This is a genomic window from Azospirillum sp. UENF 211521 (assembly GCF_058780535.1).
On the sequence record NZ_JBSNCF010000002.1, the window covers coordinates 1,247,254 to 1,358,862 of the forward strand.

The window sequence follows — 111,609 nt, forward strand, 5'->3', positions numbered from 1 at the left end:
AGATCAGGATCTCGCGTTATGGCCGACCGCAACTGCGGAGAATGCACGCTGTGCTGCAAGCTGATGGGCGTGCCCGAACTGAAGAAGCCGTCCGCCAAGTGGTGCGTGTCCTGCGACCAGGGCAAGGGCTGCACCGTCTATGAGGAGCGTCCGCAGTCCTGCCGGAACTTCCAGTGTTTCTGGCTGATGGACGAGAATTTCCCCGACGAATTCCGGCCCGACCGCATCAACGCCCTGGCCGCCTTCAACGACGTCAAGGACAGCTGCGTCCTCCACGTCGATCCGGCCAAGCCGCGCGCCATGTCCAGCCCGAAGGTCAACGCCCTGATCGACGCGCTCCTCAAGAGCTACGCCAAGGTGTTCGTGCTGTCCGGCAAGGAAAGCGCGCTGATCCAGCGCTGAGGCGGGTTACGCCCCGCCGCCGCGGAAGTTGAGCAGGCTCGGCGCCTTGTCGATGATCTCCTCCAGGATCAGGGAGGCGGTCTCCAGATCGCGCTCCAGGTCCGCGCCGAGCTTGCCGGCGTAGTTGGGGCGCTTCAGCTTCTCATGGGCGTCGTGCAGGCTGCGCAGTTCCGCCACGAAGATCTCGCGGGCGCCCATCGGCAGGATCGGGTTGGCCGACAGCACGAAGAAGAAGCGCATGCTGGCCCGCACCAGAAGGGCCAGCATCACCGTGTCCAGCCGCTCGAACTGGTCGCGCAGATCGTCGGAGCGGGTGTCCACGAGGTTGCGCAGGCGCTGCTCGATCAGGATCACCAGCGCCTGGAACTCGCCCACCTTGTCGCGGAATTCGCGGTAGGCGCCGAAGCTGTGCTTGCTCGCCTCGTGCTCGGCCAGCTGGGCGAGCTTCGACGCCTCCCGGCACTGGCGCTCCAGCGCGGACAGCAGTTCCTTGACCTCGGCGCGGGTGTATTGGCGCTTGCTCATGACGGCGGAAAGACCCTTCGACGCGACGGCCTGCCCTATAGCACGAAGACAGGCGCCGGTCACCGGGACGCTTCACCGGAACGCTCCATCCCCGCAACCGGGCGGCGGCGGGTCAGTGATCCGCCGCCGCCGGCTTGCCGCCCGGACGCCGCACCAGCGGCATCAGCAGGAGCCCGGCGAAAAACACCCCGGCCATCAGCAGCAGACAGTCGTTGAAGGTCAGCACCATCGCCTCCCGCTCCACCATGCGGGCCAGCGTCTTCATGGCCGCGGCCTGCGGGTCGGCGACCAGCCCGTCGAACTTGGCGGCCAGCCCGTCCAGCGTCTCCTGCACCAGCGGGCGGGCAAGGTTCAGGTTGTCGCCCAGCCGGTTCATGTGCAGGGAGGCCCGCTCCAGCAGCACGGTGTTGATCGCCGCCAGACCGATGGCGCCGCCCAGGTTGCGCATCAGGTTGTAGAGGCCCGACGCGTTCTTGAGCTGCTCCGGCGGCAAGGTGCCGAGCGCGATGGTGTTCACCGGGATGAAGCAGAGCATCAAGGACAGGCCACGCACCGCCTGCGGCAGGAACAGCTCCCAGAAGCCCGACTGGTTGGTCAGGTGGGCGTTCAGCCAGACGCCCGTGCCGAACAGGCACAGCCCCATCGCCAGCATCACCCGCAGGTCGAGCTTCTTCGACAGCGCGCCGGCGATCGGCGCGGACAGGAACTGGAAGGCGCCGGTCACGAACATGATCGTACCGATCTGCAGGCTGTTCAGCCCGCGCACCCGCGCCAGGAACAGCGGCTGCAGATAGACCGCCCCGTAGAGCCCGATGCCGATGATGAAGCTGTAGAGCGAGCCGATGGCGAAGTTGCGGTCCAGGAAGGCGCGCAGCTCGACGATCGGGTTGCCGTAAGTCAGGACCCGCCAGAAGAAGCCGACGGCGGATACCGCGGCGACCACCGCGAAGATCGCCACATACTCGTCCTGGAACCAGTCCTGGCGCGGACCTTCCTCGACCACGAACTCCAGGCTGCCGAGGAAGGCGGCCATCAGCCCCAGACCGATGAAGTCGAAGCCCTTGCGCAGCGCCGGGTTGGGCTTGTCCACATCGACCAGCGTCCACACCAGCGAGGTCACGGCGATGCCCGGCAGCACGTTGGCCAGGAACAGCCAGTGCCAGGAGAAGCTCTGGGTCAGCCAGCCGCCCAGCGTGGGGCCCAGCGTCGGCGCCATGGTGGCGACCAGACCGATCATCACCGACACGCCGGCCCGCTTTTCCGGCGGGAACAGGGAGAAGCTGGTGGCGAAGACGGTCGGGATCATCGCGCCGCCGATGAAGCCCTGGAGCGCCCGCCACACGATCATCGATTCGATGCTGGAGGTGAAGGCGCAGGCGACGCTGGTCAGGGTGAAGCCGGCGGCGGCGATGGTGAACAGCACGCGGGTGGAGAGAATCCGCGCCAGCATGCCGGACAGCGGGATCATCACCACCTCGGCGATGAGGTAGGAGGTCTGCACCCACGAGATTTCGTCGGCGCTGGCCGCGAGGCCCGCCTGGATCTCCGACAGGGAGCTGGACACGATCTGGATGTCCAGGATCGCCATGAACATGCCGACGACCATGGACAGGAAGCCCAGCCAGTCGCGCGTGCTCACCGGGCGCGGTCCGACGCCGGGCCCGGTATTGGAAGGGGTAGAGGAAGGAGCCGCCGCGCCCCGGCCCGCGGGGGGCGGGGGAGTTTGGAGCCGGGACGCGGCGGTCTCGCCGCCCGCGTCCGCCGGGGGATTGGCGTTGCGGGCGGTGGGGGTGTCGTCGTTGGTGATGGCGGTCATGGTCGCCCTCTCCAGGACGAAAGAGATTGGAACGAAAAACGGGTGTCGGCGCGGTTACTTCGATGCGACCGTCCGGCCGGGGACCAGCGCGCCCATGACGGTGCCCCTGTCGTGCGGCTGCTCCTCGGCGCCGCGGGTGTCGACCTCGGCGACCACCGACAGGCCGGGGCGCAGCAGGCCGGACAGCGCGCTGTCGCGCGGCAGGGCGATGCGCACGGGCACGCGCTGCACGATCTTGGTGAAGTTGCCGGTCGCGTTCTCCGGCGGCAGCAGGCTGAACTGCGAGCCCGACGCCGGGGCGAAGCTCTCGACCCGGCCGAGCAGATGCTTGTCCGGATAGGCGTCCACCTCCACCGTCACCGGCTGGCCGGGGCGCATGCGGGCGAGCTGCGTCTCCTTGAAGTTGGCGACCACATAGACGTCGGGCAGCGGCACCAGCGAGAGAAGCTGAACGCCCGGACGCGCGTACTGGCCGACCTGGACGCCGCGGTTGCCGACCACCCCGTCCACCGGGGCGCGGATGACCGTGTTGTTCAGATCGTTGCGCGCGGTCTGCAGGGCGGCCTCCGCCTGGCGCAGCCGGGCGTCGGTCTCGCTGCGGCTGGCGTTCAGCACGCCGACCTGATCCTGCTCCGCGACCAGCGCGGCGCGGCTGCGGGCGGTCTCCGCCGTCGCCTTTCGCAGGTCGGCGTCGGCCGTCTCGAACTTCTGACGGCTGGCCCAGCTGTCGCTGGCGAGCGCGCGGGTGCGGTCGAAATCCTGCTGGGCGCGGCGCTGCTCGGCCTCGGCGCTGGAAACCGAGGCGGCGGCCTGATCGATGATCGCCTTCTGGAGCTGCAGCTTGCTGTCGATGGTGCCGAGCGCCGCCTTCTGCGCGGCGACGTTGGCCTCGGCCTCCGCCACCTTGGCGCGGAAGTCCTGATCATCGAGAACCGCCAGCACGTCGCCCGCGGCGACCTGCTGGTTCTCCGCCACCCGGACGTCCCGCACATAGGCCGAGACCTTGGGGCTCACCACCGTGATGTCGCTGTGGACATAGGCGTTGTCGGTCGACTCGAAGAAGCGACCCTCGGTCCACCACTCCCAGCCGGCGTAGCCGCCACCGGCCAGCGCCGCCACCGCCACACCCGACAGAACGATCTTCCGCACGGTCTTGACCATCGTAATCCAGCCCACCCGTTTCGGTTCTTTGCCCGGCACGGTCCGGCTCGCCGCCGTCCCGCCGAAACTGAACCGTTCAGTTTAGTCTTGCGAAAACATGATCGCGGGCCTACCTGTTGTCAAGAGTGAACTGAACGGTCTAGTTTTAACGTTTGGGATTGTGGTTGGATGCGGAACGCGTTACGGCAGCGGGGACTCGGCGCACGAAGGTCCGCAGGCTCCGCCGGCACCGTGGTACAACAGGATGCAGGGCCGGTGGCAGGACACCCGGTTTCAGGCCCCCTGGTTTCAGGACATGAGGAACGCATGAGCACGCTGGTCGCCCCCACCCCGGAGGCAGGATCGAAGCCCGCGCAGATCCTGGAGGCCGCCGGAAAGCTGTTCCTGGACCATGGCTATGGCGCCGTCAGCATGGACGCCATCGCCAAGACGGCCAACGTGTCCAAGGCGACGCTCTACGCCCATTTCGGCAGCAAGGACGAGCTGTTCCGCGTCATGGTCGCCCGCGAATGCAAGGGGCAGGCGATGGCCGCCGTTTGCGAGGAGGCGCGCGCGCTCGACACGGCCGACGGGCTGCGCCTGATCGCCCGCCAATTCGTGACGATGATCCTGTCGCCGCATGCGCTGGCCGGCTACCGCGTGGTGGTCGGCGAGGCCCACCGCTTCCCCGAGCTGGCGAGCGCCTTCTACGAGGCGGGCCCCGCCCGCACCATGGAGCACATCAGCGCCTTCATGACCGACCTCGACCGCCGCGGCCTGCTGCGCATCCCCGATCCGCAGTTGGCGGCGGAGCAATTTGTCGGACTCGTCAAGTCGCACACGCACCTGCGCTTCATGCTGTGCCTGTCGGAACGCCCGACCGAGGAGCAGCTGACCCGGATCGTCGACGGCGCGGTCTCGCTGATCATCCGGGGCTACGCGCCATAATGGAACGGCGGTCAGCGACCGCCGTCAAAGGTGATCATGACCTCCTGCACCCCGGCGGAGTCCGCCTGGACGTCGCGGAAGGTGGCGATCTCACCGGGAAGAATCTGCGGCGGCACCGGCTCGACGGTCCAGTTCCGCAACGGCTGACGGTCGGCGCCGAGCGCGGTGACCCGCAGCGCCGGCACCGCGCGCGCCGTCTCGGAAACGTTGAGGATCTGCCCCTCCACCAGCAAGGCCGCCTTGCCGTCCTCGGCCTTCTGCTCCGATCGGACGTTCTGGAGCTGGAGGCCGGTGCCCGGCGGCTCCACCGGCAGGCCGACCGTCTCGTAGAACAGGGCTGCCGGGGGCCACAGCCGCACCACGGCGACGCGGCCAAAGTAACCGGCGGCGCCGATGGCCAGCAGGACCGCAACGAAACTCCCCCAGCCGACCAGCGCCCGGCGCCGCGCGCCCGCGTCCGCCGGAGGCTTGGCAGCCGCCTTCGTCTTGGAGGGTGGCGTCTTGGCGGATGGCGGCGGGACCGGATGGAACTCGGTCACCGCGTCGGGGGGAAAGGCGGCCTCATCCTGCGGCGACTGCCACCACATGTGGCCGCATTGGGCGCAACGCACCTTCCGGCCCTGCGGACCAACCGCCGAATCGGCAAGAGTGTACCGTGTGTCGCAGGCCGGGCAGGTGATGATCATAGATGCCGATCGTTGTCACCGAATTTGCAGACTGTCCTTATAGGTAGTCATGGGGTGTGAAGCAAGGAACGCTCGGGGCCCGCGCTCGGCCCCGACCACCACCACCCCGGCCAGGGCAATGGCTGCCGCGCGGTGGACAGCGGTGGACGCGCCCGCCCCTGCCGGTGCATTGTCCATCCGCGCACCCGGCGGGACGCCGCCGGGGCCTTCCGTTGCGCCTTTGGTGGGACCGTGATCCGTTTCGAAAATGTGGGACTGCGCTATGGCACCGGGCCGGAGGTGCTGCGCGACATCAGCTTCACCCTGCCGCCCGGCTCGTTCCACTTCATGACGGGGGCGAGCGGGGCCGGCAAGTCGTCGTTGCTGAAGCTGATGTATCTGGCGCTCCGCCCGTCGCGCGGGCTGGTCACCCTGTTCGGCAAGGACATGGCGCGGGTGAAGCGCACCGACCTTCCGGCGTTGCGCCGTCAGATCGGCGTGGTGTTCCAGGACTTCGCCCTGCTCGACCATCTCTCGGCGCTCGACAACGTCGCCCTGCCGCTGCGCATGGGCGGCGCCCGCGAGTCCGACGTGGTGGAGCACTGCACGGAGATCCTGCGCTGGGTGGGCTTGGGCAACCATCTGAACTCCCTGCCCTCCACCCTCTCGGGCGGGCAGCAGCAGCGCGTCGCCATCGCCCGCGCCGTCATCAACCGCCCGCGTCTGCTGCTGGCCGACGAGCCGACCGGCAACGTCGACGACGGCATCGGAATGCGTCTCCTCTACCTGTTCGAGGAGCTTCACAAGCTGGGCACCACCGTGGTCATCGCCTCGCACAACGAGGCGCTGATCCGCCGCTTCGAGCACCCGCGCCTGATGCTGGAGAACGGGCGCCTGCACGTCCTGCCGGCGCACGCCTCGCGCTGGGCCTGACGCGGAGGGAAGGAGACACGCCATGGCCCTGCCGCCGCTGACCCGCCGAAACTCCGACCTGCCGCTGGCGAAGGACCCGACCTCGCGCTTCCTGATGTGGCTGACCGCGCTGATGGTCTATCTGGCGGCGCTGGCGCTGGCCGGGGCCCTGCTCGTCTCCGACATGACCCGGCGCTGGGACAGCGGTCTGGCCGGCGGGCTGACCGTGCAGGTCATGCCGCTGCCCGACAGCGCCCAGGCCGCCCCGCTGGAGGAGCGGACGGAGGCGGCGCTGACCGTCCTGCGCGCCACCCCCGGCATCGCGACCGCCAGCCTTTTGTCCAGCGGCGACGTCGGCCGGCTTCTGGAGCCGTGGCTGGGCAAGGAGGCCGCCGATCCGCTGCTGCCGATGCCGCGGCTGATCGACGTGATGACCAACGGGCCGGTGGACACGGCGGCGCTGGCGGCGCGCCTGACCTCCGCCGCCCCCGGCGCCACGCTGGACGACCACGCGGTGTGGCTGGCCGACCTGCGCCGCTTCGCCGGGGCGATGCACTTGGCGGCGCTGGGCATCGTCGCGCTGATCGGCGGGGCGGGCGTGATGGCGGTGATCTTCGCCGTGCGCTCCGGCCTCGCCATCCACCGCCACGTGGTGGAACTGCTGCACCTGATGGGGGCCACCGACCGCTATGTGGCGCGGCAGTTCGAATCGCACGTCATCGGCCTGACCCTGCGCGGCGGCATGACCGGGCTGCTGCTGGCCGCCGGCACGCTGGGCGGGATCGGCCACGCCGCCGCCGGGCTCCACGCCAGCCTGCTGCCTGACCTCGCCACCTCGCCCTGGTGGGCCGTCGCCGCGCTGGCCGCCGTGCCGCTGGCCGCCTGCCTGCTGGCGGCGCTGACCGCGCGCTGGACGGTGCTGCGCACGCTGGAGTCGATGCCGTGACGGCCCGCCCGATTCATCCGTCCGGAGGCTGAGGGATGGCGCTCCCCTCGCGACGCACCCGGGTCATCCGCGCCTTGAAACGACTGCTGCTGCTGGCAGCTTGGTGCGGACTTCTGTGGCTCGGCGGGCTGTTCTGGTTCGCCGCGTCGATCCCCCGCACCCCGCCGCCGCCCGGCAGCGCCGAGGCCACGCGCAACACCGACGCCATCGTCGTGCTGACCGGCGGCAGTGGGCGGCTGAGCACCGGGCTGGAGCTGCTGGCCGACGGGCGGGCGCACCGGCTGTTCGTCTCCGGCGTCTACGAGGGGCTGGAGGTGCAGGAGCTTCTGAAGCGCTCCCGCCAGTTCCCCGGCGAGATGGAATGCTGCATCACGCTCGGCTATTCGGCGGACAGCACGATCGGCAACGCCTACGAGACGGCAGACTGGCTGCGCGCCCAGGGCTACGGATCGATGCGGCTGGTCACCGCCAATTACCACATGATGCGCAGCCTGCTGGAGTTCCGCATGGTGATCCCGGAGGTCGAGGTGGTGCCCCACCCCGTCGCCTCCCCCAACGTGCATCTCAACGACTGGTGGCTGTGGCCGGGCACGGCGAATTTGCTGATGACCGAGTACAACAAATACATTGTGACGCGCCTTCGCTACACGCTTGAGAAGCTGATCGAATCCTGACAAGTTCCCGGCCATGATCTTCCTGCGTTCCCTCGCCTTCAACGTCGCCTTCTACGTGTGGACGGCGGTCATCTGCGTTGGCATCCTGTGGTCGCTGCTGCTGCCGCGACGCAGCATGATCCGCGTGATCACATGGTATTTCGGCACCGTCTCGTGGCTGGAGCGCACGCTCGTCGGCATCCGTTACGAGGTGCGCGGGCGGGAGCATGTTCCCCAGAGCGGGTCCTTCATCCTGGCCGCCAAGCACCAGTCGGCTTGGGAGACGATGAAGCTGCACTTCCTCGTCAACGACCCGGCGATCATCCTGAAGCGCGAGCTTCTGTGGATTCCCATCTGGGGCTGGTACGCCGCCCGGTCCCGGATGATCGCCGTCGACCGCGGCGCCAAGGGCCGCGCCGTCGCCTCGATGGTCCGGAACGCCCGCCCGGTGCGGGACGAGGGTCGGCCCATCGTGATCTTCCCGCAGGGGACGCGCGTCGCCGTCGGCGCCTACCGCCCCTACCGGATCGGCGTCGGCGTGCTCTACGACCATCTCAAGATCCCCATCGTGCCGATGGCGCTGAACGCCGGCCTCTATTGGGCGCGCAACAGCTTCATCAAGCGGCCGGGCACCATCATGGTGGAATTCCTGCCCCCCATCCCGGCGGGCCTGGGCCGCGCCAAGGCCATGCAGGAGTTGGAGGAGCGGCTGGAGGCGGCCACCGACCGGCTGGTCGTCGCCGCCGGCGGACCGGCCACCGTGCGGCCGAAGGCGGCGGAACCGGCCACCGCCGCGGTGAGCGAAACCGCCTCCTGATGCGCCGCGCCACGGCCTTCGCCTTCCTCGCCGGTTTTGTGCTGGCGACGTCGATGGCGACGGATGCCCACGCCCAGTCGCAGCCGAGCGCGGAACGCTTCTCCAACGCCGCGGTGACCGGGGGCGTCACCATCACCCGCAAGGCCTGCGCCGCGCTGGAGGCCCAGGAAACCGCCGCCTGGGTCGAGGTGGACGGGCGCGGGGAGTGCCTGCGCTACTACGCGGCGGGCCTGCGCCCCGCCCCCGGCCCCAACCCCATCGCCGCGGCCTGGATGCACGGCGACATCATGGGGACCAAGCCGACCTCCGTCGGCCACCAGGAGGGGTTGGGCGTCGCCGCCATGATCGACCAGGAACGCGCCCTGGCGGAGCGGTTCGGCATTCCCTTCCTGTTCCTCGCCCGGCCCGGCGCCTATGGCAGTTCCGGCCGTTTCTGGACAACGCGCCACACGCCGCGCGAGGCGGCCCTGATGAACGCCCTGCTCGACGTCCTGAAGGCCCGCTACGGCGTGACGGCATGGGCGCTGGGCGGCCACAGCGCCGGCGGCACGCTGACCGCGGAGTTCCTCGCCCGCCGCCACGACCTGCGCTGCGCGGTGATCTCCTCCGGCGCGCCGGCCTACCGGGCCTATCTGGAGGCGCGCGGACTCCAGAGGGCGCTGGCCCGGCCGCAGGGTTGGTTCGATCCCGCCGACTCGCTCGACCGCATCCCGCGCGACCCCGAACGCCGAGTCTTCGTCATCGGTGACCCGCGCGAGACGAACATCCCGTTCGACACCCAGCGCGGCTACTTCGACGCCCTGGCGGCGCGCGGGCACGCGGCGTGGCTGGTGCCGCTGGAGCGGGCGCCGGCCCCGCGCCGCCACAGCCTCGTGGACTTCGGCGAGACCGCGCTCGGCCTGTGCGGGTCCGGCGCCGACACCGGGCGGATCCTGGCGACGCTCAAGGCCATGCCGGACCAGCGGGACCGCATCAGCAACTGACCGACGGAACGCAAAGGGAACGGCCGGACCGCCCCCGCGGTTGACCCCCGGAAGGGCGGCCCCTACTCTTTGGACAGCGTTGACGGCGGACCGGCGCCATGGACCGGCCGGCCGCGCCAAGGGAGGACGCATGACGGGCATCGCCGCCATTTCCCAGCGGATCTGGGACATGAAGTACCGCTTCAAGTCCGCCGCCGGCGACCCTATCGACGACACCATCGCCGACACCTGGCGCCGCATCGCCACGGCGCTCGCCGCGCCCGAGGCCGATCCGGCGGTCTGGGCGCCGCGCTTCGAACGGGCGCTGTCCCGTTTCGAGTTCCTGCCCGCCGGGCGCATCCTGGCCGGCGCCGGCACCGGGCGGACGGTGACGCTGTTCAACTGCTTCGTCATGGGGCGGATCGAGGACGACCTCGGCGCCATCTTCGCCCACCTGCGCGAAGCGGCGCTGACCATGCAGCAGGGCGGCGGCATCGGCTACGACTTCTCCACCCTGCGGCCCAAGGGCGCGCTGGTGAAGGGTGTGGGCGCCGACGCCTCCGGCCCGCTGTCCTTCATGGACGTGTGGGACAGCATGTGCCGCACCATCATGTCGGCGGGCGCCCGGCGCGGCGCGATGATGGCGACGCTGCGCTGCGACCACCCCGACATCGAGGATTTCATCGACGCCAAGCGCGAGCCCGGCCGGCTGCGCATGTTCAACCTGTCGGTTTTGGTCACCGACGCCTTCATGGACGCCGTGCGCGAGGACCGGCCCTGGCCGCTGGTCTTCGACGGGCAGGTCCATCGCGAGGTGCGGGCCCGCGGCCTGTGGGACCGCATCATGCAGGCCACCTACGCCTACGCGGAGCCGGGCGTCATCTTCATCGACCGGGTGAACGGGCAGAACAACCTGAATTATTGCGAATCCATCTCCGCCACGAACCCATGCGGGGAGCAGCCGCTGCCCCCCTACGGGGCGTGCCTGCTCGGCTCGATCAACCTCGCCGCCCTGGTGATCGACCCGTTCGAGGAGACGGCCAGGCTCGACACCGACCGGCTGACGGAACTGACCGCGCTCGCCGTGCGGATGATGGACAATGTGGTGGACGCCTCGCGCTTCCCGCTGGAGGCGCAGGCGCGGGAGGCCCACGCCAAGCGCCGCATCGGGCTGGGCGTCACCGGGCTGGCCGACGCGCTGATCCTCTGCCGCGCCCGTTACGGCGGCGAGGCGGCGGTGGCGCTGACCGACTCCTGGCTGAAGACGATCCGCAACGAGGCCTACCGCGCCTCCGCCCGGCTGGCGGCGGAGAAGGGGGCCTTCCCGCTCTTCGACCGCGACGCCTATCTGGACGCCCCGATGGTGCGCGGGCTGGACGAGGACGTGCGCGCCCTGATCGCGGAGCATGGCATCCGCAACGCCCTCCTGACCTCGATCGCGCCGACCGGAACGATCTCGCTGTTCGCCGACAACGTGTCGTCGGGAATCGAACCGGTCTTCTCCTACAGCTACGAGCGCACCGTCCTGATGCCCGACGGCACCCGCCGGACGGAGGAGGTGAGCGACCACGCCCACCGCCTGTTCCGCGCGCGCTTCGGGGCCGAACAGCCCCTGCCCGATTACTTCGTGGATGCGCAGTCCCTGACCCCGGCGGAGCATGTGGTGATGCAGGCGGCCGCCCAGCGGCATGTGGACAGCTCCATCTCCAAGACGATCAACTGCCCGGAGGATCTGCCCTTCGACGCCTTCAAGGACGTCTACTGGCAGGCCTACGAGCTGGGCTGCAAGGGCTGCACCACCTACCGGCCGAACGCGGTCACCGGCTCCGTCCTGTCGGTGAAGAAGGAGGGCACCACGTCCCCGATCACGCCGGGCTCCGCCCCGGCCACGGCGTCGTCCAAGCCGCCCGACCGTCCGGAAACGCTGCCGGGCGAGACCTACAAGGTGCGCTGGCCGGACAGCGACCACGCCATGTACATCACCATCAACGACATCGTGGAGAACGGGCGGCGCCGGCCCTTCGAGGTCTTCATCAACTCCAAGAACATGGAGCATTACGCCTGGACCGTGGCGTTGACGCGGATGATCTCCGCGGTGTTCCGCCGCGGCGGCGAGGTCGGCTTCGTGGTGGAGGAGTTGAAGGCGGTCTTCGACCCGCGCGGCGGCGCCTGGATGCAGGGCCGCTACGTCCCGTCCCTGCTGGCGGCCATCGGCGACGTCATCGAACGGCACCTGAAGGCCATCGGCATGCTGCCCGACGCGGGGGAGCCCGGCGCCGCGACGGCGGCCGTCGGAGCCGAGCCGGCCAGTCTCCGGCAATGCCCGAAATGCGGCCAGCCCGGCCTGATCCGACAGGAGGGCTGCGACAGCTGCCTCAATTGCGGCTATTCCAAATGCGCTTGAGGGCGGTCAGCAGCGCGACGGCTCGCCGTCGATCGGCGGCGCCGGCACGCAGGGCGCGTCGCCCAGGTTGCGGGTGACCGCCGGCGTCGCCCTGGCGCCGGACAGGAGTTCGTCGATGCCGACCCCCTTCGCGATGGCGATGCCGGGCGCCATCATCAGGGGCACCCAGATCACCGCGGACAGCAGGTTGGCGGTCTGGAAGCTGTGGTGCGGCATCGCCATCATCCCGGCGGTGATCGGCACCACCGGCCGCAGCGGACCGAGGAAGCGGGCGAAGAAGACGCTCTTGCCGCCGTGGCGCAGGAAGAAGCGGCCACCCCGCTCCAGAAGCTCCGGCCGCTGGCGGAACGGCCAGACCGCCGGAACCCGATCGCCGAACACCCGGCCGAGCCAGTAGGACACGGCGTCGCCCAGCACCGCGCCCAGCGCGAGGGCGATGTACACCTGCCAGAAGCCGAGGGCACCGGAGGCGACCAGCGCGCCTCCCGCGGCGATCAGCACCACGCCCGGCACCACGAACCCGACGAAGGCCAGGGACTCCGCGAAGGCGCACAGGAAGAAGATCACCTCCGCCCAGGAGGCGTTCGCCTCGATGAAGGCGCTCCAACGCTCCATGCCGTCGATCAGCACGTTCCTTGCTGCGTCGTTCATTCAACTTCCCTATGAGGCGGCTCGTCGGAGCGGACTGTGCCACAGATCGGCGGCGTCGTGCAGATCGGTGAGCACCCCATCCCACCCCGCCGCACAGGGATCACGGCACGGCCCGGAGCCACTCGGCCAGCATCTTCTGCCCGGCCTCACGCAATTCCGGGCCGATCCGCGCCGCTTGACCGCGCAGCACGCGCGGGTCGATGCCGGCCCCCGCCAATTCGGCGGCGTGGCCCGTCAGCCATCGCTCGATGCCGGCGGCCACGTCGACCTCCGGATGGAATTGCAGCGCCAGCGTGTGGCGGCCGACCGAAAACCCCTGGGTTGCGCAGAGCGGCGTCGACGCCAGGCTTTCCGCCCCGGCGGGAATCTGGAAGGCGTCCCCGTGCCAGTGGAGCACCGGAACGCCCTCCAGGTGGCGAAGCGGCCCGTCCCGTCCGGCATCGGTCAGGGTGAGCGGCCCGAAGCCGATTTCCTTGTGACCCATGGGACGCACCGCCGCGCCGAGCGCCTTGGCGATCTGCTGCGCCCCGAGGCAGATGCCGAGCGTCGGGCGCCCCGCGGCCAGCCTTGCCGCCAGGAGCGAGGTTTCCTCCACGAGATAGGGATAGGCGTCGCTGTCATAGACCCCGACGGGACCGCCGAGAACGATCAGCAAATCCGGCTCCAGCGGATCGAGCATCGCGAACGGCGCCGCGTCGAGATCATGATAGCGGACCGCATAGCCGGCATCCGACAGCACCGCGCCGAAGATGCCGAGGTCTTCAAAATGGACGTGTCGGATCGCCACCGCTGTCTTGTGCATGGGTCGCCTCCCGCCCCCGCGCCGGGAGCGTCGTGGATTGGTCGGTTCTCGGATACCAGACGAATGGCTCGCTGCACCCAGCCATTTTCCAGCAATGGTCCAGACCAATTCTCCTTGTTCCGGAGGCCCGCCGAATTTACGGCGTCGCCGCCGCGCGGAACGCCGTCTCCAGCTTTCTGACCGCGGTCTCGATTTCGAACGGCGTGTAGGCCGCGAAGCCCATCAGGAAACCCGCCTTGCCATCGCCGGCGGCGTGCAGCGCCGACAGGCCGAGCAGCTCGATCCCAACCCGCCGCGCCGCCTCAACGGCGGCGCGCTCCGTCAGATCGCCGGTCAGCAGGCAGGGCATCTGCAACCCGCCGATGGGCACCTGCGGCTCGACGAAGTCCGACAGGTGTTTGCGGACGAGACCCGCCAGCGCGTCGAGACGCTCGGCGTAGACGCCGCGCATCGTCCGGACATGCGCCCCGAAATGCCCACCCTCCATGAAGCGGGCCAGCGTGAGCTGCGCCATCGGCGCCGTGTGGCCGTCCAGCAGGGTGCGTGCCACCGTCATCGGCTTCACGAGCGACGGCGGCAGCACGGCGTAGCCGATCCGCAATCCGGGAAAGAGCGATTTGGTGAAGGTCCCGATGTAGATGGTCCGGCCATGCGGATCGAGCCCCTGCACGCAGGCCGTCGGCTTGCCCGCGTAGCGGAACTCGCTGTCGTAGTCGTCCTCGATGATCCAGGCCTGATGCCGGGCCGCCCACTCGATCAGGGCCAGACGGCGGTCCAGCGCCAGCGTCGCGCCGGTCGGGAACTGGTGGGACGGCGTCAGAAACACCGCCTTCGCCCGCTGCGGCTCGGCCAGGATGTGATCGACGACGATGCCCTGCCGGTCGACGCGGACCGGAACGCAGTCCAGCCCCGCCGCCTCGAACGCCTTGCGCGCCCCGTAATAGGCCGGGTCCTCCAGGAAAATCCCGTCGCCGGGGTCGAACAGCAGGGTTGCGCAGAGCGACATCGCCTGTTGCGAGCTGGTCAGCACCAGAACGCGGTCGGCGGTGGCGCGCGCGCCGCGTTCGAGGTTCACATAATCGGCGATGGCGCGGCGAAGCGGCTCGGTCCCCTGGGGATCGCCGTGGAACAGGCTTTGCGCGCCGACCTCCTTGCGCACCTGCCGTTCCAGCCGCTCCCAGAGCGCGAGCGGAAAGGTCCGGGTTTCCGGAACGCCGTGGGCGAAGGGCCGCGGCGCCGGCATCTCGCGCACGCCGCCCCCCTCGAACACGGCGGCCCCGCGCCGGCTGAGAGCGGGCGCCGGATCGCTCGGGAGCGTGTCGCGCCGGGGCCGGCGGCGGCCGGGGGTGAACTCACTGATCTCCGCGACGAAGCTGCCGCTGCCGACGCGCCGGTCGATGAAGCCTTCGGCGTGAAGCTGGGCGTAGGCCGCCTCGATCGTGTCGCGCGACACCCCCAGCGAGGCGGCGAGCGCGCGCGAGGCCGGCAGCGGCTTGCCCGGCCCGAGCGCGCCATCGACGATCAATTGCCTGACGGCCCGCTGGATCCGCGCGTGAAGCGGCATCGCCGCGTGGGCGGGGTTGGCGATCCACGCCTTCACGGACTCGAGCTGGGAATGCCGGAACAATTGGTCTGGCCCTCTTCGATAAAGCGGATGGGCACATCAGGCCATTGGTCGGGTAGTTGTCAAGGCCGCTCATCGCCCTTGCGGCTCGAACCGTCCGGAGGTTTCGCGCAACCATGCCACCCAATTCGACCCCCATCCGCCTCAACGACCTCACCCACCCCGTCGTGGCGGGCCTGATCTCCGTCATCGTCAACTACGGCGGCACCTTCATCCTGGTCTTCCAGGCGGCGAAGGTCGCGGGCCTCAGCCCCGACCTCACCGCCTCCTGGGTCTGGTCGGTCTCCATCGGCGTCGGGTTGACCGGGCTGTTCCTGAGCTGGCGCCATCGCGAGCCGATCATCACCGCCTGGTCCACCCCGGCCGCGGCGTTCCTCGTCACCGCGCTGGCGACGACGCCCTACGCCGAGGCGGTCGGCGCCTACATGATCTCGGCGGCGGCCTTCGTCGCGCTCGGCCTGTCGGGCTGCTTCGATAAGGTCATCCGGCTGATCCCGCCCGGCATCGCCTCCGGCCTGCTCGCCGGCATCCTGCTCCCCTTCGGCATCGGGGCGTTCGGCGGGGCCAGCGTCGACCCGCTGCTGGTCGGGCTGCTGATCGTCGCCTACGTCGCGCTGAAGCGGTTCTCCGCCCGCTACGCCGTGGTCGGCATCCTCGTCCTCGGGCTCGCCTTCCTGCTGACGCAGGGCCGCGTCGATCTGTCTGGGCTGTCGCTGGAGTTCGCCACCCCGGTCTTCACCGCGCCGGACTTCTCGCTGAACGCGCTGCTGTCCGTCGCTCTGCCGCTGTTCCTGATCACGCTGTCCGGCCAGTACATGCCGGGGATGCTGGTCCTGCGGAACGACGGCTTCAAGACGAGCGCCAACCCCATCGTGACCGTGACCGGCCTCGGCTCGCTGCTCATGGCCCCGTTCGGCTCCCACGCCTTCAACATCGCCGCCATCACCGCCGCCATCGCGACCGGCAAGGAGGCGCATGAGGACCCGTCCAAGCGCTGGATCGCCGGGATCGCCGCGGGCGTCTTCTACGTGCTCGTCGGGGTGTTCGGGGTGACGCTGGCCGCCGTCTTCATGGCCTTTCCCGCGACCTTCATCACCGCGCTCGCCGGTCTGGCGCTGCTCGGCACCATCGGCGGCAGCCTGGCCGGGGCGATGGCCGACCCGGCGTCCCGCGAGGCGGCGTTGATCACCTTCCTGGCGTCCGCCGCGAACATCAAGCTGCTCGGCATCGGCGGGGCGTTCTGGGGCCTGCTGATCGGCCTCGTCGCTCATCTCGTCCTCAACGGGCGCCTGCGCCTGCCGCGCCGCACGCGCCGTGGCTTGGCGGTGACCGAGGGGGCTGCCCCTTAATCACCCTTTCGGCTATCCCCGAGACGGCCGCTCGATCCCGGGGATGGTCGCGATCGTCTCCGCCAGGAACTCCACCAGCAGCCGGACCCGCGCGATGCCGGCCCGTTCCGGCACGATCAGCAGGTTGAGCGGCACGGCGGGCGGCGCGTGGTCGGGCAGGAGAACCTCCAGGCGGCCGTCGGAAAGCAGATCGTCGACCAGCCAGACATGGGCCGGGCCGATGCCGCGGCCGGCGAGGTAGGCCTCGCGCGCGGCCAGCCCGTGATCGACCCGTAGCCGCCCCCCCAGGGACACGGCGTGGAGGCTGCCGTCCGGCCCTTCGAGCGTCAGCCGGTCGCTCCCCGCAATGTTCGACATGCGCACGCCGTCGAACCCCGCAAGGTCGGCCGGCGCCGTCGGCCGGCCGTGCCGCTCCAGACAGGCCGGCGCTCCGACGAGGACGCGCCGGCTCATCCCGAGCGCCCGCCGCTTCAAGGAGCTGTCAGTCAACGGGCCGAGGCGGATGGCGATGTCCACGCCGTCGCGGACGAGGTCGATGCGCTCGTCGGTCAGGCCGAGATCGACGGCGATCTCCGGGTGGCGGTCCTGGAAGGCGAAGATCAGCCGGCTGATGTGCCGGACGCCGAGCGCCGCCGTGCAGGACACGCGCACCGTCCCGGCCAAGGCGCGGCCGGTGTCGCGCGCCTCGTCGCCCGCCTGTTCGACGAGGCGCAGGATCTGGACGGCGTTGGCGTGGTAGCGCTCGCCCTCCGCGGTCAGGACGACGCGCCGCGTGGTCCGACTGAACAGGGCGACACCCAGCGCCTCCTCCAATTCGCGGATGTGCCGGGTGACGCTGGATTGCCCGATGGCCATCTCGCGCGCCACCGCCGACAGGCTTCCCCGTTCGGCGACCCGGACGAAGGTCCGCATGCGGTCCAGCGTGATGCTCGATTGATCCATTTTCCGGCAGAGTTCTATCCATTCATCCCGTCTACCGGATCAATCTCCACCCGCATAGCGTGAGGCGCAAGCCTTTCAAGCGAACAGGTGCCTGTGATGAACGTGCTTATCGTTTTCGCCCACCCCGACCCGCGCTCCCTCAACGCCGCCCTGCGCGACGCCGCCGTCGCGGAGCTGGAGGCGCAGGGCCACACGGTGCGGGTCTCCGACCTCTACGCCATGAACTGGAAGACAACGGTGGATCACGCCGACTTCCCCAGCCTCGGCGAGGGGGAGCGCCTGAAGGTGGCCGCCGCCTCCGGCGCCGCCTTCGCCGCCGATGCGCTGACCGGCGATGTGAAGGCCGAGCAGGAAAAACTGCTGTGGGCCGACGCGCTGATCCTGCAATTCCCGCTCTGGTGGTTCACCATGCCGGCAATCCTCAAGGGCTGGGTCGACCGCGTCTACGCCTACGGCCTCGCCTATGGCGTGGGCGAGCACAGCGACCGCCGCTGGGGCGACCGCTACGGCGAGGGCCGCTTCGCCGGCAAGCGCGCCATGCTGGTGGTGACGACGGGCGGCTGGGCTGAGCATTACGCGCCGCGCGGCATCAACGGCCCGATCGACGACCTGCTGTTCCCGATCAACCACGGCATCCTGCATTACCCCGGCTACGACGTGCTGCCGCCCTTCGTGGCCTACCGGGTGGACCGCTTCGACGAGACCGGCTTCGCGCGGGCGGCGGAGCAATTGCGGGAGCGGATGCGGACGCTGGAGACGACGGCGCCGATCCCCTTCCGCCGCCAGAACGGCGGCGACTACGCGATCCCCAGCCTCGAACTCCGCCCCGATCTGGAAGCCCCCGGCGCGTCCGGCTTCGCCCTGCACCGCACCGCCTGAGGGCGCTTACAGCCGGATCAGGACGACGCCGAGGATCAGGGAGGCCGCCCCGGCGAGCCGGGTCGGGCTGATCGGCTGCTGCGGCAGCCCAAGCAGGCCGACATGGTCGAAGACGAGCGAGCCGAGCATCTGGCCGACCACGATCAGCGCCAGCACGGTCGCCGCCCCCAGGCGGGGCACCATCAGGATGGCCGTCCCGATGAACAGCGCCCCGAACAGCCCGCCGGTCCAGGTGACCCACGACCCCGCCCCGCTCACCGCTTCGGCGAGGCGGGGTCCGGGCGCGAAGAGCGCCACCGCCAGCATCGCCAGCATGCCGACGACGTAGCTGACGAAGCCCGCCCACCAGGGCGAACCGAGGTCGGCCCTGAGATTGGCGTTGAGGACCTGCTGCAACGCGACGCTGACCCCGGCGCCGACGACCAGGAGGTACGAGGCGGCGGACACTGCGATGGACATGCCATGCTCCCAAGATTGGCTGTGGGTGAATGCCGGATGGGTAGCAGGCGGCGCGGCGGCGGTCTGGTACGGATGTGACCTACCCGGCCCGGTAGCGGCCCGGCGTCACGCCGAAGGCACGGCGGAAGCAGCGCCCCAGATGGCTCTGGTCGGTGAATCCGGTGTCCGCCGCGACTGCGGCGATGGGCTCCCCGGCGCGGAGCAGCAACCGCGCCTCGTTCAGCCGCTCCTGAAGCCCGAAGGCGTGGGGTGGGACGCCATGGTGCTTGCGGAACCGGCGAGAATAACCCTCGCGGCTCATCCCGGCGCGGCGGGCCGCGTCGCCGACGCTGCCCCACGCCTCGCCTCCCGTGAACGCGGATGCGGGCTCCACCCCGGTCCCGATGGAGTGACGATGGTCCTCGGCGATCCGCGTCAGGTCGGGCCAGCCCAGCCCGCCCGTCCTCCGCCAATGCCGGGCCAGCGCGGCAATCGCCTCCGGCGCGGCGTGGAGGCCGGGTCGCGTGTAGAGGTTGACGCAGACGACCTCGTCCGCCCCGCACAGCGAGCGGTGCGGCGTTCCCGCCGGGATGTGCACACCCTCGCCGGGGCCGGCCTCGCGCCGTTCGCCCGCGATGACGAAGCGCCGCCGCCCCGCCAGGACGAAGGTCAGCTGATCCTCGCGATGGAAATGCACCGGCAGGGCCACGTCGAGCCCACGCACGGTGCCCAGTTCGACGATGCCGCCGCCGCCACTGCCGGTGGGGCGCCAATAGTCCCAAACCTGCGGCGGACGCCCCATCACACGGTCTCCGGGTTGTGATTTTCGCATGGCGCCGATCTGGACTCCATCGCACCGCACATCCTGTGGCATAAGTGCCCCCGCCACGCCATGGGAACAACGCCGCAGGAACGCAACCGCACATGATCCGCTTCGACAACATCAGCAAGCAGAATGGTCACCGAATCCTCTTCCTCGAAGCATCGGCGGCGTTGAACCGGGGCGAAAAGATCGGGTTGGTCGGTCCCAACGGGGCGGGCAAGACGACGCTGTTCCGCATGATCACCGGCGAGGATTTGCCGGACACCGGCCAGGTGGCGATCGAGAAGCAGGCGACCATCGGCTACTTCAACCAGGACGTCGGCGAGATGTCCGGCCGCTCCGCCGTCGCCGAGGTGATGGACGGCGCCGGCCCGGTCAGCACCGTCGCCGCGGAGCTGGCCGAGCTGGAAGCCGCCATGGCCGACCCCGACCGCGCCGACGAGATGGACGCCATCATCGAGCGCTACGGCGAGGTCCAGGCCCGCTTCGACGAGCTGGGCGGCTATGAGCTGGAGGGCAAGGCGCGCGAAGTGCTGGCCGGCCTCAGCTTCAGCCAGGAGATGATGGACATGGACGTCGGCATGCTGTCCGGCGGCTGGAAGATGCGCGTGGCGCTGGCCCGCATCCTGCTGATGCGCCCCGAGGTCATGCTCCTCGACGAGCCGAGCAACCATCTGGACATCGAAAGCCTGATCTGGCTGGAAGGCTTCCTGAAGGGCTTCGAGGGCGCCCTGCTGATGACCTCGCACGACCGCGAGTTCATGAACCGCATCGTCAACAAGATCATTGAGATCGACAGCGGGTCGCTGACCAGCTACTCCGGCGACTACGGCTTCTACGAGCGCCAGCGGGCGCTGCGCGAGAAGCAGCAGGAGGCGCAGTTCGAGCGCCAGCAGGCCATGCTGGCCAAGGAGCTGAAGTTCATCGAGCGCTTCAAGGCCCGCGCCTCGCACGCCAGCCAGGTCCAGAGCCGGGTGAAGAAGCTCGACAAGATCGAGCGGTTCGAGCCGCCCAAGCGCCGCCAGATCGTCACCTTCGACTTCCCGCCGGCCCCGCGCTCCGGCGACGACGTCGCGGTGCTGAAGAACGTGCACAAGGGCTATGGCAGCCGGACCATTTACGAAGGGCTGGACCTGACGATCCGCCGCAAGGAGCGCTGGTGCGTCATGGGCGTCAACGGCGCCGGCAAGTCGACGCTGCTGAAGCTGGTGGCCGGCGCGACCGAACCGGACAACGGCACCGTCACGGTCGGCGGCAGCGTGCGCATGGGCTATTTCTCCCAGCACGCCATGGATCTGCTCGACGGCGACAAGACCATCTTCGAATCGCTGGAGACCTCCTTCCCGCAGGCGAGCCAGGGAGCGTTGCGCGCGCTCGCCGGCTGCTTCGGCTTCTCCGGCGACGATGTGGAGAAGAAGTGCCGCGTGCTGTCCGGCGGCGAGAAGGCCCGGCTGGTCATGGCGATCATGCTGTTCAACCCGCCCAACTTCCTGGTGCTGGACGAGCCAACCAACCACCTCGACCTCGACACCAAGCAGATGCTGATCTCGGCGCTGGGCGCCTATGAGGGCACCATGCTGTTCGTCTCGCACGACCGGCATTTCCTGGCCGCCCTGTCGAACCGGGTGCTGGAGCTGACTCCGGAGGGCATCCACCAGTATGGCGGCGGCTACACCGAGTATGTGGCGAGCACCGGGCAGGAGGCGCCGGGCATTCACTGAGGCCGTCCCGCCGGAGCGGGAACGCGTGCAGCGCAACAAGCGGCTTGCGCGGGCCGCCCCCTCCATGGAAACTCGTGCCCGTGTCGTTCGGGCTGGGTTGCGCAACCATGGAGATTTTGGAATGGCTGGGTACGACAACGCCGACGGCCCCGCGGGGCTGGTCATCCGCCTGATCGACACCGCGGTGAAGGCCCTGGACGAGATGTCCGACGCCGCGGGCGAGATCGCGCCGGACGTCGGCACTCTGACCGACACGCTGGTCGCCGCCCAGCGCATCGCCGACCGCGCGTCGCAGGATCTGCAACGCCTGTCCCAGAAACTGGCCGCCCAGTAGCGGCCGAAACGGTGCGGCGCCGCAGCGCCGCACCGATCCTCCTTTACCGACGCTGCCCGGCGGTGAAGGCGAAGTTGTCGAAGCTGTTCTCGGCGACGCGGAACCACAGGTATTCCTCGTCGCGGAACTTCTTCCACGGCTCGTAGATCTTGGCGAACTTCGGGTTGTTCTTGGCCGTCTCGTCGTACAGCTCGTAGGCCGCCTTGTAGCAGGCCTCCATCACCTCGCGCGGGAAGGGACGGAGCTGGGCGCCGCCGGCCACCAGACGCTTCAGGGCGGCGGGGTTGTCGGCGTCGTACTTGGCGTTCATGATCGCCAGCGCCTCGAAGCAGGCCGCTTCCAGGGCCGCCTGATAGGGCTTCGGCAGTTCCTCCCACTTCTGCTGGTTGACCAGCAGCGAGACGTTCAGCCCGCCTTCCCACCAGCCGGGGTAGTAGTAGTACTTGGCGACCTTGTTGAAGCCGAGCTTCTCGTCGTCGTAGGGGCCGATCCACTCGGCGGCGTCGATGGTGCCCTTTTCCAGCGACGGGTAGATGTCGCCGCCGGCGATCTGCTGCGGCACGACGCCCAGCTTGGTCAACACCTGCCCGGCGAAGCCGCCGATGCGGAACTTCAGACCGCTGAGGTCCTGAACCGTCTTGATCTCCTTGCGGAACCAGCCGCCCATCTGGGTGCCGGTGTTGCCCGCCGGGAAGTTGACGACGTTGTAGCCCTTGAAGAACTCGCGCAGCAGCTCCATGCCGCCGCCCTGGAGGATCCAGGCGTTCTGCTGGCGGGCGTTCAGGCCGAACGGCACCGTCGCGTCGAAGGTGAAGGTCGGGTCCTTGCCGACATAGTAATAGCTGGCGGTGTGGCCGCACTCGACCGTGCCGTTCTGCACGGCGTCGAGAACCTGGAGGCCGGGAACGATCTCACCCGATGCGAAGGGCCGGATCGTGAACTTGTTGTCGGTGATGGCGGCGACGCGACGGGCGATCACGTCGGCGGCGCCGTAGATGGTGTCCAGGCTCTTCGGGAAGCTGGAGGCGAGGCGCCAATGCACTTCCGGCGTGCTCTGCGCGATGGCCGGAGCGGCAAGGGTGCTGGCCGCGACGCCGACACCGGCGCTGGCAAGGAATGAACGGCGTTTCATACGGGAAGTCCCCTCCTGTTCTTTTGTTCAGGAACGAACCTATCAGCGTCTTTCGAGCCCCCGCAAAAGGTTAGCCGTGCAATGGGCGAATGGCTTCCCCGACGAAATATGTCGTGACAAATGGTCCGTGGTTGAAACTGTTGATTACGACACTGCCAACCGGTGGTCGCGGAAGCGCCCATACGTGTAATGGGCGGCGCAGCCCCCTTCCGCCGACACCATGCAGGAGCCCATCGGGTTCTCCGGCGTGCAGACGGTGCCGAACAGCTTGCAATCGCTGGGCTTCTTCACCCCGCGCAGGATGTCGCCGCACTCGCAGCCCTTGTGATCGGGCACCGCGCGGCCCGGCACGGCGAAGCGCCGCTCCGCGTCGAAGGCGGCGAATTTTTCCTTCAACCGCAGGCCGCTGTCGGGAAGCGCGCCGAGGCCCCGCCATTCGAAGCTGGACCGCACGTCGAAGGTGTCGGCGACGAGCCGCTGGGCCTTCCGGTTGCCCTCCGGGGTCACCGCGCGGGTGAACTGGTTCTCCACCACCGCCCGCCCCTCGTTCACCTGACGGATCAGCATCAGGATGGCCTGGAGCACGTCCAGCGGCTCGAACCCGGCGATCACCACCGGCGTGCCGTAGTCCTCCGCCACGAACGCGTAGGGTTGGCTGCCGATGACCACGGAGACGTGGGCCGGGCCGACGACACCATCGAGCGCCAGCGCGCCCGTCTCCTGCACCTCCCGGCTGTCCATGATGCCCCGGATGGCCGCGGGGGTCAGGACGTGGTTGCAGAAGACGCTGAAATTCCTGAGGCCCTTGGCCTTGGCGGCGTGGACGGCCACCGCGGTCGGCGGCGTGGTCGTCTCGAAGCCGATGGCCAGAAAGACGACCTCGCGGTCCGGGTTCTCCTCGGCGATGCGCAGGGCGTCCATGGTGGACAGCACCATGCGTACGTCCGCCCCCTCGGCCTTCGCCTTCAGCAGGCTGACCCGCCCCGAACCCGGCACGCGCAGCACGTCGCCGTAGGTGCACAGGATCACGCCGGGCTGGCGGGCGATGGCGATAGCGTCGTCGATCCGCCCCACCGGCAGGACGCAGACCGGGCAGCCCGGCCCGTGGATCATCCGCACGTTGTCCGGCAGCAGGTCTGGGATGCCGTAGCGGGACACCGCGTGGGTGTGGCCGCCGCAGAACTCCATCAGATGATAGGTCCGCCCGGTCGCCGCCTCCCGCGCGATGGCGGCGGCGATGCCGCGGGCCAGCGCCGCGTCCCGGAATTCATCGATGTATTTCATCGCACCCGCCCCTTCGGCCTGCCGTCACGGCATTTGGACAGCGGCGGCAGGCGCTGGCGTTGATGCGGATCAAGAATGGGGCTTGCGGGGGGACGTCGTCACAACGCCCCCGCCGCGAAGCCTTCTTACTTGGAGGCGCCCATCATGGGCAGCGACAGCTCCGGCCCCCGCCCCGAATCCTCGATGGCGATGGCGGAAGAGCCGGGAGAGCCCAGCGCGACGCTGACTGGCCGCCCGTTGTTGTGATTCTTCCACATCTCGTAGAGCGCCAGCGCCGCGTAGATCTTGGCCTCGCGGCTGGTGTTGTAGAGCCATTCCTGGGTCGGGATGACGCGCAGCGCGCCGTTGCCCGACTGCTCCACCTTCTCCGCGAAGCGGTAGCCGAGCTGGTTGTTGATCCCGGCCAGCAGCCCGTCGAAGCCCGAGGAGATCCGCCCGAACCCGGCGTCCGACGCCGCGGACGACGCGCCGCCGAGCGTGCTCGGCGTCTGCCGCTTCACGAGGTCGCCGAAGACCCAGCCCTCCTCACCGGTGCGCATGGAGCGCACGCCGATCCAGTTGCCCTCCTGCTTCAGTTCGATCACCTCGTCGCCGCGGGTGACCGTGGAACGGACCGAGGCGTTGTCGGACGGGGCCGCGCGTAGGTTGACCTTCTCGCCGGTCACCGTGTGGATGTCGCCGGAGGCCGCCGCCGCGGGCAGCGCCAGCGCCGCCGCCAAGCCGAGGCCGGCCAGGGTTCCGAGGATGGTCTTCGTCATCCGAGACATGTGCATTCTCCCGCAGGACGCGCGCATCGCGCGCCGTTTCCCCTACAACAGGCAAAGGCGGGGTATGCTCCATGGACAGAGGACGGGCGGGCGGAACTACTCGAAAGACACACGCAGGGGGCTGTCGCCAGCGGGCCAGACGCCGCGGTCCACGGCGCGTGCCCCCTCGAAGACCAGCCAGCTCTGCCGACCGTAATGGGGCAATGGGCGCAGCAGCGCCTGCAACGCCGCCGCGTCGTCCGCGGCCACCGCCAGCAGCGGGCGGCCCTGCGGGGTCCGCGCGGTCCACACCCGCGCCGTGCCGCGCCCCTTGAGGCTGTCCGGAACCGCTGGCAGGCCGAGCCGGGCCAACAGCCGGTCGACCTCCCCCGCCGTTCCGATCACGGCGAGCGGAGCGGTGGGATCGGCGCGGTCCGCGGCGGCAATGCGCGGTTTGCCGTCGGCCAGACGCTCTGACAGCGCGCGGGCGGCCTCGGCGGGCGGGCCGTCGGCGGTGGCGATGACGGTGGTGGCCGCGTGGTCCAGCGTCACGTCGCGCAGGGTCGGCGGCGCCTCCCCCGGCGCCAGACGGCGGAACAGGGCGAAGCCGGGATCGACCGCGAGCGCCCGCGGCGCGGCGGCGATCGGGATCGTCACTGTCTTTTCGCGTCCGTCAAGGCGGATGGTGTGATGCTCCGTCCCCACCGTTGTCCGCACCTCCACCGGCACGGTCAGGCCATAGGCCGGCTCGCCCTGGCGCAGGGTCAGCGCCACACCGTCGCCGTCAGCCTTCGCTCCCGCCAGTTCCAGCGTCGGCGCCCCCGCGCGGGTCAGCCATTGTTCGAAGAAGGCTTTGAGGTCCCGCCCGGACCCGGCCTCAAAGGCGCGGCGCAGGTCGTCCCACCCCGCGTCCTGAAAGCGCTTGTCCTCCCAGAAGCGGCGGATGCCCGCGTCGAAGGCGTCCGCCCCGATCTCGGCGCGCAGCATATGGAACAGCATCGCCGCCTTGCCGTAGCCGACGATCTGGGCGGCGTCATGGACCTTGGCGCGGAAGTCGGTCAGGGCGGAATCGCGCTCCGCCGGAAGGGCGGCATAGTCGCGCAGCCAGTCCAGCCGCATGGCCCGCGCCGCGTCCTCCCCGCGCGCCTCCGCCGCCGCGTAGTCGGCCATGAAGGTGGTCAGCCCCTCCGACCAGTTGCCGGGCCAGTTGCCGTCCCCGCCGACGCGCACGCCGTTGCCCCACCAGTTGTGCAGGATCTCGTGGGGCAGCGACTGGGCGCGGATGAAGGGCAGCGGCATCACTTGCCGCCCGATGTAGGTCAGGCCGGGGAAGCCCAGCCCAACCGGCAGCGGCGCTGACAGGATGGCGAAACCGGCGAAGGGATAGGCGCCGATCCGCGCCGCCTGTGCGTCGATGGTCCGGGCGCTGAGGTCCAGATACTCGTCGGCCAGCGCGGCCTGCTCCGGGTGGAAGTAAGTGCGCAGGCGAAGACCATTGTGCATCCGTTCCGTCACCTGCCACGCCCCGGCGAAGAGCGACGGTTCCTCGACGCTGCGGTCCTCGGCGAAGGTCGCGGCGTAGCCCGCACCGTCGCGCGTCTCCTCCACCAGACGTCCGGTCGCCACCGCGACGAAGGGCGCCGGCACCCGGACCGACAGACGCCAGGACGGCGGCGCCTCCGCGCCGCTTTCGGGGGTTGGAATCCAGCCGGTGCCGGAGGGCAGATAGGCGCCCTCCGCTCCACCGCCCCCGCCTCGCGACTCCGGTGTCAGGGGCGGCAGAGTCCCGGCGTAGCGCAGGCGAAGCTCGCCGCCCCCCTCCGGCACGGTGACCGGCAGGGCGTTGCCGCGCACCGTGACCGATTTGCCGTCGAGCAACGCTTCCCCCACCGTCAACCCCGGCGCCAGCAGCAGCCGGTGCGTCCCGGCGGGCAAACGCAGCCGGTCCTCCACGTCCAGCCGCCGCGCGGCGGGGTCGAGCGTGACGGTCAGGTCATGATGCAGGCCGGCGGCCCAGCCGGGCGCGGCGGCGAGAATGCCCAGAAGAGCGAGGAGGAGGGTGCGCATGGCCCAGCAATATAAGGCTTGGGCTGCGCCGCGCCAGCGCTTGCCCCTGTCCCCGTCACCCCATCCGCGCGCGCACCGCCGTCAGCAGGCTGCACAGCCCGCGATCATGGATGCCGATGGCCTCCAGATGGGCGACCGTGTTGGCGAGATAGTCCAGGTTCGGGCCGCGCTCGCCGCGGCAGCAGGCGATGCGCTCGGCCATCGCGGTCTCGTCCATGCAGCCGCAATATTGCCGGTGGCGGCGGTCCACCACGAAGGTGCAGGCGGTGACCGGCGCGCCGCCGTCGCGCGGGCGCACCGGCAGCAGCTTGGGACGGTAGACGCGGTTCAGCATCTCCCGGTCCCACAGATAGTCCAGCGTCTCCGGCACCCGCTCCGCCGCCACGCGGAAGACGATGCCCCGGCAGGAGCCGCCGCGGTCCAGCCCGAGCACCAGACCGGGCCGCTCCGGCGTGCCGCGGTAGCGGTGGGAGGACACACAGAAGCGGCGGTGATAGCCGCCCAGCACCGCCGGATGACGCTCGAGAAAGGGAAACTCCGGGTTCCACATCAGCGAGCCGTAGGCGAAGACCCAGAGGTCGGCGCCGGGCGTCACGACGATGTCGGCGGACCAGGAAGAGGCGGCGTATGCCGGACGCTGCGTCGGTGCGGTGACCGGAAGCTCGGCAACAGGCGATTGCGTATCGAGCAGCATGACCCTTAAGTAATGCAGCGTGCGCCGACTGGTGGCGACACGGTGAATGCTAGCACGGCCCCTGGCCGCCCGCTATAAGGTGGGTGCCACAAAACGGAAATGCCACAGATGCGCGTTCGGAAGATCTTGGGCTTCGCCGTTCTCGCCCTGGCCCTGCTGGCCGGCGCCTATTCGGTGTGGTGGTGGCAGGCCGCGTCGGCGGTGGAGCGCGGCGTGCTCGCCTGGATGGACGAGCAGCGGGCGGCCGGCGCCGTGGTGGCCCATGGCGGGCTGAGCGTCGGCGGCTATCCCTTGACCATCCGCGCCGCGCTGGAGGCGCCGCACCTCGCCACCCGCGACGTGGAATGGCGGGGCGCCCGGCTGGTGGCGGAAGCGCCGCCCTGGAACCACACGCACATCGCCTTGTCCTTGCCCGGCGAGCAAAGGGTGACGGTGGTGCAGGCGAACCAGCCGCCCTTCACGCTGGTCGCCCGTGACGGCGGCCGGGGGCATGTCGGCCTCACCCTGACCGGCCAGCCGGTGGAGGCGCGGCTCGCCTTCACCAACCTCGTGGCGCAGCCCGAGGCCATGCCCGTTCCCATCGCCGCTTTGGACCTGACCGCCACCCAGCCGTCCGAGCCGCCGGCCAGCCACACCGACACCGGCCTGTCCGTCACGCTGGACGCGCGCGGCGCCACCCTGCCCGATGGCGCGCCGGATTCGCTGGGCCGTGAGGTGCAGCGTGTCCTGCTCACCGCGCGCATCCTCGGCCAACCACCGAAGCCGGAGCCGGTCAGCCTGTCGGCCTGGAGCCGCGACGGCGGCACGCTCCAGCTCGACGGGCTGAATGTGGAGTGGGGACCGTTGAAGCTGGCGATGAACGGCACGCTGGCGCTCGACGCCGCCTTGCAGCCGCAGGCCGCGCTGACCGCGGAGGTGCGCGGGTATCAGGCGGTGCTGGACGCGCTCCAGGGCATGTTCCGGCCCAAGGAGCTGGCGATGGCCCGCACGATGCTGGGCTTGCTGGCCCGCCCCACCGGGCCGAACGGCGAGCCGGTACTGACCGCTCCGGTCACCGTGCAGAACCGCGGGCTGTTCCTGGGGCCGTTGAAGGTCGCGGCGCTGCCGGCGGTGGTCTGGTAGAGGCGACGTCTTGCCCCCACCCTTCCCACGCTGCGCGTGGGCCCCTTCCCTCCCCCGCTTCGCAGGAGAGGGACCAAATCCCCTCCCCTGCGTCAGCGGGGGAGGGTTTAGGGAGGGGGCAAAGCGTCGGTGAACAACAACCTCACGCCGCCTGCAGCATCCCCTGCATGTCCTCGTAGGACGGCAGATGGTCCAGCTTGCCGACCGCCGACACCGCCATCGGGCCGGCGAAGACGCGGTTGGCCGCCGCCGCCACAGCCTCCGGCGTCACGGCGTCGATCCGCTCGAAGATCTGCTCAATGGTCCGCACCTCGCCGGTGCGCAGCAGGGTGCGGGCGAAGCGGTCGGCGCGGCGCATGGTCGATTCCAGCGACTTGCCGACCGAGAAGCGCATCTGCTCCTTCGACCGTTCCAGCTCCACCGCGGTCACGCCGTCGCGGGCCTTGCGCAGCTCCTCGAAGAAGACCGGCACCAGTTCCGCCACCTCCTCCGGCCCGGTGCCGGCGTAGAAGCTGAGCGCGCCGCCGTCCGAGTATTGGATGGGCGCCGCGTAGACCGAATAGACCAGCCCGCGCTTCTCGCGGATCTCCTGGAACAGGCGCGAGGTCATGCCGCCGCCCAGGATGTTGGCAAGGTGGCGCAGCGCGTAGCTCGCCGAATCCTCGGTGCCGACGCCGGGGAAGGCCGCCATGAAATGCACCTGCTCGGCGTCGCGCTTCAGCAGCGCCGCCCCGCCCTTGTTGACGACCGTCTCCTGGAAGGGGTCGTCCTTGACGGTCAGATGGCCGAACAGCGCCTCCGCCCGGCGCACCACGGTGCCGTGATCGACGTTACCGGACACCACATAGACCATGCGGCGCGGGTCGTAATGGGACACGTAATCGAACAGATGCTCCCGCCCAAAGCCCGCGACGTTCTCCTTCGGGCCAAGGATCGGGCGGCCCAGCGCCTGCCCGTCGAAGGCGGTGCGGCGCAACGCCTCGTAGACCACGTCCTCCGGCTCGTCGGCGTAGCGGCCGATCTCCTGGATGACCACGCCGCGTTCCTTCTCGACCTCCTCCTCCGGAAAGACGGAGTTGAGGACGATGTCGCCGATGATCTCGCAGGAGACGTCGACGTGCTTGGCCGCCATCTGCGTGTAATAGGCGGTGACGTCGTAGTCCGTGTAGGCGTTGAACTCGCCGCCGCGGTTCTCGATCTCCAGCGCGATGCCCAGCGCGTCGCGGCTTTTCGTTCCCTTGAAGATCATGTGCTCCAGGAAATGGGCGATGCCGTTCACCGCCGGCCGTTCGTTGCGCGCCCCAACGCCGACCCAGACGCCGCTGGTCACCGTGCCGAGATGCGGCAGGTGGTCCGTCAGCACGCGGAATCCGTTGGCGAGGGTGGTCAGTTGGATCGTCACACAGGGTCTCCTGGTTGGGCACGGGATCGCCCGGAACATCGGGGGCGTTGCATTGACGTGGGGCGCCGTCCGCGCAGGAACAACGCTCCGCGTTCTGGGGTCAAGGTCGGGGTGAGACGCGCCGTCAACCGCGCGGCGGGGCCAAGGCGGCGCTGAGGGCGCGGCGGTTGCGGTGCGCGCGCATCAGCAGCGGCGCCGGAACGTTGCCCGGCACCTGCAGGCGACCGCCCGGCAGCAGCCGGACGCCGTGCCGTTCCAGTTCGTTCAACAGCTCCGCCATAGACCGACGCATGGCTTCCTCCAGCGAGCAGAGTTTCACTGCTCGCATCATGGCGGAGAAATTCAATAGGATCGATATGGCTCATCCTATCTCACCGATAGGGTGAGCCTATTCATCCCGCCGTTCAATGCCGGCTTTTCAGGGAGGCGAGACGGTCCGACAGGCTGCTCGGCGCCGGCTTCGCCCCCGTGGCGGCGTCGAGCGCGGCCTTGATGTTCGGATCGTCCTCTTCCGGCTTGGACGGCTTCAGCAGGCGGGCCTTGGCGCTGGACGCCTCCGCCTGGGCGAGGTCGCGGGCCGCCGCGTCCTGCATCGCCTTCAGCGCCGTGCCGAGGCTGGAGGTGGCGCCGCTCAGCCCCGCCGCCTGCCGGGCCGCCTCCGCCCGCTGCTCGGCCATGTCGCGCTGCTGGGCGGCGCGCCCCATGTCCCGCTCGGCCCGCTGCAACGCGCTGCGGGCGGCCTTCAGCTTGCCGCCGGCCTCGGCGTAGGTCGTCTCCAGCATGGTCAGGAACTCGCGCGCGTCCACGGCGTCCTGCTCCTCCCGGTCGATGTCCGGAGCCATCTGCTCCAGCATCCCCACCAGCGTCTCCAGGCTCTTTTCGAGCTGGGCCTTGCGGCCGGCGTCGGCTTCCGACTCCATCTGGCGCTGCAGATGCTCGGCGGCGGCCATGCGCTGGCGCGACAGCTGGAGGATGGCGTCGGCCTCCTTCTGCTCCTTCTCATAGGCCGCACGGGCCTGGGCGACCTGAAGGCCGAGGCTGTCCAGATGCTCTTCCATCGTGCGCAGTTCGGCCTCCGTCGCGGCCTTCGGGTCCCAGCGGACCAGGGCCTCCACCGCCGACTGGACGGCCTGATCGGTCTTCACCCCGACGAGGTTGCGGATGAACGAGATCATGGTTGCGGTTCCTCTCAGTTTGGGCGGGCCTGTTCGAACGGGTCTTCAGCCCGCCATGGCTCCGGCGTTCAGCAGCGCGACGGCGATCTGGAGGCCGGCCAGCGCCGTGCCCGCCGCGACGTTGCCGGATTCGATCATCGTGCGCAGGTCGCGGAACAGCCAGATGGCGATCAGGAAGGTAATCAATTGCAGCACCAGCGCAACGGCTCCCCAGATCAGGATGTCCGCCAGGACGAGGCTGGTCGCCAGCGTCGCCGCCAACGGGATCGCCAGAGCCACCATCGTGCCGCCCAGCACCACGCCGGCGGCCTGGTTGCCGCTCGCCAGCAGCTCGCGCTCGTGCAGCGGCGTGACCGCGACGTAGACGGCCACCCCGATCAGGAACAGAGCCAGGGTCGCTCCGAAATGCAGAAGCAGCAGCGGCAGGCCGGATTCGAGACCCTGCAGGATTTGCGCGACGCTGGTGTCCATGGTGTCTTCCGTAGGGGCTGGCGGGATCAGGTGGAAACTCAGGAGAGGGAGAGCGAGGCGGGGTTGACGTCGATGCCGGCGCGGACCTCCACCCACGCCTCGCCGCCGTCCTCCACCGCCGCGACCAGCACATATTCTGCGCGGGGCGCGGGGTCGGCGGCGCCGGTGGGAGCCGCGTAGAGCATGGCGGTTACGCGGCGGGTGCGGCTGCCGCGGTGGTCGGTCAGAGTCTCGTCGAAGGTGACGGGGGCGATGCGGGACGCGCCGGGCGACCATTGCCGCCCGTACAGCTTGCCGTCCTTGGTCTGGAACTGCGGATAGCCGATCATCCCGTCGCCAGGGTCCAGCCAGAAGCCCCACTCGTCGTTGTCGGTGGGGTGCACCTCGTCCAGCACGGAGAACCAGCGGCATTCGTCCGGCGCGCCCCCGGCCCCCAGATGAAGCTGGTAGAAACCATTCCCGTCCGGAAGATAGAGACGGTGCAGCGTCACGCCGCCGCCCGTCAGCGTGCCGACGGCCGCCACGCTGACCATCGAGCCGGCGCCCTCCGGGGCGGTGGCCTTGATCGCGCCGCCGCCCAGCAGGAAGGGTGTGGGATCGGGCGTCAGCGTCATGCCGACACGGAACAGCGAGGGTTGGTAGGACGCGCCGGTGGCCTTGGCCTTCACGATGCCGGCAGCGGTGCTGGCGGCGGCGCCCCAGGGTGAACGGGTCATGGCGGAACCTCCGGATCGGGAGCCCGACGAGCGGCGGCGCAGGAGGGTCACCGCCGCCACCATCCCCCCGACGAGGACAATCAGAAGAATCAGGGTGCCCAAACCGCCCCCGCCGCCGGAGGACTGCTCCGGGGCGGACGGCGTCTCCGGCGCGGCCTGCGCGACGTCCCGCGGGATGTCGGGCGGCAGATAGTTGGGGTCGCGCGGCCGGTCCTCCTGCGCGCGCAGGCGGGTGTCGAGATCGTCCAGGCGCTGGCGCAGGTCGGGGTCGCCCTGCGCGCGCCGTTCCGCCTCCGCGCGCCACTCCGCGTAGCCGGGGTCGCCCTGGTGGTTGTGGAACCAGTCGGCGTAGCCGGGGCGCGACAGGTTGTCGAGCAGGAACCACAGGAACAGCCCGTTCCACAGCCCGAAGCTGGAACGGCCGCCGGAGGCCCAGCCCGGCGCACGCCAGCCGCCGTACCAGCCGCCCGGACCATAGCCGCCGGTGCGCCGCTGCCCCCAGCCCGCACCGGAACCCGACCCCCAGCCGCCGCCCTGCCATCCCCCTCCGCCCCAGCCGGACCCGGACCCGGAACGGGGCGGCGGCGCGGCGACCGGCGGGGTGCGTTCCCGCTGTTGCTGTTGCTGCTGTTGCGCCCGGTAGCGGTCCAGCGCCTCGCCGCTCGACCGCCGCGACACGCCCAGATCGCCGCCGCCGGACGGCGACCCGCCGGGCAAGCCATAGGACGGCCCGCTCTGAGGACGGCTGTAGCCGCCGCTGCCGGTGGACGGCGTGCGCGAGGGAGCGGAGCGGGTGGAGAAGGACGGGGTGCGCACGGCCGGGCGGCTGTATCCCCCGCTGGAGCTTCGGCCCCCACCGGCCCGCGCCTCGACCGCCTGCGGCCAGAGCAGCGCGGCGGTGGCCGCGGCCAGCCCGGCGGGCACCGCCGCGGACGTGGCGGCGGGCAGCGGTTGCAGCGGCGCCAGCGCCAGAAGGACGCTGAGGAGCCGGGCGATGATCCGGTGTCGAAAGGGCATGGAGCCTGGGGGCATGAGGCCTGCGCGGTGCCGTGGATGCCGGCCAGAACACCCTACATGCCCAATTGTTCACCATCAACCTCCGCGCCGGCCAACCTTCTCGCGGCGGGTCAGACATGGTGATGCGGCGGCCTGCGCAGAAACCCCGCCGCCGCGTTCATTGCAGAAACCATGAGGAATTCAGGAAATCGCCGCCCCTCCACAGGGTCGGCGGGAGCAAGTTGTAATACCACTTCTATGGCCGGCGCCTGAAAACGTGTCGCAGGCGGAGCGTTGACTTGACGACTCCCAAGGCCGCGACGTAAGACATCTCCGTTCCGCGGAAGTTCCTTCCGGAATGGTAGGACCAGCGGCGTGGCAAGACGCCGCAAGGGCAAAAAGCCGGGTCCGCGAGCGCGCCCCTGGGTCGGGGAATCGGACGACTGTTGAGCAACCTTGGATGAGAGGACCGCACCGTGCTTGAAGCTTACCGCCAGCATGTCGCTGAGCGTGCCGCGCTCGGAATTCCCGCCCTGCCGCTTTCGGCCAAGCAGACCGAGGAGCTGGTCGACCTTCTCCTGAACCCGCCGCAGGGCGAGGAAGCCTTCCTGGTCGACCTCATCACGCACCGCGTCCCGGCGGGCGTCGACGACGCCGCCAAGGTCAAGGCCGCCTTCCTGGCCTCGCTCGCCAAGGGCAACGAGACCTCGCCGCTGATCTCCAAGGTCAAGGCGACGGAGTTGCTGGGCACCATGCTCGGCGGCTTCAACATCAAGCCGCTGATCGACCTGCTGGGCGACGCCGAGTGCGGCGAGGCCGCCGCCGCCGGTCTGAAGACCACGCTGCTGATGTTCGACTACTTCCACGACGTCAAGGAACTGGCCGACAAGGGCAACGCCAACGCCAAGGCGGTGATCCAGTCCTGGGCCGACGCCGAGTGGTTCACCTCGCGCCCCGAGGTCCCGGCCAGCCTGACGCTGACCATCTTCAAGGTGTCGGGCGAGACCAACACCGACGACCTGTCCCCGGCCCCGGACGCCTGGTCGCGCCCGGACATCCCGCTGCACGCGCTCGCCATGCTGAAGAACCCGCGCCCCGGCATCGTGCCGGAGGAAGCCGGCGTTCGCGGCCCGATCAAGCAGCTTGAGGATCTGAAGGCCAAGGGCAACCTCGTCGCCTATGTCGGCGACGTGGTCGGCACCGGCTCCTCGCGCAAGTCGGCCACCAATTCCGTGCTGTGGTGGACGGGCGAGGACATCCCCTACGTCCCGAACAAGCGCTTCGGCGGCGTCTGCCTGGGCTCCAAGATTGCCCCGATCTTCTACAACACCATGGAAGACGCCGGCGCCCTGCCGATCGAGCTCGACGTCTCGCAGATGGAGACGGGCGACACGGTCGAGCTGCGCCCCTACGAGGGCAAGGCGCTGAAGAACGGCGCGGTGATCGCCGAGTTCACCGTCAAGTCCGACGTGATCTTCGACGAGGTGCGCGCCGGCGGCCGCATCCCGCTGATCATCGGCCGCGGCCTGACCGCCCGTGCCCGTGAGGCGCTGGGCCTCGCCCCGTCGACCCTGTTCCGCCTGCCGTCCTCCCCGGTCGACAGCGGCAGGGGCTTCACGCTCGCCCAAAAGATGGTCGGCCGCGCGGTCGGCTTGGCCGAGGGCCAGGGCGTGCGTCCGGGCACCTATTGCGAGCCGAAGATGACCACGGTCGGCTCGCAGGACACCACCGGCCCGATGACCCGCGACGAACTGAAGGATCTGGCCTGCCTCGGCTTCTCCGCCGATCTGGTCATGCAGTCCTTCTGCCACACCGCGGCCTATCCGAAGCTGGTGGACGTCAAGACCCACCGCGAGCTGCCGACCTTCATCTCGACCCGCGGCGGCGTCGCGCTGCGTCCGGGCGACGGCGTGATCCACTCCTGGCTGAACCGCCTGCTGATGCCCGACACCGTCGGCACCGGCGGCGACAGCCACACCCGCTTCCCCATCGGCATCAGCTTCCCCGCCGGCTCGGGCCTCGTCGCCTTCGCCGCGGCCACCGGCGTCATGCCGCTGGACATGCCGGAATCGGTGCTGGTCCGCTTCAAGGGCGCGCTGCAGCCGGGCGTCACGCTGCGTGACCTCGTCAACGCGATCCCGCTCTACGCCATCCGCCAGGGCCTGCTGACGGTGGAGAAGAAGGGCAAGAAGAACATCTTCTCCGGCCGCATCCTGGAGATCGAGGGTCTGCCCGAGCTGAAGGTGGAGCAGGCGTTCGAACTGTCCGACGCCTCGGCCGAACGCTCCGCCGCCGCCTGCACCGTCCGGCTCAACAAGGAGCCGATCATCGAGTACATGCGCTCCAACATCACCCTGATGAAGTGGATGATCGCCAACGAGTACGAGGACGCCCGTACGCTCGGCCGCCGCATCAAGGCGATGGAGGACTGGATCGCCAACCCGTCGCTGCTGGAGCCGGACGCCGACGCCGAGTACGCCGCCGTGATAGAGATCGATCTGGCCGACATCAAGGAGCCGATCGTCGCCTGCCCGAACGACCCGGACGACGTGAAGCTGCTGTCGGAGGTTGCCGGCGACAAGATCGACGAGGTCTTCATCGGCTCCTGCATGACCAACATCGGCCACTTCCGCGCCGCCGGAAAGATCCTGGACGGGAAGACCGACATCCCGACCCGCCTGTGGATCGCCCCGCCGACCAAGATGGACGCCCAGATCCTGACCGAGGAAGGCTATTACGGCGTTCTCGGCAAGTCGGGTGCCCGCATGGAGATGCCCGGCTGTTCGCTGTGCATGGGCAACCAGGCGCAGATCCGCAAGGGCTCGACGGCCATCTCGACCTCGACCCGCAACTTCCCGAACCGCCTGGGCATCGACACCCGCGTCTATCTCGGCTCCGCCGAGCTGTCCGCCGTCGCCGCCCTGCTGGGCAAGCTGCCGACCCCGGCCGAGTATCTGGAGCAGGTGAGCGTCGTCAACCAGAAGGCCGGCGACATCTACCGCTACATGAACTTCGACCAGATCAAGGAGTTCCAGGACGTGGCCGACACGGTCGCCGCCTGATCCGCCTGCACCTCTTCCCCTCCTCTCGCGCAAGCGGGGGGAGGCCGGGAGGGGATATCCACAAACGGTAGCCGGCCGGCGATCCCTGCGGTAGACTGTCTCCATGAGAGCCACCATCGACCGCATTGAAGCCGGCCGCCTGCTTCCTCCGGACGACCTCAAGCGCCTCGGCCTGTCTCCGCGGCGTCTACTGCGTGTTGTCCTTGAGACCGTCGACGATGAGGACGACATCTCAATCACCGAGATGAACGCCAAGGGCGGCGCCTTCAACCATCTTGCCGACGAACCCGACCTCTACTCCGACACCGACCTCATCGAACGCAATGAAGATTTCGTTCGGTGACGTGCTGCTTGCGCGCTTTCCTTACACCGACTTGACCGGCGACAAGCGTCGCCCGGTTCTGGTGCTCTCCGCCAACAACGACGGAGAAGACATCGTCGTCTGTGCCATCACGTCACGCCCACACACCGGCCCCTACGACATTCCGGTTGCCCCAACCGCTGACAATGGCCTCAAAAGTCTGTCGCGCGTTCAATTCGACAAGGTTGCGACGCTCGAACGCAGCATTGTCGCCGGCCGCCTCGGCAGGCTTCCGGAAGTGTTCATGAATGACCACAAGTCCCTTTTCTTCACGCTGTTCGGCTTCCAACAAGGGTAAGCACGCTTCCTGTGCGGCATGGCTTCGGCCCAAAGCCCGTCTTTCCGGACGCAACCGCTCTTTCCCAGTCAACCAGCCCCCGCCAGATACGCCCTCGGCGACGCCCCCAGCGTCCGCTTGAACATCGTCGTGAAGGCCGCCGGATTGTCGTAGCCGAGGTCCAGCGCCACCGTCGTCACCGGCACCCCCGCGACCAGCCGAGGCAGGGCGGACACCAGGCACGCCTGCTGGCGCCATTCCACGAAGCTCAGCCCCGTTTCGCGTCGGAACAGCCGCGTGAAGTTGCGGCGGCTCATGCCCAGACCGTCGCTCCAGTCCTCGATCGTCGCCTGGATCGTCGGTTCCTGGAGGAACCGCCGGCAGCGCTCCGCCAGGGCGGCGTGGGCGGGAAAGGGCAGCGACAGCGGCTCCACCGGCAGACGGCGCATCTCGTGCAAAAGCAACGCCATCACCGCGCCGTCGTGACTCTCCGGGTCGTAGTCCACCGGCACGTCGATCGCCCGCCCGATCAGGCTGCGGAAGAAGGGCGACAGCGCCAGCACCTCGCAGCGGCCCGGCATGGTGTCGGCCAGCGCGGGAGCCAGATAGAGGCTCTGCGTCATCACCATCCCGATCATCCGGACCTCGTGCGGGACGCCCGGCGGAATCCACAGCCCGCAATGGGGCGGCATCACCCAACGCCCCTGGGCGGTGGACAGCAGCAGCGTTCCCGTCGCCCCGGACAGCAACTGGCCGCGCCGATGCGTGTGGGCTGCCAGCACGGTGCCGTCCGCATGATCCTGTCCCAGGGTGATCAGCGGGCGGGGCGACTCCTCGACCGTCTCGATGCGCAGGTTCCGGACCATGGCCCAGTCTCGTAAGAAATCGGCCTGACCGCGGTGGCAGGCCGTCGCGGCTCACCATAGGCTGTTGCTCCACACCAAGCAACGCGCCGCCCGCCCGCCGAGCAAGCGCCAAAAAAGGCTTCCTTTCGTGACTGACACCACCCTGTCCCGGCCCAAGGCCGGGGGGACGGCCCTGCCCGTCCTGGGGACGATCAGCGTCTGCCATCTGCTGAACGACCTGATCCAGTCCCTGCTGCCCGCGATCTACCCGATCCTGAAGGGCGGATTCGACCTCAGCTTCGCGCAGATCGGCCTGCTCACCCTGACCTACCAGATCACCGCCTCGCTGCTTCAGCCGATCATCGGGCTCGCCACCGACCGGCGGCCGGCGCCCTATTCCCTGACCATCGGCATGGGGGCGTCGCTGGTCGGGCTGGTCACGCTGGCCTTCGCGCCGAATTACGCGGCGCTGCTGATCGGGGCGACCCTGCTGGGCTTCGGCTCCTCGGTCTTCCATCCCGAGGCGTCGCGGATCGCCCGGCTGGCCTCCGGCGGCGCGCACGGGCTGGCGCAGTCGCTGTTCCAGGTGGGCGGCAACGCCGGCTCGGCGCTGGGGCCGCTGCTGGCCGCCTACATCATCCTGCCGCGCGGGCAGGAGAGCCTGTCCTGGTTCGCGCTCGCTGCCCTGGGTGGCATGGCGCTGCTGACCGGCATCGGGCGCTGGTACGCCCGCAGCGACCACGCCCGCCCGGTTCGCCGCGGCGCCGCGGTCCGTCACCCCGGCCTGACCCGCGGGCAGGTGAACCGGGCGCTGGCGGTGCTGATGGTGCTGATCCTGTCCAAGTACGTCTATCTGGCCTGCCTGACCAGCTACTACACCTTCTTCCTGATGGAGCGCTTCGCCCTGGCCCCGGACTCGGCGCAGCTCTGCCTGTTCGTCTTCCTGGCGGCGGTGGCGGCGGGGACGATCATCGGCGGGCCGGTCGGCGACCGGATCGGGCGCAAGACGGTCATCTGGATCTCGATCCTCGGCATCCTGCCCTTCACGCTGCTGCTGCCCCATGTCGGGCTGACGGCGACGGTCGCGCTCAGCGCGGTGATCGGGCTGGCCCTGGCCTCGGCCTTCCCGGCCATCATCGTCTACGCGCAGGAACTGATGCCCGGCCGTGTCGGCATGGTCTCCGGCCTGTTCTTCGGTCTGGCCTTCGGCATCGGCGGCATGGCCGCCGCCGGGCTCGGCGTCCTCGCCGACTGGAAGGGCATCGGCTTCGTCTTCCAGGCCTGCTCGGTCGTGCCCCTGCTCGGCCTCGCCGCCGCGCTGCTGCCCAACGTTTCCCCGCACAAGGAGTCCTGACCACCTGAAGGCCGCGCCGTCCCCGACGGCGCGGCACCCCCCCTTCGCAGAATTCCCACAAATCTGTCATGGTCATATTGCAAATGCGAATCATTCTTATTATCATTCACTGCAGGCCGGACGTTCCCGCCTTTGCTTGCCGGCCCTGACCCGATTGGCCCACAGGATTGCCCAGAGAGAGACCATGAACGTCACGATCATCTATGGCTCCGACGGCGGCGCGACCAAGTCGGTCGCCTCGCGCATCGCGAAGAAGATTCAGGGAAAGACCGTCGACATCGCCCGCGCCTCCGCCGCGGATTTCGAGAATTGCGACCTGCTGATCCTCGGCGCGCCGACCTACGGGGTGGGCGATCTGCAATGCGATTGGGAGGCCAATTTCGGCACGCTGACGGCGGCCAACCTGAACGGCAAGAAGGTTGCCCTGTTCGGCACCGGCGATCAGGTGACCTACCCGGAGTCCTTCGTCGACGCGATGGGCACGCTCTACGATCAGGTGGTGGCGCAGGGCGGGGTCGTCGTCGGCTTCACCGACACCACCGGCTACGAGCATTCGGGCTCCACCGCCGAACGCGACGGGCGGTTCGTCGGGCTGGCGCTCGACCAGGACAACCAGTCCTCCCAAACCGACAAACGGATCACCGCATGGATCAGCCAACTGACATGACGCCTCATGACGGGTTGTCCATGCCCGTCCACCTGCTCGGGCACCATCTGTACGAGTACAGCAAGGGCGTCCGGCCCATGGTCATGATGACTCTCAGCACGCGGGACGCCGACACGGTGACCCGCAAGCTGGCCGAGCGGTTCGTCGACTACCACGTCCAGACGGTGACCGAGGCCAAGGTCAACGTCTTCTTCGGCAACCCGGCCTGCGTCGCGATGGTGCGCAACGTCGTCCGCAAGCCGTTGAACCAGTTGACCCCGGAAGAGGATTTCATCCTCGGCACCCTGCTCGGCTACGACCGCGAGCAGCAGTGCCGGCGCTTCCTGGCCATGGCCCAAGCCGGAAGGGAGGGGGCTGGAAGAGAGGGGGCCGGGCGGGACGGGGCGGTGTCCTGAACCATCCGTCGGGACACCGCCCCCACCATCCGGAAAAAGGCCCTTTCGGCCTCGACAGGCCGGGCCGCCGTCGTACAGACTGCCTCCCCAAATAGAATGGAAAACAACCAAGGGGAGGCAGGGATGGCGGCGGCTCCGTCCGGGATGATGTTCGAGAATCCGGAGAACGGCCAGCGGGAGGCGGTGACCAACCGCGAGATCCTCTGGGCCTTTCTGCTCGGCCCCATCTACTTCGCGAAAAAGGCCGAGTGGCTGCACGCCGGGATTCACGCGGCGCTGATCCTCATCTCCATCCCGCTGTGGCCGGCGGGCGCCCTGATGACGCTGGGCGTCTGGGTCGGCTACGCCTGCGCGGCGCCGACGATCCTGGAATACCGGTACCAGAAGATGGGCTGGGAGAAGGTCGCGGGCTGAGTCAGCCTCACGGACGGCGTCCGGTCCCGTCGGGCGTGCGGATCGGCAAAACCGCCAGAATCGACGCGACGCAGGCGTCGACCGCGCGGCCCGCCGTGTCGACGACAATGGCCGGCCCGTCCCAAGGCTCGTAGGTCCGGCCCGTCACCGCCACCCAGGAGGGCGGACGGTGTCCGGCGATGTCGCTGTGGCGGGTTTCCACCCGATGCCGGTGCTCCACCGGGTCCGAGCACACGACCTCCACCTCGACCAGCGGCACCCCGGCGCGGAGCGCCGTGGCGCGCCACGCCTCGCGCGTGACGCGGATGGGGTTGACCGAGTCCGCGACGACGGTGGCGCCAAGCCGAAGATTGTCGCCGGCCACGGCGTAGGCGACCACATAGCCCTGCGGGCCGACAGCCTCCCCGTCGGCGCCATCGGCCATGCGGATCGCCTGCTCGATCGTATCGATCCGCAGATGAAACGCGCCGAGCCGGCGCGCCAACACGCGGGCGATGGTCGTTTTGCCGGTTCCGGGCAAGCCGCCGAAGACGATCAACATGCGCCACTCTTTTCAGGGCCGGAGCCTGCCTCGTTCCACACCCGTCACCCGGTCGCGCCGAACTCCTCCGGAGCCAGCACCAGCACCCCGTCCTCATCGGCGAAGACCAGATCGCCGGGGTTGATGCGGATGCCGGCCAGCGTCACCGGCAGATCCTTCTGCCCCTCGCCGTTGCGGACGGTCTTGCGCGGGATGGCCGCCAGCGCCTTGATGCCCAGGTCCAGCGTGGCGAGCACCGCGGCGTCGCGGACACAGCCGTGGATGACCACGCCCGCCCAGCCGTTCTTCACCGCGTCCTTGGCGATCAGGTCGCCCATCAGGGCGGCGCGCAGGCCGCCGCCGCCGTCCACCACCAGCACCTTGCCCTGCCCCGGCGTGCCCAGCAGTTCCTTGACGCGGGAGTTGTCCTCGAAGCACTTCACGGTCACCGCCGCGCCGCTGAATTTGCAACGCCCACCGAAATCGCGGAAGACGGGGTCGGCGACGCGGGCGGTCTTCTCGAACCGGTCGTAGAGGTCGCAGGTGCTGTCGAAATCGGTCATGCGGTTTCGCTCCCCTTCTTTAGCCGTTGGCGGCAGAATACCCGCAGTGCGGCGATGGTCAATCCTCCGGGGCGGCGATGGCGCCCGTGCTGGTGCGCTCCAGGATGGCGCTGCGGCGGAAGCGGTACAGCTCGGCGGGGCGCCCGCCGGTCTGGCTTTCATACTGGCCGGTCGGCTCTACCAGCCCGCCGGAGATCATCAGCCGGCGGAAATTCTGCTTGTGCAGCCGCTCGCCGGACAGCGCCTCCACCACCTGCTGAAGCTGGTGCAGGGTGAAGGTCGGGGGCAGCAGCTCGAACACGATGGGGCGGTATTTCAGCTTGCCGCGCAGCCGCTCCAGCGCCGTCGCCAGGACACGGCGGCCGTCACGGGCCATCGGGCGGCCCAGCGCGCGCGGCATCTCCAGCCGCACCGTCCGTTCCTCCACCCCCGCCCGGCGGGCGAGGTCGTGGTCGCGGAACGCTTCCACCACCAGCCCGGCTTCGTAGAGCAGCTCGTAGCGTTCCAGCACCCGTTCGGAGTCCCACTCTCCGCCGTCCAGGGCGAAGGCCATGCGGGCGCGCTCGCCGCGGCGGGCGCGGGCGGGCTCGTCCGGCGCCGCGGCGACCCAGCGGGCCAGCGCCGGACGGATCACCGAATCGAGCAGCGCCGGCGGCGAATCGCGCCAGTCCTCCCAGGGGAAGAATTCGTAGAGGCCGCGCCATTCCGCGCCGTCGATGCGCAGCGGCGCCTCGCGCAGCAGCGCCAGATAGCCGACCACCAGCGAGCGCGGACCGCCGAACAGCTCGTGCGGGTCGCGGTAGCGGTCGCCGAAGCTGTAGAGCTGCTCGACGTAGCGCAGGGTCAGCCCGGCCGCGTCCTCGGCCACCGCGCGCAGGCCGTCCTGGAGCGTGCGGAAGCGCTCGGGATCGAAAGGCGCGCCCGGCAGGGCGTCGCGGTGGGGCGGCGGCTCGTCGCCGCGCCGGTGCGATTCGGGGATTTCGAAGCCGCTGCGCACGGTCACCACGCGCGGCTCGGCGCCGTTCGCCGGGGACACGCCCACCGAAACGATGGCCGCCGTCAAGCCGATCTGTGTTTCCAGGCCGATCTGTGTTTCCGAGCCGTTCCGTGCTTCCCCTGCCACGCGCCACCCCGTTGCCAATCCGTCGGCGGCAGGATAAGCGGCCCGCCGCGGCAAATCACCGGTCTTTCCGCCGGACACCCCCGTGAAATCTCGCCGCAAGCCGGCCCGGCATGACACTTTTGTGACTCCCCACGGGCGCCGGGGATGTTACACCAGCCGCGACGCTGAGGCTCGCGCGCGTCCGTGCGGGTTCCCCAGCGCTGCAGGCCGGCGTAAGTTGGAGAACCACGCATGCTGAATTTGTTCCGGGCCCTGATGCCGCGCGAAGAACGGTTTTTCGACCTGTTCGCCGACCACGCCCGGACCGTCGCGACGGGCGCGGAAGCGCTGCGGGCGATGATGGCCAGCGGCCAGGACCTGGAGGAGCGGTTCCAGACCATCCGCCGGGTTGAAAGCGAAGCCGACGCCATCGAAAGGAACATCCAGCTCGCCGTCCACCGCACCTTCATCGTGCCCTTCGACCGTTCGGACATCCAGGAACTCGGCAAGCGGATGGACGACGTTCTCAACCTCATCGAGGAGACCGCGCGTCACCTCGTGGAGGCGGGCTTCATCGACTACACGCCGGAAATGCACGCCCAGGCCGACGCCATCGTGCGCTGCACCGCCCGGCTGAGCGCGGGCATCCCCCTGCTCCGCGACATCCCCAAACACGTCGAGCAACTCCACGCGATGACCGCCGAGGTCTCGCGGATCGAGAGCGAAGGCGACCGGCTCCTGCGCGAGGCCAAGCACCGGCTGCGCGACGAGAGCGGCGGGCTCGACGCCCCCATCACCCATCGCCACGCCCTTCAACGCGAGATCATCGAGCTGCTGGAACGCGTGCTCGATGCCTGCGAGGACGTGGCCGACACCATCGACGGCATCATCGTCGAACAGGTCTGATCCCATGGAAGCCGCTTCCCTCGCCCTGCCCATCCTCATCGGGCTGATCGGCGTCGCCCTCCTCTTCGATTTCCTCAACGGGCTGCACGACGCGGCCAACTCCATCGCAACGGTCGTCTCCACCCGCGTGCTGAAGCCGCGGACCGCCGTCGCGATGGCCGCCTTCTTCAACTTCATCGCCTTTCTGTTCTTCGGGCTGCATGTGGCGACCACCATCGGCACCGGCATCGTCGGGGCGGGGGTGGTCGACCCGCACGTCATCTTCGGCGCGCTGATGGGCGCCATCGTCTGGAACGTCTTCACCTGGTGGCTGGGCATCCCCTCCAGCTCCTCCCACGCGCTGATCGGCGGCCTCGTCGGGGCCGGCGTGGCGAAGGCCGGGCTGGACGCCGTGGTGGTGTCCGGTCTGGCGAAGACCGCCGCGGCCATCGTGGTCTCGCCGGTGGTCGGCTTCCTGCTGGCCAGCGTGATGATCGTGGCGGTGTCCTGGCTGTTCCGGCGCAGCACGCCCTTCGCGGTCGACCGGCTGTTCCGCCACATCCAGATCGGCTCCGCCGCGCTCTACAGCCTGGGGCACGGCGGCAACGACGCGCAGAAGACCATGGGCATCATCGCCGTCCTGCTCTACTCGCAGGGCCTGTTGGGCGATACCTTCCACGTGCCCTTCTGGGTGGTCATCACCTGCCAGGCGGCGATGGGGCTGGGCACGCTGTTCGGCGGCTGGCGCATCGTCAAGACCATGGGCTCCAAGCTGACCGACCTGAAGCCGGTCCAGGGCTCCTGCGCGGAGACGGGCGGGGCCATCACCCTGTTCGTCGCGACGTGGCTCGGCGTGCCGGTCAGCACGACCCACACCATCACCGGCGCCATCATCGGCGTCGGCGCCGCCCGCCGCACCAGCGCGGTTCGCTGGGGCTTGGCGCAGGGCATCGTCATGGCCTGGGTCATCACCCTGCCGGCAACCGCCATCGTCGGCGCGCTCTTCTACGAAGTGTCGCTGGCCCTGTGGTGACCCCCGGCGGGGCCGGAACCGGGCACGGCGGGCCGAAGGGTCCGCCACCGGCCGGCCTCCCGGCAGACTCCGACACGCGAAAAGGGCGGCCCGAGAGGCCGCCCTTTTTCGTACCGTCCGCACTGTGATCTGGAGCGGGCGAAGGGATTCGAACCCTCGACCCCAACCTTGGCAAGGTTGTGCTCTACCCCTGAGCTACGCCCGCGCCGCTCCAGCGGAGGAGCGCCCGTATACGCCTCGGCGGCGGCCAAGGCAAGCCTATTTTTTCACGCGACACCAATCCTTGCGGTGAAGCCGCCTCGGCACGGCGGGAATGCAGCGCGGGCCGGGCCGCCGCTTGCGGATTGCATAAGAAAGCATACCAACATATGTTACGCTGCCTTGTTCAGAACAAAATTGCCAATCCATTGTTTTGAATGTCTGCGCATTTGAATTTCTTTCCTCTAACATGCCGATGACGCTCCGCAGGGGGGCTTCGATGGCCGGAACGGACATGGACTTGGGCGGACCGCAACCGATGCCCATGACGGCGCCTCGGGAGGCGTCGAGCCGTGTCGTGCCCGCCCCCGACGCCGCCCGCCCCCCCGAAGCGCCGGAGGGCGGGGCGGCCCGGCGCAACAGCGCGGAACGCAAGGTCGTCACCGTCCTGTTCGCCGACATCGTCGAATCCTCCAGCATGGTGTCGGGCCGGGACCCCGAGGAGGCCGACCAGACCCTCCTCACCATCCTGCAGGTCCTGACCGACGCGGTGGAACGCTACGGCGGGACGGTGGCTCAGGTGCTGGGCGACGGCATCATGGCGGTGTTCGGCGCTCCCTCGGCGCTGGAGGACCACGCGCTGCGCGCCTGCCTCGCCGCGCAGGACATCGCCCGCTCGGCCATCGATTCGGACGAGTTCAAGATGCGGATCGGCATCAGCTCGGGCGAGGTGGTGGCCCAGATCATCGAGACGGGCGTCTGGACCGACTACCGCACGGTGGGCGAGACCGTGCATGTCGCGGCCAAGCTGCAGCAGCGGGCGAACCCCAACAGCGTGCTGCTGAGCCGCGAGACCCTGGACCTCGTGCCCAAGGGCCTGACCGTCCGCCCGGCGGGAACGCTGCGCCTGTCCGCCGCGGCGGAGCCGGTGACCGCCTTCGCGCTGGAGGCGGCGCAGGCGATGCGCCGCACGGCGATGGACCTGCTGTCCGCCGAAGGCACCCTGTTCGTCGGGCGCCAGCCCGAACTGGCTCTGCTGACCGGCGCGCTGCGGCGGGCCGAGCGGGGCCAGGGCGCCTGCGCCATCCTGATCGGGGAGGCCGGCATCGGCAAATCCCGGCTGACCGGAGAACTGATGCGCAGCCCGGAGGCGGCGGCCTTCACCACGACCATCTGGCCGCAGTTCCCGATCCGCCGCCTGGGCGATCCCGACGACCTGGAGGCGGCGGCCCGCTGCCTGGCCCAGGCGGTCTGCGGAGCGATGGATGGCCCGGCGGGGGACGGCGTGGCGGTGGCGCGGCTGACCGCCGCGGCGCGCAGCGGCGGCGAGCTGGCCGGTGAGGCGATGCGGGAACTGCTCGGCCAGCCCTCCGTCCACCCGCTGTGGCAGGGGCTCGACCCCGCCCAGAAGGCCGATTTCAGCGTCGAGGGGCTGGTCGCGGCGATCCGCGAGCTGTCCGTCGAGCGCCCGCTGCTGATCCTCGTCGAGGACGCGCACTGGACGCGCGGACTGACCAACCGCCTGCTCGACGCCCTGGCCGAGGGAGCGGAGGACGCCCGAGTCTTCGTCCTGGTCACCTCGCGGCCCGATGCGCCCGCCGGCTGGTCCGCGCCGGACACCGTCCACGCCATCACGCTCGAACCGCTGGAGCCGCTGCAGGCCGACGAGTTCCTCGACCATTGGCTCGGCCACAGCCCGTCGCTGGCCGACCTGAAGGCTCGCGTCGCGACGCAGAGCCAGGGCGTGCCGCTCTATCTGGAGGAATCGCTGCGCACCCTGGAGACCACCGGGGTGATCGTCGGCAGCCCGGGACGCTACAGCTTGGGCAAGACCGACGCCCGGATGGTCCTGCCCGCCACGGTGCACGGCCTTCTGGCCTCGCGGATCGACGCGCTCGACCCCGGCCCGCGACGGGTCCTGATGCACGCGGCGGTGATCGGCACCTCGGTCGACCTGGGCCTGCTGCGCGCGGTGTCCCCGGTTCCCGCCGCCGACCTGCCCGCGGCCCTGGCCCGGCTGGAGCAGAGCGGCTTCTTCGCGCGCTCCCGCCTGCTGCCGAACCTGGAGCTGACCTTCCGCCACGCGCTGGTCCAGGAGGTCGCCTACGCCACCCTGACCAAGCGGGAGCGCCAGCCGCTGCACGGGCGGGTCCTGCACGCCCTGCGCCGGCGGTCCGACCGCAACCTGCCGAACCGGGCGGAGCTGATCGCCCATCACGCCTTCTACGCCGAGGATTGGCCGCTCGCCTGCGCCTACGGCCGCCGCGCCGGGCGCCGCGCGGAAATGCGCTGCAAGCATTTCGACGCCGGACGCTTCTACGAGCAGGCGCTGAAGGCCCTGGACCATCTGCCGGACACCCGCCGCAACACCCAGCGGCGCATCGACCTGTGGGTCGGCATTCCCCTCGTCCTGCTGCCGCAGGGACGCCAGCTGGCCGGCGACCCGCTGGAGGAGGCGCGGGACATGGCGCTGGGCATCGACGACCGCATCCGCTACGCCCGCGCGACTTCGCTGAAGGCGTCCTTCCAGTGGGTCTACGGCGTGCTCGACGGCGCCATCGCGCTCAGCCGCAGCGCGCTCGACCATCTGGGCAACCGCGGGACGATGGAGCTGCGCATCCAGGGACTGATGCGGCTGGGCGGCATGCTGGTGGACAAGGGCCATTTTCCGGAGGCCCAGGAGAAGCTGGAGCAGGCGCGCAGCCTGGCGCTGGCCCACGCCCCGCGCGCGCGGTTCGGCCTGACCGCGGTGGCGGTCGCCATCACCGCCGCCTACCAAGGCCGCTGCCTCGCCGAGCTGGGGCGCGACGAGGAGGCCGTCCGGGTGATGCTCCACGCCCTCGACATCGCGGAAGAGGTCGGGCACGCCTTCTCCGTGTCGTCGGTGAAGGTCCATCTGGCGCTGGTCCACATCATCGGCGAGCGCTTCGCCGAGGCGCTGCCGTTGTTGAAGGACGCCATCACGATCACCGAGGCGACGCGCCTGCACATCTTCCAGCCGATCACGCTGGGGGCGCTGGGCTACGCCATCGCCCGCACCGGCGGTGCCGTGGAGGGCGCGCGGCTGCTCAACGCCAGCCTGGAGCAGGCGCACATCCTGAATCACTCGCTGCCCAGGCCGCGCATCCTCAACTGGATGTCCGACCTCGCCCTGGAAACGGCGCAGCATGAGACGGCGATCGGCTGCGCCGCCAAGGCGCTGGGCATCGCCACGGATGCCGGCCAACTGTCCGAGCAGGGCTGGTCACACCTCGCCCTGGCCCAGGCCTTCACCGCCGTCGGCCAGCATCACGAGGCCATGGAGCATCTGGCGGCCGCCGAGACGATGAGCCGCCAGCTGTCCATGTTGCCGCTCGCCGACCGCTGCCGGACCTTCCGCCGCTGCCTCGCGGCCTCCAGCCCGGTGACGTGAACCAGCTTGACGTGATCCAAGCCTGATGTGATCCGGTGACGACCCCGCCGGGCCGTCAGGCCACCAGCGTGGTGGTGCCCGCGGCGGTGCTGCGGAAATGGTTCAGCACATAGACCCGGACGCTGGTGGCGAAGGGGATGCCCTCCGTCCGGCTGTCATGGATGTCGGCGCACAGCGCCTCCAGCGACCGGCCCTGGGACTTGGCGATGTCCTTCAGCCCGTCCCAGATCGTCGCCTCCAGCCGCAGGCTGGCGCGGCGCCCCCCGATGGTCAGAGAGCGCGTCACCACGGCGGGCGGAGCCGTGAGCGAGCTGAGGTCGGCCATCTCGTCGAGGCTGCGGGGAATGCGGCGGTCCAACTTCATCGGTACGCTCCTGTCTCGGCTGGCCGCTTCTCGGCCTGGCGAATTTTTCCCGGGGTCGCCGGATTTTTTCCGGGACTAAACATGCGTGTGTGCGCGTGTAAGCGATTTTTACCCAGGCAACGGGCGTCCGGCATGTGAAGTTCTTCACAGTCCGGACGGGTCATAGCGGCCAAGGTTTCGACATACCGCAGTATTCCGCGGTTCCTCGAAACCCCACGCCCAGGAGCTGTTCCCATGACCGCCATCATCGACCAGACCGCCCTCATCCGTGGTGCCGACGGCCGTCTCTTCGCCGTGACCGCCCAGGGCGTGACCGAGGTTGCCGAGCCGGCCACCGCGCTGACCGCCGCCGCCCGCATCGGCGACCGCCGCGGCTTCAACAGCGACGACCACGAGGCCGCCCGCCACGCGATCACCCCGGGCCTCTGACCGGCGGGGCGACCCCGCCTGGGCCCGTCCGTCGGGCCTGTTCTTCGGGCCGTGGCGGCCGGCGTTTCCCTGGCCGGCCTGCCACGGTCCCCGCCCGGCTCTCGTGCTTCGCCGGTTTCGATCCGGATTGACCACGGGCATCCCGTGGCGGCGTCCCAAGGCGGAGACCCTTTCCCATGCCCCTCGATTTCGTCCGCGGCCTTGTCCGGGACCCGGCCATGTCCGACCAGCCGCTGAAGGTGCACACCACCGGAACCCACCGGATCGCCACGCCGGAGCGGACGCTGGCCCGCGTCACCCCCTTCCTGCCCGTCATGGGCATCACGCGGGTGGCGAACGTCACCGGGCTGGACCGCGTCGGCATCCCGGTCGTGATGGTGACCCGGCCGAATTCCCGGTCCGTCTCCGTCGCCCAGGGCAAGGGCGTCACGCTGGCCGCCGCCAAGGCGTCGGGCGTCATGGAGGCGATCGAGAGCTACCACGCCGAACGCATCACCCTACCCCTGAAATACGCCAGCTACGACGAGCTGCGCTGGACCCACCGGGTGGTGGACGTGACCCGCCTGCCGCGGCTGTCGACCAGCGCATTCACCCCGCACACCCCGATGCTGTGGATCGAAGGCGACGATCTGCTGGGCGGCGGGCGGATGTGGGTGCCCTTCGAGACGGTGCATCTGAACTTCACGCTGCCGATGCCGCCGGGGTCCGGCTGCTTCCTGGCCGGGTCGAACGGGCTGGCCTCGGGCAACAGCCTCGCCGAGGCGACCGCGCACGCCATGACCGAACTGGTCGAGCGCGACGCCGCCACGCTGTGGCGCCTCGCCTCCCCGGAGGCCCAGGCCGCCACCCGCATCGACCCCGACAGCGTCGCCGATCCGGTCTGCCGCTCCCTGCTCGACCGCTTCGACGACGCGGGCGTCGCGGTCGGCCTGTGGGACATCACCAGCGACATCGGCCTCCCGGCCATCCTTTGCCGCATCGCGACGCGCGAGGACTCGCCGCAGCACAGCGTCCGCCCGGCCATGGGCATGGGCTGCCACGCCGCGCCGGAGATCGCGCTGTCCCGCGCCCTGACCGAAGCGGCGCAAAGCCGGCTGACCTTCATCGCCGGGGCCCGCGACGACATGCCCCGCTCCGAGTACGAACGCCACCTCGCCCCGGTGCAGCACGCGCGCTGGACGGCGCTGATCACCGGGGGCGCCGGGCGCCGCGACTTCGCCGCCCTCCCCAGCCTCGCCGGACGCACCATCGAGGAGGATCTGGCCGGCCAGCTCGACCGGCTGCGCGCCGCCGGCATCGAGGAGGCGGTGGCGGTGGACCTGACCAAGCCGGAGTTCGGCATCGCCGTGGTCCGTCTGGTGATTCCCGGCCTGGAGGGGCTGGACTCCTCCCCGGACTACGCGATGGGCGCCCGGGCGCGCGCCGTGGCCGGCCTGTGAAGCCGGCCGCGGCCGTAGAGAGTATGCAGAGTATAATGAGAGCGAAGGCGGAGACTCCCATGCAGACGCCGGACGGCCTTTACCTCTTCCTCGGTCCCACACTGTCCCGCGCCGATGCGGCCCGGCGCCTCGACGCCACCTACCTGCCGCCGGTCGCCCAGGGCGACATCATCCGGCTGTGCGCGCGCAAGCCGCGGGCGATCGGCATCGTCGACGGCTACTTCGAGAACATCCCCTCCGTCTGGCACAAGGAGATCCTGCACGCCATCCACCAGGGCGTGGCGGTGTTCGGGGCGTCCAGCATGGGCGCCCTGCGCGCCGCGGAACTGCACCCGTTCGGCATGATCGGCGTCGGCGCCGTCTTCGAAGCCTTCCGCGACGGGCGGCTGGAGGACGACGACGAGGTGGCGGTGATCCATGGCCCGGCGGAACTCGGCTATCCCGGCCTGTCCGAAGCGATGGTGAACATCCGCCGCACGCTGGCCGACGCGGCGCAGGAGGGCGTCGTCCCCGCCGCCACGGCGCGGCGGCTGGAGGCCATCGCCAAGGCCCTGCCCTACCGCGAGCGCGGCTATGGCCGGGTGTTCCGCCTCGCCGCCGCCGAGGGCCTGCCGGACGAGGAACTCGCCGATCTGCGCCACTGGCTGCCCACGGGGCGCTGCGACCAGAAGCGCGAGGACGCGCTCGACCTGCTCCGGACCATGGGGCGCTGGGCGTCGGACGGCGGGCGGGCGCCCGAGGCGCGCTTCCATTTCGAGCACACCGCGCTGTGGGACCGTGCCCTGCGCGACGGCGCGCACCACCGGATGGGGAATCCGCTGGACTGATCGTCCGCCGGGTGCCATCAACGGTCCGACGGAACTCAACCGGGACCGCGAGCGCCATGGCCTTACTGAAGGACGTCGCCGGCATCCTGCGGCGCAACCGCATGTTGGGGGTTCTTGACGACGACCGGATGCAGGAGCTGGTCACGCTCGGCCGGGTCTCGCGGTTCCACGAAAACCAGACCGTCTTCAGCAAGGGCGATCCCGGCGATTGCCTGTACGCGATCATGAAGGGGCAGATCGCCGTCTCGACCTCGTCGGAGGACGGGAAGACGATGCTGCTCAACATCCTGAATCCCGGCGACGTGCTGGGGGAGATCGCGCTGATCGACGGCAAGGACCGCACCGCCGGGGCCACCGCGCTGCGCCCGGCGGAACTGTTCCGCATCGACCGTCCGGAATTCATCTCCTTCCTGGAGCGGCACCCCTCGCTGTGCATCCGCATGATGGGTGTGCTGTGCGAACGGCTGCGCTGGGTGTCGGAAAACATCGAGGATGCGGTTTTCCACGACGTGCCGCGCCGGTTGGCCCGGCGTATCCTGCTGCTGGCGGACACCTATGGGCAAAAGACGCCTGCCGGGCTGCGCATCAACCAGCCGGTGTCCCAGGAGGCGCTGGCGTCGATGCTTGGTGTCACGCGCGAGATGGTGAACAAAAGCCTGCGTGCATTGCGCAGCGCCGGAGCGATTACCTATAACAAAGGTTTTATTGTCGTCACCAATCTATACATGCTTAAGGATATGGCGGGAGAGTCGGGCGACGTGCCATAAGGCCACTCAGCACACCCGCTGAGTTTTATCGTCGCAAATTTTTTCAATCACGCTATATTGGCTGCACGACATGAAACACGGCTGACAGTCAAGGAATACAGGGCTATGTCGGGTCAGGATTCACAGGCGTCCAACGCACCATCGCCGCTGAACGCCATCCCTCTGGTGGCACGCACCGTCAAGCTGTTCGGAAGCCCGACGCAGCTTCGGCTGGAGCCGTCCTACTGGGAGGCGCTGGACGACATCTGCCACCGCGAAGACCTGACCGTGGACGAGCTGTGCAGCGACCTCAAGGACCGCCTGGATTCGCAGTCCCGCCGGTCGCGCGGCAACGCCGTGTCGCTGGCCAACGCGGTCCGCGTGTTCATCGTCGGCTACTACCGCAAGGCGGCGACCGAGAAAGGTCACGACCGCGCCGGCCATGGCCGCGGCGATCCCTTCGTCAGCACCCCCTTCGACCTTCCTCCGGTCCATCCGGCCAAAGAAGGCTGATTTTCCGGCGCTGTTCCCGCTGATCAGCGCATGCCCCGAGGACAGGACGGCGGCCATTGCCCTGTCGTGGGGAAATGTCGCGACCGCTGAACGTGGTCAACGTCCGGCTTGCACCGCGACGGGATTTGGTGTGTTGATCGGTCCGGCGGCGTGCACGGCCGGCTGACCGGGCCATCCGTGGGCCGCTCCTCCCGTCAACCGCGGAGCCGACCGTTCATGAGCGGAACCCAGCCGTCCGCCATCCCGCCGATGTTTGCCCGATGGCTCGGAGACCGTTCCTTCCTGTCCGGCTTGGCGGCCCTGCTGATCGTCACGACGGTCCTGGCCTTGCTGGTCCGCCACAATTACCTGCTGTTCCATCTCTGCGTGGAGTTGTTCGCCGTCGCCATCTCCATGACGATCTTCACGATCGCCTGGAACACGCGCGATACGAACCAGTCGCCCTTTCTTGCCTTCGTCGGCCTGTCCATGCCGGGCATCGCGCTGCTGGACCTGCTCCACGCCATCGCCTTTCCCGGCATGAACGTCATCGGCGAGGCGAGCCCCAACCAATCCACCCAGTTGTGGATCGCCGCCCGCGGCCTGCAAGCCTCGGTGTTCCTGGCCGCCCCGCTGCTGACCGAGACGCGGCTGCGCGCCGGCGACGTGCTGCTGATCCAGGCCACCGTCGTCGCCTGCAGCCTGCTGTCGATCTTCACCTTCGACATCATGCCGGACGCCTTCGTTCCGGGGCTCGGGCTGACGCCCTTCAAGATCGGCGCCGAGTACACGTTCAGCGCCGCGGCGGTCGCCGCCTGCCTGCTGCTGTGCCGCAAGCGCCGGCAGTTCGAGCCCAGGGTGTTCGGCCTGACCTTCGCCGGAATCGCCCTGCTGGCCCCGCAGGAGCTGATCTTCACGCTCTACAACCACCCGCACGGGGTGGTGAACGCGCTTGGGCATTTCATCAAGATCCTGTCCTTCTACCTGCTCTACCGGGCGATCATCGTCACCGCGCTGCGCAACCCTTACGACCTCGCCTTCTACCGGATGCGCCGCAGCGAGGAGGCCCTGCGCGACCATCTGAGCGGGCTGGAGTCGCTGATCGCCACCCGCACCGCCGAACTGCGCGAGAGCGAGGCGCGCTGGCGGGCGCTCCTGGAATGCTCCAACGACTGGTTCTGGGAAACCGACGAGCGCGGGCGCTTCACCGCTTTGTCGCCACGGGCCCAGGAGTCCACCGGACGCGGCGGGGCGGAGCTTCTGGGCTTCACCCACGCCGATCTTCTGGACCGCAACCGCCCCGAGGAGGATTTCCCCATCCTGATCGAGGCGCTGCACCGGCGGGAGCCCTTCCGCCGCCTGTCCTTCCCATTGGAATCGCCGGGAGGCGCCGCGCGCTGGGTGATGGTCAGCGGCACGCCGCGCTATGACGGCAACGGCACCTTTCTCGGCTACCGCGGCACGACCAGCGACATCAGCGCGCGGCGCCAGTCGGCGGAGGCGGCGCGCCAGAAGCAGACCATGGCGGCGCTCGGCAGCCTCGTCGGCGGCCTTGCCCACGAGATCAACAACCTGCTGCAACCGGTCATCAGCCTGTCCGACCTGGCGCGCGGCCGCGCCGGGGAGGACCGCAAGCTCCAGGCCTATCTGAACGCCATCCACGACAGCGGCGTGAAAGCCCGCACCATCATGCGCGACGTCCTCCAGTTCGCCCGCGTCGAGGTGGCGGACTCGCCGCCGGGCAACCTCGAGGACGCCGTCCGGTCGGCCCTGGAGCTTGCCGCCCCGTCGATGCCGCCGTCCATCGGAACGCACACCCATCTGGAGCCCGGCCTGGACGCGGTGACGATCACCGCGACCGAACTGACCCAGGTCCTCCTCAACCTGATCCAGAACGCCCGCGATGCCATGCCGCAGGGCGGCACCCTGACCATCGACGCGCGCTCTTTGACCATCAAGGAGCGGGAAACGACCCTCCGCCAGCTCGGCGAAGGCCGGTATGTGCGGCTGACCGTGACCGACACCGGCACGGGGATGGAGGAGGGAATACGTTTGCGCGTGTTCGATCCATTCTTTACCACCAAACCGGTTGGCAAAGGGACGGGGCTTGGGCTTTCGGTGGTATATGGTATCGTGCGTAACGGGGGCGGCGATGTTTGGGTCGAGAGCACCCCCGGACGCGGAACGTCCTTCATCATCGACCTGCCCACCGCCCCACCCGGCGGACCGGGCCAAACGACACATGGGATGCTGGTTCATGGCGAAGGTGCTGGTCGTTGAGGATTCGGCCGCCGTGCGGCTGGCGGTCACTGAAGTGATCGAACAGGCGGGCCATGAGGTCGTGGAGGCGGAAAACGGCCGCGTCGCCATCGCCCTGCTCGACGGCGGCGCGCTTTTCGATCTGATCGTCACCGACGTGCTGATGCCCGAAGCCGACGGGGTGGAGGTCATCAAGGCCGCGCGCACCCGCAATCCCGGCGCGCAGGTGCTCGCCATGTCGGGTGGGGCACCGAACCTTCCCGCCGGCTATGCCTTGAAGATGGCCGAGATGTTCGCGGCGGACGCCGTGCTCTACAAGCCCTTCCTCAACGAGGAACTGCGCAAGGCCGTGGCCCGCCTGCTGTCCGCGTCGCAGGACACCGAGGCCGGCTGAAAACGGGCCGACCAGCCGTCGTCCGAAAGGCCACGGCTTGGCCCCCAACACGCTGTGTCTTCCAGCACACAATGTGTCCAGGAGGCACCAGGGTGGCCACCGGTCCTCTTGACCGAAGTTATCCACAAAAAAGTGCATAAGATGGTGGATAAGGCTGTTGAACCCTCGGTTCCGCCTGCCCGCCGCGAGGGTGCCGGGGAACGCCCCTGAAACGACACCGATTCGGGGCATCCCACCCCGAACGGCCAGGATCGGCGCACCCCATGCGCCATTCCCTACCCCTAAGATGGTCTGGTCGGTTCCACACCCCCTCGCCACTATGACTCCATGCTTTGCGAAGGTGGAAAGGACGGCGGATGGCCCATTTTCTTGTGACCGGCGGCTGCGGCTTCATCGGATCGCATCTGGCCGACCGGCTGATCGGCGACGGGCACCGGGTCACCATCCTGGACGACATGAGCACCGGCCGCCTGGAGAACAAGCCGCTGCTGGCGAAGCTGGTGGTCGGCGATGTCGCCGATCCGGACGCGGTCCATCAGGCGATCCAGGGGGTGGACGGCGTGTTCCATCTGGCGGCCGTCGCCTCCGTCCAGCGCTCGCGCGAGTTGTGGGCGGAAACCCACCGCACCAACCTGTCGGGCACCGTCACCGTCTTCGAGGCGGCGCGCAGCGCCCGCAACGGCAACCCGGTGCCGGTGGTCTACGCCTCCTCCGCCGCGGTCTACGGCGACAACACCGCCACCCCGCTGCGCGAGGACGCCGCGACGCGTCCGCTGTCCGCCTATGGCGTGGACAAGCTGGGCTGCGAGCTGCACGCCAACGTCGCCTGGGCCATCCATGGGGTGCCGACGACGGGCTTCCGCTTCTTCAACGTCTACGGGCCGCGGCAGGACCCGTCCTCGCCCTATTCCGGGGTGATCTCGATCTTCGCCCGCCGCGTGGCGCAGGGCGAGGACGTGACGATCTTCGGCGACGGCGAGCAGGTCCGCGACTTCGTGTTCGTCGGCGACGTCGTGCGCTTCCTCGTCAAGGCGATGGAGCGCCGCCCCGAGGGGGCGGAGGTCTTCAACCTGTGCACCGGCCGCCCGACTTCGCTGCTGATGCTGCTGGAGGTGTTGCAGGAATTGTGCGGCAGCCGGGTGCGCCGCCTGCACCAGCCGGCGCGGGCGGGCGACATCCGCGTGTCCATCGGCGACCCGGCGCGGCTGCGCGCCACCTTCGGCGAGGGCTGCCGCTTCGGCCTGCTGCAGGGGCTGAGCGCCACCCTGACCGGGGAGATGCCGCGGTAACGCGGCGCTCCCCCACCGCTACACGTCGCGGCTTTCCAGCCGGGGCAGCCCGACCACCTTCAGGCGGCTTTCGCTGAGCTCGCCCACCTGATCGAGGATCGGCAGGGCGATGGCGGCGACATGGGCGTTGATGCGTTTCAGGTCGCGCAGGATGTCGAGCACCAGGGCGCTGGTCTCGATGCTGGCGGCATCGCCGCGGCGGACGCGGTCGAGGTGGCGGGCGGTGGCGGTGCGCTCCAGCGCCCGCACCGCGTCCTTGCCGGCGATGAGCTGGCGGGCCAGCCGCCGGTCCTCGCCGATCAGGATGCCGAGCGCCGTGCGCAGATTCTCCACCGTGCGGCGGTGCAGCTCCTCGACCTCGCGGAAATCCTCCGGGGCGAAATGCAGGTGGTGGCGGATGCGCTTGGCGGCGAGTTCCATCAGGCTCTTGTCGATGATGTCGCCGATGTGCTCCAGGTTGATGGCGAAGGCCATCAGGTCGTCGACCCGCCGGGTCTCCTCGGCGTCGAGGTGACGGCGCCCCAGCTTGGCGAGGTAGAGCTTGAGCGCGGTGTGCAGCCGGTCCACCCGGTCGTCGGCGCGGCTGACCTCGGCGATCGGGCGCTCGTCGTTCTGGCGCAGCGCGGTCAGGCTGCGGCACAGCATGTCCTCCACCAGATCGCCCAGCCGCAGGGTCTCACGCACCGCGCCGGCGATGGCGACGGAGGGCGTCTCCAGAGCCGATTCATCGAGATGCCGGGGCGTCGCCGCGTCCTCGCCCGCGTCCTCCGGCTGGGGCAGCAGCCCTTCGGTCAGCCGGGCGAGCGGTGTCACCAGCGGCAGGAAGAGCAGCGCCAGCGCCGCGTTGAAGGCGACATGGGCGCTGACCACCGCCGTCAGCGGGGCCATCCCGGCCAGGAACGACGCGGCCAGCGGCACCAGCGGCAGGGCCAGCAGCGACCCGGTCACCCGCACCAGCAGATTGCCCAGCGGCACCCGCCGCGCCACCGCGCCGTCGGTCGAGGTCGCCAGCACCGCCGGGATGGCGCCGCCGAGATTGGCGCCCAGCACCAGCGCCACCGCCGTCTCGGTCCCGATCACCCCCGCCCCGGCCAGCGACCCGGCCAGCATCACCGTGGCGAGGCTGGAATGCACCGCCGCGGTCAACGCCGCCGCGACAATCAGGGCGAACAGCGGCTCGCCGCCCAGCGCCTCCAGCATCGCCTGGACCAGCGCCGACTCCCGGACCGGCAGGGTGGCCGTGCCGAGCAGCTTCAGGGCGAGCAGCATCAGCCCGATGCCGACCAGGATGCGGGCCAGCGCCCGCCGGCCGCGATGCTCGCCGCCCAGCGCGTGCAGCGCCCCGCCGAGCAGCAGCAGGCTGGGCGACAGCCAGTGCAGGTCGATGGCGAGCAGCCGGGCGACGAGGCTGGTCCCGACATCGGCGCCCAGCATCACCGCCAGCGCCATCGGGGTGGTCATGAAGCCCTGCCCGGCCATCGAGGCGGTCATCAGGGCGGTCGCCGTGCTGCTCTGCACTGCAATGGTGGCGGCGATGCCGGCCAGAAAGGCGGCCAAGCGGTTGCGCGTGCCGTAGCCGACCCAGCGGCGGACCGCCGCCCCACCCCACCGGAAGACACCCGTCCGCACCAGCCGCAGCGCCCACAGCAGCAGCGCCACGGCGCCGAGGATGTCGATCAGGACCAGGGTGGGCGAGACGGCGGTCGTGATGGCGGGCCTCCCGGCGTGTGGGCCTCAACAACAGGACGATGGAGAGTGGGGCGTCATGAAAACGTAACAATCGTAGGGCGCAACCTGATCCCCCGCGAAAGGCGTATCCCTTTTGCCGGGATGCGCCCCTTACCCCCGCGTCACCAGCCGGATGCCCAGCGCCACCGGCAGGATGCCCAGCAGGTCCCAGGGCTGCACCGTTTCGCCCAGCAGCGCCCAGCCGAACAGCATGCCGAGCGGCGGCATCAGGAAATGATAGGCGCTGGCCTCCGTGGCGCTCGTCCGCTGCAGCAGGCGGAACCACAGCAGGTAGCCGCCGATCGACACCACCAAAGCCTGATAGACCAGCGACCCGGCGAAGCCGGCGGTCAGCCGGATCGACCCGGCGTCTTCCAGCAGCAGCCCGAGGGGCAGCAGCGCCAGGCCGGCCGCCAGCACCTGGACCCCGGTGCCGGCGAGCAGCCCGGTCCGCGGCGCCAGCCGCTTGAAGAGCAGCGTCCCCGCCGACAGCGCCACCAGTGCGCCGACCGCGAGCGCGATGCCCAGCGGCGCGTCCGTCCCGCTGCCCAGACGCCCGCGCACCACCAACGCCACCCCGGCCACCCCCAGCGCCAGCCCCACCGCCTTGCGCCGGGTCATCGCCTCGCCCAGCAGCAAGGCGGCCAGGGCCGCGGTCAGCACCGGGTTGGCGCTGACGATCAGCGCCGTCAGGCCGGACGACACGTGGGTCATGCCGCTGTAGCTCAGCCCCAGATAGAGCGCGTGGTTGAGCAGGCCGAGCAGCGCCAGCAGGCCGAGCGTCCGCCCGGCCATTCCCCGATACTCGCCCCGCCACGCCGCGACCGCGGCGAGCAGCGTCCCGGCCATCAGGAAGCGGAAGGCCAGCAACAGCAGCGGCGGGCAGTCGGCCAAACCGATCTTCCCCGCGGCAAAGGCCGAACTCCAGGCCAGGCAGAAGGGCACGACCAGGGCGAGCGGCGCCGCACGCGGGTCGGTCAGGGGTAGGGTGTGTGCGGCGGCGTGCGTGGCGGCGTGCGTCATGGCCGGTCCTCTCCCATGCGGAAGGCTGTGCGTTGGAGAGAGGATGGCGCGGAGCCTTTCCATTTGGAAATTGGATGATATGATCCATTGCATTCGAAACATGAATGGTCGATCCGATGCGCGAAATGGATCTGGGCCTGTTGCGCACCTTCGTTTCGGTGGTGGACGCCGGCGGCTTCACGCGGGCCGGCGAACGGGTGCACAAGACGCAATCGACGGTCAGCCAGCAGATCCGCCGGCTGGAGGAGCAGGTCGGCCGGCCGCTCCTCGACCGCAACAGCCGCGCCGTCGCGCTGACCGACGACGGCGAGCGGCTGCTCGGCTACGCCCGCCGGCTGCTGGCGCTGAACGACGAGGCGAACGCCGTGCTGTCCGGACGCCCGGCGGCGGAGGTGGTGCGGCTTGGCGTGCCGGAGGATTACGCGGTGGAGCGGCTGCCCCGCCTGCTCGCCGACTTCGCGCGGGCGAACCGGCGGCTGCGGCTGGACGTGCGCTGCGACCTGTCGGTGCGGCTGCGCGCCGACGTGGAGTGCGGCGACCTCGACATCGCCCTGGTCAAGCAGGAACCCGGTTACCCCGGCGCGCGGCGCGCGTGGCGGGAGCCGCTCTGCTGGGTCGGCCCGGCGGCGGAGAACCTGCACCGCGAGGACCCGTTGCCGCTGGTGCTGTTCCCCCAAGGCTGCGTCTACCGCAACCGCGCGGTGCATGAGCTGGAGCGCGCCGGGCGGCGCTGGCGGGTGGCCTATTCCAGCCCCAACCACGCCGGGGTGCGCGCCGCGGTGTCCGGCGGGCTGGGCGTCAGCGTGCTTCCCCACAGCGCCCTGCCGCCCGGCGCTCGCTTCCTCGGCGTGACGGACGGCCTGCCGTCCCTGCCGGAGACGGAGCTGGCGCTGCTGATCGGCGGCGCGGCGCGGAGCGCGGGGGTGGAGATGGTCACCACGCTGCTGACGGAAAGCCTTCCCGAACCGGTGTGGGCCTGAGGCGCACGGCGGGGCGGCCCAAGGGTGGGTTACCCCTTTCGCGCACCCCAAAAAGGTCACGCCTGCCGCGGCCGCTGGATGGATGAAAGCGCCGCCCCCGGATGTTCATTCGGGTGAGACGTATCCTGGAGCCATCATGACGCACATCCGCTTCACCCCCAAATCCCTCGCCATCGCGCTGCTGGCCGGTGTGGCGGCCTTGGGCGCTGGAGCGTCCCCGGTTCTCGCCGATCCGCCCGATTGGGCGCCGGCCCACGGCTGGCGCGCCAAGCAGGAGCGCCACCACGAGCGCGAGCGCCATGACCGCGACCGGTACGAGCGCGACCGGTACGAGCGGCCCCGCTATTACGAGCATGGCTACATCGACGGCGGCTATGGCGACGGCCGCGTGGTGATCGTGCGCCGCCCCCCGCCGGTGGTGGTCTATGAGGAGCCGCCGGTCGTGCATTACGCCCCGGCCCCCGTCTACATCGAGGAGCCGCCGCCGGTGATCGTCCAGCAGCGCCCGCGCGTGGTCCGCGCCGCGCCGCAGGTGGTGGAGTGCGGGCCGCTCGACGGCGACTTGATCGGCGTGCTCGGCGGGGCCGCCGTCGGCGGGCTGGTCGGCTCGCAGTTCGGGCGCGGCGACGGCAAGCTGGCGGCCACCGCCGCCGGCACGCTGGGCGGCGCCATGCTGGGCGGTGCGATGACCCGCGGCGGCGGTTGCTGAACTTATAGGAAGGTCAGCCGACTCCCCAGCCGCCGGTGTCCGGGAAGGGAACCGGCGGCGCCGGGGCCGTGGTGACCGCGGACGGTGCCGTCAGGCCCTTGGGCAGCGGCGGCGCGTCCGCCGGGGTCGGCAGCAGGCGGGCGGCCTTCGCCCACCAGCGCGGCTGCGCCGCCTGGATCGACCGGGCAGCGTCGGCGGCACGCTCCGCATCGGCGTAGAGGCCGAAGCAGGTCGCTCCGCTGCCCGACAGGCGGGCCAGCAGGCAGCCGTCCGTGCCGTCCAGCGCCGCCAGCACCGTGGCGATCACCGGAGCGACGGTCAGCGCCGGCTCGGTCAGGTCGTTGCGCCGTTCCCTCAGCAGCGCGGCCAGCGCCGCGGCGTCGGCCGGCGCCCCGGTGAAGCGGGCCGGGGTGGAGAAGGCTCCACGGCGGGCCTTGAACACCGCAGGGGTCGGCACCGGCACGCCGGGGTTGACCAGCACCGCGAAGGTCTCCGGCAGGGCCGGCGCCTCCTCCAGCACCTCCCCGACGCCGCCGAAATAGCAGCTCCGCCCGGCGACGCAGACCGGCACGTCGGCACCCAGCGACGCCGCGACCTCGTAGAGGCGCTGGTCGGTCACCGGCACGCCCCACAGCCGGGCCAGGGCGCGCAGCGTCGCGGCGGCGTCCGCCGAACCGCCTCCGATCCCGGAGGCGATGGGCAGAATCTTCTCCAGCGCGATCATCGCGTCGGCCTCGCGCCCCAGCCGGGCGGCCAGCGCGTAAGCGGCACGAATGACGAGGTTCTGCGCCGGGTTCTCGCCCATCAGCGCCGGGCCGAAGGGGCCGGAGATGGCCAGCCGCGGCCCGACCGGCGGCATGTCCACCCCGCGCAGCGCGATCCGCGCCACGCCCGGCTGCACCGTCACCCGGTCCGCCACGTCGGCGAAGGCGACGAGGCTGTCCAGCTCGTGATAGCCGTCGTCCCGGCGGCCCACCACATGCAGATAGAGGTTCAGCTTGGCCGGCGCGGCTTCGGCGATGGCGCTCATGGTCAGGTCCCCGGAAGCGAAAAGCCCTTCCTCCCGTCAGGGGGAAGACGGGCTTTATGCGGCATGGCCGCGGTGAGCGCCAGAGCCCACATAGCCGGTCACTGGACAAAGGGTCGGCACCGGCGCGTCAGGGCAATCGCATTTGAAGTCCCCTCTCCCCTCCGGGGAGAGGGTTAGGGTGAGGGGGGTGTGCTTTTGCCGGACGTATCGTCTTGCAACATCCCCCTCACCGGCCCTCCGGGCCACCCTCTCCCCGCTTTCGGCGGACCAAGGGTCCGCCTGTCGCGTCAGCGCAAACTTCGTTTGCGCGTGAGCAGAGGGGAGAGGGCTATTTGGCCAATTGGGATGGCCGTGGCCGGCGCGTCATCCACCCTTGACGCCCCGTTCCGGCGCGCCTAGCTTTCCGGCCATGACGACGCGCACGCACCATTCCAGCCGCTATTATCCGCTGCTCCCATAGGGCGGCGCGTTCAGTCTTGACCACATGAACCATGCCGCCGCTGACCGGCGGCATGTGCTTCGACAGATGATCTCCGGGACGCGGCCCTTCCCTTCTGGAGATCAGCACCATGGCGACCCCTGCCGCTTCCAGCCCCTTCCAGTCCGACTTCCTGCGCGTGCTCGACGAGCGCGGCTTCCTGCATCAGGGGAGCGACCTGTCGGGCCTCGACGCCCTGCTGCGCCAGGGACCGGTCGGCGCTTACATCGGCTTCGACGCCACGGCGGACAGCCTGCATGTCGGGCATCTCGTCTCGATCATGGTGCTGCGCTGGTTCCAGAAGACCGGCAATCGGCCCGTCGTGCTGATCGGCGGCGGCACCACGCGCATCGGCGACCCCAGCTTCCGCGACACCAGCCGGCCCATGCTGGACGACGCGCAGATCGCCGCCAACATGGGCGGCATCGGCCGGGCCTTCGCCCAATACCTGTCCTTCAGCGATGAAGAGCGAAACGGCGCGGTGATGGTCGACAACGCCGACTGGCTGGACGAGTTGCGCTACATCCCGATGCTGCGCGACATCGGGCGCCATTTCACGGTCAACCGGATGCTGAGCTTCGACTCCGTCAAGCTGCGGCTCGATCGCGAGCAGCCGCTGACCTTTCTGGAGTTCAACTACATGATCCTCCAGGCCTTCGACTTCCTGGAGCTGTCGCGCCGCCACGGCTGCCGGCTGCAGATGGGCGGGTCGGACCAGTGGGGCAACATCATCAACGGGATCGAACTGGCCCGCCGCGTCGACGGGACGGAGCTGTTCGGTCTGACCACGCCGCTGCTGACCACCGCGTCGGGCGCCAAGATGGGCAAGACGGCGGCGGGGGCGGTGTGGCTGAACGCCGACCGGCGCAGCCCGCACGACTTCTGGCAGTTCTGGCGCAACACGGAGGATGCCGACGTCGGCCGCTTCCTGCGCCTGTTCACCGAACTGCCGCTGGACGAGATCGCCCGGCTGGAAGCGCTCCAGGGATCGGAGATCAACGAGGCCAAGAAGATCCTCGCCCATGAGGCGACGGTCCTCTGCCACGGCGCGGCGGCGGCGGCCGAGGCCGGGGAGACCGCCCGCCGGGTCTTCGAGGAGGCCGGGTCCGGCGACGGCCTGCCGACGGTTGAGGCCGCCCGCGCCGATCTCTCCGCCGGAGTCCGGCTGGCCGACCTGCTGGCCGCCGCCGGACTCGCCGAGTCCAAGGGGGCGGCGCGGCGGCTGATCCGCGACGGCGGGGCGCGGGTGAACGGCACCCCCGTCACCGACGAGGCGGCGCTGGTGACCGCGGCGGACCTGGACGGCGAGGGTCTCATCCGCCTGTCCGCCGGCCGCAAGCGCCACGCGCTGGTCCGGGTTCGGTGAGCGGAGCCGAGGCCGGGTGCCCTCAGCGGCCCCCGGCTTCGGCCACCACCTGCTTCAGGTGATGGGACGACACCGGCTTGTGCAGGATGGCGAAGCCGCTGCGCTGGGCCTCGACGATGCGTTCGGGGGCGGTGTCGCCGGTCAGGATGATGCTGGGGATCGACGCCCGGCAATGGGCGTGGATGGCGTGCAACGCCTCCGGCCCGGTCTTGCCGTGGCGCAGCCGGTAGTCGGCCAGGATGACGTCCGGGCGCCGCCCGGCCTCGTCAAGCAGGCGGATCGCCTCGTCCCCGGCGGTGGCGGCGATGACCTCGTAGCCCCAGCCCTCCAGCATGGCGCGCAGCCCCATCAGGATGATCACCTCGTCGTCGATGATCAGGATGAGCCGGCACCCGCCGCCCTCCGTCCGGCCGACCGCGGGAACCGTCGTCACGGCGGGCCTCGGCGGCTCGGCGGCGGGAACGGTGACCAGGAAGGTCGATCCGCTGCCCGGCCGCGAGCGCAGAGCCACGGAATGGCCGAGCAGAGCGCACAGCCGCCGCACGATGGCGAGGCCGAGGCCCAGCCCCTTCTCGCGGTCGCGCTCCGGGTTGCCGAGCTGGGTGAACTCTTCAAAGATATCCTCCTGGCGGTCCGGCGGGATGCCGGCGCCGCTGTCGCACACGGCGATGTGGAAACGGCGGCGCGACCGCCGCACGCCCAGCAGCACCCCGCCCCGCCCGGTGTAGCGCAAGGCGTTGTCCAGCAGGTTGCGGACGACCCGCTCCAGCAGCATGGGGTCGCTGCGCGCGTGGAGCGTGGTCGGGACGACGCGCAGGGTCAGACCGCGCCGCGCCGCCTCCGGCGCGTATTCGGCGGCGAGGCGCTCGAACAGGGGCTGGATCGCCACGGTGGTGGTCACCGGCTCGACCACCCCGGCGTCGAGCTTGGAGATGTCCAGCAGGCCGTCGAGCAGGCGCTTCAACGCCTCCAGCGCCTGCTGCATGGTCGTCAGCGTGCCGTGGCCCGGGGTGCCCTGCGTCTGCTCGCCCAGCGCCGAGGTGAGGAAGAACAGCGACTGCACCGGCTGGCGGAGATCGTGGCTGGCCGCGGCGAGGAAGCGCGACTTGGCCCGGTTGGCCCGCTCCGCCTGCTCCTTGGCGCGGCGCAGCGCCGATTCGGTGCGCTTGCGCTCGGTGATGTCGCGCAGGATGGCGGTGAAGAAGCGGTCGCCGCCGTCGCTCCAGGCCGACAGCGACAGCTCCAGCGGCACCGCCAGCCCGTCGCGCCGCCGCCCCTCGACCTCGCGGGCGACGCCGTCGGCCAGCCGGTCCGGGCTGAGGGGCTCCGCAATCAGGCCGCCGGGGATCAGGCGGCACACGTCCGTCCCGACCGCGTCGGCCGGACCATGGCCGAAGATGCGCTCCGCACCGCGGTTGTAGGTGTGCACCGTGCCCTTGGCGTCGACCAGCAGGATCGCGTCGGCGGCGGTCTCCAGAAGCGAGCGGTGGCGCTCCACGGCGCGCCGGATGGCCCGTTCATCCTCCTTGCGGCGGGTCACGTCCTGGGCGTAGACGGCCAGCCGGTCGCCGGTGGCGAACAGGCGCAGGGCGTACCAGTCGCCACCGCTGCCGTCGCCGTTGCCCTGTTCCTTTCCGCCGGCCAGCCGGATTTCGAACTCCTCCGGCTCCCGCCGGGCCAGCGCGTCGCGCAGGCGCGCGGCGAAGGGCTCGACCACGCCGGGCGGCAGCAACGCCACGAAGACGTGCCCCACGAGGTCCCCACCGTCGCCAAACAGGCGCGCCGCCTTGTCGTTGGCGAAGGTCACCCGGCCCTCATGGTCCAGCTCCACCACCGCGTCGGTGGAGGCGGCGAGGATCGCGGCCATGCGGTGTTCGGCGGCGTGGGCGGCGTCGCGGGCCTGCTCCCGCGCCTGAAGCTCCTGCGCCATCGAGTCGAAGGCGCGCCCCAAGGCACCGATCTCCGAGCGGTCGCCCGGCCGGCCGATCCGCGCGTTGCGGTCCCCGGCGCTCCAGCGCTCGACCACCCGCTTCAGCCGGGCCACCGGGCGCAGCACGAACAGGCGCGCGCCGATCCAGGCCGCGGCCAGGGACAGCGCCGCCGCCAGCGCCAGCAGAAAGGCGCTCCGCTCGGCCGCGGCGGTGACGGGGCGCAGCGCCTCCGTCCGATCCAGCCCGACCGCCAGGAACAGCTCGCGAACCTTCTGGTCGACCGGGGCGTAGGCGAGGATCCGCGGCTCGCCATCCAGGCCGGCAACCTCCGCCACCCCGTCGGACGGCGCGCTCAGCAGGGCCATCAGCGGTTCGGGCAGCGGCTTGCCCACCCGCTGGTCGTCGCTGCCGGGGAAGCGGCCCAGCAGCGTGCCGTTGCGGTCGGCCAGCACCAGCATGGCGTTCGGCGGCAGCGGCTTTTCCGCCAGATACTCGCGCAGCCATCCGGCGTCGAGCGCGATGGACACCACCCCCGCCATGCGGCCCGTCCCGTCGGTGTAGGGCGCCGCGAAGGGCAGCACGGGCCGACCGTCCAGCCGCCGCACCGCATAGTCGCCAACGACGAAGCCATGCCCGTAGAGCGCCATGCGGATGTGCGGCAGCATCCCCACCATCAGGCCGTTCAGCTTCGCATCGCTGGCGCAGCGGACCGAGCCGTCGAGATCGGTCAGGGCGATGCCCTTCACCCGCGGCAGCCGGCCACGCAGGCGGTTCAAGGTGGAGGAGCATTGCTGGGGGTCGACAGCGAGCCGCGGCGCCATCTCGGCCATCGTCACCAGCACGCCGCGCATGCCCTCCACGACCCGCTGCTGCTCGTCCTGGATGAGGGTCAGAAGGCGGCGGGCCTCCGCCTCGGCCTGCCGCTCCCCCGCCTCGATGGCGGTCAGGCTGTTGTGGGCCAGGATGCCGATGGCCGGCAGGCTGGCGAGGAGGACGAGCAGGACAAGGCGTGTGAGAATGCTCATCGGCAGCCTGGGAAAAGCACGGCGGAAGGGAACGGCACGACCCTGCACTTCCCAAGGGACGCATGGCACCCCGGGTCCGATGCACGCCGTCGTATCCGCGGCAGCGGTGCCCCGCTACCCCGCCGGCCACATCCTTACCTTGCGTTTACCAAAAGGAGGGACGGCGCTCAACCGACTATTTCGCATACGAATTATAAAGGCGCCGGAGCGAGGGGGGGTCCCTAGCTCCGGCGCCGCCGGAATCGCCGCCTGTCCTCAGGCGGATTCGGCGATGGACTCGACGCTGCCGTCGAGCGCCATCAGCAGCAGTTCCACCTCCAGATCGGGATGCCGCGCCTTGATCGCGGCGCCCAATGCGCGGAGCTGGTCGGCGTGAACGGCGGTCTCCCGCTCCGGGTCCGCCGCGACGTCCGTTTTCAGGAAGACGCGGTAGGCGCCGCAGTCGCGGTGGTCCATGACCATCACGCGCCGGATCCGGTGCAGCTGCTTGGCGACCGCCACATGATCCCAGAAGGCCTCGCCCCACGCCTTCTTCTGGTCGGTCAGGGCGCCCAGCGACGCGCCGGCCAGGATCACATGGTCGTAGCGGTTGGTCAGCCCGCGCCCGTCCATGTAGCGGCCGATGTCGTCGATCAGCCGGTAATCCATGCAGGAGAGCAGAAGCGCGTCCACCTCGCCGGCGGGCTGGGCGGCGCGCGCGGCGCCGGTGGTCAGGGGCGCCACCATGGCGGCCCCGGCGCCCAGCGCGGCGATCGTCAGAAAGGTCCGGCGGGAGCGGTGCCGGGGGCTTCCGCAGCAGGTCGAGCCCAAGTCGACTCCGGAGCTGTGTCGGTACTGCATGAGGTCTCCACGTCGTTGAGGTTTCGTGGGGCCGAACGCCCATGGAGACCGCAGTACAGCACCGCTTCCGAGACAGCATTATTCGTGAACGAATCTTTCATGGACCAGAAGGGCACAGCATGATGACAGGACTATCTGGACAAACTGGAACGAGAACCTTCGGTCCGTCCACAGGGCACCAAAAAGAAACGGGCCGCTTCCCGGATGGGAAACGGCCCGTTCGGCATGGTGCTGCCGGTGTTGCGTTGCTGGTATCAGCCGCGGGTGCTGCCCGAAGCCCGGTCGCCGGTGGCGACCGTGTCGCTGGCCGGCTTTTGCGTGCCGGCGCTGGCGCTGTGGCTGGAGGAGCAATCCGCGCTGGCGACCCCCGCCGTCAGGAGGGCGGCGAGACCGAACAGAACGGCTACCGGCTTGGCTCCATGAGACATTGGATCACCTCCTTTCAAAACTGTTGAACACCGCAACAGCATGTGAGGACGATCCGGCGCGAGTCAACGCCTTATACCGCCCGTACAGGGTGCGGCGCGCAACGGAGACCGCCTCAGTTCGCCGTCTCCAGCGCCTCGCGCATGGTGCGGAACAACTCCGCCTTGTCCTCGAAGCCGATGCCGGGAAGCTCCGGCAGGCGGACCCGCCCGTCCTCGACGGCGATGCTGTCGGCGAAGCCGCAGAAGGGCTTGAACACGTCCGGGTAGGACTCGTTGCCGCCCAGATGCAGGCCGGCGGCGATGTTCAGCGACATCTGGTGGCCGCCGTGCGGCACGACGCGGCGGCTCGACCAGCCGTTCTCCTTCAGCATGTCCAGCGTGCGCATGTACTCGACGAGGCCGTAGCTGAGCGCGCAGTCGAACTGCAGCCAGTCGCGGTCCGGGCGCATGCCGCCGTGGCGGATCAGGTTGCGGGCGTCCTGGTGGCTGAACAGGTTCTCGCCGGTCGCCATGGGGCGGTCGTAATGGTTCGCCAGTTCGGCCTGGAGCGCGTAGTCGAGCGGGTCGCCGGCCTCCTCGTACCAGAAGAGGTTGTAGGGCTTCAGCGCCTCGGCGTAGGCGATGGCGGTCTTCAGATCGAAGCGGCCGTTGGCATCAACGCAGAGGTTCTGCCCATCGCCGACCACCTCCAGCACCGCCTCGATGCGGCGCAGGTCGTCCTCCAGCGAGGTGGCGCCGATCTTCATCTTCACGACCTTGTAACCGCGGTCGCGGTAGCTGCGCATCTCGTCCTGGAGCGCCTCCACCCCCTTGCCGGGGTAGTAGTAGCCGCCGGCGGCGTAGACCCACACCGACTCGTCGGCCACGCCGCCGCGGTAGCGGTCGGCGAGCAGGCGGTAGAGCGGCTTGCCGGCGATCTTCGCCACGGCGTCCCACACCGCCATGTCGATGGTGCCCACCGCGACCGAGCGTTCGCCGTGGCCGCCCGGCTTCTCGTTGGTCATCAGCCGCGCCCAGATCTTGAACGGGTCGAGGTTGCCGTTCGCCTCGTCGATCAGGCTGTCGGCGGCGGCCGAGGTCAGGCGGGGGATGAAGCGCTCCCGCATCAGGCCGCCGGCGCCGTAGCGGCCGTTGGAATTGAAGCCGTAGCCGATCACCGGCTTGCCGTCGCGCACCACGTCGGTGATGACCGCCACGGTGGAGCAGGTCATCTGGCTGAAGTCGATGTAGGCGTTGGCGATGTCGGACTTGATGCCGACGGTCTTTTCCCGGATCTCAACGATGCGCATGGCGCTGCTTCCCTTTGGCTTTTCCGATGCCCTGGGCCGCAGGATAGGGATGGACGGGACCGCCGGGCCAATGCCAGTTTCAAATCGCGTGATGCGCATCCGGCATGGGCGAACGGCACAGCGATGGAACTGAACTGGCTTGAGGATTTCCTCGCCCTGGCGGAGTGCGGCAACTTCTCCCGCGCGGCGGAGGGGCGCAACCTGACCCAGCCGGCCTTCAGCCGCCGCATCCGCGCGCTGGAGGACTGGACCGGCACGCCGCTGTTCGACCGCAGCACCCAGCCGGTCGGGCTGACCGAGGCCGGGCGCCGCTTCCGCCCCTTCGCCGACGAGACGGTGCGCCGCCTCCTGCAGGGGCGGGAGGAGGCGCGGTTGGCCGGCGGGGCGGCGGCCACGGCGCTGCGCTTCGCGGCGACCCACGCGCTGTCGCTGACCTTCTTCCCGACTTGGCTGAGCCGGCTGGAGGGACAGGCGCGGCTGGGCGCCATCCACCTGCTGTCCGACAGCATGCAGGCGTGCGAGCAGGTGATGATGCAGGGGCAGGCGCAGTTCCTGCTGTGCCACGCCCATGCGGCGGCCCCCTCCCGGCTGGAGGCTGGAGCCTTCCGCTCCGCCGCGGTGGGAAGCGACCGTCTGGTGCCGGTCTGTGCGCCTGATGGGACCGGTGCCCCCCGATACCCGCTGTCCGGCGCCGGATGCGCTTTGCCCCATCTCGCCTACAGCCCGGAGTCGGGCATGGGACGCATCGTCACGGCGGCGCGCGGCGGCTTTCCGGCGCCGCTCGCGCTCGATACCGTCTTCACCTCGCATCTCGCCGCGGTGCTGCGCACGCTGGCCCGAGACGGGCGTGGCGTGGCGTGGCTGCCGGACAGTCTGATCGGCGACGACGTGGCGCAGGGACGGCTGGTGCGGGCCGGCGGGGCGGGCTGGGAAATTCCGGTGGAGGTGCGCCTCTACCGTCCGCGCGCCCGACAGAGCCCGGCAGCGGAGGCGTTCTGGACGCTGGCGGCGGGACAGGGACCCCAGGATGGGAGGGATCGGGAATGAGCGGTGAGGTTTACAGGCTCTACGGCGTGCCAGGCTGGGGGTCCGTCCTGACGGAAGCGATGCTGGTCCAGTGCGGCGTCCCCTTCGTCTTCGAGGATGTCGGGGGCTTCGACGCGCCGGGCGCGGCGCGCCAGCGGCTGCTGGCGCTGAACCCGCTGGGGCAGATCCCCACCCTGGTCCTGCCGGACGGGACGGTGATGACGGAAAGCGCGGCCATCGCGTTGCTGCTGGCCGAACGGCACCCGGACGCCGGGCTGGCGCCGCCGCCGGACGCGCCGGAGCGCGCCACCTTCCTGCGGCTGCTGGTCTGGCTGGTGGCCAACGTCTACCCGACCTTCACTTTCGGCGATTACCCGGAGCGCTGGGTGACGGAGGCTCCGGAGACGCTCGGCGCGGCGATGGTGGAGCAGCGCAAGACGCTGTGGCTCTGGCTGGAATCGCAACTGGGCGACGGCCCATGGGTGCTGGGGCAGCGCTTCAGCGCGCTCGACATCTACATCGGGGCGATGGTGCACTGGCGGCCTCGCCACGCCTGGTTCGCGGAGCGTTGCCCGAAGCTCTCGGGCGTCGCGGAGCGGGTGAAGGCCCTGCCGACCCTGGCGCCGGTCTGGAGCCGGAACTTCACGCCGGCGTCCTGAACCGGGACGCACCGGGTTCATACAGCACGGGGGCGACCGCTGGGCCGCCCCCGTTCAACAATCAACACTCGTGACGCAAGGCTCGCGGATCAACGCTCGTTGATGGCGCGATACACGATGTAGGCCGGGGTCGCGCGCAGCCAGGCGGCGAGGAACTCGCGGACAGCCTGGAGGGCGGAGGACGGGGCGCGGTCGCTGCCGATGTGGGTGTAGGTCGAGCTGTTCATGATGGTCTCCAATCGTTGGGAGGCGTTATCGGGGGGTTGTTCGTTGAGACCAATATGCTCTGGTATACCTAATACCACACGCGCGCTTATTGCAGGGCAGCCCCCGAAAAATGCAACGCTTTCAATGCTTTAATGATCAGACATTCCGTCTCGTGAACTGTTTGCCGCGCGGACACGAAATTCTTGCCGCATCGCGGCAGGCGGCGGCCTAGCCAAGGCCGCCGCACCACCCCACTTCTGGTGTCATGCCGCGCGACGACAGCCAGCCCCGCTTTCCCGCCGTTCCGTCCGATCACTGGGACGGACGCCGCTTCTTCAACCCGCACGCCGACACGGACAAGGGACCGCGCGATCTGTGGCGGCTCTACAAGGCGCGCGGCCCGCGCTGGACGCCGGCGGAACCGGAGCCGCCCCACCCTTTCCGCCCCGTCACCCCGGCGCGCGGCGAGGTGGCGGTCACCTTCATCGGGCAGGCGACCTTCCTGATCCAGATCGGCGGAGCGGCCTTCCTGACCGACCCCGTCTACTCCGACCATGCCGGCCCCTTCGGGCGGCTGGGGCCGAAGCGGGTGCGCCCGCCCGCGGTGCGGATGGAGGATTTGCCGGCCATCGACGCGGTCCTGCTCAGCCACAACCACTACGACCATCTCGACGCCCCGACTCTGCGCCATCTGGCGCGGCGGCGCGGCGTGCCGCAGGTGATGACGGGGCTCGGCAACGGCCCGATGATGCGCCGCGCCGGCTTCGACGCGGTGCACGAGCTGGACTGGTGGGACAGCCTGCCCGGCCCGCACGGCACCCGGATCACCTTCGTCCCGGCGCAGCACTGGTCCGCCCGCACCCCGTTCGACCGGCGCAAGACCCTGTGGGGCGGATTCGTGGTGGAGACGCCGGAGGCGGCCGTGTATTTCGCGGGCGACAGCGGCTACTGCCCGCATTTCAAGGAGATCGGGCGGCGGTTCGGCGCCATCGACGTCGCCCTGCTGCCGATCGGTGCCTACGAGCCGCGCTGGTTCATGGCCGCCCAGCACATGAACCCGGCCGACGCCGTGCGGGCGCACCGCGACCTGGGGGCGCGACACAGCGTCGCGATGCATTTCGGCACCTTCCAGCTGACCGCGGAGGGCATCGACGCCCCCATCCGGGCGCTGCACCACGCTTTGGCCGAGCATGCGGTCGAACCCGCCCATTTCGCCGTCCCCGGCTTCGGCGAACCCCTGCGCTTCCGCCGCTCCCCGACCTAGCGGATAGGAGGGATTCGCCCGGCGGCCTATGGCGCAAGCGCGATGGACGCGACCGCGCGGATCGGAGTAACGCCTTGCGGGACAGCACCCACCACACAGGCGGAGCCCGGCCTAAATGCAGTTGGAAATCAGCGCCTTCGTCAGCTCCCTCGGCAGCGAATCGGACCATGGCCCCGACGCGTTGGAGCGGGTGCGGGACAGCATGCGCTCCCTGGTGGACACGCTCGCCGCGCTGAACCTGGGCATCGTTCTGGAAGTGCGCGACGTGCAGCGTCTGCAGACCGTCACCCGCATCGTGCAGGCCGACGCGCCGAACCGCTGACCGCCCGCCTTATCGCCGCAGCGGGCAGGCCCGGCGGGCCAGCCGGGCGTTGAGGTCGCCGGTGCCCACCACCGGCTCACCCTGGCTGCGCATCACGAAGCCGAAGGTGTCCATCACACGGTCAAGCACGATCTCCTGGTCGTCGGGGCGGCGGCTGACCATCACCACGGCGTAGCCGGCGGAGCGGGCCACCGCCGCTTCGCCGCGCAGGCCGCGCACGCCCCAGCCGGCCAGCGCGCCCTTGCAGCGGAACAGTTCCACCGCCAGCCCGTCGCCGCCGGTCGCCCCGGCCACCACATAGCCGGCGGCCACCGCCAGCGGGGCCAGCAGCCCGTCCCAGTCCAGGCAGTCCTCCCGCGACACCCACATGCCGCCGACCGAGCAGGGGGCGGCGCCGATGGCCTCGCCCAGCCCGGCGCGGAAGGCGCGCAGCACCTCCACCGCCGCTTCCGCCGGCATCGGCTCCACCCGGTTGCCGTCCGGCATCAGCATCAGGCGTCCCGCCCACTCGGTGGAGGGGGGAAGTTGCTCGGTGAGACGGGCGAGAAGGGCTTCGCGCGCCTGGGCGAAGGGAACGACCTTGGACATGGGGGAACGGCGACCAGCGGCAGGGGATTGGGACGGGAACCGGGGCCGGAAGGAAGCGAAAGCCACGCCCTCTGTCAACCGGCGCGCGAGGGCTTCGCCACATTTCGGCCCCATTGTCACGGCCCTGCATCGCCGCCACCGGCGCCGGACAGAAAATCCGGCCGCCGGGTCGTTTTCCCCTTGCCAGCCTCCGGAAAGGGGCTTATAAGCCGGCCTCCGTTCCGGATTAGCTCAGTCGGTAGAGCAGCGGACTGTTAATCCGCGTGTCGCTGGTTCGAGTCCAGCATCCGGAGCCATATTGCGGGTGTAGCTCAGTTGGTTAGAGCGCCGGCCTGTCACGCCGGAGGCCGCGGGTTCAAGTCCCGTCACTCGCGCCACCTTCCCTCATCGGTGGCCTTCGCCTCTCCCCTCATCGCATCACGGTGACCGTGGCGGCCTCCGTCCGGCTGATCACCACCTCGTCGCCGGGCTTCACCGTCTCCAGCCCCTGCACGTCCGGCGGGACCGGAACCGTGCGCGTGCGCCCCTGCGGCCCGCGCAACGTGACCGTCCGTCGGTTGAGGTCGATGGCCTCGACAACCTCCGTCACCTGGGTGGTGGTGATCGCCGACGCGCGCGGCATCTCGCCGACCGCGGCGCGGTCCGTGCTGCTCCGCTGAATGGCGCCCGGCCCGCCGCCCGGCGGCTGGGTGACGATGTTGGTCAGGCGGGCGTACTCGATCTGCACAGTGTCGCCGACCTTGATGCGGTCGAAGTTCCGCACGGCGGTGCCGGCGGTCACCGCCTCTTCCCGCCCGTCCTGGAATTGCAGGATCACCGTCCGCGCGGCCTTGTCGATTCCGCGCACCTTGGCGGTGGAGCGGACGTTCTCGACCATGGACAGCCGCGGCGTCGGCTCGACACTCGCCGGGGCCAGGGCGGCGGACGGCGGCGCGGTCTCGGACGCCGGCGCGCAGCCGGCGAGGACCGCGCCGGTCAGGAACACCGCAAGGATGGCACGAACTCGGCGCTTCATGGATCGTCTCCGCCTGTGTTTGGGTCGATTGGACGGCAACGTTACACGGATGGCCGGCGTTCCCGGCATGGCAGCGGCCGTAAGTTACGGTAATCCCGCCGCGCCGAAGGAGAGGGTTGCAACGGCAACATTGCCACGGACGGCGGCGCCCCGCTGACCGCGGCACGCTTCAGGGACGGATGCGCTGCCGGAAGGCAAGAAACTCCTGCCGGTCGAGCATGGAGTCGTGGTTGGTGTCGGCGATGAGGAATGCCTCGTCGATGACCGTGATGAAATCCAGGCTGTCGATCCGCCCGTCCGGCCCGGCGGCGGCGGCGAACACCTCGGGCCTCAGCGGTGTCTCATCGGGCGTCAGCACGAGGTCCCGGTTCCGGTCCCAGACATAGAAGACCAGAATCTTGTTGTTCTGAAACTCCGCGTTCGAAATCCGCCCGTCGTCATTCTCGTCGAACAGATCGAACACGTCGGCCTTCTGCCCCGCCCGATCCGGCATCTCGGCGGCCATAGCCGGCGCCTGCAATCCAACCGGCGAGGCGAGAATTGCGAGGAGGAAGACCGGACCGGTGCTGCGGAACATGCTGCTGCGCCCCTATGCATCATGACGTTCGCGATGATGCCGTCAAAGAGGGGACCGGTGCAGGTACCGTACCGAAACATACCGATGGCCCATCAGAACTTGAACACCGCCTCCATCCCGACGAAGTGGATGGTCTTCGCGGGGCCGGTGTCCTGAAGGAAGGAGCCGGGCTGGAACAGCGAGTAGGACAGCAAGCCCTCGACCGTGCGCCCGGCGGCGTAGGACAGCACAAGCTCCCCCTGCGTGCCGATGTGGCGCGACCGCGATCCGGCGCCGGAACGGAGCAGGTTGCCGGACAGGTCGTAGACGCCGTCCTCCAGGCTCATCCGCCAATAGGCGATGGCCGAGGCGGACAGGCTGAACTCGTCCGACAGCGCCAGATCCACGGAGGGATGCAGGTTCATCAGGTTCAGCGGCCCGACCGGGGTCAGTTCCCCGAAATACTTGGCGCGGGGGAACAGGGGGTTGAAGGTGCCCAGCCGCCCGTCGCCGGGATCGCGGTCGCCGCTGGCGATGTTGGCCTTCAGCCCGAGCCGCGGGCGCAGCGGCAGGCCGTTCCAGCGGTGGCCGGTGTCGCTGGCGACCGACCATGCGGCGATGGTGTCGCCATCAATGCGGCCGGTCTGGAGCATCGCCTCCCAGTTCCAGTCCCAGCCGTCGGCCTTGCCGAACAGGCGGGTGCCCAGCGTGTGCCGCTCTTCCCGTCCCTGCCCGCCCTCGAAGGACGCCGCCCGGTTGCCGTAGCCGATGTAGTAGGCGTCCAGCCCCGTGCCCCAGCTCGCCCCTGCGCCGCGCGTGGCGTACAGCCCCCAGGCGGAGCGACCCCCGTCGCGCCGGTCGTCGAACAGGTCGGGCGCCGCGCGGACGGGGCGGCCGAGGAAGCCGTCCACCCGCCAGGGACCGGACTGCACGATGCCCGTCACCGCGTCGAAGGCGCGCGGCACGTTGGCGCCGTAGCGCAGGCTGATCAGCCGTTCCGACCCATAGGCGAGCATCTGACGCCCCGCCCGCAGCGTGCCCTGCGCGTCGCCCAGCGGGACGGAGAGGTCGGCGAAGCCCTGCAGCAGGTCGGTGCGATCGACGTCCGGCGCCCCCTCCGGCCCGAGCTTGCCCGCCGAGCCGGCCATGATCAGTTGCCCGAAGACCCGCAGGGCCGGGCCGGCGCGCAGGTCGGCGTAGGGCAGCAGGCGCCACAGGCCGTAGGCGTCGTTCCTTGGCTCGTCCTGCCCCCAGCCGCTGTTGCGCACCGCCTCGCCGCGCAGCCGCGCCTCCAGCCCGGTGGACAGGGAAACCGTGCCGCCGGGGCTGAGCGGGACCGCCTTGAACCGCTCCCAGAAGGCGCCGCTGCCCGCCGCGGGGTCGAGGAGGTAGCGGTAATCCTCGTCGTAGCGGGTGTTGGTCAGCGGCGGGGGCGTCTTCGCGGGGATCTCCGCTGGGGCCGGGGCGGACTGGAGCAGCAGAGCCGCGACCAGCGCCCCGCGCCACCGCCTCACGAGGACCGCCCCGCGTGGTGCTCCAGCGCCAGGAAGTGCGACACCCGCGGCGGCCCGTCGCCGCGGTGGAAGGCCAGCGCCTCCTTCTGCACGTCCGCGTCGGCGTTGGACACCCGGCGGTGCTGGCGCTGGTGCTCCGCCCAGGATTCGACGAAGAACCACTCCAGCACCCGTTCCGGATCGCCGGAATCCTGGCTGACGCCCCAGGCGTAGGCGCCGTCCCGCCGCCGCGCCTCCGACAGGCGGCGCAGCGCGGCGTGGAAGGCGTGCTGGTCGGCGGCGGCCACCCGGTACTCGATGGTGATCAGCACCGGACCGCGGTCGTTGCGCACCGGCTCGGCGGTCAGCGGCTCCGGCCAATGGTTCGACGGGGTGAGGTCGGCCTCGCCCTCCGGCAGCGGCACCGCGCGGGACAGCACGGCGACGGCCAGCAGCCCGGCGGCGCTGACCCACAGGGTGGCCGGCACGCCGATCGCGTCGGCCAGCGCCCCCCAGCCGAGACTGCCCGCCGTCAGGGCGCCGTTGAACACGGTCAGGTACAGCGCCAGCCCACGCCCACGCACCCAGTTGGGCAGGATGGCCTGGGTGGTGGCGCTCAGCGTCGTCAGGACGGCGATCCAGGCCGCCCCGGCGCCCAGCAGGACCGGCAGGGCAAGCCAGCGCGGCGGGGCCAGGGCCAGGATGCCCATGACCACGGCGGTGACCAGCGCGGCGGCCAGCATCAGGCCGTCCGCGCCCAGACGCTCGCGCAGGCGCGGCAGGACGGTTGCCCCTCCGATGGCCCCCGCCCCCACGGCGCCGAGCAGCAGGCCGTAGAAGCCCGGCCCGCCGCCCAGCATCGGTCCGGCGACGATGGGCAGCAGGGCCCACAGGGCGCTGGCGCAGGCGAAGAACAGGCCGGCGCGCAGGAAGACGCGGTGCAATTCCTTGCTGGCGCGGGCGTAGCGCAGCCCGGCGCGCAACGCGCCGCCGAACTGTTCCGACAGGTCGTCGCGGGCATCGGGGGTGCGCCGCCACCACAGCAGGGCGGCGATGACGATGATGTAGGAGGAGACGTCCACCGCGTAGGTGGCGGCGGCTCCGGCGGCAGCCAGGATCGCGCCGCCCGCCGCCGGGCCGATGGCGCGGGCGATGTTGATGCCCAGGCTGTTGAGGGCCACCGCGCCCTTCAACTCGCTGCGCGGCACCAGTTCCGGCACGATGGACTGCCAGACCGGCGCCATCAGCGCCGCCCCGACCCCGCCGAGGAAAGTCAGCCCGGCAATGGAGGCGACGCTGGCGACGCCCAGCCACGCCTGGATCATCAGCGCGGCGCTTACGCAGGCGAGCAGGCACTGGATGACGATCAGCATCCGCCGCCGGTCCATGATGTCCGACAGCACCCCCGCCGGGATCGCCAGCAGGAAGATGGGCAGCGAGCCCGCCGCCTGGATCAGCGCGACGGTGGACGGCGATCCCGACAGGTCGAGCACCAGCCACGCGCTCGCCACGTCGCGCATGAAGGTGCCGACGTTGCCCAGCACCGCCGCCACCCACAGCACGGCGAACAGCCGGTTGCTCAGCGGCGCGAAGGCACCCGCCGGCTTGGATGCGGCGGGCTTATGTCCGGGCGGCTGTGCGCCGGGGGTTGGGACGGCCTCGGCGGTCATGCGCGCCCTCCCCGGCGGTGGGCGTTGCGGTGGGTCAGCACCGCGGCGGCCGCGAAGCCGCCGACGATGGCCAGATGCTCCAGGAAGGTGGCGGTCTGCCGCGCGCGGTCCAGCCCCTCATAAGTCCAGAAGGCGTGGGCGAGCAGCGTGGCGACCACTGTGAAGCCGGCGAGGATCCCGGCGCCGAGCCAGCACCAGCGCCGTGTCAAAAACAGCGCCGACCCGCCGAGCTGGGTGACGATCACCGCAACCGCGACGAGGACCGGCAGGCCGAGCCCCAGCCCCGCCGCCTCGGCCACGGCGCCGTTGAAGTCCGTCAGCTTGACCAGCCCGCTGACGAAGAAGGGCGCCGCCAGGGCGAGGCGGGCGAGCCAGGCGGTCCCCGGCCAGTCGAGCAGGGCGGCGACCGGCGCAATGGCGTCCTTGCGCGTGGAGAGGGTGTCGGCCATCGTTGCGCTCCCCCTCAGACCGCCCAGCAACCGCAGCCGAACACGCCCCAGAAGCTGCGCGCGTCGGACGAGGGCACGTCGGCGCCCAGCGCCGCCGCGTGGTCATGGCCGTGCACGGCGCAGCCGGAGTGGCAACCGCACTCCGCCGCCTGCCGCTGCACCGTCCTGGGGTCGCGGTGATAGCCGCCGACCGTGGCGACCGGCGACCAGTCGGGCATCGGCTTGGGCAGCGGCGGGGCGAGCGTGTCGTAATCGCCCTCGCCATGCACCACGGCGCCGCCCAGCAGGGTCAGGACCGAGCGGATGTGGGGGATGAGGTCCTCCGACACCGCCATGTAGTCGTCGCTGAGCAGCGCCGCGTCGGCGAGTTGCCCGGCCTCGATCCGGCCCTTCTTGCCCTGCTCGTTTGAGAACCAGGTGTTGGCCTCCGTCCACAGGCGCAGCGCCGTTTCGCGGTCCAGCCGGTTCGCCATCGGGTAGAGCGACAGCCCGCCGACCGTCTTGCCGGTGACCAGCCAGGACAGCGAGACCCAGGGGTTGTAGCTGGCGACGCGGGTGGCGTCCGTCCCGGCGCCCACCGGCACACCGGCGGCCATCATCTTGGCGATGGGCGGCGTGGCCTCGGCGGCCTTGGCGCCGTAGCGCTCTACGAAATACTCGCCCTGATAGGCCATGCGGTGCTGCACGGCGATGCCGCCGCCAAGCGCCGCGATGCGGTCGATGTTGCGGTCGCTGATCGTCTCGGCGTGGTCGAAGAACCAGTTCAGCCCCTGCAGCGGGATGTCGCGGTTGACCTTCTCGAAGACGTCGAGCGCCCGGCCGATGGTCTCGTCGTAGGTGGCGTGCAGCCGCCACGGCCAGCGCCGCTCGGCCAGCAGGCGGACCACCGGCTCCAGGTCCGTCTCCATGTTGGGCGGCATCTCGGGCCGGGCGACGCGGAAGTCCTCGAAGTCGGCGGCCGAATAGACCAGCATCTCCCCCGCTCCGTTCAGGCGGTAGCGGTCGTCGCCGTCGCCCGGCTTCACCGTGTCAGACCAAGTGGCGAAGTCCTTCAACTCCTCCTTCGGCTTCTGGGTAAACAGGTTGTAGGCGATGCGCAGCGTCATCTCGCCGTCGGCGTGCAGCTTCTCGATGATCGCATAGTCGTCGGGGTAGTTCTGGAAGCCGCCGCCGGCGTCGATCACGCTGGTGACGCCCAGACTGTTCAGCTCCCGCATGAAATGGCGGGTGGAGTTGACCTGATACTCCTCCGGCAGCTTCGGCCCCTTGGCGAGGGTGGAGTACAGGATCATCGCGTTGGGCAGGGCCAGCAGCAGGCCGGTCGGGTTGCCCGCGGCGTCGCGCTGGATCTCGCCGCCCGGCGGGTTGGGCGTGTCCTTGCCATAGCCCACCGCCCGCAGCGCGGCGGCGTTCAGCAGCGCGCGGTCGTAGAGGTGCAGGATGAAGACCGGCGTGTCGGGGGCGGCGGCGTTCAGCTCCTCCAGCGTCGGCAGGCGCTTTTCGGCGAACTGGTGCTCGGTGAAGCCGCCGACGACGCGCACCCATTGCGGGGCCGGGGTGCGGGCCACCTGGGCGCGCAGCATCGCCATGGCGTCGGCCAGGGTCGGCACGCCGTCCCAGCGCAGCTCCATGTTGTAATTCAGGCCGCCGCGGATGACGTGGATGTGGCTGTCGATCAGGCCGGGGATCAGGCGGCGTCCCTTGGCGTCGATCACCGTGGCGGCGGGGGCGGCGGCGCGCACCTCGGCCTCCCGCCCCACGGCGAGGAAGCGCCCGTCGCGGATCGCCACGGCGTCGGCCTGCGGGTTGGCGCGGTCGAGCGTCGTGATGCGGGCGTTGACGATCAGAAGGTCGGAAGACGGCATGGCGGCATTCCCAAGGCGGGTGAGCAGGGGCGAGGCGAGCAGAGTGGCGGCGGCGCTTCCGGCGATGGCGCTGCGGCGACCAATCCCGGTCCGGCCGGTCATGCCCGGCCCCGCGGGGGCGCGTCCGCGGCTGGGGCCGGCGGGTTCGCGGCATCGGGAGCGGCGGCATTGCCCGCCTGCGGTCCCAGGATGTGGCGGGCGCAGTCGTTCTGGATGAAGGCCAGCACCGGCTGCCCGGCGATCAGCCGCTTGACCACCGGCACCGCCTGTTCGCCGACCAGCATGCCGAGCAGGCCGATCAGGGCGATGGTGGGCGGAGCCGGGGAGCGGACGCCGAGAAACGCGTAGAGGACGCCGACCAGGATGCCGGCGCCGAGGGAAAGCAGATAGGGCATCATGGCGTGCCTGTTCTTCGTCCGGATGGGCGGAAAGAGGCGGACCGGCCCCGGGGAGGGTCGGGACCGGTCCGTCGCGGCGCGGGGCATCGGGCGCCGCGAAGCAAGCGCCCCGAACCAAGCGCAGCAGGTCAGGCGGCGGCGCTGTGGCCGCCTTCCGACGCGCCGAACATCGTCTTGGCGTAGATGATGCCCAGGCCATAGGCGCCACCGTACTTCTTGGCGATGCCGGTGGTCATCTCGTAGGTCTCGGTGCGCGCCCAGTCGCGCTGCAGTTCCAGCATGTACTGGAGCGAGGTCATCGGACGGACGCCGGCCTGGACCATGCGGTCCATGGCGCGCTGGTGCGCCTCGACCGAGACGTCGCCGCAGGCGTCGGCGATGACGTAGACCTCGAAGCCCTGGTCCAGCGCCGACAGGGTCGGGCCGACGATGCAGACCGAGGTCCACAGGCCGCAGAAGACCAGCCGGGTCTTGCCCAGGCCGTTCACCCGCTTGATGACGTTCGCATCCTCCCAGGTGTTCATGGAGGTGCGGTCGGTGACCTCCGCCCCCGGGAAGGCCTCGGTGATCTCGGAGAAGATCGGGCCGGAGAAGCTCTTTTCCGCGACGGTGGTCAGGATGGTCGAGACGCCGAAGCCGGCGGCGGCGTGGGCGACCAGCGCGGTGTTGGTGCGCAGAGTCGTGGCGTCGATCGAATGGGTCGCGAAGGCCATCTGCGACTGATGATCGATCATGATCAGCGCGTGGTCCTTCGGCGAGACGAGCAGTTTGCCGGGAGTCGCGGTGGCGGTGATGGTCATGTCTCTATCCCCGTTGTTTTTGGCGCCGGTGCCAATGGCGATGGCCGTGGCGAACACGTGACGATGTCTGTGGCCCGGCGGTGTGTCGAAGCATCGGTCAGGGACGGAGGACGGCGACATTGAACTTGCGTTTGCGGGCCCTATACCTTGGTATATCAGGCCAAGGCGCCGCTCGCCGCCGGTGCCGGTCGGGGTTAAAGGCTGGGTTTGAGGGTTGAAGGCAGGGTTGAGGGCGGACGTGACCCGACGGGCGGGCGAGCGACGGTGATGCGCACGAGCGATGACCCCGGAGACCAACGGTTTCTTCTGGCGACCCTGCCGCCGCGGGCGGGACAGACGCGGCTGGCCATCGGCACGGTGGCCGGTCTGCTGGTCGCCCTGGCCATCGCCGCCCCCTTCGCCCGCCTGACGACGGAGGGGACGGCGGTTCTGCTGCCCGCCTACGCCACCGCGGTCCTGCTGACCGAGCTGATGACCGCCGTCCTGCTGTTCGCGCTCTACGCCACGCAGCGCACGCCGGCCCTGCTGGCGCTGGCCGCCGGCTACCTGACGACGGCGCTGCTGATCGTCCCCTGGGCGCTGACCTTCCCCGGGGTGTTCGCGCCGACCGGGCTGCTCGGCGCCGGCCTGCAAAGCACGGCCATCGTCGCCGCCGGGCGGCGCATCGGGCTGCCGCTGTTCATCCTCGCCTACGCGCTGCTCAAGGCCATGGAGGCCGGCCCGCGCGAGGCGCACCGTCCCGCCCTGCCCGCCATCGCCGGCGGCATGGCGCTGGCGGCGGCCCTGGCCGGGGGTCTCACCGCCTTCGCGCTGGCCGACGACGCCCATCTGCCGCGGCTGATGGTCGACACCATGCGCGAAACGCCGCTGTGGATGGTCGTGCCGGTGACCGCCCTGGCGCTCTGTGCCGCCGCACTGGCCGTCCTCGGGCGGCAGCGGCTCTCGGTCCTCGACCTCTGGCTGATGGTCGTGCTGGCCGCCTGGGCCATCGAGACCTGCCTGCTGAGCTTCATCAGCGGCGGGCGCTTCAGCGCCGGCTGGTGGTCGGGACGGGTGTTCGGGCTGGCCGCCTCCAGCATCGTCCTGCTGGTCCTGCTGGCCGAGATGACCACGCTCTACGGGCGGCTGGTCCGCTCGGTGGCGGCGGAGCGGCGGGTGCGCGACGCGCGTCTGGCCAGCCTGGAAGCGCTCTCCGCCTCCATCGCGCACGAGGTCAACCAGCCGCTGGCGAGCATGGTCACCAACGCGGGCGCCGGGCTGCGCTGGCTCGACCGCCCGTCGCCCAACCTGGTGGAGGTGCGGGCGGCGCTGAAGCGGATTTCCGACGACGGACACCGCGCCGCGCGGGTGATCGCCTGCATCCGCGATTCCTTCCGCAAGACGCCGCCCCAGCGCAGCCGGCTGGACATCAACGGGGTGATCCGCAGCGCGCTCGACCGCACGGAGGGCGAGCGCCGCCTGAACCGCATCGCCGTGCGGACCGACCTCCAGCAGCGCCTGCCGCCGGTCAACGGCAGCCCGGTGCAGCTCGAGCAGGTGCTGCTGAACCTGATCGCCAACGCCGACGACGCCATGGCCACGGTCACCGACCGGCCGCGCGTTCTGAGCATCCGCTCGCGCCGCCGCGGGCTCACGGACGTCATCGTGTCGGTGGAGGACACCGGCACCGGCCTGCAGGCGTCCCAGGAGGAGCGGCTGTTCGAACCTTTCTTCACCACCAAGGAGCATGGGATCGGCATGGGGCTGACCATCTGCCAGTCGATCGTCGAGGCCCATGGCGGCCGGCTGTGGGTGGCCGCCAACCAGCCCCACGGCGCCGTCTTCCGCTTCACCCTGCCCGCCGACGACGAGCCGGAACGGCCGGCGGCCGGGGCGGAGCTGGAGCGGACGCGATGACCGACCGCTCCCTCACCGACCGGTCCGCCATACCCGCGGAAACGCCCTTCGTCGCCATCATCGACGACGATCCCTCGATCCGGGACTCGCTGGTCAGCTTGCTGCGCTCGGTCGGGCTGACCGCCCTGCCCTTCGCCTCGGCGCAGGAGTTCCTGCAGCAGCGCCTGCCCGACGCCCCCGGCTGCCTCGTGCTCGACGTGCGGCTGCCCGGCCAGAGCGGGCTGGAGTTCCAGCGCGAGCTGAGCGGAACGGACATCCATCTGCCGGTCGTCTTCATCACCGGCCACGGCGACATTCCCATGTCGGTGACGGCGATGAAGGCCGGCGCCGTCGAGTTCCTCGCCAAGCCCTTCCGCGACCAGGACCTGATCGACGCCGTCCACACCGGCATCGAGCGCGACCGCGACCGCCGCCGCGCGCTCGACGCGCTGTGCGACCTGCGCGAGCGGTTCCGCAGCCTGACCCCGCGCGAGCGGGAGGTGATGCGGCTCGTCGCCGCCGGGCAGCTCAACAAGCAGATCGCTGCCGAGCTGCAGCTCAGCGAGATCACCGTGAAGGTCCACCGCGCCAGCGTGATGCGCAAGATGCAGGCGCGGTCCCTGCCCGATCTGGTCCGCATCGCCGACAAGGTGACCCTCGCCGGCGACGCCTGACCGGCTTCGGCTCACGCCCCCTTGATGAAGGCCAGCACGTCGGCGTTGAAGCGGTCCTGGTGGGTGGCCGTCAGGCCGTGCGGCGCCCCCTCGTAGACCTTGAGCGTCGCCTGCGGCGCGATCTCCACGGCGCGGCGGGCCGCCGCGTCGATGGGCACGATCTGGTCGTCGTCGCCGTGGATGAGCAGCGTCGGGACCGCCATCTTTTTCAGATCCTCGGTGAAGTCGCTTTCCGAGAACTGCTGGATGCAGTCGTAGGCGCCCTTGATCCCGGCCATCATGCCCTGGAGCCAGAAGGACTGCCGCATCCCCTCCGACACCTTCGCGCCGTCGCGGTTGAAGCCGTAGAAGGGCATGGTCAGGTCGAGAAAGAATTGCGACCGGTCGTCGTAGGTGCCCTTGCGGATGCCGTCGAAGACCTCCATCGGCAGACCGCCGGGGTTGGCCGCGGTCTTCAGCATGATCGGCGGCACCGCGCCGACCAGCACGGCCTTGGCGACGCGCCCGGTGCCGTGGCGCCCGATGTAGCGGGCGACCTCGCCACCTCCGGTCGAATGGCCGATCATCACCGCGTCGCGCACGTCCAGCGCGTCGAGCAATTCGGCCAGATCGTCGGCGTATTGGTCCATGTGGTTGCCGGTCCAGGTCTGGTCGGACCGGCCATGGCTGCGCCGGTCATGGGCGATGACCCGGTAGCCCTGCTGGCCGAAGAACAGCATCTGCCCGTCCCAGGCGTCGGCGCTGAGCGGCCAGCCGTGCGAGAACACCACCGGCTGCCCGCTGCCCCAGTCCTTGTAGAAGATGCGGGTGCCGTCCTTGGTGGAAATCGTGCTCAAAACCCCCTCCTTTTTTGGACGCGCGAAAGTTCCGCGGCGCGACGGGAAGACGGATAACGATCTTCCATGGGCAACGCGGAGGCTCGTCTTCGCCACTACAGTGCCGGAGGCGGGCCGGCCTGGAAACTATACGGAGGTATCGGTGGACTGGGAGAGCGTATGGGGGGAAAGTGGACATCCGTCCGCCAGCACGGCGGGAAGGACGCGCTCCAGCGACAGGTGGTCGAACACCCAGTCGCGATGGGCGGACCGCAGCCGCGCCCGGCGATCCGGGTCGTCGCGCAACGCCGCCAACCGCTGCACCGCCTCCTCGCCGTCGCCGAAGGTCAGATCGTCCTCGACGGGGCCGAACAGCCGGGCGCTGTCGGCGTGCCGCCAGCTCACCAGCAGGCCGTCGCGCTTCAGGATCTCCAGGGTGCGCGGGAAGATCGCCGTGTCGTAGGCGAGGCTTCCGAAATCCAGGCAGGCCGCGGCCTCGTGATAGAGGGCGCGCGGGCCCGGGGAGACCGGATGCGCCGCGAGGCCGTGCCGGTCCCAGCCGTCCCCCCACAGGGCGAAGGCCTCCCCGAAGGCGTCGCGCAGGGCGGTGGCGAAGCGCCGGCGGTTCTCCACCGCGAAGACCGCGGCGAAGGCCCGGTTGAACGCCAGCGTCCAGGCAGGATCGGCGGACGGCCCGCCCAGGCCGCACAGATCCATGGCCGCCGTCCGGTGCAGCGCCGGCCGGGCGCGCATCGCCTCGGCGACGGTTTCGGCGGCACGCCGGACAGCGGGGTCGGTGGGGTCCGCCGGGGCACAGCTTTGCCCGAGATAGACGAAGCGCCCGGCGACCAGCGGCGTCTCGTCCCGGTCCCCGGCCTCTCCCGTCATGGCGCGGTAGGGGTAGCGGACCAGCCCGGGATCGGCCTGGGACATCCAGCGCTTGTAGAGATGCACCGCGCCGTCGCCGTCCCGCAGGGCGCAGATCCAGGGATGCACCCCCAGCGGGGCGTGGAACACCCGCGTCAGGCCCAGCCGCCCGCACTGCTCCGCCACGCCGGGGCACATGCACCACATCCGGACGTTCCAGCGCTCCATCCAGCGGTCCGCCTCCGCCACCGCCGCGGGGGTGGCGGCGCCGATCTCCTCCAGCGGGTGCTTCAGGCAGATGTGCACGATGGCCGGACGCGTGCCGAAGGACGCCACATAGGCGGCCAGCATCTCCACCGTGTCGCGCGGGATCTCGAACAGGTTCAGCGCCAGGAGGACGTCGATCGGCCGGTCGATCACCTCCCGCGAGATGTCGGGCAGCGCCAGAACCGACTCATGGCCCAGCGCGACCAGGGCGGCGTGGATGGACCAGAGGATTTCCGACGTTCCCTGTCCGCAGAGCAGCACGCGCATCGCCGCCCCCTCACGCCCGCTGCCGGTGCAGGGCGACGGCCTCGTCCAGCAGGGCGGCGAGGCGGGCGGCGTCGCCCCCCTCCCCCTGGACCGCCGCGAAGCGGGCGCGGGCGGCGGCGCGAGCCTGCTCCAGCCGCTCCGGAGAAGCGGCCAGCGCCGCCGCCCGCGCGATGAAGGCGTCCTCGTCCGTCACCAGGAACTCCGGCCCAGCAACGCTCGCCACGTCGCCGCCGGGAAAGGACAGGATCGGCACGCCCGCCGCCAGCGCCTGCGCCGCGCTCGCCCCGCCGCCGGTGCGGCGCGGGTTCAGGCAGAGGCCGCACAGCCCCAGCAGCCCGTCCATCCGCTCCACCCAGCCCAGGCTGCGCAGCCGCCCGGCGTGGCGGGAGACGGCAAGCCGTCCGGGCAAGGCCCCGGCATCCCCGGCGAACAGCACCACGGCGCGGGGGATCGCGTCGAGAAACCGCTCCAGAAGCGCCAGGAACGCCGCCCCCACCTCGGCGTCCAGCCGGTTGCCGATCACCACGCAGGGAAAAGCGTTCTCGGGAATGCCGAAATCCGCGCGGGCGGCGGCGGGCGCGCCGTCGTCCGGGCGCAGCGACAGGCCCAGGCGGAACGGCCGCCACGCGCGGGCGAAGCGCCCCCCTTCCGGCGGCGGGGAGGTGCCGCCGAAGTCCAGCGCGATGTCGGCCAGGGTGACGGGCGTGCCGGTGGTCGTCGGGATGCACAGCAGCGGGCGCACCGCGCCAAGCAGGTCGGCCAGCAGCACCGACCCGCCGAAGCCGATCACCACGTCCGGGTCGAACGCCTCGACCGCCGCCAGGAAGCCCTTGAGCTTGCCCGCCGTCAGGCCCGGTTCGACCGAGGAGATCAGGCGGAAGCGCTGGTCCTCGAAGGCGATGAGCTGCTCGCCGTTCAACTGCGCCTCGATGGCCGCAGCGAAGGGCGGGACGAAGGGGCTGTGGTAGCGGTCCGGCATCATGTTGGTGTTGAGGATCAGCACCTCCCGCCCGGCGCCCCCCTGCAGAAGGGCCGCCTGCCGCAGCAGGTCGCGGGAGGGCTGGTGATACGCGGACAGGAGCTGGTTGGTGACCATCACCACCCGCCCGGTGGCCGGCGCCCCGGCGGGCCGTGGGGCCGGGCGCAGATCCAGGCGCCGCACCACCTCGCCCAGGAAGCGTTCGTAGAAGGGGAAGAGCCTGTTGGTGAAGAAGTCGGGCTGGGTCGCCGCGTCCATGCGCGTCAGGAAGATCTGCCGCTGCATCGACCAGTAGATCTGGTTGACACCCTCCAGTGGCGCTAGGTCCAGCACATGCTCGACCATGTCCAGGATGCGGGCGAAGCGCCGCAGGTCGCCGGAGATGTGGGCCAGAGCGGATTCCCGCAGGATCGGGTCGACGCCCGCGACCGCGCTGTCCAGCGCAGCCATCCGTTCCGGGTCGGCGCCCAGCCCCGCGGCCCGCGCCTCCTCGCAGACATCGGCGATGGCCTTCAGGTCCTCCCCCGTTCCGGCGGGTCCGCACAGGCGCGCCGCAACCGAGGACAGAAGATCGGAGGCTCGGCTGGAGTCGTTCGGCATCTCGGCGCTCCGGATCGGACAGGGACCGTGAATGGCGGGACGGCGGGAGGCCGGACAGCGGCGCAGCCCGACGCATCGCCCCACCACGGGCTTTGTTATCACCAACGCGGAAAAGACGCGAGCCAACACGGGGGCTTCTCGCTCCTCGGTGGAAATATTTCGTTTTTTCAATCAGTTCCGGTGCATTTGAGGGGGATTCGCTGCCCTTTCCGTCTTCCGAACGGGCGTGGCATCGTCTATCTTCGGCGGGCGGTGGGCGCGAAGCCTGGCCATCTGGGAAATAAGAAAACGGTTTCTTGGAGGAGCAGAGCTTGCGAATGCTCATCGCCGCGACCAATGGACTGAGTCGGCAGTGCCGCAGCATCGTCGTTCGTCTTATGCTGTTTGGACTAGCCCTGGTCTTGGTCGGCGCCTGCGCGCGCGTTTGGGTTCTGTCCTCCTTTTTGGAGGGCAAGATCGACGACCTCACCTCGTCACAGCAGCAATCGACGGCGTCTTACGTCGCCCACGACATCGATGAGAAGATCAAGGCACGGCTCGACCTCCTGCGCCGCGCCGCCGGAAGCCTGCCGCTGGCGATCCTCGACGATCCCGCGGCCCTGCGCGACTGGCTGAAGACCCATCAGGAGATCGCGCCCCTGTTCTCGCGCGGGCTGATGGTCGTCCGGCCGGACGGCCACGGTGTTTTCGCCGATTATCCGCAACGGCATCGGGCGCCGGACTTCGATGTTTCGGACCGCGACTGGTTCCGCTCGGCGCTGTCCAGCCGCGAACCGGTGATCGGGCGGCCCGCCCGCTCCTCCCTCGACGGGGAGCCGATGGTGGTCATGGCGATGACCGTCACCGACGACGCCGGGCGCCCGGTCGCGGTGCTGTCCGGCGCCACGGCCCTCTCGTCGCCCGGCTTCCTCAATCTGGTCCAGGGAAACCGCATCGGGCGCAGCGGCGGCTTCCTTCTGGTCTCCCCCCGCGACAAGCTGTTCGTCTCGGCCAGCGATCACAACATGATCCTGGCCGCCACGCCGCTTGAGGGGGTGAATCCGCTGCACGACCGGGCCATGGCCGGCTACCGCGGCAGCGGGATCACCGTCAACGCGGCGGGGGTGGAGGAACTGTCGGCCATAGCCTCCGTCCCGACGGCGGACTGGTTCCTGGTCGCCCGCCTGCCCACGTCCGAGGCGTTCGAGGGGGTGCGGGACCTGCAGACCTTCATCATCACCAACAGCCTGATGATCGCCGCCTTCGCCGCGACCGTTCTGTTCTTCGGCATGCGCCGCTTCTTCCGCCCGCTGACCGAGGCGGCGCGGCGGATGCACCAGATGGCCGACGGGCATGTCGAGCTGGCCCCGCTGCCGGTCCGCCGCATGGACGAAGTCGGGGAGCTGGTGCATGGCTTCAACTATCTTCTGGGCAAGCTGCGGGAGCAGGAGGCCGCCCTGCGGGCCAGCGAGGCGCGGATGGCCCACATGGCCCACCACGACGCGCTGACCGGCCTGCCCAACCGCGCCATGTTCCACGAGCGGCTGCGGCAGGCCATCGACCGCGCGGAGCGCGGCAACACGCCGTTCGCCCTGCTCTACATCGATCTGGACGGCTTCAAGCCGATCAACGACGCCCATGGCCACAGCCGGGGCGACGAGGTTCTCCGGGTGGTGGCCCGCCGCCTGTCCGACCTGCTGCGCAAGGCCGACCTGATCGCCCGCATCGGCGGCGACGAGTTCGCCATCATCCTGGAGGTGGAGGCGAGCCGCGCCGGTGCGGAGACCGTGGCCGAGAAATGCCGGGCGGCGCTGGGGGAGCCCATCCTGATCGACGGGCTGCGGCTGACGCTCGCCCTGTCGATCGGCGTCGCGGTCTTCCCGCAGGACGGGCGCGACTCCCAGCAGCTCATCGTCCACGCCGATCAGGCGATGTACGCGGTCAAGAAGGGCGGCGCCCGGGTCCCCGCCCTGTAGGCTCAGTGGCAGCCACCCGAGCCGCCGCCGGCCGGGCCGCAGCCCTTGCACCCGCCGCCGCAACCGGTCCCCTGTGGCGCGGCGCGGCCCAGCAGGCGGGCGCGCAGTCCGGCCGGAAGGATCACGCGCCACACCGTCCACGCCGCGGCCAGCGCCACCACCAAGACAACCAGAAGATCCTGCCACATGGCCGTGCCCTCCCCTTCCCTTACAGCAGCCCCTTACAGCAGCGCAGACGCGACGCGGTAGGTGATGAAGCTCGCCCCGTAGGCCAGCGTGATCATGTAGGCGAACATCACCGCCGGCCAGAACCAGCCGTTGGTCTCCCGCTTCACCACCGACAGGGTGGCGACGCATTGCGGGGCGAAGACGTACCAAGCGAGCAGCGACAGCGCGGTCGGCAGGCTCCAGGAGGCGGCCAGCGCCCCGGCCAGCGAGGATTGCAGCGCGTCGCCGCTCTCGCTCAGCGCGTAGATGGTGCCCAGCACGCCGACCGCCACCTCGCGCGCCGCGATGCCCGGCACCAGCGCCACGGCGATCTGCCACGTGAAGCCGATCGGCGCCAGCAGCGGTTCCAGCGCGTGGCCGATCATGCCGGCGATGGAATACTGGATGGCCGGCTCGGTCGCCCCCTCCGGCGCGCCGGGAAAGCTCGCCAGGAACCACATGACGATCATCAGCGCGAAGATCGTCGTGCCGGCCCGCGCCAGGAAGACCTTGGCCCGCTCGAACAGGCCCAGCGCGATGTCGCGCGGGTTGGGCAGGCGGTAGGCCGGCAGTTCCATCAGCAGCGGCTCGCGCGCGCCCTTGAACACCGTGCCCTTCAGCACGAAGGCGACGGCCAGCGCCGACAGGATGCCGGCGGCGTAGAGCGCGAACATCACCAGCCCCGGCAGCCCGACCAGACCGCCCAGCAGCGGACGGTCCGGCACGAAGGCCGCGATCAGCAGCGTGTAGACCGGCAGCCGGGCCGAGCAGGTCATCAGCGGGGCGATCATGATGGTCGCCAGCCGGTCGGCCCGGTTCTCGATGGTGCGCGCCGCCATGACGCCGGGCACCGCGCAGGCGAAGCTGGAGAGCAGCGGGATGAAGGCCCGCCCGTGCAGCCCCACCCCGCCCATCAGCCGGTCCAGCAGGAAGGCGGCGCGGGCGAGATAGCCGGTCGCCTCCAGCACCAGGATGAAGAAGAACAGCACCAGGATCTGCGGCAGGAAGATGACCACGCTGCCCACCCCGGCGATGATGCCGTCGGTCAGCAGGCTGCGCAGCGCGCCGTCCGGCAGGGTGGCGGCCACCCAGTCCTTGAGCCCGCTGACCGCGCCGTCGATCAGGTTCATCGGCGCCTCGGCCCAGGCGAACACCGCCTGGAACATCAGGAACAGCACGAGGAACAGGAAGGCCAGCCCGAACACCGGGTGCAGCAGCACGGCGTCCACCCGCCGGGTCGCCAGCGGCGGCAGGCCGGCGTCGGCCACGCAGCCGGCCAGCAGCCCCTCGACCTCCTGGTGGTAGGCCCGCAGGTCGCGCGAGGAAGGCTCGCTCCAGCCGCAGGGGGCGGGGTTGTCCGCCGCGTCCGCCGCCGCATCGGACGCCATGGCCATGGCGCCGTCGATCTGCTCCAGCAGAGGCTGGACGCCACCGCGGCGGATGGCGACGGTCGGCACCACCGGCACGCCGAGCGCCGCGGACAGCGCCGCCGCGTCGATGCGGCAGCCGCGCTTCTCCGCCGCGTCCATCATGTTCAGCGCCAGGATGATCGGGCGGCCCAGCCGCTTCAGCTCGACCACCAGCCGCAGGTTCAGGCGCAGGTTGGTGGCGTCGGCGACGCAGACCAGCAGGTCGGGGCTGTCCTCGTGCGAGAAGCGGCCGAGCACGACGTCGCGGGTCACCTCCTCGTCGGGGGAGCGGGCGCGCAGGCTGTAGGTGCCCGGCAGGTCGATCACCTGGACGCGGCGGCCGAGCGGGCTGACGAAATGCCCGATCTTCCGTTCCACGGTGACGCCGGGGTAGTTCGCCACCTTCTGGCGGGAACCGGTGAGCGCGTTGAACAGGGCGGTTCTTGCCGCAGTTCGGGTTGCCGACCAGCGCGATGCGCGGCGGCAGGGCGGAGTCCAGGACCGACATGGCCGGATGTCCTTGCAGGGGGTCGCTTTAAAGAAAGGAGATGGCGCCGCGCGTCAGGCGGCGGGCGCCACCAGCACGGCGCGCGCCTCGGCGCGGCGGAGCGCCAGCGTGTGCTCGTTCACGCGGATGGCGATGGGGTCGCGGCCCGGAAAGGCTTCGTGCAGGACCTCGACGTGGGAGCCTTCGACCAGCCCCATCTCGATCATGCGCCGCTCCAGCTCCCCTTCGGGAAGGGTGGTGACGACCCCCCGCTCATCGACGCCGGTCACGCGGGCGCGCTCGCCCTTCTTCAACTCGCCCAAATGCCGTCCGCCGGGGGACTGGCCCGTTTCGGGGGTGGGATGACCGCTCATGGCTGCACCTGATCGCACCGGGAGGTGGGGGGCGCGTTCCTGTCCGCCCCTCTTCGCCGCGGATGATCCTGCGAAGCGTTCGCACTCGTCCAGCCGCCAAATGTCGCAGGAGCCCTGTGAAATTAGCGTAACACCCACAATCCGATTATGGCTTTGCGGGGGCCGCACCGCCCTTCGCGTTGGCCGCCGGCGCGGGAGCGGGCGCCTTGGCCGAGCGGTCGAGGTTGGCCTGCGCCGTCTTGGCCGCCGCGCTGTTCGGCGTGTTGCGGACGATCTGGCTCCAATCCTCCCGCGCCCCCGGCAGATTCCCGGTCTGCGCCTTGATGGTGGCGCGCAGCAGCAGGGCGTCGGGATCGCCGGGGCGCAACTCCAGCGCGCGGTCGATGTCGGCGACGGCCTGCCGGTCGTTGGCCAGCGCCTTGTGGGCGGCGGCGCGGTAGAGATAGGCCTCGGCCCGCTGCGGGTCCTTCTTCAGCGCGGCGTCCAGGTCGGCCACGGCGTCCCAGAAGCGCTCCGTCTCGGCCCGCGCGATGGCGCGGTCGATCAGCAGGTCCACGTCCTCCGGCTGGAGCGCCAGGGCACTGCTGTAGGCCCGCTCCGCCCGCACATTGTCGCCGGCGCGCAGCCACGCCCAGCCCGCCCGCCCGAGGATCGAGGCCCCGGCCTTCGGGTCGTCCTTGCCCAGCACCGGGGCCAGCTCCTCCAGCCGCGCCCCGGCGGTCGTGAAGTCGCCCTTGTGGAACAGCGCCAGCGCCTGGCACAGCCGGGCATGGTCGCCGCCGCCGCGGTTCAGCCAGGTCTGCGCGCTCTCCAGCGCCTCGGCCGGGCGCTTCTCGGCGAGCGTCAGACAGGCCTGGAACTCCCGGTTGTGATCGACGGTGGGAGCGGAGAAGGCCGGGCCGGCGGAGAGGAGCGCCAGCGCGGCCGTGATGAGGTAAGCGTTGCGTCGGTTCATGGCGGCCTTACACTCCGTCATTGCCGCTCCCGACGCAAGGACCCCGCAAGACATGGCTTCACCCCGTCTGTTCGTCTTCGGCCTGGGCTTCACAGCCCGCGTGTTCGCCGACCGGCTGAAGGCCGAGGGCTGGCGGATCGCCGCCACCTGCCGCGGCGAGGACAAGCGCGCCGCCCTGGAGGCGCAGGGCGTCGAGGCGTTCCTGTTCGACCGGGGCCGCCCGCTGGAGGACGCCCGTGCGGCGCTCGCCGGCACCACCCATCTGCTGGTCAGCGTGCCGCCCGACGAGCGGGGCGACCCGGTGCTCGACCAGCACGCCATGGATCTGGCGGACCTGCGGACGCTCGACTGGGCCGGCTACCTCTCCACCACCGGGGTCTACGGCGACACCCAGGGCGAATGGGTGGGCGAGGCGGCGTGGCTGCGCCCGACCGGCGAGCGGCAGAAGCGCCGCGTCGAGGCGGAGCGCGGCTGGCTGAATCTCTACCGTCAGTACGGCGTGCCGATGCATCTCTTCCGGCTGGCCGGCATCTACGGGCCGGGGCGCAGCGCGCTGGACAACGTGCGCGACGGCACCGCCCGGCGTGTCGACAAGCCCGGTCAGGTGTTCAGCCGCATCCATGTGGAGGACATCGCGGCGACGCTGCGCGCCTCGATGGACAAGCCGACGCTGGGCGCGGTCTACAACGTCGCCGACGACCTTCCCTCCCCCTCCCACGAGGTGGTGAGCTACGCCTGCGGCCTGCTGGGGGTCGAGCCGCCGCCGCTGGTGCCCTTCGACGAGGCCGGCCTGTCGCCGATGGCCGCCAGCTTCTACGCCGACTGCCGCCGGGTGAAGAACGACCGCATCAAGCGCCAGCTCGGTGTCGAGCTGGCCTACCCCGACTACCGCGCCGGGCTGGACGCGCAATTCGCGGCGGAGGGTGGGCGGTAGAGTCGCCCCAGCGCGAATCGCGCGCCCTCCCGCCCCGGCCGCATTCCCCCTACGGCGGCACCCCGCGGGGGCGTCACGGGCCTCCGGATGGGCCGGAATCGTCCTTTCCGGCGACCGCCCGGCCACGCCGAACGAATTTGGTTCGGCAAAACCGACGTTGTGGTATCATGCGCCCCCGTTCCGGCCCGCTGGATTGCGGCCGGACCGGCATGGGTACGCCTGCGAATCGCAAAAAACACGACCTGCCGAGACGACGACCAGCATGAACATCATCATCGAACGCGCCGCCCTTCTCCGGTCCCTTGGTCATGTGCAGAGCGTGGTGGAGCGCAGGAACACCATTCCCATCCTGTCCAACGTGCTGCTGCGGGCGAACGACGGCGAGCTGTCGCTGGCCGCCACCGACATGGACCTGGAGATCGTCGAGACGGTCCCGGCCACGGTGACCCGCTCCGGCGGCACCACCGCCCCGGCCCACACGCTGTACGACATCGTGCGCAAGCTGCCCGACGGCAGCCAGGTGGAGCTGGACATCGGCGGCGACGGCACGATCCTGACGCTGCGCGCCGGCCGCTCGCAGTTCAAGCTGTCCTGCCTGCCGGTCGACGATTTCCCGCAGCTGTCCGGCGGCGACCTGCCGCACCGCTTCGACCTGACGGCGGGCGACCTGCGGGCGCTGGTCGACCGCACCCGCTTCGCCATCTCGACCGAAGAGACGCGCTACTACCTCAACGGCATCTACCTGCACGCCGCCAAGGCCAAGGCCGGCGGGGCCGAGCTGCCGGTGCTGCGCGCCGTGGCGACCGACGGCCACCGTCTGGCGCGGGTCGAGATGCCGCTGCCGGAGGGCGCCGCCGGCATCCCCGGCGTGATCGTTCCGCGCAAGACCGTGAACGAGATCCGCAAGCTGATCGACGAGGCCGCCGACCGCATCGAGCTGTCGCTGTCGGACAACAAGATCCGCTTCGCCTTCGATTCGGTGGTCGTGACCTCCAAGCTGATCGACGGCACCTTCCCGGATTACGAGCGGGTGATCCCGGTCGGCAACGACAAGACGATGGAGGTGGACGCCAAGCTGTTCGCCGCCGCCGTGGACCGCGTCGCCACCATCTCCACCGAGAAGAGCCGGGCCGTGAAGCTGTCGCTGACCCGCGGCACGCTGACCCTGTCCGCCACCAGCCCCGAGGCCGGCAGCGCGACGGAGGAGCTGGAGGTCAATTACCAGGAAGGCCCCCTGGAAATCGGCTTCAACTCGCGCTATCTGCTTGATATCACGCAGCAGATCGAGGGCGAGGGCGCGCGCTTCTCGCTGGCCGACGCCGCGTCGCCGACCATCGTGCGCGACGTCGCCGACGCCACGGCCCTTTACGTGTTGATGCCGATGCGTGTGTGACCGGTCCGGACGGATCGGCGCTTTTCGGGCCGGTGCGCTCCGGACCCCGTGTCTGACGGGGTGCGGCGGCCCGGCCCCCGCATCCCGGATCGGACGCTTTGCTCGACGCCAGACAGACTTCGCCCTACCCCGCCCCCGTGGTGGACACTCCGGCCGCCTTGGCGGTGACGCGCCTGACCCTGACCCGCTTCCGCGGTTATGACAGCGCGCGCCTGGAGCCCGACCGCCGCCCCGTGGTGCTGACCGGGCCGAACGGCGCCGGCAAGACCAATCTGCTCGAAGCGGTCAGCTTCCTCGCTCCCGGACGCGGCCTGCGCGGCGCCAAGCTGTCGGAGGTCGAGCGGATCGGCCCCGGCAACGGCCCCAACAACGGCGCCGGCTGGGCGGTCGCCGCCGTTCTCGACACCCCCACCGGCCCGGTGGAGATCGGCACCGGCCGCGAGATCGGCCCCCAGATGGCGTCCGGAGCGGAGCGCGACCGCCGCGTCGTTCGGGTGGACGGCCATCCCGCCAAGGGCCAGACCGTGCTGGCCGAGCATGTCGCCGTCGTCTGGCTGACCCCGCAGATGGACCGGCTGTTTCTGGAAGGCTCCAGCGGGCGCCGCCGCTTCCTCGACCGCCTCGTCTTCGGCTTCGACCCCGCCCACGCCGGCCGACTCAGCCGCTACGAGCACGCCCTGCGCGAGCGCGCCCGCCTGCTGCGCGAGGGGCACCGCGGCTGGAACGGCGACGAGGGCTGGCTGGGCGGGCTGGAGGACCAAATGGCGACCACCGGAGTCGCCGTGGCCGCCGCCCGCCGCGACGTGGTGCAGCGGCTGCGCGCCGCCTGCGGGCGGGCCGTCGGCCCCTTCCCCGGCGCCGACCTGACGGTCCAGGGCACGGTGGAGCGCTGGCTGGACGAGGGCCCGGCGCTGGCCGCCGAAGACGCGCTGCGCCGCTCGCTGCGCGACAGCCGGCGCGCCGATTCGGACGGCGGCGGCGCCACGCTGGGGCCGCACAAGAGCGACCTCGCGGTGCGCCACGCCCAGAAGGACATGCCGGCGGCGCTCTGCTCCACCGGGGAGCAGAAGGCGCTGCTGATCGCCATCATGCTGGCCAACGCCCGCCTTCTGGCGGCGGAGCGCGGCGCCGCTCCCCTGCTGCTGCTCGACGAGGTGGCCGCCCATCTCGACCCGCAGCGGCGCGAGGCGCTGTTCGACGAAATCCTGGCTCTGGGCGCCCAGGCCTGGATGACCGGCACCGACGATTCGGTCTTCGGACCGCTCGGCGGGGCGGCCAAACGCTTCCACATCGAGGATGCGACCGTGACCCCGGCCTAGCCCACCAAAAGACCCGCGAAAAAGGGCTGAAAAGCCCAGAAAATCGCCCGCCGAACAACGGTATTCCGCCGAAACCCAACGCAGTCTGCTATAGTCGAGCCATGGCACAGGAAGCACTGAAGAACGACCTCCCGCAGCAGGATTACGGCGCGGAATCGATCACCGTCTTGCGCGGGCTGGACGCCGTGCGCAAGCGTCCGGGCATGTACATCGGCGACACCGATGACGGCTCCGGACTGCACCACATGGTCTACGAGGTCGTGGACAACGCGATCGACGAGGCGCTGGCCGGCTACTGCGACGCGGTCGTGGTGCAGCTGAACGCCGACGGGTCGGTCACGGTGCGCGACAACGGCCGCGGCATCCCCACCGACATCCACTCCGAAGAGGGCGTGTCGGCGGCGGAGGTCGTGATGACCCAGCTCCACGCCGGCGGCAAGTTCAACCAGAACTCCTACAAGGTGTCGGGCGGCCTGCACGGCGTGGGCGTGTCGGTGGTGAACGCCCTGTCGGAAACGCTGGAGCTGCGCATCTGGCGCAACGGCCGCGAATGGTTCATGCGCTTCCGCCACGGCGTCGCCGACGAGCGGCTGGCGGACATCGGCGCGGCGCCGATGGTCGACGACGGCAACGGCGGGCAGAAGCCGCTCTCCGGCACCGAGGTCACCTTCCTGCCGTCCAAGGACACCTTCACCAACACCGAATTCGACTTCGCGACTCTGGAGCACCGGCTGCGCGAGCTGGCCTTCCTGAACTCCGGCGTGCGGCTGGTGCTGACCGACGCCCGCGGGGTGGAGCCGAAGGTCCAGGACCTGCACTATGAAGGCGGGCTGGAAGCCTTCGTGAACTGGCTCGACCGCTCCAAGGTTCCTCTGCACAAGCCGGCGATCTCGATCAAGGCGGAGCGCCCGACGGAGCATGGCGGCGTGGTCACCGTGGAATGCTCGCTCCAGTGGAACGACAGCTACCACGAGACGACCCTCTGCTTCACCAACAACATCCCGCAGAAGGACGGCGGCACCCACCTCGCCGGCTTCCGCGCGGCGCTGACGCGGGCGATCAACAACTACGCCAACGAGTCGGGCATCGCGAAGAAGGAGAAGGTCAACCTCTCCGGCGACGACGCGCGCGAGGGCCTGACCTGCGTGCTGTCGGTGAAGGTGCCCGATCCGAAATTCTCCAGCCAGACCAAGGACAAGCTGGTCTCCTCCGAAGTCCGCCCGGTGGTCGAGGCGGTGGTGGGCGAATGCCTCGCCCAGTATTTCGAGGAGCATCCGGCGGACGCCAAGCGCGTCGTCCAGAAGGTGGTCGAGGCCGCCGCCGCCCGTGAGGCCGCCCGCAAGGCGCGCGAGCTGACCCGGCGCAAGGGTGCGCTCGACATCGCCTCCCTGCCCGGCAAGCTGGCCGACTGCCAGGAGCGCGACCCGGCGCTCTCCGAACTCTTCATCGTGGAGGGCGATTCGGCGGGCGGTTCGGCCAAGCAGGGCCGGTCGCGCCAGTTCCAGGCCATCCTTCCGCTGCGCGGCAAGATCCTGAACGTGGAGCGGGCGCGCTTCGACAAGATGCTGTCCTCGGCCGAGATCGGCACGCTGATCGCGGCGCTGGGCACCGGCATCGGGCGCGACGAGTTCAACCCGGACAAGACGCGCTACCACAAGATCATCATCATGACCGACGCGGACGTGGACGGCAGCCACATCCGCACGCTCCTGCTGACCTTCTTCTTCCGGCAGATGCCGGAGCTGATCGAGCGCGGCTATCTCTACATCGCCCAGCCGCCGCTCTACCGCATCAAGCGCGGCAACGCGAAGGAGCGGTACCTGAAGGACGACCGGGCGCTGGAGGAGTATCTGATCGAGGCGGCGCTGGGCGACCTGTCCGTGCGTCCGGCCGACGGCTCCCTGCTGACCGGCGAGCCGCTGCGCGAGATGGTCGAGCAGGCGCGCGGCGCCCGCCTGCACATCGAGACGCTGGCCCGCAAGGCCGGCAACCTGTCGGTGGTGGAATCGGCGGCGGTGAGCGGCGCCCTGTCGGTCGCGCTGTCGCAGGACACCGCCCAGGCGCAGCAGGCGGCCGAGGCGGTGGCCGCCCGGCTCAACGCGCTGGACGTGGAAGGCGGCTGGCGCGGCGAGAGCCTGCTCCAGGGCGGTTACGCGCTGGTGCGGACGCGCCGCGGCGTGACCCACCGCCATCATCTGGACGCCGACCTGCTGAAGAGCGCCGAAGCCCGCAAGCTGGACGCCATCGCGGCGGACCTGAAGCGCGTCTACGCCGAGCCGGGCCGCGCCTTCGAAAAGCAGAAGGAAAGCCGCAGCCTGACCGGTCCCGTCGCCCTGTTCGACACGGTGATGGAGTTGGGCCGCCGCGGCGTGACCATCCAGCGCTACAAGGGCTTGGGCGAGATGAATCCCGACCAGCTCTGGGAAACCACGCTCGACCCGACCAAGCGCTCGCTGTTGCAGGTGAAGGTCAACCACGCGGACCAGGCGGAGGAGGTCTTCTCCACCCTGATGGGCGACATCGTCGAGCCGCGCCGCGAGTTCATCCAGGAGAACGCGCTCAAGGTCGCCAACCTCGACGTGTAAAGAACTTGTCGGTTGTCTGATAAACTGAGGTTTCGCCACATTAAGCGAGGCGGGTGGAACACCCCGCCTCGCTTTTCTTTTTGAGATTGCGGGAAACTTTCCTAGCCTCTCTTTGAGAGCCTCGGCGCGCCGCTTGTCAACATTGCCCGTCCCCGCCGACCGGGCGGAGGATGCGAGGTAACCCAGTCGGCGAAACGCGCCCCGCCCACACCCACGGACCGCGCCTCTCAAACTGTCCTTGGCACCGCTCGCCCAGAGGGTCACGTCCCTGAACGTGGTGTAGGAGTTGTGGGGAACCGGCCCGCCGAAGCGCCCCCCAGAGCTGGCGTGGCGGGCCGGTTTTCCACAGCGGGGCGGTCATCGTGGGTCTTCGGTAGAGTCTGGTCACCACACCTCAACCCGACCGAAGGGTGACCACGATGACCGACGAGATGATGGCGCTTCGCGCGCTGCTGGAGAAGAGCCCTGACGCTGACGTCTTGCGCGAGATGATCGGCTTCGCGGCCGAGCGGCTGATGGAACTGGAGGTGCAAGGCCTGACCGGCGCCGCCCACGGTGAGCGCTCCGCCGAGCGGCTGGTCCAGCGCAACGGCTACCGCGAGCGTGATTGGGAGACCCGCGCCGGCACCGTCGAGCTGCGCATTCCCAAGCTGCGCAAGGGCAGCTACTTCCCCGGCTTCCTGGAGCCGCGCCGCATAGCAGAGAAGGCGCTGACCGCCGTGATCCAGGAAGCCTACGTCCACGGCATCTCGACGCGCTCGGTGGATGATCTGGTGAAGGCGCTCGGCATGAGCAGCATCTCCAAGAGCCAGGTCAGCCGGCTGTGCGAGGAGATCGACGAGCGGGTGAAGACCTTCCTGGAGCGCCCCATCGAAGGCGATTGGCCGCACCTGTGGATCGACGCCACCTACGTGAAGGTTCGCCAGAACGGGCGCATCGTCTCGGTGGCGGTCACCATCGCGGTGGCCGTGAACACCGACGGCCGGCGCGAGGTGCTGGGCATGGACATCGGCGCCTCGGAAGCCGAGACCTTCTGGATCGGGTTCCTACGCAAGCTCAAGCGCCGCGGCTTGGCCGGGGTGAAGCTGGTGATCTCCGACGCCCACGAAGGCATCAAGGCCGCCGTGTCCAAGGTATTCCGCGCCACGTGGCAGCGCTGCCGGGTGCACTTCATGCGCAACGCCCTGGCGCATGCCGGGCGGAGCGGCCGGCGCGTGGTGTCGGCCTTCATCGCCACCGCGTTCGCCCAGGATGACGCCGGCGCCGCCAAGGCGCAGTGGCGCCAGGTGGCCGATCAGGTCCGCCCCAAGCTGCCTAAGCTGGCCACCCTGCTCGACGAGGCCGAGGAGGACGTGCTGGCCTTCATGACCTTTCCCAAGGAGCACCGCGCCAAGATCCACAGCACGAACCCGCTGGAGCGGCTGAACGGCGAGATCAAGCGGCGCACCGAGGTGGTGGGCATCTTCCCCAACGAGGCGGCGATCACCCGCCTCATCGGCGCCATCCTGCTCGAACAGAACGACGAATGGGCGGTCCAGCGGGCGCGCTACATGACCCTGGAAACCATCGCCCCCTTGCGCGATGATCTCGCCCTCACGTTGCCCGCTGCGACCACGTGAACCTTCCGGCCAGACACGCCGGTGACCAGATGAGCGCCCCGGCTCCTACACCACGCCTCGGGACACGACCGAATCGCGTCGCCACGTCGATGGGCATGGCGACGTCTTTCAGTCCGGGTGCGAGGCGATCCGCGGTCGGAGCGGCTCTGCCTCCGCACCGTGGCCTCCAAAGAGCGCCAACACCATTTGTCCACCAAACAATTCGGCGTTCTGATGCTTGGGATGGCCGTAATTTTATTGCGCCGCTGCGTTGCACACTCAGCGTATCTGGTATTTGGTATACCAGTGTACAGTTCCCTCCATCAGACATGAGGGAGATGCACCATGGCCTACACCACCGCTTCGCACACCGATCATGACGGCGCTCTGTCGGGGATCGTCAAGGGCGTCCGCGAGTTCGTGAGCGCCTGGTTCGAAACCTCCGCCGCCTACATCGTCTATCGCGAGCTGTCGGCCCTGAGCACGGCCGAACTGGCTGCCCGCGACCTCCGCCGCGAGGACATCGGCCGCGTCGCCATGGACCTGCCGACGCTGATGCGCGAGTAACCCGCGCACCGCCGACGGAGGCTCAATTCCCCGCCAGAACCGCCAGACAGGCCGCGGGTGGCTCGGGAATGGCCTTGGGCGGCCGGGGCCCCGGCGTTTCCTTCGGGGGCTCGAACCAGCTCAGAAGCTCCTGGCCGCAGCCGTCGCCCGGCGGGATGGGAGCTTGCGGGACGCAGGCCGTCGATCCGGCCGGGCAGTTCATCCGCACATGGAAGTGCGAGTCGTGTCCGGCCCAGGGGCGCACGGCGTTCAGCCAGGAACGGTCGCCCCGCTCGCTCTCGCACAGCGCCAGCTTGATCGCCGGATTCACGAACACCCGCGCGACCTTCGGGCTCGTCGCCGCCAGTTGCAGCAGCCGGGCCTGACGGGGACCGAACCGCTCCGGCAGGACGCGCTGCGCCTGCCGGTCCACCATGGTCGGGAAGTCGGTGCGCTCCCGCGCCTCCCGAGCGAGCGGCGGCTGGTCGAGGTCGAACCAGACGTCCACGTCCAGGCCGATCTGGTGGCTGGCGTGCCCGCTTTCCATGCGGCCGCCGTACGGCTTTGAAAGGTCGCCGATGGCCAGCCGCCCCAGCCGCTCGGCCTGCGCCCGGCGGGCCAGCTGCTGGACGAAGGCGACGGTGTCGGGGTGCCCGTGGTTGCGGTTCCGCGACAGGTTGACCGCCTGATAGCCGGCGCCCTCCGGCGGCAGCGTCTGCGCGCCGCGGATGCAGCCGTTGGCATAGCCGCCGATCGGCTGCGCCACGGAGGACGTCGCCTGCGGCGGCTGCAAGGCCACCGTGCCGAGGCCCGCCGCCACACCGCCGGACCGCGGCGGGTGCGAGTCGGCCGCGTCTGCGCCACCACCCGTGCCCCAGACACCGCACAGGATCGCCAGCACGGCAAAAGTCCATCGTCGAGCCATGACCGGCGGCCCCCTTTCCTCTTCGACCGGGTCCGATTTGACCGGGTCCGACCTTAGCACGGCGCCTGCGGTCCGGGCGTTGCAACGAGCGGGCGGCTGGGGGCATGCGGATTTGGCGGGGCGGCACGGCGCCGCCTTTTTCTTGTTGCACGCGTCACGGCGATGCAGAATCCCTCCCATAATTGAAAAGAATGGGAAGGGAGAGTCCTCCGCCATGAAACGTCGTTCCTTTCTGACCAGCGCCGGGGCCGGTCTGGCCGCCAGCACCGTCGCCGCCGCCCCGGCCATCGCGCAGAGCCAGCCCGAGATCAAGTGGCGCATGGCGTCGAGCTACCCCAAGAGCCTCGACACCATCTTCGGCGGGGCGGAGCTGATCGCCCGCCGGGTCGCCGCCGCCACCGACAACAAGTTCCAGATCCGCACCTTCGCGGCGGGCGAGATCGTCCCGGCGCTCCAGGTGCTGGACGCGGTGCAGAACGGCACGATCGAGTGCGGCCAGTCCGCCGCCTACTTCTACATCGGCAAGGACCCGACCTTCTGCTTCGACACCGCCATGCCCTTCGGCCTGAACACGCGCCAGCACATCTCCTGGATGATGCACGGCGGCGGGCTGGAGCTGATGCGGGAGCTGTTCCGGGGGCACAACATCTACAACATCCCCGCCGGCAACACGACGGCCCAGATGGGCGGCTGGTTCCGCAAGGAAATCAAGACGGTGGAGGATCTCAGCGGCCTCAAGATGCGGGTCGGCGGGCTGGCCGGGCAGATCATGGGCAAGCTGGGCCTCGTCCCGCAGCAGATCGGCGGCGGCGACATCTACCCGGCGCTGGAGCGCGGCACCATCGACGCGGCGGAGTTCGTCGGCCCCTACGACGACGAGAAGCTGGGCTTCCACAAGGTCGCCAAATACTACTACTCGCCGGGCTGGTGGGAGGGCTCCGCCCAGATCCCGCTGATGATCAACATCACCGCGTGGGAGCAGCTTCCCGAGTCCTACAAGACCATCCTGGAACAGGCCTGCTGGGAGGCCAACACCTGGATGATCGCCAAGTACGACGCCGTCAACGCCGCGGCGCTGAAGCGTCTGGTGGCCGGCGGCGCCCAGCTCCGCGCCTTCCCGCGCGAGGTCATGATGGCCTGCGAGAAGATCGCCAACGAGCTGTATGACGAGCTGTCGGCGAAGAACCCGCGCTTCAAGAAGGTCTACGAGGCGTGGAAGCCCTTCCGCGACGAGGAGCGGCTGTGGTTCCGCGTCGCCGAGAACAGCTTCGACTCCTACGTCTACTCCCAGTCGGCGCAGCGGCGCTGACGGAAACACGGCCCCTCCCCGTCCCGGGACGGTGAGGGGCCGCTTCTCCGGTCACGCGGTCAGTGCGAAACCGCGCCGGCCGCCCCCAGGCCGGTTTCCGACCGGATGTACTGGTACTCGTAGGCCTTCGCCTCCGCCGCCGCCCGCGCGCTGCGGTCGGTGACCGAGAAGAGCCAGGTCGTCGCGAAGGCGATGACCATCGAGAACAATGCCGGATGCTCGTAGGGGAAGATCGGCGCCGGGAACTTGAAGACGCTGACCCACACCGTCGGCCCCAGCACCACGAAGGCGACGCAGCTCACCAGCCCGGCGAAGCCGCCGATGAAGGCGCCGCGCGTGGTCAGACCCTTCCAGAAGATCGACAGGATCAGCACCGGGAAGTTGACCGAGGCCGCCAGACCGAAGGCCAGACCGACCATGAAGGCGATGTTCTGGTTCTCGAACAGCAGGCCCAGCGTGATGGCGATGACGCCCAGCGCCAGCGTGGCGAGGCGCGACACGCGCATCTCCGACGCCTCGGTGGCGTTGCCCTTCTTGAGGACGCGGGCGTAGAGGTCGTGGCTGACCGCCGACGCGCCGGCCAGCGTCAGGCCGGCGACCACCGCCAGGATGGTGGCGAAGGCGACCGCCGAGATGAAGCCCAGGAAGAGGTTGCCGCCGATGGCCTTGGACAGGTGGATGGCCGCCATGTTGCCGCCGCCCAGGATCTTGCCCGCCGTGTCGAGATAGGCCGGGTTGGTGCCGACGATCACGATGGCCAGGAAGCCGATGGTCACCGTCAGGATGAAGAAATAGCCGATGAAGCCGGTGGCGTAGACGACCGACTTGCGCGCCTCCTTGGCGTCGGGAACGGTGAAGAAGCGCATCAGGATGTGCGGCAGCCCCGCCGGTCCGCACATCAGCGCGAGGCTGAGCGACACCGCGGCGATGGGGTCGGCCATGGCGGCGGTGGGGCGCAGGATGGCGGCGTTCGCGGCGTGGGCGGCGACGGCCTGCTGGAGCAGCCGCTCCGGGTTGAAGCCGAACTGGGCCAGCGCCAGCCCGACCAGCACGGTGCAGCCGCCGAGCAGCATCACCGCCTTGATGATCTGCACCCAGGTCGTGGCAAGCATGCCGCCGAAGGTCACGTACAGGATCATCAGCACGCCGACCATCACCACGGCGTAGGTGTAGTCCAGGCCGAACAGGAGCTGGATCAGCTTGCCCGCCCCGACCATCTGCGCGATCAGGTAGAAGCAGACCACGGTCAGCGACCCCACCGCCGCCAGCGAACGGATCGGCGTCTGGCCCAGCCGGTAGGAGGCCACGTCGGCGAAGGTGAAGCGGCCGAGGTTGCGCAGCCGCTCGGCGATCAGGAACAGCATCAGCGGCCAGCCGACCAGGAAGCCGATGGTGTAGATCACCCCGTCGAAGCCCTTGGCGAAGACCATGCCCGACAGGCCGAGGAAGGCCGCCGCCGACATGTAGTCGCCCGCGATGGCCAGCCCGTTCTGGAAACCGCTGATGCCGCCGCCCGCGGTGTAGAAGTCCGACGCCGAGCGGGTGCGCTTCGACGCCCAGTAGGTGATGCCCAGCGTTCCGGCGACGAACAGCAGGAACATGGCGATGGCCGTCACATTGACCGGCTGGCGCTCCACCGCGCCGTCGATGGCGGCGGCGAAGGCGGGTCCGGCCGCCAGCGCCGGCAGCAGCGCGGCGGAGGCAACGGCGATCGGGGCAACGAGACGACGCGCGGCGTTCATCGGCCCACCTCGTTCAGCAGGTCGCGGTTCATCGCGTCGTAGCGGCTGTTGGCGCGGAGCACGTAGACGCCGGTCATCAGCGAGCAGAAGACGGTGATGACGATGCCGGCGGCCAGCCCGACCGGGAAGGTCATGCCCTCGGCCAGCGGGCGCGCCATCAGGTCGGGCGCCAGCGCCGAGGCGAACACGAAGGCGTAGTAGACCGCCAGGACGATCAGCGCCAGCCGCCAGCTGAAGCGCGCGCGGCTCGCCGTCATCGCGGCGAACTTCGGGTTGGACAGCACCCGCTCGTAAATCTCGTCGGACATGATTGTTATCGCTTTTTTCTTTGAGCCCAAGGCATTGCGCATCGCAGCAATACCTTGAGTGCATGGCAGCAAGAAGCGAAATTAAATTTCTTTGAGCGCAAAATGACGAAATATTCGCTCAGAATCGTCGCCGTTTAACCGAAGGTCGGTTCATCATCAGCCGAGAACCGGTTGATTCAGGGGGACGGAATGCGACAACCGGTCGCGCTGCGTCGCAACATGAGTCAACGCTGTTATCCCGCAGTCCGCCCCTTCAGCCGGGCATCCTTCAGCCGGACATGGATCAGGCCGCTGCCGGTGGGGTCGGAGCGGTCGGGCTTGACCATCGCCTCCAGCAGCTTCTCGTCGCTCGACCAGTAGGGGACGTACCACAGCCGGTCCACGTCCATGACCAGCACCCGGTGGGTTTCGGCATCGTAGGCGCCGAGCGGCGCGATGTGGCCCACCGTGGCGTCGCCGGTCAGCGTGCCCTGGTCGTAGGCCAGCAGGATGATGTCGCTGTCGTCGCGCTCGTTCTCGTCGAGGATGCGCCGCAGCTCGCCCAGCGTTTCCGGTGAGGTGTCCTTCGGCCGGAAGACCTCCACCGTGGCGTCCAGCCCGAAGGCGTCCACCGATTTCTGGACCAGACCGGCGAAGTCGGCGAAAGAGACGCCGTCCCCGTTCTCCGCGGTGGCCGCCTTCCACCCGTCGTCGTCCACCTCGTTCAGCACCCGCGCCTGGGTGACCAGCCGGTTGGAGGAGAGCGGCGGCAGGCCGCGCAGCGCGTTGATCATCATCGCCACGCTGGCGACCGAACAGGCGCTGCCGGTCTGCTGGGCCGTGTAGTAAGGCATCATCGCCCAGAAATCCGGCGCCCCGGCCCGGCGCAGATAGGCGCGGTCATCGGTCATCGGCACGGCGTCCGGGCCGAACTTCGGCTTCGTCTCGCTCTGCGCGTCCTGCGCCGCAACAGGGGAACCGGCCAGACACACGACGGCCAACAGGGCCAACAGAGCCGAGCGGAACGGTGCCTTCATCACCGGCGTTTTCCTTGATGGTGTCAGGGTGGATGCCTCTGCCGGCTCTAGCCGGACGGGGTGGGCCTTGGCGGAAGACTCTGCGGCACGAGCGCCATGCAGTTCTGCACGACCGCGGCGCAGGCGCCCAACGACGACGCCCGGTAGACCAGCTGCTCGACGGCCCCGTTCCTCAAGGTGAAGGTCGCTTCGCACCGGTTGTCCACCACGTCGCCCGACCGCGGAGGATAGTAGTCCCACGGGTCGTAGTCGAGCCCGCGATGGCGCCAGCCGGGATAGCCCCACGGATACCCCCATCCGTAGCCCACCGGTGGCGGCGGTGGGGCGTAGTAATCGATGGAGCCCGCGCGGTAGGTGAAGAACTCCAGGGCGCCGCTGGCCGCCTGCCGGTGCGGCACCCCGGCGCAGGACAGCAGCGTTCCTTTGGGCAGGCCGACCAGCGCGCTCTGGGCGGCCAGCGCGACGTCGGCCCGGGGATCGGCGCAACCCGCCAGCCCCCCGGCCGCGGCGAGCAGAAGGACGGCGGCGGACCGCCGCAAGGGTTGCGAATGCGGGAGCACGGGCGGAGCCTCCTTCCCCGGGACATATCCCGGAAGAACAAGCCTCCGCCCGTTTTTGATCCCGCTCAGGTCCGGTCAGGACGGGGATCAGGCGTCCCAGAAATGCGGCATGCTGTCCGACGCCGTGTAGCCGCTGTGGCCGATCATCGCCCAGTCCAGGTCATGAATGCCCATGGCCAGCGCCGGGGAGTTCGGCTGCAGCGAGTAGTCGCCCCAATAGGGGTTGTTGAACAGCGGCTTGCCCGTCACGTCGTTGTCGCCGTAGCGCGGCACGTTGTAGACGAGGTTGCGGTCGATCACCGGGTTCCCGGCCGTCAGCAGTTCCATGTAATCGTCCAGCGGCAGCGTCCCGCTGATGAGGTTGCCGGTGATGGTGTTGTTGCGCGGCAGGCCCGGATCGCCGTGCTTGGGCGCCCAGCCGACGCGGATGAACTCCTCCACGTTGCTGGCGATGATCGAGAAGTTGTTGGTGACGAGGTTGTTGTCGCCGCCGTGGATGTGCACCCCGGCCAGCCCGGTGTCCTTCAGGAAGTTGCCCGTCACCGTGACGCCGCCGGCCATGTCGTCCAGATAGATCCCGAAGCCCTTGTGGTTGGTCAGCCACTGGTCGGTGTTGCTGGTCGCCAGCCCGCCGACATGCTCCACCCAGTTGCCGCGGATGATCGTGCCGGTGTCGACGCTCGACCGCCCCAGCACCTCGATGCCGCCGCCGTCCGCCGTCTCCAGGTTGGTGTTGGTGACGCGGTTGTACTCGATGACGTTGTTGCGGTTGATGTTGGTGGAGTCCCAGTTCTTCAGCGAGATGCCGTAGCGCGCGCTGGAGTCCACGTCGTTGTGGGCGATCAGGTTGTTGTCGACACCGGTGCCGATGATCCCGGCCACACCCTTGCGCACCTCGCCGACGTGGGCGATGTCGTTGGCGTATATGGTGTTGCCGTTGCTGCGCCCGTCCAGCTCGATGCCGTTGACCGCCAGATGGTCCAGCGTGTTGCCGCCCACCAGGTTGTTGGAGGAGGCGGCCGTCAGCTTGATCGCCGTGCCGACGTTGAGGAAGCTGTTGTTGCCGATGCTGTTGCCCGACGCCCCCTTCAGCTCCACCGCGTAGCCCCAGGTGGTGGTGTTGGTGAAGCCCAGCCCCTCGATGGTCACGTCGCTGCTGCCGGTCAGGCGGATCAGCGTGCCCAGCCGCGCCACCTCGACGCCGTCCTGCGCCAGGGTGGCCGGGTTTTCCGGCTTGAACACCAGCGCCTTGTCCGAGGCGCGCCACGCGAACTCGCCCGCCTGATCGACGAAGGACGGGTTGTTCAGCAGCTTGTAGGTCGTCCCCTCGGCGAAGGGCAGCGAGGTGCCGTTCTTCAGCGTGATGGTGCGGGTGGCGTCGTTGACGCCGGCGATCTCGGTCAGCGTGTCGGACAGCCGCTCGGCGTCCATCAGCTGGATTTTCATACCGGGGATGATGTCGCCCGACGACATGTCGCCGGTGTGGTAGCGCACCGACCAGCCGCTGGGGCCACCGTTGGCCGCGTCGGCGAAGTACCAGCCGGTGGTGGTGGGGTTGTCGGCGTCGACGATGCCCTTGCTGGCCAGGGTCTGGCGCACCCCGCCGATGGTCAGGTCGAGGTCGGTGGCCTGCGACAGCTTCGCGGAGTAGATCCCCTTGCCCTCGCTGACGAAGTTGGTGACCTTCTCCGCCCCGTTCAGCACCGGCGTCTCGCCGGGATAGTTGCGGAAGCTGTGGCCGTTGTCGGCGCCGGTCAGCTCCAGCGTCTTGGTCAGGCGGTAGGTGCCCTCGCGCACATAGGTGGTGTCGACGTCGCTGTCGCGCATGGCATCGCGGGCGCGCTCCAGCGAGGCGAAGGGACCGTCGGTGCCGTCGGCGTTCGGCGCGGACAGCTTGCCCGACCAGCTGTCCTTGCCGTTGGCCGCGACGTAGAAGGCCGGGCCGGTCGGCGCCGCCGGGGGCGGGGCAGCCGGCGGCTGGAACAGCGACGCCGGGGCGTCCACGTTCAGGGCACCGCCCCAGAAGAGCCCTTCCTGCCCCTTCACCACGTCCTTTCCATCCACCGCGCCCTTGTCATAGGTGACGATGGGGTCGGTCGCCGCGACGGTGTGGCCGTTGATCGACACCGACTTGACGAACAGGTTGCGGTCCTGGCCGTTGACCACGGAATCGTTGTCGTAGTGGATCTGGATCTTGTGGGCTTCCTTGGCGTCCAGATCGACGGTGAAGCGGAAGGGCTGCGGGTCGCTGGAGGTGGCGCGGCCCTCGCCGATCACCTTGCCGTCGACCAGCAGCTTGAAGTGCGGCGGCACCCCACCGGCCGACTGGCCCCAGGCGTTGACGACGATGTCCGTCGGCGTCAACTTGGCCGGCGGCGGGGGCGGCGGCGGCGGAACGTAGGGGCCGTCGAAATACTCCTCCGGCACGCCGAAGGTGAGCGCGCCGCCCCAGAACAGCCCTTCCTGGCCGGCGACCACGAACTTGCCGTCCACCGGCCCCTTGTCGTAGGAGGCCATCGGGGAGGTCGATTTGATCTCCTGCCCGTCGATGGTGATGCCCTGGACGAACAGGTTGCGGTCCTGGCCGTTGACGGTGGCGTCGTTGTCGTAATGGATCTGGATCTTGTGGGCCTCGTGGGGGTCCACATCGACCTTGAAGGTGTAGCCGGTCGGGCTGGTCGCGCTGACCCAGGCGTCGCCGACCACCTTGTCGTCCACCAGCAGCTTGAAATGCGGCGGCGTGCCGTTGGCGGCGGCGCCCCAGGCCTTCACGACGATCTCGGTCGTCATGGTGGCCGGCGCCTCCGGCTCGGGCTCCTGCGCGCTGGCGAACAGGGTCTTGGGCAGATCGACGTTCAGCGCGCCGCGCCAGTACATCTCGGTCTGCCCGGCGATGACGTTCTTTCCGTCGATGTCGCCGGTGTCGTAGGTCACCAGCGGGTCGATGCTGAGGATCGGTTTCCCGTTCACCTCGAACGATTTGACGAAGAGGTTGCGGTCCTCCCCGTTCACGGAGCCGTCGTTGTCGTACTGAAGCTGAAGCTTGTGGGCCTTGTCGGCCGGAACGCGGGCGTTGAAGGTGTAACGGCCCAGCGACGCCGACGCGACGGTCGCCTGCCCGATCTCAACCCCATCCAGCCGCAGCACGAAATGCGGCCACTTTCCGCCTGCGGGTGCGCCCCAGGCGTTCACCGTGAAGGTGACGTCCATCAGTTCGGTAGTTTCGGCAGCCATCTCGGACCTCATGGAACTCTAGACCAACGTCTTAGCCCAAAGGTTGAGGTGCCCCGCTTAACGGAAAAATAAGAATCTTGGTAAAGATTTTACTAACGGCGTGGATTCCTGTGACATAAACAGGCATCTGTAGTCGGACAAAAATGTTTGCACATTGACAAGAAAGTCTGCACATAGACAAAATTGTTTGCTCCTAACCGAGCTTGAGCTTGGCCCTACGCCTGTCGGCGCCGCTCACTTATCCAGCTACTTCTCCTTGACTCCCCTCCCTGTGGCGGACAAGCGTCTCTGCTTCCCAACACTCCACGGACTGAGCAACTTGATGCCCATCGGCTCAAAGTCGCGCACGTCGCGCGTGACCACGATCAACCGATGAACAAACACG

At 69.9% G+C, this 111,609-nt stretch carries 103 protein-coding genes, 3 tRNA genes and 1 pseudogene; 50 read left to right on the forward strand and 57 right to left on the reverse strand.

The genetic code is table 11. From position 1 onward, the window contains the following. Positions 1 to 18: 18 nt before the first annotated feature. The gene (locus ACWPN5_RS22435) at positions 19 to 402 is read left to right on the forward strand and encodes a hypothetical protein (RefSeq protein ID WP_040135007.1); all 384 of its coding nucleotides are present in this window, start codon (positions 19 to 21) and stop codon (positions 400 to 402) included. A 6-nt stretch (positions 403 to 408) separates the two neighbouring features. Here the strand turns inward: ACWPN5_RS22435 and ACWPN5_RS22440 are convergent, their stop codons facing one another. The 3 genes from ACWPN5_RS22440 to ACWPN5_RS22450 all read right to left on the reverse strand — a co-directional run bounded on the left by ACWPN5_RS22440 (position 409) and on the right by ACWPN5_RS22450 (position 3,904). Continuing rightward, positions 409 to 927 carry a hypothetical protein gene (locus tag ACWPN5_RS22440; RefSeq protein ID WP_145681038.1) on the reverse strand — a complete coding sequence of 173 codons (519 nt, stop codon included), beginning with the start codon at positions 925 to 927 and terminating at the stop codon, positions 409 to 411. A gap of 112 nt (positions 928 to 1,039) precedes the next feature. Beyond that, positions 1,040 to 2,533 (reverse strand): DHA2 family efflux MFS transporter permease subunit, encoded by a 1,494-nt coding sequence (locus ACWPN5_RS22445; protein WP_119509379.1) that lies wholly within the window; start codon positions 2,531 to 2,533, stop codon positions 1,040 to 1,042. 264 nt (positions 2,534 to 2,797) lie between these two features. Further along, on the reverse strand, positions 2,798 to 3,904 hold the full coding sequence (locus tag ACWPN5_RS22450; RefSeq protein ID WP_145681180.1) for an HlyD family secretion protein: 1,107 nt from the start codon (positions 3,902 to 3,904) through the stop codon (positions 2,798 to 2,800). A gap of 306 nt (positions 3,905 to 4,210) precedes the next feature. Between ACWPN5_RS22450 and ACWPN5_RS22455 the strand changes: the two genes are divergently transcribed. Then, positions 4,211 to 4,831: a TetR/AcrR family transcriptional regulator gene (locus ACWPN5_RS22455; RefSeq protein ID WP_492297444.1), complete on the forward strand. Its 621-nt coding sequence runs from the start codon at positions 4,211 to 4,213 to the stop codon at positions 4,829 to 4,831. Positions 4,832 to 4,842: 11 nt separating this feature from the next. Here ACWPN5_RS22455 and ACWPN5_RS22460 read toward each other — a convergent pair whose 3' ends face one another. Together ACWPN5_RS22460 and ACWPN5_RS22465 are read right to left on the reverse strand one after the other, a co-directional pair. Next, a complete protein-coding gene (locus ACWPN5_RS22460) occupies positions 4,843 to 5,418 on the reverse strand; it encodes a hypothetical protein (RefSeq protein WP_374191490.1) in 576 nt (191 codons plus the stop codon). Between the two features lie 6 nt (positions 5,419 to 5,424). Then, a pseudogene (locus ACWPN5_RS22465) lies at positions 5,425 to 5,517 on the reverse strand (zinc-ribbon domain-containing protein); the annotation flags it as partial. Between the two features lie 231 nt (positions 5,518 to 5,748). Between ACWPN5_RS22465 and ftsE the strand changes: the two are divergent. The 6 genes from ftsE (at position 5,749) to ACWPN5_RS22495 (ending at position 12,190) form a co-directional block, all read left to right on the forward strand. Continuing rightward, on the forward strand, positions 5,749 to 6,429 hold the full coding sequence (gene ftsE, locus ACWPN5_RS22470; RefSeq protein WP_014198283.1) for a cell division ATP-binding protein FtsE: 681 nt from the start codon (positions 5,749 to 5,751) through the stop codon (positions 6,427 to 6,429). A gap of 22 nt (positions 6,430 to 6,451) precedes the next feature. Next, a complete protein-coding gene (locus tag ACWPN5_RS22475; protein WP_137116611.1) occupies positions 6,452 to 7,354 on the forward strand; it encodes a cell division protein FtsX in 903 nt (300 codons plus the stop codon). A 74-nt stretch (positions 7,355 to 7,428) separates the two neighbouring features. After that, the gene (locus ACWPN5_RS22480; protein ID WP_492297446.1) at positions 7,429 to 8,028 is read left to right on the forward strand and encodes a YdcF family protein; all 600 of its coding nucleotides are present in this window, start codon (positions 7,429 to 7,431) and stop codon (positions 8,026 to 8,028) included. 13 nt (positions 8,029 to 8,041) lie between these two features. Then, a complete protein-coding gene (locus ACWPN5_RS22485) occupies positions 8,042 to 8,824 on the forward strand; it encodes a lysophospholipid acyltransferase family protein (protein WP_200478980.1) in 783 nt (260 codons plus the stop codon). Then, positions 8,824 to 9,807 (forward strand): alpha/beta hydrolase family protein, encoded by a 984-nt coding sequence (locus tag ACWPN5_RS22490; RefSeq protein WP_492297449.1) that lies wholly within the window; start codon positions 8,824 to 8,826, stop codon positions 9,805 to 9,807. Before ACWPN5_RS22485 ends, ACWPN5_RS22490 begins: the two co-directional genes overlap by 1 nt. A 130-nt stretch (positions 9,808 to 9,937) precedes the next feature. After that, entirely contained in the window at positions 9,938 to 12,190 is a 2,253-nt protein-coding gene (locus tag ACWPN5_RS22495) for an adenosylcobalamin-dependent ribonucleoside-diphosphate reductase (protein ID WP_492297450.1), read from the forward strand. Positions 12,191 to 12,196: 6 nt separating this feature from the next. Here ACWPN5_RS22495 and ACWPN5_RS22500 read toward each other — a convergent pair whose 3' ends face one another. From ACWPN5_RS22500 to pdxR, 3 genes are all read right to left on the reverse strand, one after another. Continuing rightward, entirely contained in the window at positions 12,197 to 12,841 is a 645-nt protein-coding gene (locus tag ACWPN5_RS22500; protein ID WP_247888117.1) for a DedA family protein, read from the reverse strand. Positions 12,842 to 12,941: 100 nt separating this feature from the next. Then, entirely contained in the window at positions 12,942 to 13,643 is a 702-nt protein-coding gene (locus tag ACWPN5_RS22505) for a glutamine amidotransferase (protein WP_492297452.1), read from the reverse strand. Positions 13,644 to 13,779: 136 nt separating this feature from the next. After that, positions 13,780 to 15,270, reverse strand: a complete 1,491-nt coding sequence (pdxR, locus tag ACWPN5_RS22510) for a MocR-like pyridoxine biosynthesis transcription factor PdxR (protein WP_492297454.1) — start codon at positions 15,268 to 15,270, stop codon at positions 13,780 to 13,782. Between the two features lie 113 nt (positions 15,271 to 15,383). On the opposite strand from pdxR, the gene ACWPN5_RS22515 reads away from it, so the two are divergent. Further along, on the forward strand, positions 15,384 to 16,616 hold the full coding sequence (locus tag ACWPN5_RS22515; protein ID WP_492297455.1) for a benzoate/H(+) symporter BenE family transporter: 1,233 nt from the start codon (positions 15,384 to 15,386) through the stop codon (positions 16,614 to 16,616). A 12-nt stretch (positions 16,617 to 16,628) separates the two neighbouring features. On the opposite strand, the gene ACWPN5_RS22520 is transcribed toward ACWPN5_RS22515, so the two are convergent. After that, positions 16,629 to 17,558 (reverse strand): LysR family transcriptional regulator, encoded by a 930-nt coding sequence (locus ACWPN5_RS22520; protein WP_492297457.1) that lies wholly within the window; start codon positions 17,556 to 17,558, stop codon positions 16,629 to 16,631. A gap of 96 nt (positions 17,559 to 17,654) precedes the next feature. Here ACWPN5_RS22520 and ACWPN5_RS22525 point away from each other — a divergent pair, with 96 nt between their 5' ends. Next, the gene (locus ACWPN5_RS22525) at positions 17,655 to 18,437 is read left to right on the forward strand and encodes an NAD(P)H-dependent oxidoreductase (protein WP_145681050.1); all 783 of its coding nucleotides are present in this window, start codon (positions 17,655 to 17,657) and stop codon (positions 18,435 to 18,437) included. 6 nt (positions 18,438 to 18,443) lie between these two features. Here the strand turns inward: ACWPN5_RS22525 and ACWPN5_RS22530 are convergent, their stop codons facing one another. Further along, positions 18,444 to 18,896: a DMT family transporter gene (locus tag ACWPN5_RS22530; RefSeq protein WP_492297459.1), complete on the reverse strand. Its 453-nt coding sequence runs from the start codon at positions 18,894 to 18,896 to the stop codon at positions 18,444 to 18,446. Between the two features lie 79 nt (positions 18,897 to 18,975). After that, positions 18,976 to 19,677, reverse strand: coding sequence for an AraC family transcriptional regulator (locus tag ACWPN5_RS22535; protein WP_492297461.1), 702 nt, complete (start codon positions 19,675 to 19,677; stop codon positions 18,976 to 18,978). Between the two features lie 122 nt (positions 19,678 to 19,799). Here ACWPN5_RS22535 and ACWPN5_RS22540 point away from each other — a divergent pair, with 122 nt between their 5' ends. After that, positions 19,800 to 21,419 carry an ABC-F family ATP-binding cassette domain-containing protein gene (locus ACWPN5_RS22540; RefSeq protein WP_137141802.1) on the forward strand — a complete coding sequence of 540 codons (1,620 nt, stop codon included), beginning with the start codon at positions 19,800 to 19,802 and terminating at the stop codon, positions 21,417 to 21,419. Between the two features lie 121 nt (positions 21,420 to 21,540). Beyond that, complete coding sequence (locus ACWPN5_RS22545) at positions 21,541 to 21,753, forward strand: hypothetical protein (RefSeq protein WP_040135042.1); 213 nt, start codon at positions 21,541 to 21,543, stop codon at positions 21,751 to 21,753. Positions 21,754 to 21,796: 43 nt separating this feature from the next. Here ACWPN5_RS22545 and ACWPN5_RS22550 read toward each other — a convergent pair whose 3' ends face one another. From ACWPN5_RS22550 to ACWPN5_RS22570, 5 genes are all read right to left on the reverse strand, one after another. Then, positions 21,797 to 22,885 (reverse strand): TRAP transporter substrate-binding protein, encoded by a 1,089-nt coding sequence (locus ACWPN5_RS22550; protein WP_145681053.1) that lies wholly within the window; start codon positions 22,883 to 22,885, stop codon positions 21,797 to 21,799. A gap of 144 nt (positions 22,886 to 23,029) precedes the next feature. Continuing rightward, positions 23,030 to 24,169: a hydrogenase formation protein HypD gene (gene hypD / locus ACWPN5_RS22555; protein WP_492297463.1), complete on the reverse strand. Its 1,140-nt coding sequence runs from the start codon at positions 24,167 to 24,169 to the stop codon at positions 23,030 to 23,032. A gap of 125 nt (positions 24,170 to 24,294) precedes the next feature. Continuing rightward, complete coding sequence (locus ACWPN5_RS22560) at positions 24,295 to 24,936, reverse strand: SH3 domain-containing protein (protein ID WP_492297464.1); 642 nt, start codon at positions 24,934 to 24,936, stop codon at positions 24,295 to 24,297. 96 nt (positions 24,937 to 25,032) lie between these two features. Then, complete coding sequence (locus ACWPN5_RS22565) at positions 25,033 to 26,982, reverse strand: M1 family metallopeptidase (RefSeq protein WP_492297466.1); 1,950 nt, start codon at positions 26,980 to 26,982, stop codon at positions 25,033 to 25,035. Positions 26,983 to 27,037: 55 nt separating this feature from the next. Next, positions 27,038 to 27,676, reverse strand: coding sequence for a gamma-glutamylcyclotransferase (locus ACWPN5_RS22570; protein ID WP_492297468.1), 639 nt, complete (start codon positions 27,674 to 27,676; stop codon positions 27,038 to 27,040). 108 nt (positions 27,677 to 27,784) lie between these two features. On the opposite strand from ACWPN5_RS22570, the gene ACWPN5_RS22575 reads away from it, so the two are divergent. Continuing rightward, positions 27,785 to 28,798 carry a DUF2125 domain-containing protein gene (locus tag ACWPN5_RS22575; RefSeq protein ID WP_492297470.1) on the forward strand — a complete coding sequence of 338 codons (1,014 nt, stop codon included), beginning with the start codon at positions 27,785 to 27,787 and terminating at the stop codon, positions 28,796 to 28,798. A 142-nt stretch (positions 28,799 to 28,940) separates the two neighbouring features. Here ACWPN5_RS22575 and ACWPN5_RS22580 read toward each other — a convergent pair whose 3' ends face one another. From ACWPN5_RS22580 to ACWPN5_RS22600, 5 genes are all read right to left on the reverse strand, one after another. Beyond that, positions 28,941 to 30,200 carry a M16 family metallopeptidase gene (locus ACWPN5_RS22580; protein WP_492297472.1) on the reverse strand — a complete coding sequence of 420 codons (1,260 nt, stop codon included), beginning with the start codon at positions 30,198 to 30,200 and terminating at the stop codon, positions 28,941 to 28,943. Between the two features lie 124 nt (positions 30,201 to 30,324). Continuing rightward, a complete protein-coding gene (locus tag ACWPN5_RS22585; RefSeq protein WP_186464732.1) occupies positions 30,325 to 30,492 on the reverse strand; it encodes a hypothetical protein in 168 nt (55 codons plus the stop codon). A 112-nt stretch (positions 30,493 to 30,604) separates the two neighbouring features. Then, on the reverse strand, positions 30,605 to 31,375 hold the full coding sequence (locus tag ACWPN5_RS22590) for a hypothetical protein (RefSeq protein WP_014197641.1): 771 nt from the start codon (positions 31,373 to 31,375) through the stop codon (positions 30,605 to 30,607). A gap of 45 nt (positions 31,376 to 31,420) precedes the next feature. Beyond that, positions 31,421 to 31,846: a DUF350 domain-containing protein gene (locus tag ACWPN5_RS22595; protein WP_014197642.1), complete on the reverse strand. Its 426-nt coding sequence runs from the start codon at positions 31,844 to 31,846 to the stop codon at positions 31,421 to 31,423. A 38-nt stretch (positions 31,847 to 31,884) separates the two neighbouring features. Then, positions 31,885 to 33,579, reverse strand: coding sequence for a DUF2491 family protein (locus ACWPN5_RS22600; RefSeq protein ID WP_492297475.1), 1,695 nt, complete (start codon positions 33,577 to 33,579; stop codon positions 31,885 to 31,887). A gap of 455 nt (positions 33,580 to 34,034) precedes the next feature. Between ACWPN5_RS22600 and acnB the strand changes: the two genes are divergently transcribed. The 3 genes from acnB (at position 34,035) to ACWPN5_RS22615 (ending at position 37,279) form a co-directional block, all read left to right on the forward strand. Then, the gene (gene acnB / locus ACWPN5_RS22605; RefSeq protein WP_492297477.1) at positions 34,035 to 36,620 is read left to right on the forward strand and encodes a bifunctional aconitate hydratase 2/2-methylisocitrate dehydratase; all 2,586 of its coding nucleotides are present in this window, start codon (positions 34,035 to 34,037) and stop codon (positions 36,618 to 36,620) included. A gap of 103 nt (positions 36,621 to 36,723) precedes the next feature. Further along, positions 36,724 to 36,963 (forward strand): hypothetical protein, encoded by a 240-nt coding sequence (locus ACWPN5_RS22610; RefSeq protein WP_145681064.1) that lies wholly within the window; start codon positions 36,724 to 36,726, stop codon positions 36,961 to 36,963. Further along, positions 36,944 to 37,279, forward strand: a complete 336-nt coding sequence (locus tag ACWPN5_RS22615) for a type II toxin-antitoxin system PemK/MazF family toxin (protein ID WP_145681065.1) — start codon at positions 36,944 to 36,946, stop codon at positions 37,277 to 37,279. The genes ACWPN5_RS22610 and ACWPN5_RS22615 overlap by 20 nt, the downstream gene beginning before the upstream one ends. Positions 37,280 to 37,347: 68 nt before the next feature. Here ACWPN5_RS22615 and ACWPN5_RS22620 read toward each other — a convergent pair whose 3' ends face one another. Then, positions 37,348 to 38,124: an AraC family transcriptional regulator gene (locus ACWPN5_RS22620; RefSeq protein WP_200479708.1), complete on the reverse strand. Its 777-nt coding sequence runs from the start codon at positions 38,122 to 38,124 to the stop codon at positions 37,348 to 37,350. 127 nt (positions 38,125 to 38,251) lie between these two features. Between ACWPN5_RS22620 and ACWPN5_RS22625 the strand changes: the two genes are divergently transcribed. From ACWPN5_RS22625 to ACWPN5_RS22640, 4 genes are all read left to right on the forward strand, one after another. Next, on the forward strand, positions 38,252 to 39,457 hold the full coding sequence (locus ACWPN5_RS22625; RefSeq protein ID WP_492297480.1) for an MFS transporter: 1,206 nt from the start codon (positions 38,252 to 38,254) through the stop codon (positions 39,455 to 39,457). 184 nt (positions 39,458 to 39,641) lie between these two features. Next, the gene (fldA, locus tag ACWPN5_RS22630; protein ID WP_492297482.1) at positions 39,642 to 40,124 is read left to right on the forward strand and encodes a flavodoxin FldA; all 483 of its coding nucleotides are present in this window, start codon (positions 39,642 to 39,644) and stop codon (positions 40,122 to 40,124) included. After that, positions 40,103 to 40,519 (forward strand): DUF2023 family protein, encoded by a 417-nt coding sequence (locus tag ACWPN5_RS22635; protein WP_492297484.1) that lies wholly within the window; start codon positions 40,103 to 40,105, stop codon positions 40,517 to 40,519. Before fldA ends, ACWPN5_RS22635 begins: the two co-directional genes overlap by 22 nt. 123 nt (positions 40,520 to 40,642) lie before the next feature. Then, positions 40,643 to 40,933: a hypothetical protein gene (locus ACWPN5_RS22640; RefSeq protein WP_145681069.1), complete on the forward strand. Its 291-nt coding sequence runs from the start codon at positions 40,643 to 40,645 to the stop codon at positions 40,931 to 40,933. Between the two features lie 7 nt (positions 40,934 to 40,940). On the opposite strand, the gene ACWPN5_RS22645 is transcribed toward ACWPN5_RS22640, so the two are convergent. Genes ACWPN5_RS22645 through ACWPN5_RS22655 form a run of 3 tightly spaced genes read right to left on the reverse strand, consistent with a single transcriptional unit; the run spans position 40,941 to position 43,139 of the window. Further along, entirely contained in the window at positions 40,941 to 41,474 is a 534-nt protein-coding gene (locus ACWPN5_RS22645; RefSeq protein ID WP_145681070.1) for a P-loop nucleotide/nucleoside kinase family protein, read from the reverse strand. A 44-nt stretch (positions 41,475 to 41,518) separates the two neighbouring features. Next, positions 41,519 to 42,016 carry a ribonuclease E activity regulator RraA gene (rraA, locus tag ACWPN5_RS22650; protein ID WP_492297487.1) on the reverse strand — a complete coding sequence of 166 codons (498 nt, stop codon included), beginning with the start codon at positions 42,014 to 42,016 and terminating at the stop codon, positions 41,519 to 41,521. Positions 42,017 to 42,074: 58 nt separating this feature from the next. Then, positions 42,075 to 43,139 carry an NUDIX hydrolase gene (locus tag ACWPN5_RS22655; protein WP_307833752.1) on the reverse strand — a complete coding sequence of 355 codons (1,065 nt, stop codon included), beginning with the start codon at positions 43,137 to 43,139 and terminating at the stop codon, positions 42,075 to 42,077. Positions 43,140 to 43,370: 231 nt separating this feature from the next. Here ACWPN5_RS22655 and ACWPN5_RS22660 point away from each other — a divergent pair, with 231 nt between their 5' ends. Further along, positions 43,371 to 44,024, forward strand: coding sequence for a DUF47 domain-containing protein (locus ACWPN5_RS22660; RefSeq protein WP_145681072.1), 654 nt, complete (start codon positions 43,371 to 43,373; stop codon positions 44,022 to 44,024). Positions 44,025 to 44,028: 4 nt separating this feature from the next. Beyond that, positions 44,029 to 45,036 carry an inorganic phosphate transporter gene (locus tag ACWPN5_RS22665; RefSeq protein ID WP_145681073.1) on the forward strand — a complete coding sequence of 336 codons (1,008 nt, stop codon included), beginning with the start codon at positions 44,029 to 44,031 and terminating at the stop codon, positions 45,034 to 45,036. 130 nt (positions 45,037 to 45,166) lie between these two features. On the opposite strand, the gene ACWPN5_RS22670 is transcribed toward ACWPN5_RS22665, so the two are convergent. Further along, a tRNA-Gly gene (locus ACWPN5_RS22670) sits at positions 45,167 to 45,241 on the reverse strand. 318 nt (positions 45,242 to 45,559) lie between these two features. Between ACWPN5_RS22670 and ACWPN5_RS22675 the strand changes: the two genes are divergently transcribed. After that, complete coding sequence (locus tag ACWPN5_RS22675) at positions 45,560 to 48,646, forward strand: ATP-binding protein (protein ID WP_492297490.1); 3,087 nt, start codon at positions 45,560 to 45,562, stop codon at positions 48,644 to 48,646. A gap of 55 nt (positions 48,647 to 48,701) precedes the next feature. On the opposite strand, the gene ACWPN5_RS22680 is transcribed toward ACWPN5_RS22675, so the two are convergent. Beyond that, entirely contained in the window at positions 48,702 to 49,010 is a 309-nt protein-coding gene (locus tag ACWPN5_RS22680) for a ribbon-helix-helix domain-containing protein (protein WP_145672829.1), read from the reverse strand. A gap of 234 nt (positions 49,011 to 49,244) precedes the next feature. Here ACWPN5_RS22680 and ACWPN5_RS22685 point away from each other — a divergent pair, with 234 nt between their 5' ends. The 8 genes from ACWPN5_RS22685 (at position 49,245) to ACWPN5_RS22720 (ending at position 56,885) form a co-directional block, all read left to right on the forward strand. Continuing rightward, positions 49,245 to 49,439 (forward strand): hypothetical protein, encoded by a 195-nt coding sequence (locus ACWPN5_RS22685; protein WP_492297493.1) that lies wholly within the window; start codon positions 49,245 to 49,247, stop codon positions 49,437 to 49,439. 176 nt (positions 49,440 to 49,615) lie between these two features. Next, complete coding sequence (locus tag ACWPN5_RS22690) at positions 49,616 to 50,878, forward strand: YcaO-like family protein (RefSeq protein WP_492297495.1); 1,263 nt, start codon at positions 49,616 to 49,618, stop codon at positions 50,876 to 50,878. Between the two features lie 59 nt (positions 50,879 to 50,937). After that, entirely contained in the window at positions 50,938 to 51,705 is a 768-nt protein-coding gene (locus tag ACWPN5_RS22695; protein WP_145681076.1) for a TfuA-like protein, read from the forward strand. Positions 51,706 to 51,761: 56 nt separating this feature from the next. Then, the gene (locus ACWPN5_RS22700; protein WP_145681077.1) at positions 51,762 to 52,472 is read left to right on the forward strand and encodes a Crp/Fnr family transcriptional regulator; all 711 of its coding nucleotides are present in this window, start codon (positions 51,762 to 51,764) and stop codon (positions 52,470 to 52,472) included. 105 nt (positions 52,473 to 52,577) lie between these two features. Beyond that, a complete protein-coding gene (locus ACWPN5_RS22705) occupies positions 52,578 to 52,964 on the forward strand; it encodes a ribbon-helix-helix domain-containing protein (RefSeq protein WP_492297497.1) in 387 nt (128 codons plus the stop codon). 216 nt (positions 52,965 to 53,180) lie between these two features. Then, positions 53,181 to 55,223 carry an MASE3 domain-containing protein gene (locus ACWPN5_RS22710; protein ID WP_492297499.1) on the forward strand — a complete coding sequence of 681 codons (2,043 nt, stop codon included), beginning with the start codon at positions 53,181 to 53,183 and terminating at the stop codon, positions 55,221 to 55,223. Continuing rightward, positions 55,201 to 55,596, forward strand: a complete 396-nt coding sequence (locus ACWPN5_RS22715) for a response regulator (RefSeq protein WP_247888121.1) — start codon at positions 55,201 to 55,203, stop codon at positions 55,594 to 55,596. Before ACWPN5_RS22710 ends, ACWPN5_RS22715 begins: the two co-directional genes overlap by 23 nt. Before the next feature lie 356 nt (positions 55,597 to 55,952). Further along, positions 55,953 to 56,885: an NAD-dependent epimerase/dehydratase family protein gene (locus ACWPN5_RS22720; protein WP_492297501.1), complete on the forward strand. Its 933-nt coding sequence runs from the start codon at positions 55,953 to 55,955 to the stop codon at positions 56,883 to 56,885. An 18-nt stretch (positions 56,886 to 56,903) separates the two neighbouring features. On the opposite strand, the gene ACWPN5_RS22725 is transcribed toward ACWPN5_RS22720, so the two are convergent. Both ACWPN5_RS22725 and ACWPN5_RS22730 read right to left on the reverse strand, forming a co-directional pair. Then, on the reverse strand, positions 56,904 to 58,544 hold the full coding sequence (locus tag ACWPN5_RS22725; RefSeq protein ID WP_492297502.1) for a Na/Pi cotransporter family protein: 1,641 nt from the start codon (positions 58,542 to 58,544) through the stop codon (positions 56,904 to 56,906). 180 nt (positions 58,545 to 58,724) lie between these two features. Next, on the reverse strand, positions 58,725 to 59,636 hold the full coding sequence (locus ACWPN5_RS22730; protein WP_492297503.1) for a DMT family transporter: 912 nt from the start codon (positions 59,634 to 59,636) through the stop codon (positions 58,725 to 58,727). A 116-nt stretch (positions 59,637 to 59,752) separates the two neighbouring features. Between ACWPN5_RS22730 and ACWPN5_RS22735 the strand changes: the two genes are divergently transcribed. Both ACWPN5_RS22735 and ACWPN5_RS22740 read left to right on the forward strand, forming a co-directional pair. Further along, positions 59,753 to 60,616 carry a LysR substrate-binding domain-containing protein gene (locus ACWPN5_RS22735; RefSeq protein ID WP_492297504.1) on the forward strand — a complete coding sequence of 288 codons (864 nt, stop codon included), beginning with the start codon at positions 59,753 to 59,755 and terminating at the stop codon, positions 60,614 to 60,616. 136 nt (positions 60,617 to 60,752) lie between these two features. After that, complete coding sequence (locus ACWPN5_RS22740) at positions 60,753 to 61,325, forward strand: glycine zipper 2TM domain-containing protein (RefSeq protein ID WP_145681085.1); 573 nt, start codon at positions 60,753 to 60,755, stop codon at positions 61,323 to 61,325. Positions 61,326 to 61,338: 13 nt separating this feature from the next. On the opposite strand, the gene ACWPN5_RS22745 is transcribed toward ACWPN5_RS22740, so the two are convergent. Further along, positions 61,339 to 62,355, reverse strand: a complete 1,017-nt coding sequence (locus ACWPN5_RS22745; RefSeq protein ID WP_492297506.1) for a 4-(cytidine 5'-diphospho)-2-C-methyl-D-erythritol kinase — start codon at positions 62,353 to 62,355, stop codon at positions 61,339 to 61,341. Between the two features lie 569 nt (positions 62,356 to 62,924). On the opposite strand from ACWPN5_RS22745, the gene tyrS reads away from it, so the two are divergent. Then, a complete protein-coding gene (gene tyrS / locus ACWPN5_RS22750) occupies positions 62,925 to 64,199 on the forward strand; it encodes a tyrosine--tRNA ligase (RefSeq protein ID WP_492297507.1) in 1,275 nt (424 codons plus the stop codon). Between the two features lie 22 nt (positions 64,200 to 64,221). On the opposite strand, the gene ACWPN5_RS22755 is transcribed toward tyrS, so the two are convergent. The 4 genes from ACWPN5_RS22755 to ACWPN5_RS22770 form a co-directional block, all read right to left on the reverse strand. After that, positions 64,222 to 67,155 (reverse strand): PAS domain S-box protein, encoded by a 2,934-nt coding sequence (locus ACWPN5_RS22755; protein ID WP_492297509.1) that lies wholly within the window; start codon positions 67,153 to 67,155, stop codon positions 64,222 to 64,224. A 255-nt stretch (positions 67,156 to 67,410) separates the two neighbouring features. Next, the gene (locus ACWPN5_RS22760; RefSeq protein WP_492297511.1) at positions 67,411 to 67,995 is read right to left on the reverse strand and encodes a carbonic anhydrase; all 585 of its coding nucleotides are present in this window, start codon (positions 67,993 to 67,995) and stop codon (positions 67,411 to 67,413) included. Between the two features lie 254 nt (positions 67,996 to 68,249). Further along, the gene (locus ACWPN5_RS22765) at positions 68,250 to 68,423 is read right to left on the reverse strand and encodes a hypothetical protein (RefSeq protein ID WP_155903579.1); all 174 of its coding nucleotides are present in this window, start codon (positions 68,421 to 68,423) and stop codon (positions 68,250 to 68,252) included. A gap of 113 nt (positions 68,424 to 68,536) precedes the next feature. Then, positions 68,537 to 69,712 (reverse strand): mandelate racemase/muconate lactonizing enzyme family protein, encoded by a 1,176-nt coding sequence (locus tag ACWPN5_RS22770; RefSeq protein WP_145681090.1) that lies wholly within the window; start codon positions 69,710 to 69,712, stop codon positions 68,537 to 68,539. Between the two features lie 123 nt (positions 69,713 to 69,835). Here ACWPN5_RS22770 and ACWPN5_RS22775 point away from each other — a divergent pair, with 123 nt between their 5' ends. Together ACWPN5_RS22775 and ACWPN5_RS22780 are read left to right on the forward strand one after the other, a co-directional pair. Further along, the gene (locus ACWPN5_RS22775) at positions 69,836 to 70,759 is read left to right on the forward strand and encodes a LysR family transcriptional regulator (RefSeq protein ID WP_492297513.1); all 924 of its coding nucleotides are present in this window, start codon (positions 69,836 to 69,838) and stop codon (positions 70,757 to 70,759) included. Further along, positions 70,756 to 71,397, forward strand: coding sequence for a glutathione S-transferase family protein (locus tag ACWPN5_RS22780; protein WP_492297515.1), 642 nt, complete (start codon positions 70,756 to 70,758; stop codon positions 71,395 to 71,397). The genes ACWPN5_RS22775 and ACWPN5_RS22780 overlap by 4 nt, the downstream gene beginning before the upstream one ends. An 89-nt stretch (positions 71,398 to 71,486) precedes the next feature. On the opposite strand, the gene ACWPN5_RS22785 is transcribed toward ACWPN5_RS22780, so the two are convergent. After that, positions 71,487 to 71,624: a hypothetical protein gene (locus tag ACWPN5_RS22785; protein ID WP_014197745.1), complete on the reverse strand. Its 138-nt coding sequence runs from the start codon at positions 71,622 to 71,624 to the stop codon at positions 71,487 to 71,489. 245 nt (positions 71,625 to 71,869) lie between these two features. Between ACWPN5_RS22785 and ACWPN5_RS22790 the strand changes: the two genes are divergently transcribed. Further along, on the forward strand, positions 71,870 to 72,868 hold the full coding sequence (locus ACWPN5_RS22790; protein ID WP_492297516.1) for an MBL fold metallo-hydrolase: 999 nt from the start codon (positions 71,870 to 71,872) through the stop codon (positions 72,866 to 72,868). Positions 72,869 to 72,983: 115 nt separating this feature from the next. Then, positions 72,984 to 73,190 (forward strand): hypothetical protein, encoded by a 207-nt coding sequence (locus tag ACWPN5_RS22795; RefSeq protein ID WP_114858830.1) that lies wholly within the window; start codon positions 72,984 to 72,986, stop codon positions 73,188 to 73,190. Positions 73,191 to 73,199: 9 nt separating this feature from the next. On the opposite strand, the gene ACWPN5_RS22800 is transcribed toward ACWPN5_RS22795, so the two are convergent. Beyond that, positions 73,200 to 73,778 carry a hypothetical protein gene (locus tag ACWPN5_RS22800; protein WP_492297518.1) on the reverse strand — a complete coding sequence of 193 codons (579 nt, stop codon included), beginning with the start codon at positions 73,776 to 73,778 and terminating at the stop codon, positions 73,200 to 73,202. Between the two features lie 220 nt (positions 73,779 to 73,998). On the opposite strand from ACWPN5_RS22800, the gene ACWPN5_RS22805 reads away from it, so the two are divergent. Both ACWPN5_RS22805 and ACWPN5_RS22810 read left to right on the forward strand, forming a co-directional pair. After that, positions 73,999 to 74,074, forward strand: a tRNA-Asn gene (locus ACWPN5_RS22805). A gap of 4 nt (positions 74,075 to 74,078) precedes the next feature. Next, positions 74,079 to 74,155, forward strand: a tRNA-Asp gene (locus ACWPN5_RS22810). Positions 74,156 to 74,187: 32 nt separating this feature from the next. Here the strand turns inward: ACWPN5_RS22810 and ACWPN5_RS22815 are convergent. From ACWPN5_RS22815 to ACWPN5_RS22850, 8 genes are all read right to left on the reverse strand, one after another. Then, positions 74,188 to 74,793 carry a hypothetical protein gene (locus tag ACWPN5_RS22815; protein ID WP_145681095.1) on the reverse strand — a complete coding sequence of 202 codons (606 nt, stop codon included), beginning with the start codon at positions 74,791 to 74,793 and terminating at the stop codon, positions 74,188 to 74,190. 169 nt (positions 74,794 to 74,962) lie between these two features. Further along, positions 74,963 to 75,370: an EF-hand domain-containing protein gene (locus tag ACWPN5_RS22820; protein ID WP_145681096.1), complete on the reverse strand. Its 408-nt coding sequence runs from the start codon at positions 75,368 to 75,370 to the stop codon at positions 74,963 to 74,965. A gap of 92 nt (positions 75,371 to 75,462) precedes the next feature. Continuing rightward, complete coding sequence (locus ACWPN5_RS22825; RefSeq protein WP_492297520.1) at positions 75,463 to 76,863, reverse strand: alginate export family protein; 1,401 nt, start codon at positions 76,861 to 76,863, stop codon at positions 75,463 to 75,465. Further along, positions 76,860 to 78,512: an MFS transporter gene (locus tag ACWPN5_RS22830; RefSeq protein ID WP_492297522.1), complete on the reverse strand. Its 1,653-nt coding sequence runs from the start codon at positions 78,510 to 78,512 to the stop codon at positions 76,860 to 76,862. Before ACWPN5_RS22830 ends, ACWPN5_RS22825 begins: the two co-directional genes overlap by 4 nt. Beyond that, positions 78,509 to 78,961 (reverse strand): DoxX family protein, encoded by a 453-nt coding sequence (locus tag ACWPN5_RS22835; RefSeq protein ID WP_492297523.1) that lies wholly within the window; start codon positions 78,959 to 78,961, stop codon positions 78,509 to 78,511. The genes ACWPN5_RS22830 and ACWPN5_RS22835 overlap by 4 nt, the downstream gene beginning before the upstream one ends. Before the next feature lie 14 nt (positions 78,962 to 78,975). Next, complete coding sequence (locus tag ACWPN5_RS22840) at positions 78,976 to 80,928, reverse strand: amidohydrolase (RefSeq protein WP_492297525.1); 1,953 nt, start codon at positions 80,926 to 80,928, stop codon at positions 78,976 to 78,978. Then, positions 80,925 to 81,224, reverse strand: a complete 300-nt coding sequence (locus ACWPN5_RS22845) for a XapX domain-containing protein (protein WP_200478832.1) — start codon at positions 81,222 to 81,224, stop codon at positions 80,925 to 80,927. Before ACWPN5_RS22845 ends, ACWPN5_RS22840 begins: the two co-directional genes overlap by 4 nt. A 128-nt stretch (positions 81,225 to 81,352) precedes the next feature. Next, complete coding sequence (locus ACWPN5_RS22850; protein WP_014197758.1) at positions 81,353 to 82,024, reverse strand: hydrolase; 672 nt, start codon at positions 82,022 to 82,024, stop codon at positions 81,353 to 81,355. 267 nt (positions 82,025 to 82,291) lie between these two features. Here ACWPN5_RS22850 and ACWPN5_RS22855 point away from each other — a divergent pair, with 267 nt between their 5' ends. After that, positions 82,292 to 83,920 (forward strand): MASE4 domain-containing protein, encoded by a 1,629-nt coding sequence (locus tag ACWPN5_RS22855; RefSeq protein ID WP_492297527.1) that lies wholly within the window; start codon positions 82,292 to 82,294, stop codon positions 83,918 to 83,920. Continuing rightward, the gene (locus tag ACWPN5_RS22860; RefSeq protein WP_492297528.1) at positions 83,917 to 84,573 is read left to right on the forward strand and encodes a response regulator transcription factor; all 657 of its coding nucleotides are present in this window, start codon (positions 83,917 to 83,919) and stop codon (positions 84,571 to 84,573) included. The genes ACWPN5_RS22855 and ACWPN5_RS22860 overlap by 4 nt, the downstream gene beginning before the upstream one ends. 11 nt (positions 84,574 to 84,584) lie before the next feature. On the opposite strand, the gene ACWPN5_RS22865 is transcribed toward ACWPN5_RS22860, so the two are convergent. From ACWPN5_RS22865 to ACWPN5_RS22875, 3 genes are all read right to left on the reverse strand, one after another. After that, positions 84,585 to 85,409: an alpha/beta fold hydrolase gene (locus ACWPN5_RS22865; RefSeq protein WP_145681103.1), complete on the reverse strand. Its 825-nt coding sequence runs from the start codon at positions 85,407 to 85,409 to the stop codon at positions 84,585 to 84,587. Positions 85,410 to 85,535: 126 nt separating this feature from the next. After that, on the reverse strand, positions 85,536 to 86,789 hold the full coding sequence (locus tag ACWPN5_RS22870) for a glycosyltransferase family protein (protein WP_492297529.1): 1,254 nt from the start codon (positions 86,787 to 86,789) through the stop codon (positions 85,536 to 85,538). Between the two features lie 10 nt (positions 86,790 to 86,799). Then, entirely contained in the window at positions 86,800 to 88,368 is a 1,569-nt protein-coding gene (locus tag ACWPN5_RS22875; RefSeq protein ID WP_492297530.1) for a glycosyltransferase, read from the reverse strand. A 377-nt stretch (positions 88,369 to 88,745) separates the two neighbouring features. On the opposite strand from ACWPN5_RS22875, the gene ACWPN5_RS22880 reads away from it, so the two are divergent. Beyond that, complete coding sequence (locus ACWPN5_RS22880) at positions 88,746 to 90,323, forward strand: bifunctional diguanylate cyclase/phosphodiesterase (RefSeq protein ID WP_492297532.1); 1,578 nt, start codon at positions 88,746 to 88,748, stop codon at positions 90,321 to 90,323. 2 nt (positions 90,324 to 90,325) lie between these two features. On the opposite strand, the gene ACWPN5_RS22885 is transcribed toward ACWPN5_RS22880, so the two are convergent. The 4 genes from ACWPN5_RS22885 to ACWPN5_RS22900 form a co-directional block, all read right to left on the reverse strand. Next, positions 90,326 to 90,511: a hypothetical protein gene (locus ACWPN5_RS22885; RefSeq protein ID WP_145681107.1), complete on the reverse strand. Its 186-nt coding sequence runs from the start codon at positions 90,509 to 90,511 to the stop codon at positions 90,326 to 90,328. Positions 90,512 to 90,544: 33 nt separating this feature from the next. Next, entirely contained in the window at positions 90,545 to 92,341 is a 1,797-nt protein-coding gene (gene feoB, locus ACWPN5_RS22890; protein ID WP_492297534.1) for a ferrous iron transporter B, read from the reverse strand. Positions 92,342 to 92,500: 159 nt separating this feature from the next. Further along, positions 92,501 to 92,800 (reverse strand): FeoA family protein, encoded by a 300-nt coding sequence (locus ACWPN5_RS22895; RefSeq protein WP_051658377.1) that lies wholly within the window; start codon positions 92,798 to 92,800, stop codon positions 92,501 to 92,503. A 145-nt stretch (positions 92,801 to 92,945) separates the two neighbouring features. Beyond that, on the reverse strand, positions 92,946 to 93,755 hold the full coding sequence (locus ACWPN5_RS22900) for a tetratricopeptide repeat protein (protein ID WP_492297536.1): 810 nt from the start codon (positions 93,753 to 93,755) through the stop codon (positions 92,946 to 92,948). Between the two features lie 52 nt (positions 93,756 to 93,807). On the opposite strand from ACWPN5_RS22900, the gene ACWPN5_RS22905 reads away from it, so the two are divergent. The 6 genes from ACWPN5_RS22905 to ACWPN5_RS22930 all read left to right on the forward strand — a co-directional run bounded on the left by ACWPN5_RS22905 (position 93,808) and on the right by ACWPN5_RS22930 (position 102,151). After that, positions 93,808 to 94,689, forward strand: a complete 882-nt coding sequence (locus ACWPN5_RS22905; protein ID WP_145681110.1) for an SDR family oxidoreductase — start codon at positions 93,808 to 93,810, stop codon at positions 94,687 to 94,689. Positions 94,690 to 94,951: 262 nt separating this feature from the next. Further along, the gene (gene dnaN, locus ACWPN5_RS22910; RefSeq protein WP_145681111.1) at positions 94,952 to 96,082 is read left to right on the forward strand and encodes a DNA polymerase III subunit beta; all 1,131 of its coding nucleotides are present in this window, start codon (positions 94,952 to 94,954) and stop codon (positions 96,080 to 96,082) included. 98 nt (positions 96,083 to 96,180) lie between these two features. Next, positions 96,181 to 97,401, forward strand: coding sequence for a DNA replication/repair protein RecF (gene recF / locus ACWPN5_RS22915; protein WP_492297538.1), 1,221 nt, complete (start codon positions 96,181 to 96,183; stop codon positions 97,399 to 97,401). A 101-nt stretch (positions 97,402 to 97,502) separates the two neighbouring features. Then, a complete protein-coding gene (gene gyrB / locus ACWPN5_RS22920; protein ID WP_103041458.1) occupies positions 97,503 to 99,986 on the forward strand; it encodes a DNA topoisomerase (ATP-hydrolyzing) subunit B in 2,484 nt (827 codons plus the stop codon). Between the two features lie 419 nt (positions 99,987 to 100,405). Continuing rightward, a complete protein-coding gene (locus tag ACWPN5_RS22925; protein WP_492297540.1) occupies positions 100,406 to 101,605 on the forward strand; it encodes an IS256 family transposase in 1,200 nt (399 codons plus the stop codon). 324 nt (positions 101,606 to 101,929) lie between these two features. Continuing rightward, a complete protein-coding gene (locus ACWPN5_RS22930; protein ID WP_145678914.1) occupies positions 101,930 to 102,151 on the forward strand; it encodes a hypothetical protein in 222 nt (73 codons plus the stop codon). Positions 102,152 to 102,173: 22 nt separating this feature from the next. On the opposite strand, the gene mepA is transcribed toward ACWPN5_RS22930, so the two are convergent. Further along, positions 102,174 to 103,055, reverse strand: a complete 882-nt coding sequence (mepA, locus tag ACWPN5_RS22935; RefSeq protein WP_145689416.1) for a penicillin-insensitive murein endopeptidase — start codon at positions 103,053 to 103,055, stop codon at positions 102,174 to 102,176. 214 nt (positions 103,056 to 103,269) lie between these two features. Here mepA and ACWPN5_RS22940 point away from each other — a divergent pair, with 214 nt between their 5' ends. After that, entirely contained in the window at positions 103,270 to 104,364 is a 1,095-nt protein-coding gene (locus ACWPN5_RS22940) for a TRAP transporter substrate-binding protein (RefSeq protein WP_492297542.1), read from the forward strand. A 59-nt stretch (positions 104,365 to 104,423) separates the two neighbouring features. Here the strand turns inward: ACWPN5_RS22940 and ACWPN5_RS22945 are convergent, their stop codons facing one another. From ACWPN5_RS22945 to ACWPN5_RS22965, 5 genes are all read right to left on the reverse strand, one after another. Then, positions 104,424 to 106,106 (reverse strand): cation acetate symporter, encoded by a 1,683-nt coding sequence (locus tag ACWPN5_RS22945; RefSeq protein WP_492297543.1) that lies wholly within the window; start codon positions 106,104 to 106,106, stop codon positions 104,424 to 104,426. Beyond that, positions 106,103 to 106,414, reverse strand: a complete 312-nt coding sequence (locus ACWPN5_RS22950; RefSeq protein WP_014198129.1) for a DUF485 domain-containing protein — start codon at positions 106,412 to 106,414, stop codon at positions 106,103 to 106,105. The genes ACWPN5_RS22945 and ACWPN5_RS22950 overlap by 4 nt, the downstream gene beginning before the upstream one ends. Before the next feature lie 233 nt (positions 106,415 to 106,647). Next, complete coding sequence (locus tag ACWPN5_RS22955; protein WP_200478125.1) at positions 106,648 to 107,430, reverse strand: phytochelatin synthase family protein; 783 nt, start codon at positions 107,428 to 107,430, stop codon at positions 106,648 to 106,650. A gap of 47 nt (positions 107,431 to 107,477) precedes the next feature. After that, a complete protein-coding gene (locus ACWPN5_RS22960; protein ID WP_145689421.1) occupies positions 107,478 to 107,990 on the reverse strand; it encodes a hypothetical protein in 513 nt (170 codons plus the stop codon). An 87-nt stretch (positions 107,991 to 108,077) separates the two neighbouring features. Further along, positions 108,078 to 111,224, reverse strand: coding sequence for a carbohydrate-binding domain-containing protein (locus ACWPN5_RS22965; RefSeq protein ID WP_492297546.1), 3,147 nt, complete (start codon positions 111,222 to 111,224; stop codon positions 108,078 to 108,080). Between the last annotated feature and the right edge of the window lie 385 nt (positions 111,225 to 111,609).

Coding starts and splice junctions, on each gene's coding strand:
- ACWPN5_RS22790 (WP_492297516.1), top strand. CDS start 71,870: ATGCCGCGCGACGACAGCCAGCCCCGCTTTCCCGCCGTTCCGTCCGAT.
- ACWPN5_RS22745 (WP_492297506.1), bottom strand. CDS start 62,355: ATGAGCGCCATCGCCGAAGCCGCGCCGGCCAAGCTGAACCTCTATCTG.
- ACWPN5_RS22500 (WP_247888117.1), bottom strand. CDS start 12,841: ATGAACGACGCAGCAAGGAACGTGCTGATCGACGGCATGGAGCGTTGG.
- ACWPN5_RS22680 (WP_145672829.1), bottom strand. CDS start 49,010: ATGAAGTTGGACCGCCGCATTCCCCGCAGCCTCGACGAGATGGCCGAC.
- ACWPN5_RS22740 (WP_145681085.1), top strand. CDS start 60,753: ATGACGCACATCCGCTTCACCCCCAAATCCCTCGCCATCGCGCTGCTG.
- ACWPN5_RS22695 (WP_145681076.1), top strand. CDS start 50,938: ATGCAGACGCCGGACGGCCTTTACCTCTTCCTCGGTCCCACACTGTCC.
- ACWPN5_RS22540 (WP_137141802.1), top strand. CDS start 19,800: ATGATCCGCTTCGACAACATCAGCAAGCAGAATGGTCACCGAATCCTC.
- ACWPN5_RS22485 (WP_200478980.1), top strand. CDS start 8,042: ATGATCTTCCTGCGTTCCCTCGCCTTCAACGTCGCCTTCTACGTGTGG.
- ACWPN5_RS22855 (WP_492297527.1), top strand. CDS start 82,292: ATGCGCACGAGCGATGACCCCGGAGACCAACGGTTTCTTCTGGCGACC.
- ACWPN5_RS22835 (WP_492297523.1), bottom strand. CDS start 78,961: ATGGCCGACACCCTCTCCACGCGCAAGGACGCCATTGCGCCGGTCGCC.
- ACWPN5_RS22525 (WP_145681050.1), top strand. CDS start 17,655: ATGAACGTGCTTATCGTTTTCGCCCACCCCGACCCGCGCTCCCTCAAC.
- tyrS (WP_492297507.1), top strand. CDS start 62,925: ATGGCGACCCCTGCCGCTTCCAGCCCCTTCCAGTCCGACTTCCTGCGC.
- ACWPN5_RS22730 (WP_492297503.1), bottom strand. CDS start 59,636: ATGACGCACGCCGCCACGCACGCCGCCGCACACACCCTACCCCTGACC.
- ACWPN5_RS22690 (WP_492297495.1), top strand. CDS start 49,616: ATGCCCCTCGATTTCGTCCGCGGCCTTGTCCGGGACCCGGCCATGTCC.
- ACWPN5_RS22850 (WP_014197758.1), bottom strand. CDS start 82,024: ATGACCATCACCGCCACCGCGACTCCCGGCAAACTGCTCGTCTCGCCG.
- ACWPN5_RS22590 (WP_014197641.1), bottom strand. CDS start 31,375: ATGATCTCGTTCATCCGCAACCTCGTCGGGGTGAAGACCGATCAGGCC.
- ACWPN5_RS22660 (WP_145681072.1), top strand. CDS start 43,371: ATGCTGAATTTGTTCCGGGCCCTGATGCCGCGCGAAGAACGGTTTTTC.
- ACWPN5_RS22700 (WP_145681077.1), top strand. CDS start 51,762: ATGGCCTTACTGAAGGACGTCGCCGGCATCCTGCGGCGCAACCGCATG.
- ACWPN5_RS22965 (WP_492297546.1), bottom strand. CDS start 111,224: ATGGCTGCCGAAACTACCGAACTGATGGACGTCACCTTCACGGTGAAC.
- ACWPN5_RS22550 (WP_145681053.1), bottom strand. CDS start 22,885: ATGAAACGCCGTTCATTCCTTGCCAGCGCCGGTGTCGGCGTCGCGGCC.
- ACWPN5_RS22490 (WP_492297449.1), top strand. CDS start 8,824: ATGCGCCGCGCCACGGCCTTCGCCTTCCTCGCCGGTTTTGTGCTGGCG.
- ACWPN5_RS22720 (WP_492297501.1), top strand. CDS start 55,953: ATGGCCCATTTTCTTGTGACCGGCGGCTGCGGCTTCATCGGATCGCAT.
- ACWPN5_RS22495 (WP_492297450.1), top strand. CDS start 9,938: ATGACGGGCATCGCCGCCATTTCCCAGCGGATCTGGGACATGAAGTAC.
- ACWPN5_RS22940 (WP_492297542.1), top strand. CDS start 103,270: ATGAAACGTCGTTCCTTTCTGACCAGCGCCGGGGCCGGTCTGGCCGCC.
- ACWPN5_RS22885 (WP_145681107.1), bottom strand. CDS start 90,511: ATGTGGCAGGATCTTCTGGTTGTCTTGGTGGTGGCGCTGGCCGCGGCG.
- ACWPN5_RS22770 (WP_145681090.1), bottom strand. CDS start 69,712: ATGCGCATCGTTGAGATCCGGGAAAAGACCGTCGGCATCAAGTCCGAC.
- ACWPN5_RS22565 (WP_492297466.1), bottom strand. CDS start 26,982: ATGCGCACCCTCCTCCTCGCTCTTCTGGGCATTCTCGCCGCCGCGCCC.
- ACWPN5_RS22840 (WP_492297525.1), bottom strand. CDS start 80,928: ATGACCGGCCGGACCGGGATTGGTCGCCGCAGCGCCATCGCCGGAAGC.
- hypD (WP_492297463.1), bottom strand. CDS start 24,169: ATGAAATACATCGATGAATTCCGGGACGCGGCGCTGGCCCGCGGCATC.
- dnaN (WP_145681111.1), top strand. CDS start 94,952: ATGAACATCATCATCGAACGCGCCGCCCTTCTCCGGTCCCTTGGTCAT.
- ACWPN5_RS22530 (WP_492297459.1), bottom strand. CDS start 18,896: ATGTCCATCGCAGTGTCCGCCGCCTCGTACCTCCTGGTCGTCGGCGCC.
- ACWPN5_RS22775 (WP_492297513.1), top strand. CDS start 69,836: ATGGAACTGAACTGGCTTGAGGATTTCCTCGCCCTGGCGGAGTGCGGC.
- ACWPN5_RS22435 (WP_040135007.1), top strand. CDS start 19: ATGGCCGACCGCAACTGCGGAGAATGCACGCTGTGCTGCAAGCTGATG.
- ACWPN5_RS22710 (WP_492297499.1), top strand. CDS start 53,181: ATGAGCGGAACCCAGCCGTCCGCCATCCCGCCGATGTTTGCCCGATGG.
- ACWPN5_RS22895 (WP_051658377.1), bottom strand. CDS start 92,800: ATGAGCGGTCATCCCACCCCCGAAACGGGCCAGTCCCCCGGCGGACGG.
- fldA (WP_492297482.1), top strand. CDS start 39,642: ATGAACGTCACGATCATCTATGGCTCCGACGGCGGCGCGACCAAGTCG.
- ACWPN5_RS22945 (WP_492297543.1), bottom strand. CDS start 106,106: ATGAACGCCGCGCGTCGTCTCGTTGCCCCGATCGCCGTTGCCTCCGCC.
- ACWPN5_RS22600 (WP_492297475.1), bottom strand. CDS start 33,579: ATGCCCTTTCGACACCGGATCATCGCCCGGCTCCTCAGCGTCCTTCTG.
- ACWPN5_RS22905 (WP_145681110.1), top strand. CDS start 93,808: ATGGCTTCACCCCGTCTGTTCGTCTTCGGCCTGGGCTTCACAGCCCGC.
- ACWPN5_RS22755 (WP_492297509.1), bottom strand. CDS start 67,155: ATGAGCATTCTCACACGCCTTGTCCTGCTCGTCCTCCTCGCCAGCCTG.
- ACWPN5_RS22880 (WP_492297532.1), top strand. CDS start 88,746: ATGCTGTTTGGACTAGCCCTGGTCTTGGTCGGCGCCTGCGCGCGCGTT.
- ACWPN5_RS22535 (WP_492297461.1), bottom strand. CDS start 19,677: ATGGGGCGTCCGCCGCAGGTTTGGGACTATTGGCGCCCCACCGGCAGT.
- ACWPN5_RS22705 (WP_492297497.1), top strand. CDS start 52,578: ATGTCGGGTCAGGATTCACAGGCGTCCAACGCACCATCGCCGCTGAAC.
- ACWPN5_RS22900 (WP_492297536.1), bottom strand. CDS start 93,755: ATGAACCGACGCAACGCTTACCTCATCACGGCCGCGCTGGCGCTCCTC.
- ACWPN5_RS22845 (WP_200478832.1), bottom strand. CDS start 81,224: ATGATGCCCTATCTGCTTTCCCTCGGCGCCGGCATCCTGGTCGGCGTC.
- ACWPN5_RS22955 (WP_200478125.1), bottom strand. CDS start 107,430: ATGAAGGCACCGTTCCGCTCGGCTCTGTTGGCCCTGTTGGCCGTCGTG.
- ACWPN5_RS22925 (WP_492297540.1), top strand. CDS start 100,406: ATGACCGACGAGATGATGGCGCTTCGCGCGCTGCTGGAGAAGAGCCCT.
- ACWPN5_RS22765 (WP_155903579.1), bottom strand. CDS start 68,423: ATGTCTCATGGAGCCAAGCCGGTAGCCGTTCTGTTCGGTCTCGCCGCC.
- ACWPN5_RS22560 (WP_492297464.1), bottom strand. CDS start 24,936: ATGTCTCGGATGACGAAGACCATCCTCGGAACCCTGGCCGGCCTCGGC.
- mepA (WP_145689416.1), bottom strand. CDS start 103,055: ATGGCTCGACGATGGACTTTTGCCGTGCTGGCGATCCTGTGCGGTGTC.
- ACWPN5_RS22615 (WP_145681065.1), top strand. CDS start 36,944: ATGAAGATTTCGTTCGGTGACGTGCTGCTTGCGCGCTTTCCTTACACC.
- ACWPN5_RS22475 (WP_137116611.1), top strand. CDS start 6,452: ATGGCCCTGCCGCCGCTGACCCGCCGAAACTCCGACCTGCCGCTGGCG.
- ACWPN5_RS22685 (WP_492297493.1), top strand. CDS start 49,245: ATGACCGCCATCATCGACCAGACCGCCCTCATCCGTGGTGCCGACGGC.
- ACWPN5_RS22870 (WP_492297529.1), bottom strand. CDS start 86,789: ATGCGCGTGCTGCTCTGCGGACAGGGAACGTCGGAAATCCTCTGGTCC.
- ACWPN5_RS22795 (WP_114858830.1), top strand. CDS start 72,984: ATGCAGTTGGAAATCAGCGCCTTCGTCAGCTCCCTCGGCAGCGAATCG.
- ACWPN5_RS22620 (WP_200479708.1), bottom strand. CDS start 38,124: ATGGTCCGGAACCTGCGCATCGAGACGGTCGAGGAGTCGCCCCGCCCG.
- ACWPN5_RS22780 (WP_492297515.1), top strand. CDS start 70,756: ATGAGCGGTGAGGTTTACAGGCTCTACGGCGTGCCAGGCTGGGGGTCC.
- ACWPN5_RS22575 (WP_492297470.1), top strand. CDS start 27,785: ATGCGCGTTCGGAAGATCTTGGGCTTCGCCGTTCTCGCCCTGGCCCTG.
- ACWPN5_RS22830 (WP_492297522.1), bottom strand. CDS start 78,512: ATGACCGCCGAGGCCGTCCCAACCCCCGGCGCACAGCCGCCCGGACAT.
- ACWPN5_RS22950 (WP_014198129.1), bottom strand. CDS start 106,414: ATGTCCGACGAGATTTACGAGCGGGTGCTGTCCAACCCGAAGTTCGCC.
- ACWPN5_RS22785 (WP_014197745.1), bottom strand. CDS start 71,624: ATGAACAGCTCGACCTACACCCACATCGGCAGCGACCGCGCCCCGTCC.
- rraA (WP_492297487.1), bottom strand. CDS start 42,016: ATGACCGATTTCGACAGCACCTGCGACCTCTACGACCGGTTCGAGAAG.
- ACWPN5_RS22610 (WP_145681064.1), top strand. CDS start 36,724: ATGAGAGCCACCATCGACCGCATTGAAGCCGGCCGCCTGCTTCCTCCG.
- ACWPN5_RS22860 (WP_492297528.1), top strand. CDS start 83,917: ATGACCGACCGCTCCCTCACCGACCGGTCCGCCATACCCGCGGAAACG.
- ACWPN5_RS22665 (WP_145681073.1), top strand. CDS start 44,029: ATGGAAGCCGCTTCCCTCGCCCTGCCCATCCTCATCGGGCTGATCGGC.
- ACWPN5_RS22515 (WP_492297455.1), top strand. CDS start 15,384: ATGCCACCCAATTCGACCCCCATCCGCCTCAACGACCTCACCCACCCC.
- gyrB (WP_103041458.1), top strand. CDS start 97,503: ATGGCACAGGAAGCACTGAAGAACGACCTCCCGCAGCAGGATTACGGC.
- ACWPN5_RS22450 (WP_145681180.1), bottom strand. CDS start 3,904: ATGGTCAAGACCGTGCGGAAGATCGTTCTGTCGGGTGTGGCGGTGGCG.
- ACWPN5_RS22545 (WP_040135042.1), top strand. CDS start 21,541: ATGGCTGGGTACGACAACGCCGACGGCCCCGCGGGGCTGGTCATCCGC.
- ACWPN5_RS22815 (WP_145681095.1), bottom strand. CDS start 74,793: ATGAAGCGCCGAGTTCGTGCCATCCTTGCGGTGTTCCTGACCGGCGCG.
- ACWPN5_RS22460 (WP_374191490.1), bottom strand. CDS start 5,418: ATGTGGTGGCAGTCGCCGCAGGATGAGGCCGCCTTTCCCCCCGACGCG.
- ACWPN5_RS22820 (WP_145681096.1), bottom strand. CDS start 75,370: ATGTTCCGCAGCACCGGTCCGGTCTTCCTCCTCGCAATTCTCGCCTCG.
- ACWPN5_RS22735 (WP_492297504.1), top strand. CDS start 59,753: ATGCGCGAAATGGATCTGGGCCTGTTGCGCACCTTCGTTTCGGTGGTG.
- ACWPN5_RS22675 (WP_492297490.1), top strand. CDS start 45,560: ATGACGGCGCCTCGGGAGGCGTCGAGCCGTGTCGTGCCCGCCCCCGAC.
- ACWPN5_RS22635 (WP_492297484.1), top strand. CDS start 40,103: ATGGATCAGCCAACTGACATGACGCCTCATGACGGGTTGTCCATGCCC.
- ACWPN5_RS22585 (WP_186464732.1), bottom strand. CDS start 30,492: ATGCGTCGGTCTATGGCGGAGCTGTTGAACGAACTGGAACGGCACGGC.
- ACWPN5_RS22640 (WP_145681069.1), top strand. CDS start 40,643: ATGGCGGCGGCTCCGTCCGGGATGATGTTCGAGAATCCGGAGAACGGC.
- ACWPN5_RS22455 (WP_492297444.1), top strand. CDS start 4,211: ATGAGCACGCTGGTCGCCCCCACCCCGGAGGCAGGATCGAAGCCCGCG.
- ACWPN5_RS22505 (WP_492297452.1), bottom strand. CDS start 13,643: ATGCACAAGACAGCGGTGGCGATCCGACACGTCCATTTTGAAGACCTC.
- ACWPN5_RS22760 (WP_492297511.1), bottom strand. CDS start 67,995: ATGCAGTACCGACACAGCTCCGGAGTCGACTTGGGCTCGACCTGCTGC.
- ACWPN5_RS22520 (WP_492297457.1), bottom strand. CDS start 17,558: ATGGATCAATCGAGCATCACGCTGGACCGCATGCGGACCTTCGTCCGG.
- ACWPN5_RS22930 (WP_145678914.1), top strand. CDS start 101,930: ATGGCCTACACCACCGCTTCGCACACCGATCATGACGGCGCTCTGTCG.
- ACWPN5_RS22800 (WP_492297518.1), bottom strand. CDS start 73,778: ATGTCCAAGGTCGTTCCCTTCGCCCAGGCGCGCGAAGCCCTTCTCGCC.
- ACWPN5_RS22440 (WP_145681038.1), bottom strand. CDS start 927: ATGAGCAAGCGCCAATACACCCGCGCCGAGGTCAAGGAACTGCTGTCC.
- ACWPN5_RS22570 (WP_492297468.1), bottom strand. CDS start 27,676: ATGCTGCTCGATACGCAATCGCCTGTTGCCGAGCTTCCGGTCACCGCA.
- ACWPN5_RS22595 (WP_014197642.1), bottom strand. CDS start 31,846: ATGGACACCAGCGTCGCGCAAATCCTGCAGGGTCTCGAATCCGGCCTG.
- ACWPN5_RS22715 (WP_247888121.1), top strand. CDS start 55,201: ATGGCGAAGGTGCTGGTCGTTGAGGATTCGGCCGCCGTGCGGCTGGCG.
- ACWPN5_RS22875 (WP_492297530.1), bottom strand. CDS start 88,368: ATGCCGAACGACTCCAGCCGAGCCTCCGATCTTCTGTCCTCGGTTGCG.
- ACWPN5_RS22445 (WP_119509379.1), bottom strand. CDS start 2,533: ATGGTCGTCGGCATGTTCATGGCGATCCTGGACATCCAGATCGTGTCC.
- ACWPN5_RS22645 (WP_145681070.1), bottom strand. CDS start 41,474: ATGTTGATCGTCTTCGGCGGCTTGCCCGGAACCGGCAAAACGACCATC.